The 115343-nt window shown below is 58.4% G+C and carries 100 protein-coding genes, 2 tRNA genes and 2 pseudogenes (2 of these 104 running past the window's edge); 57 read left to right on the top strand and 47 right to left on the bottom strand.

Annotated features, from left to right (window positions below):
• The 4 genes from OHL16_RS07365 to OHL16_RS20245 all read left to right on the top strand — a co-directional run.
• On the top strand, window positions 1-3278 hold the 3' portion of the coding sequence (locus tag OHL16_RS07365; protein ID WP_263366467.1) for an Ig-like domain repeat protein. The gene continues 1828 nt to the left of window position 1, outside the view; 3278 of the gene's 5106 nt are visible here — the last part of the coding sequence; the start codon falls outside the window, past its left edge; it ends in the stop codon at window positions 3276-3278.
• 524 nt (window positions 3279-3802) lie between these two features.
• Window positions 3803-4252 carry a mobile mystery protein A gene (locus tag OHL16_RS07360; protein ID WP_263366466.1) on the top strand — a complete coding sequence of 150 codons (450 nt, stop codon included), beginning with the start codon at window positions 3803-3805 and terminating at the stop codon, window positions 4250-4252.
• Entirely contained in the window at window positions 4249-4404 is a 156-nt protein-coding gene (locus OHL16_RS07355) for a hypothetical protein (protein WP_263366465.1), read from the top strand. The genes OHL16_RS07360 and OHL16_RS07355 overlap by 4 nt, the downstream gene beginning before the upstream one ends.
• Window positions 4343-4837, top strand: coding sequence for a mobile mystery protein B (locus OHL16_RS20245; protein WP_396127160.1), 495 nt, complete (start codon window positions 4343-4345; stop codon window positions 4835-4837). Before OHL16_RS07355 ends, OHL16_RS20245 begins: the two co-directional genes overlap by 62 nt.
• Window positions 4838-5482: 645 nt before the next feature.
• Here OHL16_RS20245 and OHL16_RS07350 read toward each other — a convergent pair.
• On the bottom strand, window positions 5483-6463 hold the full coding sequence (locus tag OHL16_RS07350; protein ID WP_263366464.1) for an SDR family NAD(P)-dependent oxidoreductase: 981 nt from the start codon (window positions 6461-6463) through the stop codon (window positions 5483-5485).
• A gap of 114 nt (window positions 6464-6577) precedes the next feature.
• On the opposite strand from OHL16_RS07350, the gene OHL16_RS07345 reads away from it, so the two are divergent.
• On the top strand, window positions 6578-7156 hold the full coding sequence (locus tag OHL16_RS07345) for a TetR/AcrR family transcriptional regulator (RefSeq protein WP_263366463.1): 579 nt from the start codon (window positions 6578-6580) through the stop codon (window positions 7154-7156).
• A gap of 507 nt (window positions 7157-7663) precedes the next feature.
• Here the strand turns inward: OHL16_RS07345 and OHL16_RS07340 are convergent.
• The 8 genes and pseudogenes from OHL16_RS07340 to OHL16_RS07305 form a co-directional block, all read right to left on the bottom strand.
• Complete coding sequence (locus OHL16_RS07340; RefSeq protein WP_263366462.1) at window positions 7664-8593, bottom strand: hypothetical protein; 930 nt, start codon at window positions 8591-8593, stop codon at window positions 7664-7666.
• A 411-nt stretch (window positions 8594-9004) separates the two neighbouring features.
• Window positions 9005-9739: pseudogene (locus tag OHL16_RS07335) on the bottom strand (HAD-IC family P-type ATPase); the annotation flags it as partial.
• 11 nt (window positions 9740-9750) lie between these two features.
• On the bottom strand, window positions 9751-9897 hold the full coding sequence (locus tag OHL16_RS07330) for a hypothetical protein (protein WP_263366461.1): 147 nt from the start codon (window positions 9895-9897) through the stop codon (window positions 9751-9753).
• Complete coding sequence (locus OHL16_RS07325) at window positions 9894-10379, bottom strand: HAD-IC family P-type ATPase (protein ID WP_396127183.1); 486 nt, start codon at window positions 10377-10379, stop codon at window positions 9894-9896. The genes OHL16_RS07330 and OHL16_RS07325 overlap by 4 nt, the downstream gene beginning before the upstream one ends.
• Entirely contained in the window at window positions 10370-10993 is a 624-nt protein-coding gene (locus tag OHL16_RS07320; RefSeq protein ID WP_263366460.1) for an HAD family hydrolase, read from the bottom strand. Before OHL16_RS07320 ends, OHL16_RS07325 begins: the two co-directional genes overlap by 10 nt.
• A gap of 139 nt (window positions 10994-11132) precedes the next feature.
• Window positions 11133-12176 carry an alpha/beta hydrolase gene (locus tag OHL16_RS07315; RefSeq protein ID WP_263366459.1) on the bottom strand — a complete coding sequence of 348 codons (1044 nt, stop codon included), beginning with the start codon at window positions 12174-12176 and terminating at the stop codon, window positions 11133-11135.
• A 2-nt stretch (window positions 12177-12178) separates the two neighbouring features.
• Complete coding sequence (locus OHL16_RS07310) at window positions 12179-12460, bottom strand: hypothetical protein (protein ID WP_263366458.1); 282 nt, start codon at window positions 12458-12460, stop codon at window positions 12179-12181.
• A 240-nt stretch (window positions 12461-12700) separates the two neighbouring features.
• Complete coding sequence (locus OHL16_RS07305; protein WP_263366457.1) at window positions 12701-15112, bottom strand: sigma-54 interaction domain-containing protein; 2412 nt, start codon at window positions 15110-15112, stop codon at window positions 12701-12703.
• A gap of 202 nt (window positions 15113-15314) precedes the next feature.
• On the opposite strand from OHL16_RS07305, the gene OHL16_RS07300 reads away from it, so the two are divergent.
• Window positions 15315-17195, top strand: a complete 1881-nt coding sequence (locus tag OHL16_RS07300) for a glycoside hydrolase family 3 protein (RefSeq protein ID WP_263366456.1) — start codon at window positions 15315-15317, stop codon at window positions 17193-17195.
• Between the two features lie 343 nt (window positions 17196-17538).
• Here the strand turns inward: OHL16_RS07300 and OHL16_RS20465 are convergent, their stop codons facing one another.
• The 9 genes from OHL16_RS20465 to OHL16_RS07260 all read right to left on the bottom strand — a co-directional run bounded on the left by OHL16_RS20465 (window position 17539) and on the right by OHL16_RS07260 (window position 28587).
• Complete coding sequence (locus tag OHL16_RS20465; RefSeq protein WP_449506061.1) at window positions 17539-17724, bottom strand: hypothetical protein; 186 nt, start codon at window positions 17722-17724, stop codon at window positions 17539-17541.
• Window positions 17725-17860: 136 nt separating this feature from the next.
• Window positions 17861-18109 carry a hypothetical protein gene (locus OHL16_RS07295; RefSeq protein WP_263366455.1) on the bottom strand — a complete coding sequence of 83 codons (249 nt, stop codon included), beginning with the start codon at window positions 18107-18109 and terminating at the stop codon, window positions 17861-17863.
• Between the two features lie 20 nt (window positions 18110-18129).
• Window positions 18130-19845, bottom strand: coding sequence for a sodium:solute symporter family protein (locus OHL16_RS07290; protein WP_263366454.1), 1716 nt, complete (start codon window positions 19843-19845; stop codon window positions 18130-18132).
• 222 nt (window positions 19846-20067) lie between these two features.
• Window positions 20068-21645, bottom strand: coding sequence for a ribulokinase (locus tag OHL16_RS07285; protein ID WP_263366453.1), 1578 nt, complete (start codon window positions 21643-21645; stop codon window positions 20068-20070).
• A 66-nt stretch (window positions 21646-21711) separates the two neighbouring features.
• A complete protein-coding gene (locus OHL16_RS07280; RefSeq protein WP_263366452.1) occupies window positions 21712-22047 on the bottom strand; it encodes an L-rhamnose mutarotase in 336 nt (111 codons plus the stop codon).
• Window positions 22048-22102: 55 nt separating this feature from the next.
• Window positions 22103-23050 (bottom strand): sugar phosphate isomerase/epimerase family protein, encoded by a 948-nt coding sequence (locus tag OHL16_RS07275; protein ID WP_263366451.1) that lies wholly within the window; start codon window positions 23048-23050, stop codon window positions 22103-22105.
• A gap of 34 nt (window positions 23051-23084) precedes the next feature.
• Window positions 23085-24320, bottom strand: a complete 1236-nt coding sequence (locus OHL16_RS07270; RefSeq protein ID WP_263366450.1) for a cupin domain-containing protein — start codon at window positions 24318-24320, stop codon at window positions 23085-23087.
• Window positions 24321-24827: 507 nt separating this feature from the next.
• A complete protein-coding gene (locus OHL16_RS07265) occupies window positions 24828-25838 on the bottom strand; it encodes a LacI family DNA-binding transcriptional regulator (protein WP_263366449.1) in 1011 nt (336 codons plus the stop codon).
• 448 nt (window positions 25839-26286) lie between these two features.
• Window positions 26287-28587 carry a glycoside hydrolase family 2 protein gene (locus tag OHL16_RS07260; protein WP_263366448.1) on the bottom strand — a complete coding sequence of 767 codons (2301 nt, stop codon included), beginning with the start codon at window positions 28585-28587 and terminating at the stop codon, window positions 26287-26289.
• Window positions 28588-29442: 855 nt separating this feature from the next.
• Here OHL16_RS07260 and OHL16_RS07255 point away from each other — a divergent pair.
• On the top strand, window positions 29443-31623 hold the full coding sequence (locus OHL16_RS07255; protein ID WP_263366447.1) for a hypothetical protein: 2181 nt from the start codon (window positions 29443-29445) through the stop codon (window positions 31621-31623).
• A 69-nt stretch (window positions 31624-31692) separates the two neighbouring features.
• Here OHL16_RS07255 and OHL16_RS07250 read toward each other — a convergent pair whose 3' ends face one another.
• Complete coding sequence (locus OHL16_RS07250) at window positions 31693-32925, bottom strand: MFS transporter (protein WP_263366446.1); 1233 nt, start codon at window positions 32923-32925, stop codon at window positions 31693-31695.
• Between the two features lie 216 nt (window positions 32926-33141).
• On the opposite strand from OHL16_RS07250, the gene OHL16_RS07245 reads away from it, so the two are divergent.
• The 14 genes from OHL16_RS07245 (at window position 33142) to OHL16_RS07180 (ending at window position 55776) form a co-directional block, all read left to right on the top strand.
• Window positions 33142-34296, top strand: coding sequence for a M24 family metallopeptidase (locus OHL16_RS07245; RefSeq protein ID WP_263366445.1), 1155 nt, complete (start codon window positions 33142-33144; stop codon window positions 34294-34296).
• A 67-nt stretch (window positions 34297-34363) separates the two neighbouring features.
• Window positions 34364-36469, top strand: coding sequence for a DUF5054 domain-containing protein (locus OHL16_RS07240; protein WP_263366444.1), 2106 nt, complete (start codon window positions 34364-34366; stop codon window positions 36467-36469).
• A gap of 50 nt (window positions 36470-36519) precedes the next feature.
• Window positions 36520-38751, top strand: coding sequence for a DUF6259 domain-containing protein (locus OHL16_RS07235; RefSeq protein ID WP_263366443.1), 2232 nt, complete (start codon window positions 36520-36522; stop codon window positions 38749-38751).
• Between the two features lie 327 nt (window positions 38752-39078).
• Entirely contained in the window at window positions 39079-41901 is a 2823-nt protein-coding gene (locus OHL16_RS07230) for a hypothetical protein (RefSeq protein ID WP_263366442.1), read from the top strand.
• A gap of 433 nt (window positions 41902-42334) precedes the next feature.
• A complete protein-coding gene (locus OHL16_RS07225) occupies window positions 42335-46003 on the top strand; it encodes a TonB-dependent receptor (RefSeq protein ID WP_263366441.1) in 3669 nt (1222 codons plus the stop codon).
• 342 nt (window positions 46004-46345) lie between these two features.
• Window positions 46346-47536: a diphosphate--fructose-6-phosphate 1-phosphotransferase gene (locus OHL16_RS07220; protein WP_263366440.1), complete on the top strand. Its 1191-nt coding sequence runs from the start codon at window positions 46346-46348 to the stop codon at window positions 47534-47536.
• A gap of 21 nt (window positions 47537-47557) precedes the next feature.
• The gene (locus tag OHL16_RS07215) at window positions 47558-48928 is read left to right on the top strand and encodes a hypothetical protein (RefSeq protein WP_263366439.1); all 1371 of its coding nucleotides are present in this window, start codon (window positions 47558-47560) and stop codon (window positions 48926-48928) included.
• Between the two features lie 100 nt (window positions 48929-49028).
• Window positions 49029-49682, top strand: coding sequence for a GntR family transcriptional regulator (locus tag OHL16_RS07210; RefSeq protein ID WP_263366438.1), 654 nt, complete (start codon window positions 49029-49031; stop codon window positions 49680-49682).
• 18 nt (window positions 49683-49700) lie between these two features.
• Window positions 49701-51152 carry an NAD-dependent succinate-semialdehyde dehydrogenase gene (locus tag OHL16_RS07205; protein WP_317891046.1) on the top strand — a complete coding sequence of 484 codons (1452 nt, stop codon included), beginning with the start codon at window positions 49701-49703 and terminating at the stop codon, window positions 51150-51152.
• Complete coding sequence (locus OHL16_RS07200; protein WP_263366437.1) at window positions 51130-51468, top strand: UxaA family hydrolase; 339 nt, start codon at window positions 51130-51132, stop codon at window positions 51466-51468. Before OHL16_RS07205 ends, OHL16_RS07200 begins: the two co-directional genes overlap by 23 nt.
• A gap of 2 nt (window positions 51469-51470) precedes the next feature.
• Window positions 51471-52634 carry a UxaA family hydrolase gene (locus OHL16_RS07195; protein ID WP_263366436.1) on the top strand — a complete coding sequence of 388 codons (1164 nt, stop codon included), beginning with the start codon at window positions 51471-51473 and terminating at the stop codon, window positions 52632-52634.
• Window positions 52635-52680: 46 nt separating this feature from the next.
• Window positions 52681-53745: an Ldh family oxidoreductase gene (locus tag OHL16_RS07190; RefSeq protein WP_263366435.1), complete on the top strand. Its 1065-nt coding sequence runs from the start codon at window positions 52681-52683 to the stop codon at window positions 53743-53745.
• Window positions 53746-53749: 4 nt separating this feature from the next.
• Window positions 53750-54748, top strand: a complete 999-nt coding sequence (locus OHL16_RS07185) for a hydroxyacid dehydrogenase (protein ID WP_263366434.1) — start codon at window positions 53750-53752, stop codon at window positions 54746-54748.
• 44 nt (window positions 54749-54792) lie between these two features.
• Window positions 54793-55776, top strand: a complete 984-nt coding sequence (locus tag OHL16_RS07180) for a tagatose 1,6-diphosphate aldolase (RefSeq protein ID WP_263366433.1) — start codon at window positions 54793-54795, stop codon at window positions 55774-55776.
• 233 nt (window positions 55777-56009) lie between these two features.
• Here OHL16_RS07180 and OHL16_RS07175 read toward each other — a convergent pair.
• Window positions 56010-56084, bottom strand: a tRNA-Phe gene (locus OHL16_RS07175).
• Between the two features lie 205 nt (window positions 56085-56289).
• Between OHL16_RS07175 and OHL16_RS07170 the strand changes: the two genes are divergently transcribed.
• From OHL16_RS07170 to glgP, 6 genes are all read left to right on the top strand, one after another.
• The gene (locus OHL16_RS07170; RefSeq protein ID WP_263366432.1) at window positions 56290-57924 is read left to right on the top strand and encodes an adenosine deaminase family protein; all 1635 of its coding nucleotides are present in this window, start codon (window positions 56290-56292) and stop codon (window positions 57922-57924) included.
• 49 nt (window positions 57925-57973) lie between these two features.
• Window positions 57974-58873 (top strand): DUF1684 domain-containing protein, encoded by a 900-nt coding sequence (locus OHL16_RS07165; RefSeq protein ID WP_263366431.1) that lies wholly within the window; start codon window positions 57974-57976, stop codon window positions 58871-58873.
• Window positions 58874-59286: 413 nt separating this feature from the next.
• Window positions 59287-59592: a hypothetical protein gene (locus OHL16_RS07160; RefSeq protein ID WP_263366430.1), complete on the top strand. Its 306-nt coding sequence runs from the start codon at window positions 59287-59289 to the stop codon at window positions 59590-59592.
• A gap of 232 nt (window positions 59593-59824) precedes the next feature.
• On the top strand, window positions 59825-60124 hold the full coding sequence (locus tag OHL16_RS07155) for a hypothetical protein (RefSeq protein WP_263366429.1): 300 nt from the start codon (window positions 59825-59827) through the stop codon (window positions 60122-60124).
• 6 nt (window positions 60125-60130) lie between these two features.
• Window positions 60131-61510 carry a pyridoxal phosphate-dependent decarboxylase family protein gene (locus OHL16_RS07150; RefSeq protein ID WP_263366428.1) on the top strand — a complete coding sequence of 460 codons (1380 nt, stop codon included), beginning with the start codon at window positions 60131-60133 and terminating at the stop codon, window positions 61508-61510.
• Window positions 61511-61765: 255 nt separating this feature from the next.
• A complete protein-coding gene (glgP, locus tag OHL16_RS07145) occupies window positions 61766-63559 on the top strand; it encodes an alpha-glucan family phosphorylase (protein WP_263366427.1) in 1794 nt (597 codons plus the stop codon).
• On the opposite strand, the gene OHL16_RS07140 is transcribed toward glgP, so the two are convergent.
• Window positions 63556-64989, bottom strand: a complete 1434-nt coding sequence (locus tag OHL16_RS07140) for an APC family permease (RefSeq protein WP_263366426.1) — start codon at window positions 64987-64989, stop codon at window positions 63556-63558. The genes glgP and OHL16_RS07140 overlap by 4 nt on opposite strands.
• Before the next feature lie 231 nt (window positions 64990-65220).
• Between OHL16_RS07140 and OHL16_RS07135 the strand changes: the two genes are divergently transcribed.
• Window positions 65221-68058 (top strand): PIG-L family deacetylase, encoded by a 2838-nt coding sequence (locus OHL16_RS07135; protein WP_263366425.1) that lies wholly within the window; start codon window positions 65221-65223, stop codon window positions 68056-68058.
• A gap of 156 nt (window positions 68059-68214) precedes the next feature.
• Window positions 68215-69336 carry an SIS domain-containing protein gene (locus OHL16_RS07130; protein ID WP_263366424.1) on the top strand — a complete coding sequence of 374 codons (1122 nt, stop codon included), beginning with the start codon at window positions 68215-68217 and terminating at the stop codon, window positions 69334-69336.
• Between the two features lie 23 nt (window positions 69337-69359).
• On the opposite strand, the gene OHL16_RS07125 is transcribed toward OHL16_RS07130, so the two are convergent.
• From OHL16_RS07125 to OHL16_RS07095, 7 genes are all read right to left on the bottom strand, one after another.
• On the bottom strand, window positions 69360-69899 hold the full coding sequence (locus OHL16_RS07125) for a DinB family protein (protein ID WP_263366423.1): 540 nt from the start codon (window positions 69897-69899) through the stop codon (window positions 69360-69362).
• A gap of 52 nt (window positions 69900-69951) precedes the next feature.
• Window positions 69952-70689 (bottom strand): MIP/aquaporin family protein, encoded by a 738-nt coding sequence (locus OHL16_RS07120; protein ID WP_263366422.1) that lies wholly within the window; start codon window positions 70687-70689, stop codon window positions 69952-69954.
• Between the two features lie 6 nt (window positions 70690-70695).
• Entirely contained in the window at window positions 70696-72276 is a 1581-nt protein-coding gene (locus tag OHL16_RS07115) for a glycerol-3-phosphate dehydrogenase/oxidase (RefSeq protein WP_263366421.1), read from the bottom strand.
• The gene (gene glpK / locus OHL16_RS07110) at window positions 72273-73781 is read right to left on the bottom strand and encodes a glycerol kinase GlpK (RefSeq protein ID WP_263366420.1); all 1509 of its coding nucleotides are present in this window, start codon (window positions 73779-73781) and stop codon (window positions 72273-72275) included. Before glpK ends, OHL16_RS07115 begins: the two co-directional genes overlap by 4 nt.
• 106 nt (window positions 73782-73887) lie before the next feature.
• Window positions 73888-75735 carry a M2 family metallopeptidase gene (locus OHL16_RS07105; protein WP_263366419.1) on the bottom strand — a complete coding sequence of 616 codons (1848 nt, stop codon included), beginning with the start codon at window positions 75733-75735 and terminating at the stop codon, window positions 73888-73890.
• Window positions 75736-75917: 182 nt separating this feature from the next.
• Window positions 75918-76229, bottom strand: coding sequence for a DUF167 domain-containing protein (locus OHL16_RS07100; RefSeq protein ID WP_263366418.1), 312 nt, complete (start codon window positions 76227-76229; stop codon window positions 75918-75920).
• Window positions 76226-76924, bottom strand: coding sequence for a YggS family pyridoxal phosphate-dependent enzyme (locus OHL16_RS07095; RefSeq protein WP_263366417.1), 699 nt, complete (start codon window positions 76922-76924; stop codon window positions 76226-76228). Before OHL16_RS07095 ends, OHL16_RS07100 begins: the two co-directional genes overlap by 4 nt.
• Window positions 76925-76984: 60 nt before the next feature.
• Here OHL16_RS07095 and OHL16_RS07090 point away from each other — a divergent pair, with 60 nt between their 5' ends.
• Window positions 76985-77314, top strand: a complete 330-nt coding sequence (locus OHL16_RS07090) for a DMT family protein (protein WP_263366416.1) — start codon at window positions 76985-76987, stop codon at window positions 77312-77314.
• Window positions 77315-77375: 61 nt separating this feature from the next.
• Here OHL16_RS07090 and OHL16_RS07085 read toward each other — a convergent pair whose 3' ends face one another.
• Together OHL16_RS07085 and trxB are read right to left on the bottom strand one after the other, a co-directional pair.
• Window positions 77376-77927, bottom strand: coding sequence for a GNAT family N-acetyltransferase (locus tag OHL16_RS07085; RefSeq protein ID WP_263366415.1), 552 nt, complete (start codon window positions 77925-77927; stop codon window positions 77376-77378).
• Window positions 77928-77929: 2 nt separating this feature from the next.
• Window positions 77930-78883, bottom strand: a complete 954-nt coding sequence (trxB, locus tag OHL16_RS07080) for a thioredoxin-disulfide reductase (protein ID WP_263366414.1) — start codon at window positions 78881-78883, stop codon at window positions 77930-77932.
• A gap of 670 nt (window positions 78884-79553) precedes the next feature.
• Here trxB and OHL16_RS07075 point away from each other — a divergent pair.
• Window positions 79554-79754, top strand: coding sequence for an allantoinase (locus tag OHL16_RS07075; protein ID WP_263366413.1), 201 nt, complete (start codon window positions 79554-79556; stop codon window positions 79752-79754).
• Between the two features lie 5 nt (window positions 79755-79759).
• Here OHL16_RS07075 and OHL16_RS07070 read toward each other — a convergent pair whose 3' ends face one another.
• On the bottom strand, window positions 79760-80533 hold the full coding sequence (locus OHL16_RS07070; RefSeq protein ID WP_263366412.1) for a tetratricopeptide repeat protein: 774 nt from the start codon (window positions 80531-80533) through the stop codon (window positions 79760-79762).
• A gap of 369 nt (window positions 80534-80902) precedes the next feature.
• Between OHL16_RS07070 and OHL16_RS07065 the strand changes: the two genes are divergently transcribed.
• A complete protein-coding gene (locus OHL16_RS07065) occupies window positions 80903-82285 on the top strand; it encodes an NAD(P)/FAD-dependent oxidoreductase (protein WP_263366411.1) in 1383 nt (460 codons plus the stop codon).
• A gap of 64 nt (window positions 82286-82349) precedes the next feature.
• Here the strand turns inward: OHL16_RS07065 and OHL16_RS07060 are convergent, their stop codons facing one another.
• Both OHL16_RS07060 and OHL16_RS07055 read right to left on the bottom strand, forming a co-directional pair.
• The gene (locus tag OHL16_RS07060; protein WP_263366410.1) at window positions 82350-83222 is read right to left on the bottom strand and encodes an aldo/keto reductase; all 873 of its coding nucleotides are present in this window, start codon (window positions 83220-83222) and stop codon (window positions 82350-82352) included.
• A gap of 3 nt (window positions 83223-83225) precedes the next feature.
• The gene (locus tag OHL16_RS07055; RefSeq protein WP_263366409.1) at window positions 83226-84143 is read right to left on the bottom strand and encodes an MBL fold metallo-hydrolase; all 918 of its coding nucleotides are present in this window, start codon (window positions 84141-84143) and stop codon (window positions 83226-83228) included.
• Window positions 84144-84394: 251 nt separating this feature from the next.
• Here OHL16_RS07055 and OHL16_RS07050 point away from each other — a divergent pair, with 251 nt between their 5' ends.
• On the top strand, window positions 84395-85915 hold the full coding sequence (locus tag OHL16_RS07050) for a sodium:solute symporter family protein (RefSeq protein ID WP_263366408.1): 1521 nt from the start codon (window positions 84395-84397) through the stop codon (window positions 85913-85915).
• Window positions 85916-85930: 15 nt separating this feature from the next.
• Here OHL16_RS07050 and OHL16_RS20240 read toward each other — a convergent pair.
• Window positions 85931-86116 (bottom strand): annotated as a pseudogene (locus tag OHL16_RS20240) (DinB family protein); the annotation flags it as partial.
• Between the two features lie 164 nt (window positions 86117-86280).
• On the opposite strand from OHL16_RS20240, the gene OHL16_RS07045 reads away from it, so the two are divergent.
• Both OHL16_RS07045 and OHL16_RS07040 read left to right on the top strand, forming a co-directional pair.
• Complete coding sequence (locus tag OHL16_RS07045) at window positions 86281-87564, top strand: GGDEF domain-containing protein (protein WP_263366407.1); 1284 nt, start codon at window positions 86281-86283, stop codon at window positions 87562-87564.
• A 270-nt stretch (window positions 87565-87834) separates the two neighbouring features.
• A complete protein-coding gene (locus tag OHL16_RS07040; protein ID WP_263366406.1) occupies window positions 87835-88212 on the top strand; it encodes a hypothetical protein in 378 nt (125 codons plus the stop codon).
• A 40-nt stretch (window positions 88213-88252) separates the two neighbouring features.
• Here OHL16_RS07040 and OHL16_RS07035 read toward each other — a convergent pair whose 3' ends face one another.
• The 4 genes from OHL16_RS07035 to OHL16_RS07020 form a co-directional block, all read right to left on the bottom strand.
• Window positions 88253-89200, bottom strand: coding sequence for a 2-hydroxyacid dehydrogenase (locus OHL16_RS07035; protein WP_263366405.1), 948 nt, complete (start codon window positions 89198-89200; stop codon window positions 88253-88255).
• A 114-nt stretch (window positions 89201-89314) separates the two neighbouring features.
• On the bottom strand, window positions 89315-89572 hold the full coding sequence (locus OHL16_RS07030; protein ID WP_263366404.1) for a hypothetical protein: 258 nt from the start codon (window positions 89570-89572) through the stop codon (window positions 89315-89317).
• Between the two features lie 60 nt (window positions 89573-89632).
• Window positions 89633-90037: a hypothetical protein gene (locus tag OHL16_RS07025; RefSeq protein WP_263366403.1), complete on the bottom strand. Its 405-nt coding sequence runs from the start codon at window positions 90035-90037 to the stop codon at window positions 89633-89635.
• Between the two features lie 37 nt (window positions 90038-90074).
• Complete coding sequence (locus OHL16_RS07020) at window positions 90075-90599, bottom strand: DUF2306 domain-containing protein (protein ID WP_263366402.1); 525 nt, start codon at window positions 90597-90599, stop codon at window positions 90075-90077.
• A 254-nt stretch (window positions 90600-90853) separates the two neighbouring features.
• On the opposite strand from OHL16_RS07020, the gene OHL16_RS07015 reads away from it, so the two are divergent.
• Complete coding sequence (locus tag OHL16_RS07015) at window positions 90854-91486, top strand: TetR/AcrR family transcriptional regulator (RefSeq protein ID WP_263366401.1); 633 nt, start codon at window positions 90854-90856, stop codon at window positions 91484-91486.
• A gap of 15 nt (window positions 91487-91501) precedes the next feature.
• Here the strand turns inward: OHL16_RS07015 and OHL16_RS07010 are convergent.
• A tRNA-Ala gene (locus OHL16_RS07010) sits at window positions 91502-91577 on the bottom strand.
• A gap of 203 nt (window positions 91578-91780) precedes the next feature.
• On the opposite strand from OHL16_RS07010, the gene OHL16_RS07005 reads away from it, so the two are divergent.
• The 10 genes from OHL16_RS07005 to OHL16_RS06960 all read left to right on the top strand — a co-directional run bounded on the left by OHL16_RS07005 (window position 91781) and on the right by OHL16_RS06960 (window position 102621).
• Complete coding sequence (locus OHL16_RS07005; protein WP_263366400.1) at window positions 91781-92464, top strand: sigma-70 family RNA polymerase sigma factor; 684 nt, start codon at window positions 91781-91783, stop codon at window positions 92462-92464.
• Window positions 92461-93144 (top strand): anti-sigma factor family protein, encoded by a 684-nt coding sequence (locus OHL16_RS07000; protein ID WP_263366399.1) that lies wholly within the window; start codon window positions 92461-92463, stop codon window positions 93142-93144. Before OHL16_RS07005 ends, OHL16_RS07000 begins: the two co-directional genes overlap by 4 nt.
• A gap of 62 nt (window positions 93145-93206) precedes the next feature.
• Entirely contained in the window at window positions 93207-95042 is a 1836-nt protein-coding gene (locus OHL16_RS06995) for a hypothetical protein (protein WP_263366398.1), read from the top strand.
• Window positions 95043-95097: 55 nt separating this feature from the next.
• Window positions 95098-95919, top strand: a complete 822-nt coding sequence (rnc, locus tag OHL16_RS06990; protein WP_263366397.1) for a ribonuclease III — start codon at window positions 95098-95100, stop codon at window positions 95917-95919.
• Window positions 95916-96737, top strand: a complete 822-nt coding sequence (gene lepB, locus OHL16_RS06985) for a signal peptidase I (RefSeq protein ID WP_263366396.1) — start codon at window positions 95916-95918, stop codon at window positions 96735-96737. The genes rnc and lepB (OHL16_RS06985) overlap by 4 nt, the downstream gene beginning before the upstream one ends.
• Window positions 96738-96819: 82 nt before the next feature.
• Complete coding sequence (gene lepB / locus OHL16_RS06980) at window positions 96820-97608, top strand: signal peptidase I (RefSeq protein ID WP_263367423.1); 789 nt, start codon at window positions 96820-96822, stop codon at window positions 97606-97608.
• Between the two features lie 48 nt (window positions 97609-97656).
• A complete protein-coding gene (locus OHL16_RS06975; protein WP_263366395.1) occupies window positions 97657-99357 on the top strand; it encodes an AsmA family protein in 1701 nt (566 codons plus the stop codon).
• Between the two features lie 408 nt (window positions 99358-99765).
• Complete coding sequence (locus OHL16_RS06970) at window positions 99766-100371, top strand: hypothetical protein (protein ID WP_263366394.1); 606 nt, start codon at window positions 99766-99768, stop codon at window positions 100369-100371.
• A 180-nt stretch (window positions 100372-100551) separates the two neighbouring features.
• Complete coding sequence (locus OHL16_RS06965; RefSeq protein WP_263366393.1) at window positions 100552-101040, top strand: hypothetical protein; 489 nt, start codon at window positions 100552-100554, stop codon at window positions 101038-101040.
• Window positions 101041-101343: 303 nt separating this feature from the next.
• Window positions 101344-102621, top strand: a complete 1278-nt coding sequence (locus OHL16_RS06960) for a GAF domain-containing SpoIIE family protein phosphatase (RefSeq protein WP_263366392.1) — start codon at window positions 101344-101346, stop codon at window positions 102619-102621.
• 134 nt (window positions 102622-102755) lie between these two features.
• On the opposite strand, the gene OHL16_RS06955 is transcribed toward OHL16_RS06960, so the two are convergent.
• Both OHL16_RS06955 and rlmB read right to left on the bottom strand, forming a co-directional pair.
• The gene (locus tag OHL16_RS06955; RefSeq protein ID WP_263366391.1) at window positions 102756-104741 is read right to left on the bottom strand and encodes a M1 family aminopeptidase; all 1986 of its coding nucleotides are present in this window, start codon (window positions 104739-104741) and stop codon (window positions 102756-102758) included.
• A gap of 5 nt (window positions 104742-104746) precedes the next feature.
• Window positions 104747-105568 carry a 23S rRNA (guanosine(2251)-2'-O)-methyltransferase RlmB gene (gene rlmB / locus OHL16_RS06950; RefSeq protein WP_263366390.1) on the bottom strand — a complete coding sequence of 274 codons (822 nt, stop codon included), beginning with the start codon at window positions 105566-105568 and terminating at the stop codon, window positions 104747-104749.
• Between the two features lie 234 nt (window positions 105569-105802).
• Between rlmB and OHL16_RS06945 the strand changes: the two genes are divergently transcribed.
• From OHL16_RS06945 to OHL16_RS06930, 4 genes are all read left to right on the top strand, one after another.
• Window positions 105803-106441, top strand: coding sequence for an RNA polymerase sigma factor (locus OHL16_RS06945; protein ID WP_263366389.1), 639 nt, complete (start codon window positions 105803-105805; stop codon window positions 106439-106441).
• A complete protein-coding gene (locus tag OHL16_RS06940) occupies window positions 106438-106848 on the top strand; it encodes a hypothetical protein (protein ID WP_263366388.1) in 411 nt (136 codons plus the stop codon). Before OHL16_RS06945 ends, OHL16_RS06940 begins: the two co-directional genes overlap by 4 nt.
• Entirely contained in the window at window positions 106845-107402 is a 558-nt protein-coding gene (locus tag OHL16_RS06935; RefSeq protein ID WP_317891045.1) for a zinc ribbon domain-containing protein, read from the top strand. The genes OHL16_RS06940 and OHL16_RS06935 overlap by 4 nt, the downstream gene beginning before the upstream one ends.
• A gap of 83 nt (window positions 107403-107485) precedes the next feature.
• Entirely contained in the window at window positions 107486-108307 is an 822-nt protein-coding gene (locus OHL16_RS06930) for a LytR/AlgR family response regulator transcription factor (RefSeq protein WP_263366387.1), read from the top strand.
• 54 nt (window positions 108308-108361) lie between these two features.
• Here the strand turns inward: OHL16_RS06930 and OHL16_RS06925 are convergent, their stop codons facing one another.
• Both OHL16_RS06925 and OHL16_RS06920 read right to left on the bottom strand, forming a co-directional pair.
• The gene (locus OHL16_RS06925) at window positions 108362-109021 is read right to left on the bottom strand and encodes a BON domain-containing protein (RefSeq protein ID WP_263366386.1); all 660 of its coding nucleotides are present in this window, start codon (window positions 109019-109021) and stop codon (window positions 108362-108364) included.
• Between the two features lie 100 nt (window positions 109022-109121).
• Window positions 109122-109763 carry an O-methyltransferase gene (locus OHL16_RS06920; protein ID WP_263366385.1) on the bottom strand — a complete coding sequence of 214 codons (642 nt, stop codon included), beginning with the start codon at window positions 109761-109763 and terminating at the stop codon, window positions 109122-109124.
• A 79-nt stretch (window positions 109764-109842) separates the two neighbouring features.
• Here OHL16_RS06920 and OHL16_RS06915 point away from each other — a divergent pair, with 79 nt between their 5' ends.
• The gene (locus OHL16_RS06915) at window positions 109843-110133 is read left to right on the top strand and encodes a hypothetical protein (RefSeq protein ID WP_263366384.1); all 291 of its coding nucleotides are present in this window, start codon (window positions 109843-109845) and stop codon (window positions 110131-110133) included.
• Between the two features lie 119 nt (window positions 110134-110252).
• Entirely contained in the window at window positions 110253-110537 is a 285-nt protein-coding gene (locus tag OHL16_RS06910) for a DUF2934 domain-containing protein (protein WP_263366383.1), read from the top strand.
• Window positions 110538-110855: 318 nt separating this feature from the next.
• Here the strand turns inward: OHL16_RS06910 and OHL16_RS06905 are convergent, their stop codons facing one another.
• Window positions 110856-111353 carry a hypothetical protein gene (locus tag OHL16_RS06905; protein WP_263366382.1) on the bottom strand — a complete coding sequence of 166 codons (498 nt, stop codon included), beginning with the start codon at window positions 111351-111353 and terminating at the stop codon, window positions 110856-110858.
• Between OHL16_RS06905 and OHL16_RS06900 the strand changes: the two genes are divergently transcribed.
• The gene (locus OHL16_RS06900) at window positions 111343-111792 is read left to right on the top strand and encodes a hypothetical protein (protein ID WP_263366381.1); all 450 of its coding nucleotides are present in this window, start codon (window positions 111343-111345) and stop codon (window positions 111790-111792) included. The genes OHL16_RS06905 and OHL16_RS06900 overlap by 11 nt on opposite strands.
• 40 nt (window positions 111793-111832) lie before the next feature.
• Here OHL16_RS06900 and OHL16_RS06895 read toward each other — a convergent pair whose 3' ends face one another.
• Entirely contained in the window at window positions 111833-112555 is a 723-nt protein-coding gene (locus tag OHL16_RS06895; protein ID WP_263366380.1) for an FkbM family methyltransferase, read from the bottom strand.
• A 284-nt stretch (window positions 112556-112839) separates the two neighbouring features.
• Between OHL16_RS06895 and OHL16_RS06890 the strand changes: the two genes are divergently transcribed.
• Both OHL16_RS06890 and OHL16_RS06885 read left to right on the top strand, forming a co-directional pair.
• On the top strand, window positions 112840-113145 hold the full coding sequence (locus OHL16_RS06890; RefSeq protein ID WP_263366379.1) for a DUF3303 family protein: 306 nt from the start codon (window positions 112840-112842) through the stop codon (window positions 113143-113145).
• A 102-nt stretch (window positions 113146-113247) separates the two neighbouring features.
• Window positions 113248-113418 (top strand): hypothetical protein, encoded by a 171-nt coding sequence (locus OHL16_RS06885; RefSeq protein ID WP_263366378.1) that lies wholly within the window; start codon window positions 113248-113250, stop codon window positions 113416-113418.
• Between the two features lie 32 nt (window positions 113419-113450).
• Here the strand turns inward: OHL16_RS06885 and OHL16_RS06880 are convergent, their stop codons facing one another.
• Entirely contained in the window at window positions 113451-113606 is a 156-nt protein-coding gene (locus tag OHL16_RS06880; protein WP_263366377.1) for a hypothetical protein, read from the bottom strand.
• Window positions 113607-114110: 504 nt separating this feature from the next.
• Here OHL16_RS06880 and OHL16_RS06875 point away from each other — a divergent pair.
• Both OHL16_RS06875 and OHL16_RS06870 read left to right on the top strand, forming a co-directional pair.
• Entirely contained in the window at window positions 114111-114470 is a 360-nt protein-coding gene (locus OHL16_RS06875) for a hypothetical protein (RefSeq protein WP_263366376.1), read from the top strand.
• Window positions 114471-114618: 148 nt separating this feature from the next.
• The gene (locus OHL16_RS06870) at window positions 114619-115119 is read left to right on the top strand and encodes a hypothetical protein (RefSeq protein WP_263366375.1); all 501 of its coding nucleotides are present in this window, start codon (window positions 114619-114621) and stop codon (window positions 115117-115119) included.
• A 110-nt stretch (window positions 115120-115229) separates the two neighbouring features.
• Here the strand turns inward: OHL16_RS06870 and OHL16_RS06865 are convergent, their stop codons facing one another.
• A protein-coding gene (locus OHL16_RS06865; protein WP_263366374.1) for a YkgB family protein crosses the window boundary here: on the bottom strand, window positions 115230-115343 show its 3' end. The gene runs 462 nt beyond the window's last position; 114 of the gene's 576 nt are visible here — the last part of the coding sequence; the start codon falls outside the window, past its right edge — the gene reads right to left on this strand; it ends in the stop codon at window positions 115230-115232.

The raw sequence follows: 115343 nt of genomic DNA, 5'->3' as shown, positions 1-115343 counted from the left end.
TGGACGGCAGCGGCAACGTCTTCGTGGCGGATACTGGCAACAACTTGGTGAAGGAGATCGTGGCGGTCAACGGCCAGGTCTCATCCAGCTCCACGGTGAACACGATCGCCAGCGGCTTTAATGGTCCCTATGGCGTGGCGGTGGACGGCAGCGGCAACGTCTTCGTAGCGGATACTTTCGGCAATGCGGTGAAGGAGATCGTGGCGGTCAACGGCCAGGTCTCATCCAGCTCCACGGTGATCACGCTCGGCAGTGGCGACGCCAGGGATGTGGCGGTGGACGGCAGCGGCAACGTCTTCGTAGCGTATAGTAGCGGTGTAGTGAAGGAGATCGACAACAGCGATCCTCCGACTCTCTCCTTTGCATCGACCAACGTTGGCTCGACGAGCTCCGACAGTCCACAGTCTGTCACAGTCGCCAACATCGGCAACGCGACACTCAACTTCCCGGTTCCCACGGCAGCCGGCGGTTACAACCCGAGCGTCTCGTCCAGCTTCAACTACGGCAACTTCTCCACATGCACGCAGACGTCCTCGCAAAGCGGAACGGCGTTCACGCTCGCCCCAGGCGCGACCTGCACTGTGGCGATTAACTTCATTCCGGCAACGGCAGGCAGCATCTCGGGCAGTGTTGTGCTGACTGACGATGCGCTGAACGCTGTAGCCCCGAATTACACCACGCAAACCATTGCGCTGAGCGGCGTCGGAGTTCTAGCCCTGAACCATTTTGCTCTCACGGTGCCTTCCACGACGACGGCGGGCCAGAACTTCCAGGCCACGGTGACGGCCTACTCGGATTCCGGCACAACCGTGATGACGAGCTATACAGGACCAGTCACTCAGACCTCGTCGGATACGAATGCGGTCTTCTCCTCAGTGAGCTGGAACAACGGGGTCGGGACGTTCACGGTGACCCTGAAGACGGCAGGCGCGCAAACGATCACAGTGCAGGCTCTCGGCACCAGCAGCGTCAGCCAGACAAGCAACAGCATTACGGTTGGCGCGGATATTGCCTCCAGCATCACGGTTGTATCGGGCAGCAATCAGACCGCTGCCATTGGCACAGCCTTCGCGACTCCGCTGAAGGTGGAGGTGCTTGATCAGTATTCGAATCCAATCGGCGGAGCAGTAGTGACGTTTGCTGCGCCGGCCTCCGGTGCCAGCGCCAGCCTTTCCACAGCGACCTGCACCACGTCAACCACGGCGCCGATCGGCCTTTGCTCGGTGTTGGCAACCGCCAACGGAACGGCGAACTCAACGGCCTATACCGTCAGCGCTTCGACTAGCGGTGTGAGCAGTGCAGCGCAGTTCCTGCTGACGAATGATCAGGCGGCAACCACAGTAACAGTTACGCCGAGCAGGACGTCGCTTGTTTACGGACAACCTGTGACTATCAATGCGGCGGTCTCGCCGACTTCCGCAGGAGGATCGTCACCGAGCGGAGCCCTGGCCTTCTATGACGGCCCGACCACCCTTCTTGGCAACCAGACGATCGCTAGCGCCTCTGCTGCCGTCGTCGTGCCGGCGCCTTCGGTAGGCTCGCACTTCTACTATGCGCAGTATGCGGGCGACAGCAACTTTTCGAACAGCGCAAGGACAGCGGCAGTCTCGGCTGTTTCAGTGAGCAAAGCGGCGTCAACGCTGACCGGTCCCGCAACGCAGCCCGTTTCAGTGGCGAGCGGGCAGACGGGTTCGATCGCGATCACCGTGACCGGGCAGTTCAGCGGAGCCGGGATTGCTGTTCCCAGTGGAACCATCGGCTACTTGGTGAGCGGGAATGCGTTCGCTTCGGGGACTGCGAGTATCAGCAATGGGTCGGCTTCGATTTCTGTGCCGAATACGGTTGCTCCAGGCACTTATACAGTGACGGTCGGCTACGTAGGCGATTCGAACTACAACGCAGCCAACTCGATCACGATATCGCTGCAGGTAGCTAAGATCACGCCGGTGGTGACCTTCGCGCAACCCGGGCCAATCTCGTACGGCACCGCACTCGGATCGCTGCTCAATGCCACCGCGGCAGCCGGATCGACTTCGCTGACAGCAAACGGAACGACGACCTTCACTGCAACGGTGAACGGTGGCAGCACGCAAACCGTCACCAGCACGACGATTCTTCCGCCAGGTACTTACACCCTAACCGCAACCTGGGCACCGAACAGCAGCTACAGTAACACCTATAATTCGGCTTCGCAGACTGCGACGCTCGTAGTAAATCAGGCGGCGCTGTCGATTACCGCGAAAGATGCAACGAAGGTCTACGGGACTGCCAATCCCGCATTCACGGGCTCGATCACCGGCGCGCTGAACGGGGATAGTTTCACCGAGACCTTCTCCACCACGGTGACTACAGGCAGCCCTGTGGGCGCCTACGCAATAGTTCCAAGCGCGACGGGCACGAATCTAAGCAACTACTCCGTCTCAGCCGCGAACGGAACTCTGACCGTGACACAGGCGGGCAGTGCGGTGGCGCTTGCAGGCTCCAATCCGAACGGGAACCTGAATGCCGCTCTCATCCTTACCGCGACCGTGACCAGCACGACAACCGGCAATCCAACCGGCTCCGTGCAGTTCATGGACGGATCGGCAATCCTGGGCTCGGGGACCATCAATAATGCGGGAGTAGCAACCTACACCACGAGTGCACTGACCGCCGGCTCCCATTCGATCCGAGCTGTATACAGTGGGGACGCGAATTTCACCGGCTCGAACTCCGTCGCTTACTCTGAGACTGTAACCGCGCCGGATTTCTCGCTCACGGCGAATCCCTCGACCCTCACCCTCAAGGCCGGACAGAGCGGTCTGGTAACCTTCACCTTCACTCCGGTTGGTGGCTTCACGGGCACTGTGAACTTCGCCTGCTCGGGACTTCCCGTGGATGCCTCGTGCACCTTCACTCCATCTTCTCTGACCGGGGATGGATCGAACACGGTGCAGACTTCGAAGCTGTCGATCACGACGGAGGGCTCGAACTCGGGCACGGTGTCGATGAATCGCGGCTCGGGCTCCGGCGGGGCGGCGATGGCGAGTATCTTCGCGTTGCCGGGACTGCTCTTCGGAGGACTTCTGGCCTGGCAGCGGAAGAAGCTGAGAGGTACACATCGTCTGCTCGTAGCGATGCTGGCCTTGACCATGACCCTCGCCGGTATTGTGGGTTGCGCCAGCCAGCCAACCACGCCGCAGGGTACGTCACAGGTGACCGTTACTGCCACAGCCATGAGAACTGGCGGCACTGCATCCTCGCATTCCGCCACCTTCACATTGACGGTAACGCATTAGGAGAGAATCTGACATCTGCCCAACACTAAAGCCCACCGTCTAAAGCGGTGGGCTTTATCACGTTCGTCGTCGGCATCGCACTTCTGATGGGAAGACCAGCGCTGTTCCTCGGTGCATGCCCATATTGTGCTCCTGCCCGAGAGCTTCATCGGCTCGGACACGCCTCGTAACCTGTTGATTTTAGGGTTGGATGAATTTGGTGGACCTGATCGGGATCGAACCGATGACCTCTTCCATGCCATGGAAGCGCGCTATGGGCGTTGTGTTGACGGTAAATGACTTACGAGTCGGTACAGTCGGCCAAAACGGCCCAATCGCCCCTAAATGCTACCAATTTGCTACCAAAATCCTAACCGAGCAGGGAGGGGCTGCACCGTGGGGAGCAGCCCAATTTTCTTCCTTCGTGTGTCCGTTGTCTTCTGCTTGCAGTCTCACTCCATGACAAATTATAAGTAGGCAAACATGAATGTATCGACAATGTAAAACTTGTCATTTTGACGAGTATTGCCTATATTTAACTTGTCATGCGCGGCGAATTCAGAAACCTTCGTCTAAAACAACTCGATCGTGCCTTGGAGCCTTACCGCACGGCGCGGAAGGAATCACGTCCGTCGAAGGGATGGATACGCGCTATTCGCCAAGCGCTCGGGGTCTCGTCGGGTGACCTGGCACGGAGGCTCGGGACGAGCCGCCAACTGCCGTTGCAATTAGAAAAGGGAGAGGCGGAGGACCGCATCACCTTGAAGAGCCTGCGCGCCGCAGCCAACGCGCTCGACTGCGATTTAGTCTATGCCCTCGTTCCACGGGCTGACAGTATGCAGGAACTCATCGAGAATCGCGCGCGCGTTGAGGCAAAAAATCGCGTTCTTGGAGTCGAACATTCCATGGCACTTGAGAATCAAGCGGTCGGACGAATTGACGAAGCGGTTGAAGAGGAGACACGGCGCCTCGTCAGAAAGCGCACATCCCGATGACTCTATTTACTACGGGAGACGGCAACACACCGCTGTCTCCGGACGAGCAGGCCGACCTCATCCCTGACCTCACCACAAAGGAAGAATTGAATGAGGGGAACGCCAGAACATCCTCGAAGCGGCTGCATGGGCGTTCGATCCGCGCAACTTGAATCGACAAGACCCATTCTCCGAAACCTACGTCAGAGAACTGCACCTGCGCATGTTCGACCAGACTGGAAGTGGGCAGGGGTCTACCGCACTACGGAAAAGAACATTGGCATACCTCACTACCAAATCCGCGACGCGCTGCCGGCTTTGCTGGGCGACGTGCGCTATTGGGTAGAACATCAGACCTGCGAACCAGACGAGCTTGCTGTTCGGTTTCACTATAGGCTCGTGTGGATTCACCCGTTCGCAAACGGGAACGGTCGTCATGCCCGGCTCATGGCGGATGTTGTCGTGCAGCGATTGGGTAGGCCAGCGTTTACATGGGGGAACGCAGACATCGTGAAAGCCGGTGACTTCCGGCGCAGTTACATCGACTCTCTTCGCGCTGCCGATAAGAATGATATTCAACCCCTGGTGGCCTTTGCTCGCTCATGAAATTGCCGAGGAATATCGGTTTGAATCTGGGCTCTTTTGTGCGTTCAAGACGCACGTTTACCAACTCAAATGAACCCCACATTGAATTTGCAGATACACGGCTATGTGCCGCTCGACTCATGTTTGCAAGAAAATAGTTATATTTTTTCTTGCAAATCGGGTGACTTGGAATGAGCCAAACATTTGAAGATAAAGCGCTATATCGCATTCGAGAGACAGGGGGAGGGTGGGCATTCTCACCCCGAGCCGCCACGCTTTTCCGATTATGTCTTTTAGCACAAAGGCCGGGCTATTGACCCCAGCCTCATTGGAGAAGAGCGCGATGAATTTCATCTCACGGACTATCTGGGCAGGTTTGCTTTGCATTGTGCACAACTTCTCAAATGTATCTGACGGGCAAAGACCCCACTCGCCCGAGTCTCTTTGCTTGTCATTTCCTCGCCGTTTAGTCAGATTCCGTCCCGTGATGAGGTTTCACGCAGAATCTCAAGGCACTTGTCCGTGAGACTCATGCGACCGCATGTCACAGCACTCAGCGCCAGTCGGGGTAAGCAACGAGAAACGCCCATCTGGCTGCTCACTGGTCCTTGGCCAGTCTGCGTCTGTACCGCGATATAAGCACCTCGCCTGTCCCCAGGCACCTGCTTACTGGAACGTCTCGCCGACCAGTTCTTCGCTTTTCTTCCAAAACGCAACAGCGTTTTGTGGATCGAGAGCGTAGCCTCGCACTCCTTTGTCAAGCAGGCCCAGCCTTGCATCATCTGCGACGACGTCACTCACGTGGCAGTTCTCGCAATACCGCCCTCCTACCTCTTCGGCGGGCGCAACGACAGCTGCCCATACTGAGGTGGCGGCTCCCTGGGGAACTGTTTTGAACTGGAACGGTCCTTTGCCCTCTGCTGCGGCCTGTTCATTGATCTGTTTGACCATCTGTTCCAAGTGGGCCGGCTCCATGTGACGGGCAAGCTCGGTCTGTATGCCTCCTGGGTGTACAGCCGCCGCGCGAACCCCGCGCTCTCGATGCCGCTGATCGAAAGCGACTGCGAAGAGGATGTTCGCGGTCTTCGAGCGCCCGTAAGCCACGAAGGGTTCGTACGGCGTCGTCTCAAAGTTGGGATCGTTCAGGTCCACATTGCTGAAACGGTGCCCTGAGGAAGAGAGGTTGACCAGGCGTCCGCCGTCCCTGATCAGCTTCGCGATGCGGTTCACAAAGACGAAGTGGCCCAGGTGATTGGTCCCGAATTGCGTCTCGAAACCATCCTCTGTCTTCCCGAACGGAGTCGCCATGACACCGGCATTTGCGATGATCACATCGAACAATCGGCCGCCGGCAAGCAGCTTGTCCGCAGCGGCGTGCACGCTCTTCAGGCTGGCGAGGTCGAGCTCGACCACCTCGAAACTCGCGCCGGTCTCCGCCGTGGCCTTGCTGACTTCCGATGTGGCCCTCTTCGCCTTCTCCAGATCACGTGCTGCGCCTACAACATCCGCGCCATGTGCCACCAGCGCACGGGCCGTCTCTACGCCGAGACCCGCAGATACTCCCGTCACTAGAATCCGCTTACCCTTCAGATCGACCCCTTCGAGAACATCTTCCGTCGTTGAATTTGCTCCAAATTTCGCTGCCATACTGCACACTCCGATCACAAATCTTTGACACCGGCCTCGGCCTGGAATAAAACGGAGTCAATCTCCGTTATGTATGAGATTACCGGAGAGTGCCTCCGGTTTCAGAAAAAGTCGATGAAAACGTCAGCCCCAAAGAAAACTGCCCGCAAGCCCCGAGCTGACGCGCAGCGCAACCGTGAACGGATTCTCGAAGTCTCGAAGCAGGTTTTCACGCGCCGGGGAGCAGAGGCCAGCATGGACGAGATCGCCAAGCGCTCGAAGATAGGCCCGGGGACGCTCTACCGTCACTTTCCCACGCGCGATGACCTGCTGGCTGCTGTCTATATCAGCGAAGTCGAGAAGCTGGCCGAGGCGCAGAAAAAGTTCTCCGCAGAGCTGCCTCCGGCCGAGGCGCTGCGGGCGTGGATGCTGGTCTTCATCGACTACATTGCTGCGAAAAAGATCATCGCCCCGGCGTTGAACGCAATGGCCGGCGGCCCTTCTCGGGTATTTCAGCAGACTAACCGGCTCATGGAAGAGGCTGCTAATGCGCTAGCGAGCCGCGCCGTCGCTAGCCGAGACCTTCGACCAGATGTCGATCCAATGGACATGTTACGCGCTATTTATGGGGTCTCCAGCGCGGGCAGCACAGAAGATTGGCCTGAAAAGGCGCGGCGGTTCGTGGATATCCTCATTCAGGGCTCCCGGCCTTAATGAACAGCCTCTCTGTTAGGTGGTGCCATGCCGAAGGAATCACAAGCCGAGACTCACCAAGAGGGATTTCCAACCGGACTGGCAGATCAGTGAATGCAAGCCGACTATCAGTACTAATCCTTGGCGAAACCCATAAACCGCAGAACCGAAGGCAGTTTCGCGTTAATTACGAATTGATCTCGAATCCTGTTCTTAACATCTGATAGCCGAGGGGCACTTGTCCGAAATGGCGACTATACGGCCAAATGGAAAAGTTCCGGTTTGCCGACGACCCGGAGGCGAATGACCAGACAGAGTGACCGGTCATCACATGACCATAGGTTCGCCGGGACCTTGGAGAGGTCGGCTATTCAGAACAGCAGACTTCGATTGCCTCGAGGCCAATTCGATCATTCATGGCATTATGAATCCGCTGCTTGCACCCTGGGTAACGCTCCGTTGTCTGAACTGACATATGGCCAAACAGATAAAGCGGTTGTTAGCTGATTCAACCCAGCTCATTTTGTTTCATGAGAGCCATCCGAGGTCCAAAAGGTCGGCGATAGGTTCAGTAAACGAACAGGAGCCGAAGCCGATAGCGACGTTCTCCCGCGCTTCTCTGATTTGTTCCGCGGATAGTTCCTGATCACGCCATGCAAGAGCGTGCCTGCTCCAGCGAAAGGCGGTAGGATCCTCTTCATTCAACACTGCTAAAACCTTCTCTTCTGTTGCTCCGTAATAGGCGATGATTGCCGCGACGAAGACATTGATGAAACCGTTCATCAGAGCGGATGCGCTCCCCGGTTCATACGTGAGCTGTTGAACGGAACGCAAAGGATGATGCAGTCCAGCCGTTGCCTTGAAGGGAACCTTTGCTTCGGCGCAGGCCGCGAGAAATTCCGCGACCTGCTCGACGCTGGGGATGGCATCGGCAGTAACTCCTCCGGTCCGAATCTTTGCGCGCGCGTTCCCTTCCTTCAGTGCGGGAATCATTTGCCAGCAATTCTTCAGGGGAAATTCGACGTAGAGAGTTGTCTTTGGGGGTACGGCTGAGAGCAGCTTATGCACCTCAGCCAGATTTGCAGCCTTGGACTCGAGGACGTCAACAACTGCGACCCTCTTATCGAGCCCAGATATCAGGCGAGCATCTTGCTGCGCATCGCCCGTGCTGAGTGCGCCCAGGAGCCATGGGGTCAGCTGCTCGTCGCTTCCAACCTCCATCAATGCCGCGCTGAATTCTGTCAGCCTCGCAACTGGGACCATCAAGCGTCCCAGAGCCCATGCATATTTACCAGAGCGGTAACTGGCATAGTTCCGGGTCGACGTTAGCATATCAAGGCCTGAGGGAGGAAAGAGCCCCGCGTAATCTATCAATCTGTTCAGGAATGGTTCAATTGCAGTCATTTGCTTTTTCTCTTCTTTACCTTCGTCGTCGGCATTCCGAATTGACCCTTCCATATGCGATGCCAGTCTACCTCCTGAAAGGTCGGGTCATTTGGCAACCGTCCGAAGGTTCCGCCGGTGCCCGTATTCGCGCCAAGTTCGCCCAAGTGCGACCAGCGGACTGTCGCTATCGTCGGAAGACCGATTGCTCACTGGGCCACGTGGGTCGAGCGGTTAACACTATCTGCTGTCGATGAGCTTGGATTGCGGACGCATAACCGGCTACCCGGACGAGTGCTCGCCACATTGTTCGTGAGCTCCCAACTGTACGAGATGCCGACTATACAGACAAGTGGAACTCTTGCTGGTAAATGAGTGACTTGGCGATTTGGCCATCAGAATTTTAGGCGTCTAAGGAGTTGTGCGTTGAGGGCCACAATGATGGTGGAGACACTCATGGCGATTGCGCCGACGCTCATGGGGAGATCAAAACCCCATGGAATGAGGACTCCGGCGGCGACGGGGATGGCGACCAGGTTGTAAGCGGTTGCCCAGACGAGGTTTTGCACCATCTTGCGGTAAGTGGCGCGGGAGAGTTCGATGGCACGGACGACGTCGCGCTACGGACGAGAACGATTCCGGCGGACTTGACTGCGACATCGGTGCCGTCTCCGATGGCGATGCCAACATCGGAGCCGGCGAGGGCGGGGCATCATTGACACCGTCTCCAACCATTGCCACTTTTTTGCCACCGGACTGGAAACGTGTGACGGCAGATGCCTTGTCAGCAGGCAGAACCTGCGCTTCGACATCGTCGATGCCGAGACGCTTTGCTACGGAATAGGCAACTGCGTGTGAGTCGCCGGTGATCATTGCGACCCGAATGCCGAGTTTATGGAGCGCGTTGATTGCCGCGGCGGCCTCGGGACGAATCTCGTCTTCGATGGCGAGGGCTCCGATGATGTCGTTATTCCGAAGCACGTAGAGGACGGTTCGTCCTTCGGTCGCCCAGATTCCAGCGGTCTTTTCGAGTTCAGGGGTAACGGATTTTCCGTTTTCAATCATTCGCGCCCCCCCAATGGCGATGATTTCGCCGTGGATGTTTGCGCTGGCACCGAGTCCGGGATGGGATTGGAAGTCTGTTGCGGGAGGAGATTTGATGCCGGGGCGATTGGCTCCTGCGAGGATGGCTTTGGCAATGGGATGTTCGGAGTCGGCTTCGACAGCGGCGGCTAGAGCGAGTAGCTCGTCTTCGCTCGTCGCAGGGAGGCGGTTTGGATTCCGGAGAGAATGGGCATGCCGCGAGTGAGCGTTCCTGTTTTGTCGAAGATAACGATATCGAGATTGCGGGCTCGCTCAAGTGCGAGGCGGTTTTTCACGAGCAGGCCATTTTTGCGCCGAGAGCAGTAGAGATTGCGATGACAAGTGGAATCGCAAGGCCAAGGGCGTGAGGGCATGCGATGACGAGAACTGTGACTGTGCGCGTGAGCGCGTGTTCTTTGTCTCCGGCGAACCACCAGTAAGTTAGTGTCAGAATTCCGGAGGCGAGTTCGACATAAAAGAGAAGCGCGGCGGCGCGGTCTGCCATGGCTTGAGCACGCGATCCGGACGCCTGAGCGGCGGCGACGAGGCGCATGATGCCTGAGAGTGCGGTCTGATCTCCGATAGCCTTGACCTGCACACGCAAGCTTCCGCCAGCGGCGACTGTGCCTGCGACAACGCTGTCCCCAGTTGTCTTTGTAATTGCGCGCGATTCGCCGGTGATCATAGATTCGTCGATATCGGCTGAGCCTTCGGTCACGGTTCCATCGGCTGGGACGCGAGCTCTAGGGCGAACGAGAACGATGTCGCCTACGTGCAGATCGGCGAGAGGACTTTCTCGATACCGGATGGAGTCACGCGCTCTGCGGTGTCGGGGAGCAGCGCGGCGAGCGCGTTGAGAGCGCCCTCAGCCTGGGTGATTGCCTTCATCTCGAGCCAGTGGCCGAGAATCATGATCGCGATGAGGGTTGCGAGCTCCCACCAGACATCGACGTTGAGAAGTCCAAAGGTAGCGGCGAGGGAGGCGATGAATGCCACGAGAATGGCGAGGCTGATGAGGGCCATCATGCCGGGGCTGCGATCGGAGAGTTCGCGCCATGCGCCGCGGGGAAAGGCGCTTCCGCCGTAGAAAAAGATGATTGTGCCCAGAGCGAGGATGAACTGTGAACCGGGGAACTGAGGGGCGTGATAGCCGAGCCAGTGCTGGACCTCGCTTGACGAAAAGACGACAGGCAGAGTGAGGGCAAGGCTCAACCAAAATTTGTTGCGGAACATTGCTACGGAGTGGTCAGCGTGCTGATCATGATGCGCGTGTTGATCATGACCGGCGTGCATGGTAGTGCCTATCGCCTGGGTGGAGAGTTGCTGATGCATCTCGTGCCCGGCAGCGCGGTTCCCATGATGCGAGTGGTCATGTTCTTGAGTCGATTCCATAGCGGCTCCATGAACGACTGCATTACCAAAGGATTGCTCTTCAATGCTGTTTTATACAGTAGACATTAGAGACCTCCCTTGTGTTCGATTTGGCAGGATGGGTGGCAACATCGAGTCCTGCTGCCACCCAGGGCACCGTTTACTGCTTCAATGCGACACGAATTGCGTCGCCAGCCTGTTTAATAGCCGCTTGAACTCCAGACACCTCATGAATGGCATTGAGAAGCACGAAGTCGTGGATCATCCCGTTGTAACGAGTCGCGGTGACAGCAACGCCAGCTTCTTTGAGTTTGTGTGCGTAAGCCTCGCCTTCGTCGCGAAGAGGATCATTTTCGGCGGTAATGACGATAGCGGGAGGCAGTCCCTCGAGTTCCTCCTTACTCGCGCGAAGCGGCGATACATAAGGACTATTGCGCGTTTTCTCATCAGGCGCATAGAGGTCCCAGCCATACTTCATAAACGCGCGTGCCAGAAACCGTCCCGTCCCGAATTCACGATAGGACTCGGTATCCACACTCGCATCCGTAGCCGGGATGAACAGCACCTGTAAGGCGATTTTGGGACCCTTCTTGTCCTTCGCCATGAGAGCCAGTGCCGCGCTCATGTTACCGCCGACCGAGTTTCCCGCAATCGCGATCCGGGTTCCGTCTGCACCAAACTCGTGCGCGTGGGCAGCAACCCATTTCAGTGCAGCGTAGCTTTCATCCATCTGTGTTGGATATTTCGCTTCTGGAAGCTGTGTGTATTCGACGAAGACGCCGATCTGGCCGGAACCAACCACCAGGTCACGCAGCAGACGCTGATGGTTCTGGAAGTTGCCGACAATCCAAACACCACCATGGATAAACAACAGCACTCCTGGTTTGCCGGCCACATGCTGCGGCGTCATGATGTAGAGCTTTACAGTGCGTCCGTCTTGCGTGATCGTTTTTTCGACTGTGGTAACTCCTGACATATCTACTGGCGTCTGGTTCTGAAGAGCAGTGAGGATTTCCTGTGGCTTCGGTTGTGGCAATTCCCAAAACGGACTGCTGTCCTTGTTGAGCTCCGCGAGAAAAGACCGAATTTGCGGGTCGATCCGAGGATCAGTTGCCGCATCCGGTATCTGTGCCTGTGCCGCTAACGTTTGAGTCATGATGATTCCCCCTAAGAGTGATACTGCGAATTTTGTGAAACGTGTCATTGCTAAGTCCTTTCTGAATTGCGTTCGTTTGCTCGCTCCTGAAACATCCATTCCCGAATGTAGGGTGCGCAGTTGACGACCTTGATGTTCTGAGCCTCACAGGTATTGAGGAACCAGACTGCATGGATATCTACGAGTCCCAACTCGTCCAGATCCAAAATCACCTGTTGATCAGCACGTTCGATCTCAATACCCAAAGAGGCGAGCTGCGCACATCGAAGTTCGCCGCTTAGCCGAATTCGGGCTCCGTGCTTCTCAGAAAACCGTTCGATCTTCAGCGTCATATCGGAATTCCGAAGCCGCCGGCGTAAGAAGCAAGGAGAATGCCATTTGAAGTGATTGATAGAAGCTGACTTAATCGACCCGACAACCCTGAAATTTCAGGGTTCCCCGCCCCCGCAGGGAATAAACGCATCCCGCAGCGGGAGCGCGTATGAAGAAGATGGGCTTACAAGCTTGTGAAATTTGGAGAGGATTTGAAGACAGAGGAAGACACGACCGTAAAGGGTTGCCGCTTTGGAGAGTCAGCTTCTCTGCGACTTGAACCGGTATTTGTCGATTCCCAAACGAGTGATCTTTGAGTCGAGCGACCGTGCCGGAATGCCTAACTTCGCTGCTGCTCCATCTGGCCCATAAACCCGGCCGCGGCTCTCTGAGAGCGCAGCTTCAATCATCTCCTTCTCCTGGTTCAGCAGAACGCCATTGAGAGCCACTTTCGCAGGAGGGATATGCGAACGTTGTTGCTTGAGCCAGGTCTCGTTCACTCTAAGGCAGTCTGAGTCATTTAGGATGACCGCCCGCTCAATGACGTTCTGGAGTTCGCGCACATTGCCTGGCCAATCGTAAGACTGGAGAAGTTGTAGGGATCTCTTATCAATCGCGTTGAACCTCTTTCCAGCCTTGCTTCCAAATCGAGCGATGAAGTATTCGACAAGCAATAGTATGTCAGCAGCGCGCTCCCGCAGTGAAGGTATCTGAATTGGCACGACGTTAAGTCTGTAGAGGAGATCCTGGCGAAATTTCCCTTCCGACACTAGGATTTCCAAATCCCGATGAGTCGCGGCCACCACTCTTACATCAATGGCAATTGGTCTGTCGCTTCCAACGCGCTCAATCTCACGTTGCTGCAGAACTCGCAGTAGCGCGATCTGTATCTCCTGCGGCACATCTCCTATTTCATCCAGGAAGATTGTCCCGCCGCTGGCCGCTTCAAATCGCCCGAGGCGTCGTTGCGTAGCGCCGGTGAAAGCGCCCTTTTCGTGGCCGAAGAGTTCCGAGGCCATTAATGATGGTGGGATTGCGGCGCAATTCACGGCGATGAACGCCCGTGACGCCCGGTTCGATCGCTTGTGGATCGCCCGCGCGACTAGCTCCTTGCCCGTACCTGTCTCGCCAAGAATAAGGACTGTAGTGTCCGATGGCGCTACCTTGCTGATCTCAGACAGCACTCCACGCAGTGGCACCGAGGAGCCGACAATGTCCTCGTACATCGAGTCGCGTTCAATTTGTTCGCGCAGGATCAGGTTTTCATTGCGCATTCTCTCTTCAGCTCGGATGCGATCATCGATGTCAGTTCCCGTCGCATACCACCGGACAACCCGGCCTTGTTCGTCCATCAAGGGATTGTATTGCGCGAAAATCCATCGATATTGGCCATCCTTGCCTCGAATTCTATGTTCCAATGAGAACGGTTTGCTGCCGAGCAAGCCTTTTCGTCGCCTCTCTCGCAAGTGCTCTACTTCGTCCGGATGAAATCCTCGCTTGACCATATCGGGCTCTCGAGCCTGCTCACTTGAAAAGCCCGTGTAGTCCAGAACGGCCTTATTCGCCCATAGAACGGAACCGTCCGTTTTCAAAACACTGATCATCGCGGGTATCAGCTCGACAATTTTGCGAATGGCCAAGGACTGCTCTGCCTGCACTCGCATAAATGTTGCAGCAAGCAGCTTACAAACCGAATCCAGGAACTCCCGATAGGCAGCATCTAGTTCTTTGCGGGGGCTGATTCCCGCAATAAGTAAAGCAGTTGGCACATTCTGGCCGACCAGAGTAATCGGTAGCACCAGAGCGCTTTGCGGAGAGTCATCCCAACAGCCCCCCGGGAGAGGCCCTAATTTCTGCTCAAGTTTGTCCATTTGTTGGACCGAGTTTGTTTGGAATGCTCGAGCGATTGGCCAGGACCCGGATGCGTCCTCTGCCAACTCGACTTCCGACGGGCTCGTTATTTGGCCGGGTTCCAGACCGATATTCGCAACTAGCCGGGCGCGCTTGAGATCTTCATCCGGAACATAAAACAACGCGAAAGGCCAGTCGTAACGGTTGTCACGAATCACCTCGGCGGCGATCTTACACGCCTCGTCGATCTCTTTAGCTTCCATCGAGCGCGCCGCAAGATCTCGAAGATTCCGGAGACGTCGTTCGCCAATCACGCGGTCGGTTGTATCGTGAACGAAAGTGAAGCAGCCGCCAGTCTCTCCAGAATCAAGTACGATCGGGTTGAAAGATAGCGTGTAATATCTCTCTTCGAGAAAGCCGGCACGGTTGAAAGTGTGGAGCAGATCCTCTGCCAGCGCGGACTTGCCCTCAGTGAACACGCCTTCCAACATTACTTCGACCGCAGGATGCGGTTGCGGCCACGATTCGGATAACCACGTACCTGGGGCCGCAGGGTGCTTCTCACCCAAAAAGGGAATAAAGGCATCGTTGTACAGAATTACAGGATCCGGCCACCCCCAATGAAGGATGACTGGAAACTGCGACTTAACGCAGAGACCTGCGGAAAGCCTCAATGGCATCGGCCAGTCGGACATCCTTCCAAGCTTTGTGGCGGCCCAATCGTAAAGGCGAATTCGCTCACCCATTTCGCCGCCGCCATTGAGGAAATCCGTAGCTGGCGCTTGTCGAACCTTTCCGAAGCCGTCCTGCACCGGAGCCATGCGCCAAGATTATAGCCCGTCACACAGTTCAGCAACCGAGGCGGCGTCTCTTGGCAGTTAGTGTCCGACGCTTTCCGAAAATCCCGGAAAAGTCGCCGCGCGGCAGCATTCTCCCGATGCAAGATGTTTCGTTGTCGAAGCCGAGTCTCCCTTACCGATTTCGGTTTGGCCGAGGGTGCCGCGCTCAGCTAGAGTCAGTCTCATGTTCTCTATTAAATGTGGTACGACAGCATTCGCGTTGTTCCTCGTGGGCATCTCGTCTGCAATAGCTCAATCAGGAAAGACACACTCCTCACAGTCACAGCCCATCGGCGCTACGACTCATGCTCAGGAGCGCTGGGCCGATCGAACGCTCAAGCACCTGACGCTCGAAGAGAAGATTGGTCAGATGATCGAGGTGCGCGGCATCATGGGCTATTACAACAGCCAGGATCCCGCCTTCCAGCAACTCATCAGCGACATCCGCAAGTATCACCTCGGGGCCGTACATCTCTCGGTCAACACCGACGGTCCTTTGCTTCTCCGCACAGAACCCTACGAAGCGGCGATGACAACCAACCTGCTTCAGCAGGAGTCGCATTCGAAGGTTCCTCTCATCTTCTCGGTTGACTTTGAGCGCGGCCCGTCCATGCGGCTCACCTCCTTCGAAGCCTTCCCTCAACCGATGGCCTTTGGCGCCACGCACAACCCCGCCTATGTCGAGCAGTACGCGAAGATCGTCGCGGAGGAGTCTCGGGCCCTCGGTATCGACTGGAACTTCTATCCCATCGCGGACGTGCAGATTAACCCTGAGAACCCGATCATCAACACGCGCTCCTTCGGCGAGGATCCTCAAGAGGTCTCCTCCATGGTGACGGCCTACATCCGCGGCTCGCACGAAGGGGGCATGCTCACCGCGCTCAAACACTTCCCCGGCCATGGCGACACGGACACCGACTCACACCTCAATCTAGCCCGTGTGAACGCTCCCCTCGAGCGCCTCAATACGGTAGAGCTTCCGCCCTTCAAAGCCGGCATCCAGGCCGGCTCAGACTCCGTAATGATTGCGCACGTTGCATTCCCCGCGCTTGAGCCTGACCCCACGAAGATCGCTACCACCTCGCGGCAAGTTGTCAGCGGCCTGCTGCGCGAGCAGCTCGGATTCAAAGGCGTCATCGTCTCCGATGCAATGGAGATGAAGGGTCTTACCAAGCTTTATCCTGAGGGCGGCGGCAATGCTGCAGGTCGCGCCGCAGTCGATACTGTGAAGGCAGGGCAGGACCTGCTCGAGCTACCCTCCGATCTGGATGGAACCTTCAACGGCCTGCTGCAGGCAGTAAAGTCCGGAGAGATTTTGCGCGCACAGATCGATGCCAGCGTGCGCCGCCTTCTGCTGGTGAAGGCCAGAGCAGGCCTCGACGCTCGGGGCCAACACCTCGTAGACCTGAACAAGGTTCAGTACAGTGTGGGCAAGCCATCCAGTTACGCGCTGGCCCAGGAGGTCGCCGATCACGCGGTGACGCTAGTCCGCGACGACAATCACATGCTTCCTTTGCACCGCGGTGAACCTAAGCCTATCCTGGTCGTGATCTTTGTGAGCGATGCGCACGGTGATGATGGCCGCGTGCTCGAGCGTGAGATTCGCTCGCGAATCCAGGGAGCGACGGTCATCTATGTCGATCGCCGCTCGGCTGCGGTTGAAGCTGAGGGAATAGCGGCGCTGGCGTCGAGGGCACAGCATGTCATCGCTGCAGTCTACAGCGTGTCGCAGCCCGGCCCGGCAGAAGTTGCCGCCACCAGCGCGAGCGGCCTCGCGGCGCAGGGCTCCGCCGGGATTCTCAAAAATATTCTGGATACCGCCGGAGACAAAACGGTTGTGCTCGCGCTCGGCAGTCCTTACTCCATCCTCAACTTTCCATCCATCCGCAGCTATCTCTGCACCTACAGCTGGGTACCCACTTCCGAGAGGTCCGCGGCCAAGGCTCTCTTCGGCGAGATTCCAATTCAGGGAAAGCTGCCAGTGACCTTGCCGGGCATTGCGAATCGAGGCGACGGAATCGAGAAGGAAGCTGGCACATCCGCAAACGCGATGATCAACCAGTGATCCCTTAGGTCGAGGCAAAGCTCGGCCTGGATCAACCGGCGTGCGCTGGACGCCGATCAGTTTCGATTAGCCGGTCGTTCGAATAAGTACCGGGCAGCCGACTTGTGTTTACAAATTGGATGAAGTACCTTGGCCTGGAAGCAACAGTTAAGGCGAATTCCGGTTTGCTGGTAATCGGCTCGGGAGGTACACGCACTTCACACCCCAAACCCCAAACAGCACTCCTCTACAGCTCGCTCCAGGAAAACGGCCTTTTCCGTCGAATATGAATCTTCACCCTCTCTGTGATCGCTGTGGTCTTGATGACAGAGAGATTCAAAGGCGCTGTAACCGGGGTTGTAGTTCAGCCCACGGAGTATTGGGGAATAGGTTCCGGGTGCAGGATGAGAATTGGTCCACCAACTGAGAAACCGTAGTGCTGATTTCTCGACGCGGGCTTGGTGATTGAAAAGGCGTTCTGTCGCTCAAAGAATTCGTTGTGGTTGAAGTAATATGCTGTGCCGTGAAGCTGATTGGTGCCGGACTTGATGATGAGGTTTGCGGTGGCGCCAGGATTGCGCCCTAGCGCGGTCTCGCCTGTGGTGACGAACGAGAAGTTCTCGATGGCGTCGATGGGAAAGATGACGCCAGCGCGCAGCTAAGTTAGCACCGAAAGGTGAAGGCCCTTACATCTTCCGTGCGCGACGCCTAAATCTGATCGTGTAAAAGCTGCCAAGGGCAGAGAGCACAACGCCACCCCAAACACCAGCATGATACGCCGCCATGACAACAGGGATTGGATGTGAATACTCTCGCAGACTGACAAATAAGATGATCACGCCATAAACCAGCAAAAGCACGCCAATGAAAAACCAAACCGGCAGCATCTCATGATGCCGGTGACGCACGGGAATGTCTCTTACCTCATCCTTCATACTTATGCTCCATTTTCAAATCACCAGAAGATATATTGGATTACGAAGAACATGACCGCAACGCCGCAACCCCAGAAGATGGGGCGCTTGAAAAGTGGCATGTCGCGGTCGCTAGGCATTGCGGTATATCCGTAGACCAAGTTCTTCAGCTCCGCAGCTGTTTTCGGAGCCGTGAGAAGACTTACGACAACAGTTACAAACACACAAATGAGCCAGGACCACAGGGCACGATATAGGTTCTCGGCCATTGGTTTTGCATCGGGAGAGAGGGCAATATAACGCAGAAGATCAGGATGAAGCACGACTGCTGTATACATTCCCACGGAAGCGAGCGTGCCCGCAAGCAATCCCCAGAAGCCTCCCTTCGCTGTAGCGCGCTTCCATAGCATGCCAATGATCACGGTTCCGAAGAGCGGGGCAATGAAGAAACTCACAAGAGCCTGCATGTAGTCCATGATGCTCTTGAAATGAGTTACCAAGTAGGCTGTGCCGATACTCGCGATCACGCCAAGAATGGTGCACCAGCGGCCGATCAGAAGGTAGTGCTTCTCCGAGGCTCGCTTGTTGATGTAGGGGCGGTAGATGTCATATGTCCACACGGTGGCAAATGCGCTTACGTTACCAGCCATGCCTGACATGAAGCCGGCAATCAGGGCCGTCACACCGAGCCCTAGTAGCCCAGGTCCGCAGTAGCGGGCCAGCATCAACGGCAGCACTTCGTTATAGCTGTGCAGACCATGGGTTACCGCGCTTTCCGGCACAAGTTTGAAGGGAAGCATGCCAAGTGCGAGGAGGCCCGGAAGAATCACGATCAGCGGCACAATCATCTTGAAGTAAGAGGCGATGATTGGTGCAAGCTTCGCCGAACGTAGATCCTTCGCTGCCATTGCACGCTGTACCACCAGGAAGTCTGTCGTCCAGTAACCGAAGGCGATGACTCCGCCGAGACCGAAGACGATTCCACTCCAATGGACACCCATCGGGTTGCCTGAGAATGTGCTCATAGGGGCCCAGAGATGGACGTAATCTCCCTGCACTCGTTCATGAATCCTGGCGATCAGGCCGCTCCATCCACCGGCCTCGATCAAGCCAACGATAGGAATGACAAGTGCACCAAGCCAGATGAGGAAGAACTGCAGTACCTCATTAAAGATGGCGGAGTATAGCCCGCCGAGCGTTACATACACGGCGACGGTTAGAGAGGAGACCCAGATGCTGAAATGAATATTCCAGCCCAGTACGACCTTCATCACCAGAGCCATCGCGTACATGTTGATACCAGACATGAGAACCGTCATCAACGCGAAAGAGATTCCGCTGAGCGCACGTGTGCCCTCACCGTAGCGCAGTTGCAGATAACCGGGCACGGAATGGGTCTTTGAGATGTAGTAGAAGGGCATCATCACGAGTCCAAGGAAGACCATGGACGGGAACGCGGCGATCCAGTAGAAATGGGCCGCCAGAATGCCGTACTGATATGTGGCTGCCGCCCAGCCCATCAATTCGAGCGCCCCCAGATTGGCCGAAAGGAAGCTGAGACCGGCCACCCACGCTGTCATATCTCGGCCGGCCATAAAGAAGTCGTCGGAGGTGTTGGAGAATTGCTTCAGATAGATGCCGATACCGAGCACCATGAGAAAGTAGATGACAATGATGAGAAGATCCGGCGGAGTGAGTGAAATCAATTGCTCACTTCCGGGGAGCCATAGGGCTTGCGCGGAGTAAGTGAGACTCATGAAACGGAAACCTTCTTTCTATTTCCTCTTGCAAATGTTGGAGGTCGAGGAGTTCGGATTCCAATTGAGAAACCGGTATCCTACCCTAAGTGCAAGGTGGTCGCGTATGACATTATCGGTGTGAGGTCACCTTTGTCAATGAGAGATTTTAGGCCGCCGCTCCATTTTTCTGCGGGTCGTAAAGCGATTCGTTTTTAGGGACCGGTATCTAAAAGGATGGCTTTAGCGGGATTGTGCTTCTGCGATAGCCTGCAGTTCTGACAGAATGTCTCCCAGAGATGCCGGCTCTGCTTGCCTTGTACCGAGCGCAAAATAAGCTTTGCGGTATAGAGAATAAAGACGATTGTAGACGGATGCGGCACTGATGTCGGGAGTAAATGTGCGGTAGCTGAGACACATCGCATCCTGCGCTTCCTCTATAGAGGCAAATGCTCCCGCCGCCATGAGGGCCATAATTCCAGATCCGAGGCTTGTTGGGATTCCGTTTGGAACAAGTACTGGTCTATTGAGCACATTCGCGTAGATCTGGTTGAGCACTTCATTGCGTTGGGGAATACCCCCGGCATTGATGACGCGCTCTATCGGAACACCGTGCTCGGCCATGCGCTCCAAGATGATGCGAGTGTGCATTGCTGTCCCTTCAATGGCTGCGTACAGTTCGTCCTGTGTGGTGTGCAGAAGATTCCAACCAAAGGTGACTCCACCCAAGTGCGGGTTCACCAACACGGTGCGATCACCGTTGTCCCAACTCATGCGCAACAGCCCGGTTTGGCCTGCTCGATATCCTTCGAGACCCTCTACCAGTTCAGAAAGCTTCTTGCAGGCGCGCTTCGCAATTGCTTCGAAGATGTCACCGGTCGCTGAGAGTCCAGCTTCGACGGCTGAGTACGCCGGATGCACACTGCCAGGCACAACACCGCAAACACCGGGGATAAGAGCTGTCTTTTGTTGGATGGCGACGATACAGGTCGATGTGCCGATGACGTTTACCACGTCGCCTTCGCGGCAGCCAGCGCCCAAGGCGTCCCAGTGTGCATCGAACGCACCTATCGGGATTGGAATGCCAGACCGGAGACCTAGCTTCGCCGCCCACTCCGGTGAGAGATGGCCGGCTAGCCTGTCGGAAGTCAGACACTCACTGCCGAGTTTGTCACGTATCCCATCGAAGAGCGGATCGAGCTTAGAGAGAAAGCTCTGGGGCGGCAGGCCACCCCACTTGCTACTCCAGAGCCACTTGTGGCCCATTGCACACACACTTCGCTTGATTGCGCGAGGGTCGCGAATGCCGCATAGTGTTGCGGCAACCATGTCGCAATGTTCCAATGCAGTGGCGAAACGGGCTCTTTTCTCCGGATTGTTCCGAAACCAATGCAAGAGCTTGGCAAATCCCCATTCATGCGAATACGTTCCTCCGCACCATGCAATCGCTTCGAGATTTTCCGAGTGCGCGAGGGCAGTAATCTCGTGTGCTTCCTGCTTGGCGCGATGGTCGCACCAAAGGTAGTAATCATCGAGCGGTTGCAGATTTTTATCGACGCAGATGACGCTCGAACCCGTTGTATCAATGGCGAGCGCCTGTACTGAAGCGCCATCGATAACTGCTTCCCCAATTGCTTTGCGCATCGCCGCGACCAGCGCGTTCATGTGGTCGGCATGCGATTGAGTAGCATAGTTCGGATCTTCGCGCTTGCGGTGCAAGGGATATTCCGCCGAAGCCGTACTGAGCTTTCCGCGGATACTGTCGAGGAGAGTGACACGCACACTTAATGTTCCGTAGTCTACTCCAGCTACAATCGCCATCCGACCTCTCCGTGAACGCCGATGTCCTCTGCTTCCGGCATGCTGATAATGCATCCAATCTTTGAGTTACACTTCGAAAATTTTCTCCATCAAGATCCATTTTTCGCCGGGCTTGGCTTGGGAAAGGGGCTGCTGATACTTCCACATCAGCTCTTCCCATGCCTGCATTTTGGCGTTTACGCGATCGATAGCTGCTTTCTCTTCAAGAGAGAAGTTGTCAGTTGTGCGCAGGACCATGACGAGGCGTGTGCCGAGGAGAAATATTTCTTCGCTCAGAATGCCCTGCCCTTTGATGTTGTCGACGACCTCTGGCCAGATGACGGCTGGCTGGTGGTACCAGATGTACTCGGCGATGAGCGCAGGGTCGTCTTTCAGATCCAAGGCAAGGCAGTAAGTCTTCATCTACGGAACACTCCAGACAATCTTGATAACCACGAAGGCCTTGCAAAAAAATGAGTTATTCGGACAGGACGAGCTCTTCACAGTCGCGGAAGTAGCGAATGCTGTTGAATACTAATGCATCGAGCTCTGCCTGGTCAGGGCGTCCATGCATTGCCGGATAGGGATCGCCACCAGGTCCAAGCGGTTCGAAGGTCACGTAGCGGCCCGGCTGGTTGTGGCCAATGACATAGAGGGTACGAATAATAGTGGCAACATCGAGCGAACCCTCTCCCAACGCGGAGCGGTTGCTGTCTGCAAAGTGCAAGTTCAGTAGCATATCCCCCGCAGCCAGCAGTGCTTCGCCGATGTGGCTCTCTTCCGATTGCATATGGTAAACGTCGCCATTGATGTGGGCCACGCCTGGGCTATTCACTTCGCAGATATAGTCTTTCGCATCCTGAATGGTATGGACGAAGCTAACTTCGGCGGCCCGAATGGGTTCGATTGCAGCTTTTACGCCGAACTGCGTAAACCACGGGGCGCATAATTGTAGTGTCTCAACTGACCGGTCCTGTTCCACGTCATCGTATGGCTTCGGACGCCCTACTGCGCCCGGGACCACGAGCAAGTAGGATCCACCGACAGCCTGCGTGAAAGGTAGTTCGCGGCGCAGGTAATCTACTGCCGCCTGCCGAGATACCGCTCGGTTGCTTGAGAGATCATTGTCAGAGAAGAACATGCCACAGACTCCTGAGACCTTGAGTCCATGGTCGCCGAGAATCTCGAGTGTCTCATCGACCTTGTAGCCTAAATCGGGACCGTAGTGGTTACCATGGAGCTCGATGAACGACATCCCCGCCTTCTCGAGGCGTTTGGCTGAGTCGGCAAGACTTTCGCGTCCGAATCCCCAGTTGCTCCAGGAAAGATTTAGCCTCGTCTTGAAACGCTCCGGTGAGCTTTTCTTCAGAGCCAGAAACTTTTCGCGGATTGCTTCGTTCTTCGCTTCAAAATGCTGCTGCCGCATGCTGTCTCCCTACAATGGTTCTGTGAGTGGATCGCTACCTCGCGTGGTCGCCGACGTCCGGCATGTTTGTGTGGACATCAGGTCCGAAGTAGCGGAGCGTCACGAGAGGTTCGGTCTTGGAGTGGTTTTCAATGACAATGTCGTCGGCAGCGGCTTCCGCTGTAATGAAGATTTCATCCTGCGTCATCTGTCCAAACCGGATCAGGGTCGGACATTCAATCTCTACTTTGCCTATCTTTCCGTGACCCTGCGTCACGATCAATCCAGATGCCGCGTTGTCGCGCAGCGTGCATTGAGCACCGGGCCCTACGGTTAGCTCTTTTGCGCTGAATTTCTGCTCACCGTCGATTCTGCCGTAGACAACCCAGCGGTCTGTATAGCCATGGCCCTCACCCCCGGCAGCGATCATCGGCTCAATGTAGTGCTTGCTCTTGAAATTCGTGTCGGTATTTCGATCCCAATCTACGAGGTCTACGATAAAGTCAAGATCGTTGTGCTTTTCAATAGGCACGTCCTGCGTTAAGAGATCACGCTTGGTCTGACGGCCTTCGACCATAGATTGGAACATCGACAGTACATCGCTGCCCCACTGTGGCTCATAGGTCAGCAGGGAACCTGGCGCATGCAGAATTCGCGTGGGAACCAGCCAGCCTGTTCCTGGCTGCAGGCGATATGCCTTCGCATAGTTCAAGATATTGTTGTCACCTTCGTTCCAGCGCTCCAGACATGCGCGGATATCTGCCCTTGTGGTCCCGGGCTCAAGGCCAAAATAGGTATGTGGAAAGTTCCCGAACGTCGGGTTCAACTGCGGAGGAAAATAGTAGCCCTCGGGTTTGCCTTCTCTTCCCACCAACTTGGCCTGCGCGTCGCTTTGGTGAAGATGGTGCTGGATCGGCCCCATATTGTCGAAGAATTTGCTGTAGATCGGCCACCGCTGATACTTGTCCCACAATTGTCGGCCAATCATGCGAGGGCCTTCCGCCTCGATTGCTTCCTTGAGGAGAAATCTTTGGCTGCCCGAGACCACAAAGCTTAGGCCTTCGTCAGGAGCGCGGTTTTCATTCATCGCCATCGTCGTGGATGCGATCCAGCGCTCATCGACACCACCCCGGTGTGCACCATACGCATAGAGATCGCGTGTGTCCAGCTTCAACCGGCGGCCAGGCATCATGTATGCACGTGGAACCCATGTCGGCGCAAGCCGCAAGATTCCTTCGCATTCTTCCAGTGCCTGACAGATCTTGTGATTGACGGACGTTGTAACTCTCATCGTTTGATCTCCATTCAGCAGACCGTATCGACTTGACTCAATCGTGCGATTGCCCATTCGAGAGAGCGGTCTCTTATCGATTGCATCAACCTACACGTTGCCATCCAGCATGTCAACTAGCAGTCCACCCCTTGTTCGACAGAAGAATGGCGATCGAAAGATCCAAGCATAGTTGCATACCTAAGAAGAATAGTTGGAGATAGACTGAGGCTAAGGCTCACCAATTGGCATCATAAGAAGATCGGGCGTGCGCGACGAGTGTCGAAGGCAGGATCCGCAGGTCGATTGTCCTATAATCGAGAGATCGGTCTCCAATTCGCGACATTTGGCACTGTTAATTCAACGGTTACTCAAATCGCGGTGATTGTGGCCGTGGTCCCGTAGGAGCGCTGGGCGGTTCCGGATGAGGACCTGTGGTTGTAACGGTCGAGAGGGGCTGCACTGATTTTGGAGACACACGACCCATGCCTCGACATACGAGTCGGAAGCTCCTGGCCGGAAAATGAGCTAGGTACGGGGCGCGCCGGTCGATTCCCGAAGAACAAACTGTGTCACGTACTTGTACTCGCCCTTGCCTTCGGTTCCCTCAATATCGTCCATGAGAGCGCGGAAAGCGAGTATCGCCAGCTCCTTAGGAGAGAATCGGATCGTGCTCAGAGGCGGCTGCATGTAATTGCAGATCGGAAGATCGTCAAAACCGATGACAGAAATATCTTTGCCCGCGTGAAGCTTTCGTAGGCTCATCGCACGCAGTGCTCCCATTGCTGCCATGTCATTAGAACAAAGCACGGCGGTCGGGGGGCGCGGGAGACTTAATAGTCGAGACATCCCCTGGAATCCACCTTCAAGGGTATGATCGCATTCGACGATGAGACCCTTATCGATCGCAATTCCGATGGCTTTGAATGCCTTGCGCAGAGCGTCATAACGCATCCGCATGCTGCTCAAACTCAACTGACCACTTAGGTAGCCGATTCTCTTGTGTCCGAAGTCGGCAAGATGCTTGACGGCTTCGCGCATGCCAGCCAAATAGTTGATCTGGATGTTCCTGACACCCTCGATCACTCGATCGGCCCCGACAAAAACGATCGGCAAGTCAGCGCGATCTTCGCCATCGATGAGCGATTGCTCCATCCCAAAAGTAAGAACGGCGATTCCTTCTACCTGGCGTTCTTTCATCCGGTTTGCGCAGACGGCTACATGACTTGGGTCGGTTTCAGTGTCTGCAAAGCTGATGAGAACCTCAAAGCCGTGCTCCACGGCCGCACGTTCAAAATAAAGGATGATTTCAGAGAAAAAGGGATTACCACCGGTCAATTCCGACACGATCAGGCCAACGGTATGACTGCGTCCTCGCGCCAGTGCCTGCGCCTGATAGTTGGGACGATAGCCAACCTCATCGATAACAGCTAGCACGCGACGCGCAAGCTTGGGATCAACAGTGCTGACCTTGTTGATGACTCGCGAAACGGTGGAATGTGAAACCGATGCCTTCCGTGCAATCTCTCTGATGTTCACTCTTTATCCTAACGTTTGCGCCCTGCGGCAAAAAGCCTTCCAACTGAGGGCCGATCTTGTTCTTGCATGTCTTTGCGCATCTTGTCAGTCTGATGAGACGTCTCAGCCGTCAGAGAATGGTCTCTGAAAATTCTAGAGCTATTTGGCGGTGTTTCGCAATCATTTCCTTTTTGCCGTAGGAATCACCGGGAGATCGGTTTCTAAAAAAAAGAAAAAGCCAGCAAGAAAGCGGGAGGGAACTCGCAAAACACGTTTGTACGATCGGCCGAGAAGTTTAGAATGGTATTCGAATCGAAGGCTACGCAGCCCCCAATATCGAAGCCTTTCGAGGTGCAGCGAGATTTCTCTTGCGGCCCAGAAGCCAATGTTCCGTGCGCCGAGGTTTGGACACGCGCTCGAGTCAACACCGGCCGTTCTCCATAAACTTAAGGACGACCGGTGTTCAACTCTATACTCGCCGTGCTCCGGTGTCTGGATGCACGGCGATCACGATCGATTTGCTTCCCAGAGCGCAGTGTCTGGCCTGCAGAGTAAGTTTTCCAGAGGTATTAGGAAGACCTCTCAACCAGATTGCGCCTACACCTCCGCTTTCGGTGAGGAAAAAGGGATTGTCTCCGACCAATAGGCCGGGGCCGGTGAGCGTGAAGTTTACATCTCCGCCGGCGAAGAGCCTTGGAGCACCAAATTTGTCGGCGACGCGAAAGACGACGCGAGTCGCATCGAGTCCGTCGCCTACGATGGCCTCATCATCGACCGTGACGAAGAATTGATCCTGTTTGAGATCAGAAGAGAACGAGGCAAAGGTCACTTTGCGGCTGGCGACATAGCCGTCGATTCGAAGCTCGGGGTGATTTGCTCCGTCGAGATCGAGATCGGCGAAGAACGGAGAGTGTTTGAGATTGGGATAGTTCTTGCGGTCAGGCTCTATCGTGGAATGCAGCTTGCCATCGACGTAGAGTTTCAACTGATCACAATTGGAAAAGATTGCGGCGCCCTTTCCTGGGCCTCGCGGAGTTGAAGGCCCGAAGTTCCAATAGAAATTCGGAAGGATGACGGGCTTAATATCTGGGCTGACCTGAGACTGATAGAAGGCTGCGCCGAGTTTCGGAACTCGGAAGACGTCGGCTACGCCGGGATTCTTCACGCCTTTGTGTGAGTTCTGCGGGCTGCCGTATTCGAATGCGCACCACGCGATCACGCCGCAGAGGCGCGGATAGGCGAGGGCTTTGTCGTGTGCCTGCGCGTGGTAGAGGGCCTGGTTGTATTGCGTCGCGATGTCGCCCGCGCGGCGATACACGTTGTTAAACCCGGTCGCGGTGTAGGTGCGCTGGCCGACGGTTTCGGCGAGCATGTAGGGGATGCCGGGTAGCGGAGGATAGATCTGCACGGTGCCGTCGGGCGACTGATGATAGTCGTCCATGGCGAAGACATCTTCGTGCCAATCCTCTTGCCACTTGTCGAAGCCTGTCATGGAGCCGGAGCAAGGGCGAGAGTCATCGAGCGACTTTGCAAGCGCGGTGGTGCGCTTGTAGAGAGGCTGCTCATTGCGTGACTCATTGACGCGAACTCCCCAGATGACAATGGAGGCGTGGTTGCGATCACGGACGATCATGTCTCCGACGTTCTGCACGACCAGGTCCTGAAACGCTGCGTCGCCGATGTATTGCCAGCCGGGTGTTTCTTCCCACACCATCAGGCCAAGTTCGTCGCATGCTTCCAGGAAGGATTCTGATTGCGGATAGTGAGAGCAGCGAACGATGTTGCAGTGGAATTCGTTACGAATTATCTCCGCATCGCGCCGCATGACGCGCGGCGGCATGGCGTAGCCGACGTAGGGGTAGAGTTCGTGGCGGTTGAGTCCGAAGAGGTGCAGGCGGCGGCCGTTGAGAAAGAAGCCGTCAACCGTGAATTTAGCCTCGCGGAAACCGATGCGTGTGCGGTAGTCGTGAACCGGACGACCGGCGGCAGTTAGAGTAACAACGAGATCGTAGAGCTTTGGCGAGTCGACGTCCCACAGTTTGATGTTGCTCAAGCCACCGAGTGTGATCTTTTCGTCGAACTTGCCGGAATTTGAAGCGGACAATTCCTTGCGTGTGCTGGAGACTACGTGAGTGCCGTCGAGCAGGTTCACTTCGAGCTGCAATTTTTCCTCGGGCGATGTCGCGGCGTCGAGAGAGCAGGCGATCTCGACGCGGCGCCTGGGCTCGAGTACATCCATGGGTTTGGCGAAGACGTCGCTGATGAATACGTCCGGGACTGCAAATAGCATCGCCCCGCGAATCATGCCACCGGGCAGGTAGTAATCGACGGCGCGCGGGCCGCGCGGCGATCCTGCCGGAGGCACGTTCTCAAAACGTGCGTCAACTCTTACGTCGAGGACGTTGTCGCCTTTCTTGAGCGCCTGGGTGATCTCGTAAGTAACTGGCAGGTAGCCGCCCTGGTGGGCGGGTAGGCTTACGCCGTTGATGGACACCTCGGCGGCCGTCATGATCGCGTCGAACTTGAGGAAGACCCGACGACCTGGAAGTTCCTGAGGTAGGGAGATGTAGCGGCGATACAGCCACACATCCTCCCAGGAGTCCGGGTTCCAGCTTTCCCATGAGAGCCTGGCGACGCAGTGGGGGAGAGTGACTTTGGCGAATTGACTCTCTTCGAGTTGGGAGCTTACTTTGCCTCCAAAGAGCCAATCCTGGTCGAGGGAAAACTTCATTTCAGGAGAGGCCGACTGCGATACCTTGGCGGCATTCATGCGGGAGAGGCCCCATAGGGGCCTAGTTGCGAGAACAAGGCTGGTATTGACGCAAGAGCGGACGAATCCGCGGCGAGTCAATTCGCACGGCTTATTTTGATCAGATTTCATGATGTCGCTTGTGTCCCTTCTCTCCGTGGTGCCGTCGCTTTTGATGGATGACTGCGACCTCTGGTCAAACCCGCTTTGACACGGGCCATGATACTCCAAAATAGATGGCAATCGATTGGTTTTGTTTTTTAAGCAGGATTTGGAAATAATGTTCTTCGCGATTCCGCTAGGCCCGCATCAGATGTGACTGTTCGATATGACCGCGACGAACGACGGTTCGCAGGACGAGGAGCCGATAACCCGCTAAAACATACATGAAAATCCGAGCAAGACCCTCAACTGAAAGGTTGCGCGGTGGCTATTGACACAGATCTAATAGAAGCTAATCGATTATTATCGATTGACAATCGTGCGCGTCGAAACTTAAGATTTGCGCCGAAACCAAAGAGAGCCCCAAATGCTGCGCTTCACAGGCTCCTATTATCGGAGGCATTTGCTTTGAAGATCTGTGGGACACGGAGCTACGCCGTATTTTCGAAAAGGATGGCAAACTCGCAGTGATTCGACTCCCTGGCTTTTGCGTTTGTAACCAATAACAGCGATAGTGACCTTCGATCAACCGGTAAGACCATCCGCTGACCTGTGTTAGCCCAGAGAAACCCAGGAGATTTCTCGCATTTCAACGGTCAGCGATTGATAGGGCTCATGCACGCTAATCGACAATATTCTCTGAGCGCCGCGATGGGCCTTTATCTTCGCTTCAAACAAATTGTTTCAAGAAAAATAGATTGATTGGGGACAAATATGGACAGAAGAACATTCAATAAGTTGGCCGGTTTGGCTATGTTCGGGGCAGTTGCCGAAAGCACTGAAGCGCGAGCGCAATCGAACGGCTCTGCAATTGGGAGTACTGCAACAGGCGAGGAGGTCGTCCTGCAGGACAGCGAGTTGCTTGTAGCGTTCGACAAGGGATCGGGTGCGATAACGCGGCTTGAGCGAAAGTCTACCCACTGGACGATTGCTCGGCGCCCAGAGCTGGGTGTGTCATTCCGTCTGCTTGCGCCGTTACCGCATCGTCGCGCAAATTTTGTTCTCGGGCAGAACCAGCGCGCTACCAAGGTAGTGAAGGTTTCGGATACCGAGGTGGAACTTGAATGGAAGGACCCGGTCAGCGAACACGGCGGTGCCCTACCGCTGATATTCACTGCGGCGGTGACCTTGGAAAAGGGAGTTCTCACTTTTGACCCTACGTTGGTTAACCGCTCGTCTCTGACAATTGAAACCGTCGACTACCCCTACTTTGGAGATGTGAATACTCCGACGCCAGGTGAGAGCATGCAGTCGGAGCACATGTGGTACGGCAATCTGAACAGCTCTCCACTTTCCCCGGCGTTCAGAAACGACAAGGGCTACTGGGGGGTAGATTTCCCGACAATGACCATTGAGTCGAAACAGAGTCTCTTCTGCTTGATTCAGGCTGCGAAGCAAGGCCTTTATGTGGAGATGCACGACCCGACGCAGCGTTATCTGCTGGAGTTCACCTTTGAGCAGCGCCCCGGTTTCCTCGAATCGCCCGATTCGTTGGTGCCGCAGCAGCAAGAGATTTCAGGCAGGCCGGTCAATCTTGAATTCCGTACCTGCCACTTCGTCTTCGTGCAACCTCAATCTACGAAGAAACTCGTGCCTGTGGTTCTGCGCGCCTACGATGGCGATTGGCATGCAGGGCTCGACCTATACAAGAATTGGCGGTCAACCTGGTTCCAGCAGCCTCATATTGCCGGGTGGGTAAAGGACGTGCACTCGTGGCTGCAGTTGCAGATCGATGGAGCGGAGCAGGACTACAGGATTCCATATCGCGATCTTCCGAAATATATCGACGAGTGTGCCGCGAACGGCGTAACAGCCATTCAACTGGTCGGATGGGCTCGTGGCGGGCAAGATAGCTGTGATCCATCTCTCGATACCGATCCCGGATTGGGGACACGGAACGAGTTGCATGATGCGATCCTGCATGCCCGTGCCAAAGGCGTAAAGATGATTCTGTTTGGTAAGCCAATCTGGGCCGACTTGACGACCGAGCAATATAAGACTGACCTGTACAAGTACGAAGCGACGGACCCATACGGCATTCGCTATGAAACCAACGGCTACAGCTATACAACGCCGACGCAGTTAGCACAGATCAACAATCGACGTCGCGCGATCATGGATGTTCAATGTCCGGCCTATCGCGACGTTGCCACGAAAGAATTTCAGAAGATTCTCGACCTCGGCGCTGCGGGGTGGCTGTTCGATGAGGTGTGCCATCACGGCCCGGTAGAGTTCTCGTTCAGCCCAAACCATGGATACGCGCCTCCGGGCTACATCTATGGAGGGGATATGCCGATGGCCAGGCAGTTTCACGCTGCGTCTGACAAGATTGATCCCGATTTCATCCACGCTGGAGAGGGCCCGCAGGACTGGCTGCTGCAGTATTATCCAGTCTCCTACTTCCGCATTAATAACGGATCTCGCGCAGTCTGCCGCTACGTCGATTCTCAGGCTCCGCTTTTAGTAGCAGTCACCGGGTTCGACGATCGCGAGATGCTCAACCTGCTCCTAGCGTATCGCTACATTATTAGTTACGAACCTCTCAACTTCAAAGGTCATCTAACGGCCTTTCCTCTGACTCTATCCTACGGGCAGAAAATCGATGCGTTACGCACGCGGTACAAGGCATGGCTCTGGGATGCTGAGTTCCGCGATACGCTTGGTGCCAATGTCTCCGCCGACGGTCAGCACCGCCACACCGTTTTCGTTACCAGTGCCGGCAAGCGTGCGGTTGTCGTGATCAACCACGAACGCAGCAAAACGCTTTCTGCGGAAGTGCAGCTTCCCAATCCGGGCAAACTGGTGTTTGCTACACCGGAGCAGCCGGACTCCATGCCACTCGCGGGTAATCTAACGATCCCTCCGCGCTCAGTAGCGGTGGTCATGGAGCTATAACATGAGAATCTGAGAATCGAGTGCAATTACTACCTCCGCTACGCAGCCGGGGAGTAATTGGCACCGTATTCACTTAGGATACTTCATACATTCGGGCGTCTGGTGAGGCGCGTTGAAACGATCTCGCTGTGCCAGGAGGAACAACGAGATTGTTCCCATGAGAGGCATGGCTGCGGCAAGTATAAAGACTGGAGTATACGAACTCCGGTCTACGAGCACCCCTGTCAACAAAGGGAAGAGGAGCCCGCTTAGGCTGCCAGCAACTCCGCTCAAACCAGTCGCGCGCCCTACGGCGTTCTCGGGAAAGAGGTCTGTAATTGCGCCGTACATGTTCGCCGAGAGGAAGTTATGCCCGAAGATCGCGATGCTGATAATCAGAAGTGAGATAGGCATGCTAGGGCAGAAGGGAACAAGGAAGCTCGCAAAGCAAAACATACTGCTGCCAAGCATCGTGCTGCGGCGAACGTTGTAGGTGCTAGTCCCTCGCTTGTGCAACCAACCTGCGGCCATTCCGCCCGCGACTCCACCAGCGCCACCGAGAAAAAATGGAATCCATGACAACCCGCCGACTCGGATGAGCGAGAGGTGCCTGACGCTATACAGATAGCTGGGGAGCCAGTACCAATAGAACTGGATGACCGGGCCGACAAAAAAACGGCAGAGCATGACAGCCCAGGTAGATGACTGAGAGAAGAGAGAAGCAAGAGGTACTGTTTGCATAGCGTCTTGCGCGGTTACTTCCGAAGGCCCGCGATACGTGAGCCACCAAAGGAACGCCCAGACGACACCGAGAAGAGCAGGTGCAAGGAATGCGGCACGAAACCCATAGCGTTGCGCCAGGTAGACGATGAAGGGAGGTGCAACTACTGCGCCGATCACACTCCCGCTGTTGAAGATACCCAGAGCCAGGGTTCGTTCGCCCTTGGGGAAGATTCGGGACACTGTTTTCGTGCCACCAGAGTAGTTCCCGCACTCGCCAGTTCCCATCCAGAAGCGCATGATGCCGAGTTGCAGCCCGGATCGCATGAAGGCTTGTGAGCCCGTGGCGGTTGACCACCAGAGAACCGCCGCGATCAATCCTAGCTGGCAACCCCATCGATCCATGACCCAACCCATAGGCAGTTCGCCGGTCAGCATGCCGAACTGAAAGGCAGCAACGACTCTGCCGTAGGCTGCATTGGAGAGATGAAAGATCGGTTTGATCAACGGAGCTAGGACCGAGACGGTCTGTCGATCGATGAAGTTAATGGCAGTGATCGCGCAGAGGAGAGCGAGAATCCACCATCTCCGGCGAGATAGCATGGGGTGCGTCGACGCAAGGGATATCTCCCCCGTTGCGTCATCCTTCGACACTCCCTCTTCGCGTTCGGTTGTTGCCGCAGTACTTCTTATGATGAGCAGAAGCCACTCCACATCAGGGCTAGGGATGGTGCAGGCTTAACTAAGGAGGGACTATAGTGCGGCACTGATTCAATTGTCAATCGATTGTCATCGATGGCATCGTATAGAATCTCCCAAATGAAGAACAAGTCACCGAGCTTTCTTGAAAACGAGAAAGAGTTGTTTCCGGTAAGAGAGCGGGCGACGGAGCGGGCTCAGAAGCACCAGCGCATCCAGGAGTTTCTCGAGGTTCACTTGCTGGACGGATTAATCGTGTCGCGTCACGAAAACATTGCCTGGGCTACGGCCGGCGTGGTTGAGATACGCGTTGCAGTGACTCGTGAGACAGGGCCTGGAAGCCTGCTCTTTACGCGCAACGGCGATACCTACTATCTGACCTCAAACAACGAAGCACCGAGACTTGCCAAGGAAGAGTTTGCAGATCTCGGGTACCAGGCGCTGATCGAGCCATGGTATGCAAGCAATCCAACAGAGTCTGCTCGAAGGATCGTTAGCGAGGGGAGGCTTGGTGGAGATGATGCCTCCCTTGGACTGCCTGTCGTCTCCATGAAGGGGCTGCGTTCCTTGCTGACTGAGGGGGAAATCGCGCGTTACCGCTGGCTGGGCGAAAACGTAGCAGACGCTGTAACGAATTCTCTTTTTCTCCTCCATCCCGGAATGAGCGAAGCCACGATGCAGGCATTAGTGGCGCAGCAGCTATTGGCGAAGCGCATTCTGCCGTCTGTTCTTCTTATAGCCGTTGACGCACGGATTCGTAACTACCGGCACGCTGTAGCGCGAGACGGCGTACTTGATCGATTCGGTATGTTGAATATTTGCGCCCGGCGTTGGGGCTTGGTCGCTTCTATCACTCGCTATGTTCACTTTGGCGCTATGCCCGCAGAACTGGAGGAGAAGTTTGAGGCAGCTGAGGCGGTGAACGCCGCTCTGATGGATGCGACGCGGGAAGGCGCAACTGCCGGGGAACTGTTCGAAGTGGCCCGCGAACGCTACACGGCGCAAGGCTACTCCGGCGAAGAGCAGATGCACCATCAGGGAGGAGCAATCGGCTATTGGGAGCGCGAGTGGATTGCACGGCCAGGAGGTACAGAACACGTCCTGAACCCACAGCTGATGGCATGGAACCCCAACCTGCAAGGCGCAAAGGTCGAAGACACCGTCGTGTTCCGCGATGGGGAGTTAGAAGTGCTTACCAGCACACCACGTCTCCCTGTGGTCGAAACACGTTGCAATGGAAATGTATATCGTTCTGCGGGCGTACTGCTTGCCTGATGAAACACCACTTGTCAGGGGTTAGAGTTGAACGCAGTTGGAATGCACGGATTTAATGAGCTCTGAGATGGAAAACTGCATGAAACGTCGCGAATTCTTGAAGTCTGTTGCTGCCCTTGGAGGCATCCTTACGTACGACCCGTACGAAGCCCTTTCCCTGCAAACTGCTCCGACAGCACCGGTGCCTGACTTGGCGATCAAGCGAGTCCTGGTGATGTTCAAGTGTCACTTTGATGCGGGGTTCGTCAACACCCAGGCAGCAGTGGTCAATCGCTACTTCACCGAGTTCTTCCCGCGGGCGATCCAGTTGGCAGATGAGATGCGCAATACCGGCAAGCATCCTTACGTTTGGACCACCGGATCATGGTTGCTCTATGAGTACCTTGAGCAGGCTGCGCCGAGAGACCGGGAACGGATGGAGCAGGCCATCTCCAAGGGTGACATCGCGTGGCACGCTTTGCCTTTCAGCTGGCAGACGGAGTTGATGGACCGTTCCATGATCTCAGGCGCCACAGCATTGTCAGGAGCACTCGATCGTCGGTTTGGGCGTACGACTACCGGAGCCAAAATGACGGACGTCCCGGGCCACACCCGCGGCCTGATTAGCCCCCTCGTCGACTCGGGAGTGAAGTTCATCGACATTGGCGTAAACGGAGCGAGCATGCCCGCTGAAGTGCCTCCGGTATTCCGCTGGAAAGAAGTAGGCGGTAAGGAACTAGTGGTCATGTATCACCACGGATACGGAAGCGTCGCAACTGTGCCGAACTCTGACTTGGCTATCGCAATCGTCGTCCGAGGGGACAACAGCGGGCCGCACAAACCGGAAGAGATCGAGAAGATCTATTCCGACTTCGGAGCGCAGTTTCCAAACGCTCGTGTCACTGCCACAAATCTTACGGAGATTGCGAACGCTGTCGAACCGTTCCGTGCCAACTTGCCTGTGGTAACGCAGGAAATCGGTGATACGTGGATCTATGGGATTTCGAGCGATCCACTGAAAATAGCGAGATATCGCGAAATCGCCAGGCTACGCCAGGCGTGGATCGCCGACGGGAAGTTTCGAATTGGGGACACCACGGATGTGGGACTCTTGCGGCGCTTGCTTCTGGTGCCGGAACACACTTGGGGCACCGACACAAAGACGTGGCTTGACTTCGACAACTATGAGCCAGCGGATTTGGCCAGGATGCTTCATACGAAGAACTATGAAGTTGTTAAGCACAGTTGGGAGGAGAAGCGCCAGAACCTCTTCGATGGAATTAGTGCGCTCCCTGAAACACTGCAAACCCAGGCGCGAACCGCGCTTCGCAATCTCGACGCGAAGAAGCCGCAACTGTCGCGGTCGTCAAAAGAATGGGTCGGGAAAGAACTCGAGACAGAGCATTTCGTGCTTCGCCTCGACGCGCAGACGGGTGCGATCTGTCGACTTCGTAACCAGGCCACGGGCAGGGAATGGGCCACAGAGGATTATCCCCTCGCACTCTTCTCGTATCAAACGCTTTCGCAGCAAGACTACGCGCGCTTTATGTCGAACTACATTATTAGCGCTGTCGATTGGGCGAAGAAAGACTTTGGAAAGCCAAACATCGAACGATTTGGTGCGGAAAGCCGCAACCGGATGCCTTCGCTGATTGAGGCCAGATGCAAAGAAGATGCAGAAGGCCACCGCTTGGTAGCACGTCTCGAAGTCCGGGATTCGAAAGCGCTGGAATCAGGGAAGGCTGCGTTTCCGCAGCAAATGTATCTCGAGCTGATCCTGCCGCGGCGCGAGCCGGTTATTCGCTTGAACTTTTCCTGGTTTCAAAAGCCAGCGACCCGTCTTCCCGAGGCACTCTGGCTTACTTTCAATCCTGTTACTTCAGGAGCGGAGAGCTGGATGATGGACAAGTCAGGCGAGGAGATCTCTCCGTTTGAAGTGGTGCCGTCCGGAGGCCGGCATCTGCATGCCGTCGACACCGGCCTCCGTTACAAGGATGGGAACGAAGTACTGGCGATTGAAACGCTGGACGCACCATTGTTTGCGTTCGGCGAAAAATCACCTTTGAACTTCTCCAAATCACAACCCGATCTTTCCAAAGGCGTTCATTGCAACCTCTTCAACAATGCTTGGGGGACGAACTACCTCATGTGGTATGGGGAGGACATGCGTTTCCGATTTACCCTCAAGTGTTGAATGTTTACTGCAATCGAAATGATCATCAAGAATCCGAAAGAAGATGAGCCTTGGAGGGGAAGATCGAACATGAACCGGTGGGTGAACGCTCAATGAACAGAAGAACCTTTAACAAGCTTGCTGGCCTATCTGCTCTGAGTGTAATGGCAGGTGGCGCAGTTCTGGATGCTGAACAAAGCACTGCATTGGGCGAGGTGGTGTTAGAGGATGAAACGCTTCTTGCTGCCTTTGATGTCAGAACAGGCGCGCTAACCCGATTGCACCGGAAGTCGCCCTTTTGGGCGATCCAAAGGCGTGCTGAACTTGGTGTTTCCTTTCGCCTTCATGCTCCGCTTCCTACCCGCCGCGACAATTTCGTGCTCGGACAGAAACAACGCGCCTCCAAAGTAGAAAGGCTTTCGGATCGTCAGGTACGCCTGCAATGGAAGGACTTGATAAGCGAACATGGTGGTGTTCTGCCTATCACCTTCATTGCCATGGTAACGCTGCAGAATGGTGCCCTGACCTTCGACGGCACACTCGTCAACGATTCTGATCTACATGTAGAAACGATTGACTATCCCTATCTTGGCGACCTCGATCCTCCTGCGCGAGATGCGCGAATGGAGGCCAAGATCATGCGGTATGACAATCTCGAATCCGCAGAAGTGTATCCGCATTTTGCCAATGAGAAGGGTTATTGGGGTGTTGATTTCCCGACGAAGACCTTCGACTCCTGCCACAGCCTCTTCTGTCTCATTCAATCCGGGCATGAGGGTCTGTATGTGGAAATGCAAGACTCCAGTTCCCGGTATCTCTTGCAGTACACGTTCGAGCAGCACCCAGGCGTAATCAATAATCTAGCTCCGTTTTCGAGCGTAGCTGCCCATTCGGTCGATGTGCAGAGGGTTCCATCCGGAGATCAAATCTCCGGTCTCCCGGTACACCTGGACTTTCGCACGTCTCATTTCATCTTCGCGCGGCCTCATTCAACCGTGAATCTCGTCCCCGTGGTTTTACGTTGCTACCGTGGAGACTGGCATGCCGGGATTGATCTCTACAAGCAATGGCGGAACACGTGGTACAAGCCGCCGCAGATTCCCGCCTGGGCCTTGGAGGTACATTCGTGGCAGCAGTTGCAGATCAATTCGTCGGAAGAGGAATTTCGCATTCCGTACACAGATCTTGTGAAGTACGGCGACGAGTGCGTCAAGAATGGAGTAAAAGCGATTCAGCTGGTTGGCTGGAACCTTGGCGGCCAGGACCGGGGCAATCCTTCGCAAGATACCGATCCAGGCTTGGGTACGTGGCAGGAGTTGTACGATGCGATCGCTCAGATTCAGGCAAAGGGTGTGAAGGTCATTCTCTTCGGCAAGTTTCCGTGGGCCGATATGACCACCGAGTGGTACAAAAAGGAACTATATCGGTATGCGAGCACTGATCCTTACGGTCTCCAATATGTGTACCCCGGCGACAGTTATCACACGCCAACGCAATTGGAGGGGATCAACAATCGGCCGTTTGCGGTGATGGACTTCTGTTCTCCTGCTTATCGCGATATCGCCACGAAGGAATTCCAGAAGCTCCTGCGCTTGAATGCTGCCGGCTGGCTTTTTGACGAAGTGTGCTATCACGGCCAGGTGAAATATTCGTTTAGTGACGAGCACGGATACACCCCACCAGGTTATCTCTACTCCGGCGACATTCCCCTTGCCAGGCAGCTGCGCGTTAGCGCGAACGAGATCAATTCCGATTTTCTCTTCGCAGGGGAAGGGCCGCAGGACTGGCTGACCCAGTATTATCCGGTGTCGTACTTTCGGGGAAGCGAGACGCCAATCGAACGATATATTGCACCACATGCTCCAATCATGGCCGCAGTCAATGGCTTTGATGATCGCGAGCAGCTCAATGAGATCTTGCTGTTTCGATACATCATCAGTTATGAGCCTTTCAACTTCAAAGGTCACCTGAGCGATTTTCCATTGACGCTGGCATATGGTCAGAAGATCGATGCCCTGCGATGCAAATATAAAGCGTGGTTATGGGATGCTGAATTCCGCGACACTTTGGGAGCCAACGTCGTCTCTGACGGCGCCCACCGCTATTCCGTCTTCGTGACGGAGTCTGGCAAGCGTGCGGTTGTCGTCATTAATCAGGAGTTCGATAAGATGAATACTGCCAGTGTGGAGTTGCCGAACCCGGGCACGCTGGTCATTGCCACTCCGGAGGAGCCGGATGCCAAACCGACGTCGGGAACTGTCACGATTCCAGCCCGTTCTGCCGCTGTCGTGATGGAGCTGTGAGAAACGCGCTAAAGCGCAAAATGACTGAGAAAACATCCGTCCTGTGGAAACTAGGTCTCAAGAGTCCTGTTGTTTGAGGGCGTCAAGTCTGGCGCGATGAATTGCAGCGAGACCGATCTCTCACTCCAAAACAGAATAGGGTTCTAGACGGATGGCGCTAGTCTCTAACAACGCGATTGGAGTGAGAAATAAAAGGGCATAATATGGTTTCCCATCTCTAAGTTAAGATGTGAGACCGGTATCTTGACAAAGAATCGCTCGCAACCTTATAGTGGCTTCCCGTCGCACCCATTGCAAAACAATCTTGGTCATGGGAGGGGCAACTCCATGTATAAAAGACAGTTGGGAAGCAAGAGAGTAACGCCTAACGTTTCTGCTGTGCATACGGTGGCCCGGGTCGTTCGAACGCGGGCCTTGGTTGGATGGGCCGTGATCTGCTTCCTGTCCGGCGCAGGATCCGCTCAGACCAACATTAGCCAAACGGTAAACGCGACATATAACAACATCACTACTGGCTACGTCATCCCGAACGATTTCATCGGAATGAGCTTTGAGACCCAAAGCATGGGCTCAGGGCAATTTGGAGTATCCGGATACTTTTTTTCTTCTGCCAACACACAACTGATCAATCTTTTTCAGCAAATGAGCATCAGGAACTTGCGTATCGGCGGGGGTACAGTCAACCTCTACCAGCCCACCGACCAAGACATCGACAGTCTGTTTGGTTTCGCGCCAGTTGCAGGTGTGAAGGTGATGTACTCGGTGCCTATCGATAACAGCCCGGGAGTGCTGGGGACGAATAACGAATCCTACGATGCTCAGATGGTGGGTTATATCTGGGGAACTGCGGCCTATTCACCGTGGGTCCATTCCTTCGCCTTGGGCAACGAAGAAGACGCAAACGCAACTCTTTCGAATTATGTCAACACTTACTGGGAGCCTTTTCAAGGCTACATTGCGAACCACGGCGGTTCGGGTGCATCCTTCTCCGGGCCCGACTCGGGTTCTTATAACGGAGTGAGGTCTTACAACGGAACGTTATGCGGAGGCTCACCAGGAAGGGTATTTTGGGCCTATGGATTTGCCTACTGTGCTAAGAATTCGCCGTGGACATTTTTTAGTAACACGTCCCAGCATTTCTATGCCGGAGGAGGAGCTTGCAATAGCAGTACGACTTGCAATACTGCCAACCAGGCCACAACGGATATGCTGTCCTCTGCATGGGTAACGGGCACGACAAACACGGGAACTGAACCCTGCGGTAGCGGATCCTGCACTTACTATCCCTACGGATACCTTTACAACAATATGCTGTCTCCCATCGTGACGAACACGAGCGTTCCATATCGCTTAACAGAACTGAATGAATTCGTCACCGGAACACAAGGTGCGAGCAATGCGTTCACCGGAGCATTGTGGGCTTTGGATGCTATGCATTGGTTTGCTGAGAATAATGCTGCCGGAACGAACTTCCATAACAATCCTTGGATTCCTTCCGATACGATCATTCCCGGGGACCTTACGCAATATGGGGGAGCCGGGTGGCAAAATCAGAACTTTGCATGCACAGGCGGAGTTTGCAATAACTTCACGATTGTTCCGAAAGGCTATGGAATTAAAGCCTTCGATTTGGGAGGCCACGGCTACACAGTAGGCGTGACCGCACTCGAAACAAACATGCCCGACAGCGGAAGCTTGGATACATACGCAGTTGGATCTGGGCAGGACCTCTATGTCACGTTAATCAACAAAACCAATGCAACCAATAGCGGCGACACGGCGAATGTGACAATCAATATTGGGACGAGCGATGCGCCATTTGTCGCAGCCAGCGTCTCTTCGATCGCGCTCTGGAACGGGGACTCAAGTGCTCCGTCCGATCCAACTCAGTTAACGGCATCACTTGGCAACGGCTCCATCGTTAATTCAGGCACTCAGTGGGCCGGATATTGGACGGCGCAGTCCGCCATGACCTCAGGCAGTGAGGTAATTTCTGTGCCGCCGGCTCAAGCGGTGATTGTTCACTTCCATGCTCCAAGCAATTATGTTGGCCCCGTCCAGATCAACCAGAACGGTGCTCTGGAGATGTTTACTACCGACAGTAGCGGCAATGTTTATCACCAATGGCAGAAGGCCGCTGACCTGAATACAGAACCGAACAGTGCGGTGACGAATTGGAGCAGCGTAACCGAGTATCTTTCCGGGGCACAGAAAACTGCATCTCCCACCGGCGACATTGCAGTGGCGAAAAATCTGGACAATACACTTCAGGTCTTCATCCCGACCAGCACAGATGTCTTTTACAGCCGGCAGCAGACACCAGGGGGTGCTTGGAGTAGCTCATGGACTGACATGGGTAGTCCGACTGGTCTCAGTCATTTGAAAGCAGGACGGAACGCAGATGGGAGTCTGACGGTCTTCGGATTGGATTCTAGCGGCAATCTGTACTACAACACCGAAAACGCACCGGGGGTGGCTTGGTCTGGCTGGACCAAACTCAATGGCCAAACCATTGGGAACGGTTACGTTGTTGGTGAGAACCTCAATGGGCGGCTGGAAGTGTTCGGCGTGAGCGGCGGAAATGTCTACCATATTTGGCAGACTCTGAGTAACGGTTGGTCCAGTTGGGGAGAAATCGCTGCGAATTCCGGCCAGACACTCAATGGATGGCTGCAACTTGCCAGGAATGTGGCGGGAGATCTCTACCTGTTTGCGTTGGACTCCAACGGCAATGTGTGGAGTAACTGGCAATCGAGCCCCAGTGGAGGATGGCAAACCAGTTGGACCGAGCTGCCGATTCCATCCTCGGCTATCAAGCCTGGCTTTGTTGCTGGCCAAAACGCAAACGGACGATTCGAACTGTTTGGAGTAGGAAGCGACGCCAACGTCTATCACATGTGGATCACCAGCAGTGGTACTTGGAACAGCAATTGGGTCACCATCACTGGCAATGTTCCTGCCGGGGGATTCGATCCACACCTGATGGTGGGAAATACCAATGATGGCCGGCTGCAAGTCTTCGCAATCGGGAAGAACAGCCCAAGCGATATCTATACGAACTGGCAAGCATCGATTAGTGGTAGTTGGACGAATTGGGCCGACTTCGGAAGCGCCACCAGCGGACTGACCTTCTTTACTGGTCAGCCATAAGCACCCATGACGACGAACTGTCAGATCCGAGGCTGGCCGGTATCAACTTTTGCGAAATGACACCGCTTACGCCAGAATTGCCAAGGAAAGCCGACGGCTCGTCCCGGCAGCAGGATAGCTTCTTGACCGCAAAAAAGTCGGACGGATTGAGTCGGAGTTTTATGAATGACCGGTCTCTCGCGTCAACATCCCTAGCCTTAAAAAATCGAGGTTTCGAGATCACTTTTCGTGCTATCTCGCGAGAAAAAATCTCCCTATAACAAGAGCTTGTATGTGAATTGAGTCGCCTCCAAGGCGCTCCATTTTCGCGGGCAATTAGATTTCAGAGACCGTTCTCTTGACAATCCGATATCGCATGCATATAGTTTCCGCCGAGCAGCGCCCCAGGAAAGAAGCAACCGTAAATCCATAGCTCGCTTTGGAGGCAGCACACATGCATCAAACGAAAGTAGTCGTCGACACATCGTTTCAACCGGGATCCCCGTTCAAGAAAAGCAAATATTTCATGCTGTTTTTGATGTGTGTGATCTTCTTCGGCTTTTCACTGCAACTGGCCGCGCAAATTGACAGGGGCGGTGTGGCAGGTACTGTAAGAGACCCGTCCGGCGCTGTAGTAGCAGGGGCACAACTCACGCTGACAAATGAGGCGACAGGCATATCGGAGAAGGCGAGAGCCTCTTCTTCGGGAACCTACGTTTTCGAAGCAGTCCTGCCCGGTACCTATACATTGCGCGTTGAAGCGCGCGGATTCGGGACATATATCGCAAATGGCTTGCAAGTGCATATCCAAAGCGTCATCACGGCTGATGTCCAACTCACGCTAGGGAGTGTAAGTCAGCAGGTGACGGTCACTTCGGCGGCACCACTGCTGCAGGCGCAGGATGCGTCTCTCGGTCAGACCGTTTCTTCCGCAGCTGTCAATGATTTGCCGCTCAATGGGCGCAACTGGCTTTCGTTGACGATGCTCGCGGCTGGTACTTATGTGAATCCGGGATCATCGCCCAATAACGTAACCTCTGTGTTGGCGAATGGTGCGGAGAATGGCCAGGTAGACTTCAGGTTGAACGGAATCAATGACAATGGCGAAGTGTTTGGAGGTACCACCGTTGCACCGGTTCCAGATGCAATCGTGGAATTCAAGTTGCAGGACGGCAACAACAGCGCAGAATTCGGCCATTCTGCGGGCGCGGTAGTGAATGCCGCGGTCAAGTCCGGTACAAACTCACTGCGGGGCGACGTCTGGGAGTACTTCAGGAACGAGGCGCTCAACGCCAACGATTACTTCTCCAACTTGCATCATCTGAGGCGTCAGGAATATCGCCAGAATCAGTTTGGCGGAACACTCGGCGGCCCCGTCTACATTCCGCATCTCTATAACGGGAAAAACAAGACATTCTTTTTCTTTGACTACCAGCGCACGCCGTTTGTGCAGTCGACCAGCTTTACGGACAGTGTTCCGACCGCTTCGATGAGGAGCAGCAACTTCACAAATCTGCAGGATTTGATCAACGCGAATAGTGGAACGGGGACCGACGGGTTGGGACGCAAATTCCCCCATGGAACAGTCCTTGATCCCGCGACAACGCGAGCTATCGCATCGGGCAAGATTGATCCGGTGACGGGTCTAGTCAATACCACGACCGGCACAGTGTATGTCCGTGATCCGTTCTACACCGGAAGCTTGGTAGGAACCACCAACTTCGTTGGCGCTACATCGCAGCTCAACATCATTCCTACTTCCCGAATCGATCCCAACGTGGTCAAGTTGCTTCAGTTGCTTCCGGCTCCAACTTCGAATGGCATTACGAATAACTATTTCGTCGCTCCTTTGCAGCACTCAATCACCAATCAGTACGATATACGAATCGATCACACCTTCAGCGCGAGAGACTCGGTCTTTGGGGTCTTTAGCCGAAGCACGCAAAATGTTACGTCGGCCCAGCCGTTTGCTGGTGCTGCGGGCGGAGCGCTGCAGATCGCATTTGCGACGACTCAGCCCGTATATGTACTCGCCTTGAGCTACACACATGCATTTTCCCCCACCTTTATCAACGAAGCGCGCTTTGGAATTGATCACAACTACAACACGCGGATCCTGCCCACTGCTGACGCGATGGGCTTACCTGAGCAGTATGGCATCCAGGGAATACCGCAGATTCCCAACAACGGTGGACTGCCTACCTTCAATGTAGGTGGATTCAGTGCATTTGGAGGCCGCCGGTTCAGTCCGACAATTCAAACAACTGGTGCGTATGAGTACTCCGATAATGTGACCAAGATCCACGGAAACCATGAGCTAAAGGTTGGGTTTCAGCTTGAGCGCATCATCGGACACATCGTCCAGCCAGCGTACAGCCGAGGGAACTTTACCTTCAGCGGGCAGTACACAGACATTCCGAATCTAACCACAGGGCTGACTGGCATCGCGGATATGGAACTCATCCCAACCGTTTCCACGGTGAGCGGGCTGCCAGGGATTACGGCATACGACAATCTGGGAGGTCTCAGCAGCTACAACGGTTCGAATTACGCAGGCACAAATTATTCCTCGTACTATACTGGCATCTTTGCGCAGGATTCGTGGAAGGCCACCCCTACTCTGACACTGAATCTAGGCCTCCGCTGGGACTACTTCTCTCCCTTCAACGAGTCCAACGGACGACAAGCCAACTTCATCATGGACGGCGGCAACGGGTCCACGGGCACTTACTATATTGCTAAGGACGGATGCAATGTACCGCGCTCTGCAGGGTTCAACTCATTGCTAGCGAGTTACAACATTCAGATCAAGTGCCTCTCTGGGGACACGGTGTACAACGCGCAGACGACCAATTTTGCTCCGCGCCTTGGAATCGCATATCGACTGTTCCCCAACCTTGCCGTACGTGCGGGATACGGTATCGCGTATGGTGCGTTTGACTCGGTCGGATACGGCGGAACTCTGGGGACGAACTACCCGTTCCAGTACACACTCAACTCGCCTAACACGACGTCGCTTGTCCCGGTCACGCTTTCCAACAATCAGACTGCTACCATTGAAAATACATTTGGCACGATCAATCTGCAGGATTCAACTTTGATCAATGGCAAAAACCTGAGCCTCAGCGGCAAGCAGTATAACTACCAAACCCCCTACATCCAGAGTCTCAACCTGAATGTTCAGTACCAGTTCACCAAGCATGATTCGATTCAGGCTGGATATGTAGGGTCACTGGGCAGACACCTTGATACGATCGGCCAGCATAACGCTCCTTCGCAAATCTTGCCGACCAGCGTAAACCAGACGAACTATAGACCGCTCCCGACCCTTGCTGGCGGTTCACAGTATTTTGCTACAAATGCCAAAAGCAGCTATCAGTCGTTACAGACTGTGTATACACACCAGTTCGACGATGGGCTCGGTGTGCTGGCGAACTACACGTATGGCAAGTGTATGTCCAATGACGCTGGTAAAGGACCGCTGTCAGGCGGATTCAGGGCCCAATGGCTGACCGGTTTCGGAATCAAGCCTGATTATTCTCTCTGCCCCTCTGATGCAACCCATGCTTTCCACTTGTCTGGACAATACGCATTGCCGATCGGGAAGGGGAGCAAGTTCCTGAGCAATGCGAACAACGTGGCGAATGCGTTTGTCAGCGGTTGGCATCTCAACTTTATCTACATCTATCAAAGCGGCCAGCCATTCAATGTCGGCTGCCCACTCGCGACCAGCTCGGATTTTGGCTGCAATGCAAATTTGGTACCTGGTCAGAATCCCTACGCCGGACCGCACAACCGTACTCAATGGCTGAACCCAAGCGCATTTACTCAGCCACCTGCTGCAACTGCGATCGGTCAGACGGATTATTCAGTTCTCGGCGGAAAACCACAACAGGTACGTGGACCAACTCTCAGCAATGTGGACGCATCTTTCTTCAAACAATTCAAGGTGTCGGATCAAACAATCGTAGAATTCCGCGCCGAAGCCTTCAATCTGTTCAACCGGGCGCAATTTGGGCAACCTGGTCAATTAAACTTCACGAACCTCACGGCGTTTAGCTCAATCACCTCACTTCGTAGCAATCCAAGACTGGGGCAATTGGCATTGAAGCTCTACTTCTGAAGGTCTAAGCTTTCTGTAAAGAGACCCTGGGAAGTCAAACAACTCCCCAGGGTTGACTCGTCCTCTCCAGGTGCGACAGCGGAAGTTGTGTCTCATTGTTTGCGTCACATGCGCGCCTCACTCCCATAATTCCATTGACAATCAATTGCAATCGATTACAATCTAACCAATAAGCATTCGTGCGAGAGAATAAAGTTAGACGCAAAGCAGGACTTCCGGTGAACGATGCAGCGAAACTGCTTAGCGAGTCGGTCATTTCTGTAATTCGGTGGCCTACATACGTGAATTCATGGATGGAAATCAGATCCTCAACGCCACGCGGGCAAAAGGGAAGTGCACGAGATGACGGTCGGTAACTTGTTGGTCGTTCAAGGAGGTGGGCCAACTGCCGTATTGAATGCGAGCCTCTCTTCCATCATCTCGGAAGCGTCGCAGTTGAAGGCGTTCGGGCGCATCTCTGGAGCGCAGTCCGGCCTTCTCGGCCTGGTTAATGGGGATTACGTTGATCTAGGCGGGCTCTCATCGCGAGACCTCGGCCTCCTGCGCAATACCAGCGGAGCCGCGCTCCGCACATCTCGTTACAAACCGTGCGACGAAGATTTTGAGAAGATGCTCGGCCATCTCAGGGCATCTTCCGTGCACAGCATCCTGTTCGTGGGAGGCAACGGGACGATGCGTGGTGCGGAGGCGGTTGGCGCCTTCTGTCGCAACGCAGGCTATGAGCTCCAGATCATTGGTGTGCCGAAGACGATAGATAATGACATCGCGAGAACGGACCGTAGTCCGGGCTTCGGTAGTGCCGCACGTTATATAGCGCAGTCCACGCGCGATCTTGGTCTGGATATACGTTCGCTCCCCCAACCTGTCTCCATCCTCGAAACGATGGGCCGGAGCGTCGGCTGGCTTGCCGGTGCCTCGGTTGTTGGTAAGAGATGCGAGGGCGACGCCCCGCACCTCGTGTACTTGCCTGAGCGTCCCTTTGCAGCAGACATGTTTCTAAGCGATCTGGAAAGGCTTCTAACCAGGCAAGACTGGGCTGTCGTCGTGGTTGCCGAAGGACTCCGTGATACGGAGAGAAATCTTGTCTATCAGACGACCAATCCATCCCAGTTCGACGCGCTGAAGCGTCCACTTACTGGCGGGGTTGGAGAATTTCTCGCCAAAATGGTTTCCGACCGTCTACACATCCGTTGCCGCAGCGAAAAACCCGGACTCCTCGGGAGAGCATCCGTGTCTCATGTCTCCGAGCAGGACCTCGCTGACGCAGAACTGGTAGGACGAGCAGGCGTTCATGCCCTCACACTCGGTAATTCTGACAAGATGGTCGCGCTGCTCCCACTCTCTGGTTTTGAGGCGAACAAATACGATCTCGTCGATCTCAGTGACATCGCGGGAGAAGAGCGCACCATCCCTGAAGATCTACTCTCTGATGGCCCGCTCTCGGTAAATCAAGACTTCATCAGCTACGTATCTGCTCTGGCCGGCGATCTGCCAGAGTATTTTGATCACTCGTCGTTACAGCGCAATTCATAGTAATCATCAATGGAGTTCCGGATGCAAAGCGATTCAAAGAAGAGGATTGGGGTACTGGTGTTCAGCCGAAAGCGGCCGGGCTTCGATCAGGACTGGAGCAAGATCGTCCGGACCTGTTCCCTTGGAGTGCTCGACCACCTCGACATGGGCCCGGTCGGCGCTGACGCGCTTGTCTTCGACGATCCAACCATCCGAGCCGCATTAGCCTCCATTCAGCAAGCTAAGTGCGACGCCCTGATCATCATTCAGCCTTCGATCGCAGACGGCCAGTTCGCATTTTCGATCATGCAGCAGTGGTCTGGGCCCATTGTCCTCTGGGCAACTCCTGAGAGGCCTGGAGATGGTAATGTAAGTTCCTGCTCTTTGGTCGGAGCGCATCTTTTTGCGTCGATTCTTCGGCAAGCAGGCCATCCTTTTGAGCTCGTCTATGGCGATGGCGAAGACGTCAAGATACAGGCTGATCTGGCGCGCGCGATCTCGCTTGCAACGACAGTCTCTCGCTTGCAGCGCGCCAAGGTCGGTGTCATCGGCAACCACGCACCTGGATTTGTCGACCTTGCGGCCGATCCCTTCCTGTCGCGCAAAGGGATCGGCATTCAGCAGTTGTCCCTTAGCCTTGCACAATATATAGACCGCGTGAACGCCGTTTCGAAGGAGCGAGTGCAGCAAGATGTGAAAAGGGTTCGCGAACTGGGCCTTCAAGCATCACCCGGCTCCGACTTTCCCGTCTCTGAGGAGACTCTCGAGATTAGTTCTCGCTACTACCTTTCTCTCGGTGACATCATGAGCGAAGCCAAACTAGACGCTCTGAGCTTGCAATGCTGGCCGGAATTGCCCATTGTCTTTGGTCATTGGCCCTATCTGGCTGTATCCCGTTTGACAGCTGAGGGCACCTCGGTCTCGATCGAGGGAGACGTCGATGGTGCCATTCAAAGCTTGATGAGCCGCTACCTCGGAATAGGCCCCGGATTCCTGACGGATTGGCTTGAACACGATCGCTCCAGCATCTTCTTCTGGCATCCGGGCATGGCGCCTCTTGATCTCTGCCATGACATCGGGAGCGAAGAAGGCCCCACTCTTGGGCCACACTTCAACGGGGCCAGACCATTTGTGGTAGACGGTCCTCTTCGATCGGGTCAGCCAGTTACCGTAGCGCGGCTATGGCGATGTGACGGTACATACCATCTGACGGCCTTCGAGGGAGTTGCCGTCCAGCCCAAACGAAAAGTTACTGGCAACAGCATCCTGGTGGAAGTGGATGGCAAGGATGTACCAGCGCGCTTCGATGACCTGATTCATGCCGGAATGCCCCATCACGTCTCTCTCTATCCGGGTAGATCAGGGGAGACATTTCGTAGACTTGCACGACTTTTAGGTTTGAATTGGCACTAATAAACTCGAACACAAAACGAGCAAAAGTTCGCTTCAAATCGTAATAGTTTACAATCAATTGCCAAAGAGATTTCGCTCCAGTCGAGTTTAGGAGGACAAGATGAAGGCAAAGGTCGCTCGGCATCACGTGCGAGATGAGATTCAGCGCCGGATCCTATCCGGGGAGTCCAAAGCAGGTGAACGCCTGAGCCAGCAGAGTTTGGCTCGAGAGCTCGGTGTCGCTCAAGGGACAGTGCGAGAGTCCCTTCTCGAACTTCATTGGCTCGGTTTGGTCGAATCAGTCGACCACTTGGGGGTGTTTGTCGATAAGCTCGACGCCTCCCGAATCTGCGAGGCATATCAGATCCGTGAAGTTCTTGAAGGTCAGGCCGCAAGGTTGGCCTGCGGCAATGCTGGACGAGCCGATATCGCGACGCTTCGTGAGATGACGGAAACCATCTTTCGTCTGGCACAAGAAAACAAGAATACGGAGACCGCATCGCTCGACCGGGCTTTTCATATGAAGATCATTGAACTCTCGCGCAACAGCATTTTGCTGCGTCTGTCCGAGACCTATCGCGTTCTCGGCATGATGGTGCGTGCCTTTCGCGAACCGAAAGTGATCTATGAGGAGCACCTCCGAATCGTCGAAGCGATCGAGCACAATTTCGCAGATGAGGCCGAGCGGCAGGCCAGACAGCACGTGGTCGGTGCCCGGCTCATGATCGAACAGCAGGCGAGAGAAGGCAAGTTCGTATTCAGTTGGGCTGGCTAACCGTAAGGAAGACGCGTGATGATTGAACTTCAAACCGACACAATGGTGTCTCGGAAGGTTTTTCTCGGCGGTTCCTGGGTTGCGACCGAGGAGGCAATCGATGTGTTTGATCCGGCAAACGGTCAGGCCTTCGCGAGGGTACACACAATCGGCCGGGGGCATGTTCACGGCGCACTAAAGACCGCTGCCGCAGTTCTTCCGGTATGGCGCGGTCTCACTGCGAAAGAGCGTGGAGCTCTGTTAAATCGAGTTGCAGACGAACTCAACCGCAGGAAGAACGAAATTGCGCGCATCATCACGCAGGAGAATGGCAAGCCCCTTGCGCAAAGCGAGGGCGAAGTTGCCATGGCGGAAGACCATCTGCGTTGGTTTGCTGAAGAAGGCCGCCGTGTCTACGGCCGCATGATCCCTCCCCAGGCCAAAGGCAAGCGTCATCTCGTCGTGAAGACGCCCATCGGCGTTGTTGGTGCGATCGCTCCATGGAATTTTCCGCTTGTCTTATCCGTGCGCAAGGTGGCACCGGCGCTTGCCGCAGGTTGCCCGGTCATCCTTAAACCGGCATCGCAAACTCCGCTTTCAGCCATCGCACTTGCTGAATGCATGGAATCGGCCGGCATGCCCTCCGGCGTCTTTCAGTTGGCAATCGGAAACGCCGCGATGATCGCCGAAGAATTCCTCACAAACGATACCTGCCGCAAAATCAGCTTCACGGGATCAACACGTACCGGACAGGAACTCATCCGCGGCGCCGCGAAATCCATTAAGCCACTCTGCCTTGAGTTGGGCGGACATGCGCCCTTGCTCGTCTTTGATGATTGCGACTTGGATCGCGCCGTTCAAGAGGCGATCATTGCCAAGTTCCGCAATACTGGCCAATCGTGCATTGCGGCCAACCGCATCTACGTACAAAAGACCATCTACAACGATTTTGTCCAGAGATTTGTTGCAGCGGCGAAGGCTCTCAAAGTAGGCCCTGGCCTTGAGCCAGGAATGGATGTCGGGCCGATGATCAGCCAGCATGCGCTCGATGGTGCCCTCGCGCAGCTTCGTGACGCGGAGATGCATGGAGGTAGGGTGCTCGTAGGAGGCAAGCGACTCGCAGGGCACTCGGGATACTTCCTCGAGCCCACGGTCATCGAAGGCGTTGGAGATGAGGCGCTCTGCATGAATGAGGAGACCTTCGCGCCAATCGCACCGATCACCAGCTTCGAAACCGAGGAGGAAGCAGTACGACGCGCAAACGCAACTCCTTACGGTTTGAGTGCCTACGCGATGACCCGCGACATAGGCCGGATCTTCCGCTTGGCTGAATCAATCGAGGCAGGCACGCTCGGCATAAACGATGGAGCTCCATCAACGAGCCAAAGCCCCTTTGGTGGAGTGAAGCAAAGCGGTTGGGGCCGTGAACTGGGAATCGAAGGTCTCGAAGCTTTTCTGGAGACAAAACATGTCTCCATCGGCGGTATTTAGTTCGTGCGATACGAAAGAAGAGAGGACAGCAGGCATGATTCATTTCCTTGTGCACAACGCGGTCGATAACGTCGGCGTCGCAGTCGTGGACATTCCCCTCGGTACAGATTGCGAGGGTCGCATTCTTGCCGACAACAAACCTTTGAGCGCTCAGGCAGTGGAGATGATTCCGCTCGGTCACAAGATTGCCCTGAAGGATTTCACAGTCGGTGATTCGGTAACAAAGTATGGCAGTGAAATTGGAAGGATTGTTCAACCGGTAAAGGCTGGCCATCACGTTCACACGCACAACCTCAAGACGAAAAGGTGGGCATAAATATGGCTAAACGCAGAATTCTAGGATACCGGCGAGAGAACGGAAGCGTGGGAGTTCGTAACCACGTAATCATCCTTCCCGTGGACGACATTTCAAACGCAGCATGCCAGGCTGTCGCCAACAATATCCCCGGAACGCTCGCATTGCCTCACGCTTATGGGCGCCTCCAATTTGGCGAGGATCTCGAGCTGTTCTTCCGCACGATGATCGGCACAGGCAGCAATCCGAACGTGGCGGCTGTTGTCGTGATCGGCATTGAGGCTGGATGGACCCAGCGCATCGTCAACGGAATCGCCGAAACCGGCAAGCCGGTCACGGGCTTTTCAATCGAAGGGAAGGGCGACATCGCCACCATCGCAGCCGCTTCCTATCAGGCAAAGGAATACCTCCAATGGGCTTCGGAGCTTCAGCGAGAGGAGAGTGATCTCAGCGAGTTGTACATCAGCGTAAAGTGCGGCGAGTCGGACACGACCACAGGGCTCTCCAGTTGCCCGACCGTCGGTAACGTCATCGATAAGCATTGCGCTGATGGTGGAACCGCTTCGTTCGGCGAAACCAGCGAACTCACAGGCGCGGAGCATATTGTCGCTGCAAAGGCCGCCAACGATGAGGTCCGCAAGGAGTTCTTCGAAGCCTTCAATGACTACACCAAGCTTGTCTTCGATCAGAAAACGAACGACCTCTCGGAGTCTCAGCCAACCAAGGGCAACATCGCTGGCGGGCTTACCACGATCGAAGAGAAGGCTCTAGGCAATGTAGAGAAGCTCGGCAAGCGGACGAAATTTGTTGGCTGTCTCAAGCCGGCGCAGGCACCATCCCAATCCGGCTTTTGGTTTATGGATACATCGAGCGCCGCAGCCGAGGCAGTCACGCTCTGGGCAGCCTCCGGTGCAGTGGTCCACCTGTTCCCAACAGGGCAGGGCAACGTCATTGGAAATCCAATTGAGCCTGTGATCAAGCTCTCAGGAAATCCCAAGACAGTCGCGACGATGAAAGAGCACATCGACCTCGACGTTTCAGCGGTTCTTCAAGGCGAGATGACCATCGATGAAGCTGGCGATGCCCTTTTGGACATGATCGTTCGCACCGCAAATGGTCGCCTCACTGCCGCGGAAGCGCTTGGGCACCGTGAGTTCGTTATGACCAAGCTCTACAGGAGCGCCTAATGTCGCCGGAACTGCAACCGCAACATTGTTTCTTTGATATCTCACGATGAGATTTTCGCCAGAACAAATTCAAACTCTGGTAACTGAACTATCGACACGCGTCGGTGTCCCCGATGCCGACGCGGCGATCTTTTCGGAAGCACTTATTGATGCGGACCTTCATGGCGTTGGAACACACGGCACCTCTCGTCTGAACATCTATCTCCAGCGAATCCGTGCAGGCCTGATTGATCCGAAGGCCTCACTTATTACGGAGCGCAAATTTGGAAGTATTCTGTCGCTCGATGCCAGCAATGGCTTGGGACAGGTCCAGGCAGTCAAGGCACTAGAGCTGCTCGTCCCCGTCGCAAAACAGAAGGGAGTCGCTGCTGCGACAATCCGTAACTCCCAGCACTTCGGGGCTCTCTCTTATTACTGCAATCTTGCAGCGCAGCAGAGTCTGGTACTTCTCGCAATGACCAACTGCGAACGTGCCATGTCACCTGAAGGTGGCTACGAACCGTTCTTTGGCACAAACCCGATCGCTGTTTCCTTCCCAACAGGGAAGGGGTTCAACATCAAAATCGACCTGGCCACTTCTATCGTCGCTCGAGGCAACATCATCGCTGCGCAGAAGCAGGGGAATCCGATTCCTCTTGGCTGGGCACTCGATCCCAATGGAGAAGCTACCACCGATCCGAATCAAGCTCTCTTGGGAACCGTCCTCGCGATGGCGGGACATAAAGGATATGCCCTTGCTTTAATGGTGGAGTTGTTCGGCGGAGTTCTTTCGGGATCTTCCATCGGGCCCGATGTCGGCTCCATGTATAAGGACCTCGATCGCAAACAGGATGTAGGCCACTTCTTCTGCCTGTTCAATATCGAGGCCTTTATGGACATGGCTGAATTTATTCAGCGCATCGACCAGACGATCGACCGCATAAAAGCCAGCAAAAGACGTCCCGGTGTCGAAGAGATCCTCGTCCCGGGCGAACGCTCGTCACGCACAGCGCAACTCAACAGATCGCTCGGCATCGCTATATCAGGCCCGACGCTTATTGAACTACGGCATTGGTGCAATGAACTGGATGTTCCATTCCTATGTAGCGAGGTAGCTAAGTGCAATGCGTGACATCTTGATCACCGAAGACATCCGCGGCACCGCGGTAGATGCGCTCAGTCAAAAGTTCGATGTTGTTCGTCTACCTAATCTTTGGAAAGATTCCAAGGAACTCGCTCGTCAGATTAATGACTTTCGAGGGCTGATCGTGCGTAACCAGACGACTGTAGATTCTGTGCTGCTGGATGCTGCTCAAAATCTGATCGTCGTGGGTCGCGCAGGTGTGGGCTTGGACAACGTAGACGTCGAGCACGCAACCCGCCGCGGAGTCCTGGTTACATCAACGCCCGATCAGAACGCAATCAGCGTCGCCGAACTCGCGATCTGTCTTATGGTCTCTCTTGCCCGCAAGGTCCCGGACGCAAATCAAGACACACGCGCAGGAAATTGGAATCGTCAGAAGTTCCTCGGTACAGAGCTTTATGGCAAGACGCTGGGTATCATTGGCGCAGGAAAGATCGGTTATCTCACGGCACAACGTGCGCGAGCCCTCGGAATGAAGATCGTGGCTTACGATCCGTTTATCAGTCGCGACAACGTTTTGCTGGGCGAGTTGCAAGCCGACCTCGTGAGTTTGGACGAGTTGCTGTCACTCGCAGATGTGGTGTCCTGTCATCTACCAGCTACGAAGGAAACCGTAGGCTTGCTAGATCTCAGCCGCTTCCGCAAGATGAAGCCAACGTCCTTCCTGGTGAATACCTCGCGAGGAGAAATCGTACGGGAGGAAGATCTGCTCCATGCGCTGAAGTCAAGTGTGATCGCGGGAGCTGCTCTGGATGTCCGAGCCTCGGAGCCACCTATTGCGGGGCCTCTGGAAGGGCTCCCCAACCTGATTCTGACTCCCCACATCGCGGCTCTCACGCGCGAAGCACAAGACCGCGTGACCCGCGCAGTCTGCGACGATGTGGCCAGAGTGCTTGAAGGCAGAGCTGTCCAAAACGCCGTCAACAAACCGCTAAACTCTGCTGTGCCTGCCCCGCGCGAAAGTGATAGTCCGCCGACAGTGCTTGCCTAAATCTACTGCTAACAGTCAAGAACGAAGGAGTGCAATCAGTTCAAATGGCCAATCACCTCACACCAGGCAAACTGGCGGGCCTCAGGTCGATATCGAACGAACGTGGTGTCGTCGCGGCACTTGCGCTGGACCAAAGAGGCATCCTCCGAAAGGCAATAGCTCGAGAGATGCAAGTCGACGATGTTCCCGCCGCGACGGTAGAGGAATTTAAGAGGGCAGTGACCGGAGCATTGACGCAATATGCCTCCGCTATCCTGCTCGATCCCGAGTACGGTCTCCCTGCAGCAAAGGGACGCAACGGAGCAGGACTGCTGCTGGCGTACGAAAGATCGAGCTACGATGCTGCTCCCCCACGATTGCCTTTCCTGTATGATGTCTGGTCTGTGCGTCGAATGAAGAAAGCGGGTGCCGACTGCATTAAGGTGCTCCTCCACTACACGCCCTTCGAGGATTCGGCCATCAACGACCTGAAGCAAGCGTGGGTTGAGCGTATTGGAGACGAATGCTTGGCCAATGACATTCCTTTTGTCTTGGAACTCCTAGGCTACGAAATGGGCGGCAATGAAAAGAGCAAGGACTATGCAAAGGCCAGGCCGGCAATAGTCGCACGCTCCATTGAAGAGTTCAGCAAAAACCAGTACGCCGTCGATCTCCTGAAGATCGAGGTTCCTGTACAGATGTCGTTCGTTGCAGGCACTCGTTATTTTTGCGGTGACCATGTCTACACACGTTCCGACGCGCAGCAGCATTTTCTCGCGACTGCCTCAGCGACAGATAAGCCGTTCGTGTACCTCTCTGCGGGTGTAACCAACGACCAATTCATCGAAACCCTGGAATTTGCAGCCGAGAGCGGAAGCAGGTTCAATGGCGTACTTTGCGGCCGTGCTATTTGGCAGGATGGAATCGGCGTCTTTGCGCGTCATGGCGCAAAGGGCCTTAACGATTGGCTTAGCACAACGGGGAAGGAAAATATCATGCGGGTCAATTCTGCACTAAGTGCAGCTCAGCCATGCCAACCACTCGGGTGAAATAAGGGGGCCTGGTCTTCCGGGGAAGTGATTGAATGCATTCCGGAAACGGGCCTCAGAACAGGCTTCGAAAGGTGATGGGGAATGCTTCCACCTGGAGAGTGATGAGTTCCCCGGCTAGGGAACATGGCATGCGCTTCCGGAGGGCCTCGGGAGACCGCGTCAGCTTTCCGCTGGCGAGACGAATCTCTTGCACTTCCTGAAAAGTGGCTCGTAAGTTATTGATTTGGAAGTGGTGGCCAGAGACGGGATCGAACCGCCGACGCCGGCCTTTTCAGGGCCGCGCTCTACCACTGAGCTATCTGGCCTTGGCTATCGTGCAAACGCCTCAAGCGGGGATCGCCAAGAACACCCGGGGCTTACGTCTGTCGCATCAGCCTTTTCAGGGGGAGCATGCTACCGGCGGGAACCAGCAACTCAAACGCATCCCAAGTATAGCAACCCTTGGCCCTTCTCTCCAACTCTCAGCCTGTCTCGCGCTATCCTTCTGTTACCACAACGATAAGGACCCCGATGCTCCGAACTCTGTTGGCTCTCTCGGCCGTGCTCTTCTTCGGCCCCACTGGCTTTGCGCAGCCTGTCCCCAAAGTCGCCACGCCACACGTCTCCACTGCAACTCCGGGAGAGCAGCGCGCCATTCGCGCCTTCAACGCGGCCCGTCAGAACCCGCTCGCGCTCAATGCTTTTCTGGTCAACATGCCCAAGGGCGCCGACCTCCACATGCATCTTGCCGGAGCCATCTATGCCGAGACCTTTATTAAGGATGCGGCCGCCGACATTCTCTGCTTCAATCCGAACACCCGCAGCCTCTTCAAGCCCGCAGCCACAACGCGCAGCCTTCCACCCCAGCCCGTCTGCGGCGAGGGCAACCAGCGCGCCATGGACGCCTTCAAGGAACAGACACTCTACGACGCCATGGTCGACTCCTTCTCCATGCGCAGCTTCGTCCCCAGCGCTGGAGTCAGCGGACACGATCAGTTCTTCGTCACCTTCGGCCGCTTCGGGGCCGTTGGCAAGTCACACACAGGGGAGTGGCTCGACGAAGTAGCCACCCGCGCCGCGGCCCAGAACGAGCAGTACCTCGAGATCATGGAGACGCCCGTCTTCTCCGACGTCGCTCATCTCGCCGAAACCATCGCCTGGCCCGGAGACCCCCGAGATACTGCCTCAGGAACCGCTCGTGAGGACTTCAGCAAACTTCGCGACGCACTGCTCGCCGGTGGTCTTCGCAACGAAGTAGCTACCGACCGCAAGGAACTGGAGGACGAACTCGCCTCGCGCGATCAGATCGAGCACTGCACCCAGTCCAACGCTGCTCCCGCCTGCTCTGTCACCATCCACTTCCTCTATCAGGTCCTCCGCGCCCGCTCACCCGAGCAGGTCTTCGCCCAGACACTGCTTGGCTTCGAGATCGCCGAGGCCGAGGCCGAGGCCGGCCATCCGCACGTCGTCGGCATCAACTTCGTTCAGCCCGAAGACGCCTACATGGCCATGTCCGAGTACCACCGCCAGATGCGCATGCTCGACTACCTGCACAGCGTCTACCCGAAGGTGCACATCTCGCTCCATGCCGGCGAACTCGCTCCCGGAATGGTGCCGCCCGACGGCCTGCGCTTCCACATCCGCGAGGCCATAGAGATCGGCCACGCAGAGCGCATCGGCCACGGCGTCGATGTGATGTACGAGACCAATCCTCATGCTCTGCTCAAAGAGATGGCCTCGCGCCACATTATGACCGAGATCAACCTCACCTCCAACGACGTCATCCTCGGCGTCACGAAGGAGTGGCATCCGCTGCCTTCCTATCGAGAGGCCGGTGTGCCCGTCGCTCTCTCTACCGATGACGAAGGTGTCTCACGTATTGACCTCACGCACGAGTACACCCGCGCCGCACTGGACTTCAACCTCGGCTACCTCGACCTCAAGAAGATGGCGCGCACCTCGCTCGAGCACAGCTTCCTGCCCGGCCCCAGCCTGTGGGCGCAGCCCGATGAGTTCAACCGCGTCAACGCTGCCTGCTCCGCACAGCCCCTTGGCGCCGATAACCCCTCAGCGCGCTGTCGCGACTTCCTCAAATCCAGTGAGAAGGCCGCCGAGCAGTGGCAGCTCGAACACCGCTACCAGCTCTTCGAGTCCGGTCTCCAGTAACGCGCCCTGGAACCCCCCATCAATAGATCAAACTGTGAGACCAGCCGCCATGAAAAGACTCCTCCTGCTCCTCACCATCGTTCCTGTTCTCTCCGCCCAGACCGCAGCCGCTCCGGACTATCTTCAGCAGATAACCCAGTTCCGCACACAGCGCGCAAAGAATCTCTCCGCGCCCGAGGGCTGGTTCTCGCTCGTCGCGCTGCAGTGGCTCAAGCCCGGCGACACCTCCGTCGGCTCCGCTCCCGGCAACACGCTCCACCTCGACCACGCCCCAGCGCACTTGGCCACATTCCACCTTACAGGCAACACCGTCACCCTCGCTCCGCCCCCAGGAAGCTTCCCCGCCAGCACCACCCTCGACGGCAAACCCGCCGCCGCTGCCACGCTCTCCTACGACGACGACCACCCCTCGCAACTCCGCGACGGCGGCCTTCTCGTCATCGTCATCAAGCGCGGTGACCGCCTCTACCTCCGCGTCAAAGACGCACAAGCCCCCACACGCACTGCCTTCCACGGCCTCAACTGGTACGCTCCAGACCAGCGCTTCGTCCTCACCGCAAAGTGGACACCCTCCAACCCACCCCATTCCCTCACTGTCCCCAACGTCCTCGGGCAGATCGACCACGAGGCCTCGCCCGGCGTCGCCGAGTTCACGCTCAACGGCCAGACCCTCCGCCTCGAGCCCGTCATCGAAGACCCCGCCGACAAACGGCTCTTCTTCATCTTCCGCGATACCACCAGCCGGACCACGACCTACGGAGCAGGCCGCTTTCTCTACACGCAATACCCGAGCAACGGCCTCGACAAGCCCGGCACCGTCGTCCTCGACTTCAATCGCACCCAGAACCCCCCCTGTGCGTACACCGCCTACGCCACCTGCCCGCTGCCGCCCCAGCAGAATCGCCTCGACATCGCCATGCCGGCAGGAGAAAAACGCTATCACGAATGACTCGGACGCGCTCCTTGCGTATCCCAGGATCGAAGGTGGGATGCTGAATGGACCGAATCTTTTTGTGGTCAACGTTCTGGAATGGCCAGAATTCAAACGTGATAGCTGGCAGCGCAGATCATTGGATCTGGTTCCGTTGCCAACGATAGGAGATGCCGTCTATATTTCACTCCGCCATCAGTAGTCACGAAACGGTTCGATGGCAACGGCCCTCCCTTCGAAGCACGTGAACCGTTTCATAACCTGTTCATCCCGGCTTCGGTCTGCCATGGGCGTAAGCAACCAGGATGTCGTGGCTCGGATGAAGAACGCCCCCTGGTTCATCGAGGTCGGTTCGAAGGACTTGAAATCTTGGCACAACGTTCGAGTCCGCTCGAGAATCGTCAGATGGGCCAGGAAATAGGAGTATTGTTATGAATCTGACCCCACAACAACGTGATCAAATCGCTGCTGAAGTGAAGAGATTCGCAGCGGATCTGCATCTCAGCCCCGATCAGAAAGAAAAACTGCAAAATTGCTTTCAGGATGCTCGAGGCAAGCTGGGTGATTACATGAACGACCATCCGAATGTCACGAAGGCAGATATCGCCAAAGAACTCTCATCCCATCGTGAACAGATTCGCCAGCGTGTGGTGAATTTCCTGAATGCAGAGCAACTTAAGAACTGGGACGCTGAGATTGCCAAGGCCAAGGATTTCCTCGGCCAGCACATGGCATAACTGAACTTCTCTAACCGCTCGGTGGCGACGGACAACCTTGATCGCCACCGAGCTCTCAACTCTCGGACCGACGCTTCAGGAGACCGATGTTAGAGCCTCAGTCCAGTCGCTTGCTTCCAACCCAAAAGGCCTGAACGTCTCCATCGTCGCGAGGGAAAACGCTGTCACGACTGGCTGTGCTGCATGTAGCATCCTGTTAAGCAGGCGACGCTTTACCGGCTCTCAAACATCGATGAAAAAAATCCTCTTTACCATCTTGCAGTTCCTTCTCTTCCTCATCGTCTTCGCTGTCGGCAGCTTCCTGCGTCCCTTCCATCTGCGATGGGGTGTCACCGTCACCTCTGGCAACGCCACGCGTTTCTTCGTTCCTGACGGCCTTCTGCTCACCCTCGGCGTCTTCCTGGTGATCGTCGTTCTGCAAGCCCTTCGCAAGCGCCTCTGCAACACAACTTGGACGGTCATCGCCTTCCTCGCCGCCGTCGCTGCCGGTTACGCCCTTAGGCTCGGCTTCATTACCCGCGATATCTTTTAGTAAGCCATGCCGAAAGACTACGCGCCGCCTTCTAACTTCTTCTCCCTCCTGAACGTCGCGCAACAACGCCTCGACGAAGGCTTCGCCGACCTGCCTCGAGTCCCCGCACCTACGCTCGATCAGCAGGCCGCCGCCATCCTCAACGAAGCCGCCACGCGCCTGCAAGACAACTACCCCTACGGCCACCCGCTCTACGCGGGCCAGATGCTCAAGCCGCCTCATCCCATAGCCCGCGCAGCCTATGCGCTGGCGATGTCGATCAACCCCAACAACCACGCGCTCGACGGCGGCCGCGCCAGCTCCGCGATGGAAGTTGAAGCTGTCGCTGCACTTGCGAAGATGTTCGGCTGGGGCGATAACAATGGGGGGCATCTCGGCCATCTCACGAGCGGAGGCACCTTCGCCAACCTCGAAGCGCTCTGGGTTGCGGGCCAGCTCACCCCCGGCAAGACCATCGCCGCCTCCGACCAGGCCCACTACACCCACAGCCGCATCTCCAGCGTCCTCGGCCTGCCATTCACCAGCATCGCGTCCGACGCGACCGGCCGCATGGACCTGGCCGCGCTCGAGCAGGCCCTTGCTTCAGGCGACATCGGCACCGTCGTCGTCACGCTCGGCACAACCGCCATCGGAGCCGTCGATCCGCTCGACCGCATCCTCGCGCTTCGCCAGCGCTACAGCTTCCGCATCCACGTCGACGCGGCCTACGGTGGATACTTCACCCTCGCCTCCAACCTCCCGCCAGACGCCCGGGCTGCTTACGACGCCATCGCGCATGTCGACTCCATCGTCATCGACCCTCACAAGCACGGTCTACAGCCCTACGGCTGCGGAGCCATCCTCTTCCGCGACCCCTCCGTGGGTCGCTTCTACAAACACGACTCTCCCTACACCTACTTCTCGTCGAAAGAGCTCCATCTCGGCGAGATCTCGCTCGAGTGCTCGCGCGCCGGAGCCTCCGCCGTCGCCCTGTGGGCCACGCAACGCCTGCTCCCCTACACGCCAGGAGGCGAGTTCGCGCGAGGGCTGGAAGCTGGCCGAAACGCAGCCCTCGAACTAAGCCTCCGGCTCGTAGCCGACGAGCGCTTCGTCACTCCCATCGCCGCACCCCAGCTCGACATCCTCTTCTGGGCTGTGCGCGCCGAGACTCCGGAGCACTCCTCGACGCTCGCGCAGTACATCTTCGACGAGGCCGCCCGCCTGGACCTTCATCTCGCCCTCGCCAATCTCCCCACGCGCCTCTTTCCCCAGGAGGCATGGCCCTTAGCGAAGCCCGGCTACGTCACGTGCCTGCGCTCCGTCCTCATGAAGCCCGAGCACCTCGACTGGGTCGACCCGATCTGGCAGCGCCTCGACCTGGCCGCGACTAGCGTCTTACGTCGCTGAAAAACCGACCCGAATTACTTATCTCCTGCCTCTCCAACACTCTCCCACAGAAGCACTAGTCAATACCCCTAACGAACCACCGCAGATGCCCCATTTCTGGGGCGTCTCTGAGCAACCACTTTGGTAAACTCACGCAAACGGGCCCCAAAACTCCGGTTGCACCGGAGATGATGCTGAAAGCCGGTGCAACCGCACAGCACGCCCGGGAGGCCAGTACCTTCCCCCGGGGGGTCGGCCAAAAAGGAACACCACTGCATGAGTCCCTCCACCGCTCCCTCCTCTGACACGATCAATATCTGTAGCCGTACGATTGCCTACTTTTCCATGGAGATCGCTCTCTCCCCGACGTTGCCCACCTATTCCGGCGGCCTCGGCATGCTCGCAGGGGACACTCTGCGCTCGGCAGCCGATACCGGCGCGCCCATGGTGGCCGTCTCCCTCGCACACCGCCGCGGCTACTTCCGCCAGATTCTCTCTGATCTCGGCCAGCAGACCGAAGCCGATGTCCCTTGGTCGCCCGAGTCCACCCTCCCCAGCGCCAATCAGATCATCGCCCTCACCCTGCAGGGCCGCCAGCTCCTCGTCCGCGCCTGGCGCTTCGACGTCAAAGGCGTCACCGGCCACGTGATCCCCGTCTACCTTCTCGACACCGACGTCGAAGGCAACGACCCTTGGGACCGCAAGCTCACCGACCACCTCTACGGCGGCGACTCCTACTACCGCCTCTGCCAGGAGGCCGTCCTCGGCCTCGGCGGCATCGCGCTCCTCCATGCCCTCGGCTGCAAGCCCGAGGTCTACCACATGAACGAGGGCCACGCCGCGCTGCTTTCCATCGCGCTCCTCGAAGAGCACCTCGCCGGCGAGCCCCTGGCTCAGGCCACCGACAGCGATCGAGACGCCGTCCGCAAGCAGTGCGTCTTCACGACCCACACCCCCGTCCCCGCCGGTCACGATCAGTTCGGCATCGACCAGATGTACCAGGTCCTCGGCCAGGACCGCGCCGCCGCCATTGAGGCCGCCGGCTGCCTCCACAACGGCCTCTTGAACATGACCTACCTCGCCCTGCACTTCTCCCGCTACGTCAACGGCGTGGCCATGCAGCACGGCAAGGTCTCCCAGCAGATGTTCCCCGAATACAAGGTGCACTCCATCACCAACGGCGTGCACGCCGCCACTTGGCTCTCCGCGCCCTTCCAGGAGCTCTTTGACGACGAGATTCCCGAGTGGCGCACCGACAATAATTACTTCCGTTCCGTGTACGGCATCGATCCCGCGCGCATCGCTGCCTGCCACATGAAGAACAAGCACCGCCTCTTCGCCACCCTGGCCAAGCGCACAGGACACTACTTCAACCCCGGCGTTCTCACCCTCGGATTCGCCCGCCGCGTCGCCACCTACAAGCGCGCGAGCCTTCTGCTCAACGATCCATCCCGTCTCGTCGCTCTCGCCGAAAAGATCGGTGGGCTGCAGATCCTCTTCGCCGGCAAGGCCCACCCCGCCGACAACGCCGGCAAGAGCCTCATCCGCGAGGTCTACTCTGCCGCGATCAAGCTCAACTCCTTGTCGCTCAAGATCTACTACATCGAAAACTACGACTGGGAGCTCGGCGCGCTGCTCACTCAGGGCGTGGACGTCTGGGTCAACACGCCCCGCCGCCCCTACGAGGCCTCCGGAACCTCAGGCATGAAGGCCGCCGTCAACGGCGTGCCCTCGCTCTCGATCCTCGATGGCTGGTGGATCGAAGGCTGCGCCGAGAACACCACCGGCTGGGCCATCGAAGACGGCGAGAACGAGGAAGCCGAGGCCGACAGTCTCTATGACAAGCTCGAGCAGCGCGTCGCTCCGCTCTTCTCGAATCCGCAGGCTTGGGCAAAGCTGCAGCAGCACTGCATCGGAATCAATGGGGCCTTCTTCAACACGCATCGCATGCTGCGCCAGTACTACAGCGACGCCTACTTCCCGCAGCCCGTCGTTCCATCAGCCGAGCCGCAGGCGCAACCGCTGGCCGCGACAGTTGAGGCGACGACGGCTGTCCGCTCCCTCGCCTAATCGCTTGCGCGGTCCGGCGTTCGCCATCGCCGGACCGCAAAGATCGCAGCTCCCGCCAGCAGGATCACTCCGGCCGTGCGCATCTCGCGCAGAAAGTTTGGCCGCGAGACCAGGATGAAGAGAAAGCCGCTCAAGGCCAGCACCGCAGGCAAAGGATAGAGCGGCATTCTGAATCCACCCGCGCGTCGCTGCCGCCTGTGCTTCGGCAGCATCACCGCCACTCCCTGCAGCAGAAACTGAAACAGGATGCGGATGACCACCAGTGTCGTGATCACCTCCTGCAGACGGAAGATGCAGCACAGCAGCGTCATCGCGCCCAGCGTCATCAGCGAGTGCTGCGGAATCCGGTGCTTTGGATGCACCGCGCCAAACCACGCCGGAAAGTTACCGTCGCGCGCCGCCGCAAAGGGAATCCTCGAGTAGCCGAGCAGCAGCGCAAACACCGAGCACAGCGCCGCCAGCGAGATCAGCACCACCATCACCCCTGCCGCCCCATGCCCGTATAGCCGCTCCATGAAGACGGCCATCGTAAAGATCTGCGCATGGCTTCCCGTCTCCTGCACCATCTCGCGCCAGGGCAGCACGCCCAGCACGCTCACATTCATCAGCAGATACAGCGTCCCCACAATCGCAATCGATCCCAGCACAGCGCGCGGAATCGTCCTCTGCGGATCGCGAACCTCCGAGCCCAGAAAGCACACGTTGTAGTAGCCCCAGTAGTCATACGCCGAGATCAGCAGCCCCGCGCCAAGCCCCGTAAAGAAAGCGCGATTCAGGTGAAACGCGCCGGCAGGGAAGTCGAACGCCAGCCGAGGATGAAAGTGCGTGAAGCCCGCGAAAATAATCAACAGCAGCGTAAGGATGACGACGACGCCAAGCCAGCGAACAATCCTGTCGATCTCCACGATGCTGCGATACAGCACCACCAGCGCGATCGCGCACGCCGCCATCGCAATCATCGTCTGCCCGCTCAGCACAATCGGCACGCCCAGCAGGGAAGTAGAGGCGAAGGCGCGACTGGCACCCGGAGCGAAGAACGAAACATACTGCGAGAACCCGATGCATCCCGAAGCAATCGAGAGCGGCGCGCTAAAAAGCACCTGCCACGCATACAGAAACGAGAAAGCACGCCCCGCCCCGCGCTCGCCATAAAGGTGCCTCAGGTACGCGTACGATCCTCCCGCCTCCGGATACGCCGTCCCCAGCTCGCTCCAGATCAACCCGTCGCACAGCGAGAGCAGCGCGCCCAGCGCCCAGCCCAGAATCGCCTGCGGTCCGCCCATCGCCGCCACGAGCAGCGAGAGCGTCACAAACGGCCCTACTCCCACCATGTCGATGACGTTCAGCCCCAGCGCCGACGCTGTCGAAAGCCCGCGCTCCAACTCCGCCGGCTTAGTCTTCTTCGTCAAGGGAAGGCGGCTAACGTCCATCGGCCCGCCGCAACAGCGCAACCGCGCCGCTCCATGCAACGCCCGCTCTCAACTCGCGTTCGACAAGATCGGTCATCGCCCTCTGCATCATACCGTCCCTTCCGCCCACGCACCGACCGGCTTGCGCCCTGCATCCAATGGAGGCTGAGTAAAATAGATTCATACCGTCGTTTGAGAGATTCACTTCACTTGCCGCCAGGCGGCCCGGCAAGCTCAGGAGTTTTGTTTCGAATGAGACCTGACCTCTTCCGTGGACACGCTGCCATCGGCCTGACGCTCCTCTCCCTCGTCTTCGACGGCCCCAGCCTCGCGGCCCAACAGCCGGGGACACCGGCTTATCAGTCGGCCTTCGCGCGTCCGCTTCCCATTGACAGCGGCTCGACAGCTCTCGCGCAGTCTCTCCAGAAACTCCACACTCGTGCCTCACTCGCCATGGTCACCGCGCACCCCGACGACGAAGACGGCGGCATGCTCACCTACGAGTCACGCGGACAGGGCGTCGACACCTCGCTCCTCACACTCAACCGCGGCGAGGGCGGCCAGAACGTCATGACCTCCGACTACTGGGACGAGCTCGGAACTCTCCGCACCCAGGAGCACCTCGCCGCCGGCAACTACTACGGCATCCACCAGTACTACTCCCGCGTCGCCGACTTCGGCTTCTCCAAGACCATCGACGAAGCCCTCAGGACCTGGGGCGAGCAGCGCGTCCTCTACGACGCCGTCCGCTTCATCCGCCTCACGCGTCCGCTCGTCGTCACCTCCGTCTTCGTCGGCAACGTCTCCGACGGCCACGGTCACCATCAGGTCGCCGGCTACACCGCGCAGCAGGTCTACAAGCTCGCGGGCGACCCCACCGTCTTTCCCGACCAGATCAAGGCAGGCCTCCTTCCCTGGTCACCGCTCAAGGTCTACTGCCGCCTCCCCTTCGCCCGGGTCACCGACAAGGGCATCTACGACTACGCAACCGGCCACTACGCTCCCGTTCGCTTCCGCAACTACGTCAATAACACATGGATCGAGGGCCTTCCCTCCGCTACGGTCGAGGTTCCCAGCGGAACCTACAACCCACTCCTGGGCGCCAGCTACATGCAGATCGCGCGCGAGGGGCTCAACGAGCAGAAGACGCAGAATGGCGGTATCGCCATTCCGCTCCCTCGCGCCACCTCCAGCCCCTACCACCTCTACGCCTCACGCGTCGCCGCAGCGGAGCATGAGTCCTCCTTCTTCGACGGCATCGACATCTCACTCGCCGGCATCGCCTCCTATGCTCCCGTCACCGAACAGGGGCCGTGGCGCGAAAAGCTGAACGCCCTCAACGCGACCGTCGAGTCCGCCATTAGGAACTTCGACGCGGCGAATCCCTCCACCATCGCGCCCACTCTGGCCAGTGGTCTCGCCCAGACGAACACTCTCCTCGACGACGTCGCCAAAAGCGGTCTTCCCGCCGAGGCCCGCTACAACATGGCGCACGAGCTCACAGTCAAGCAGCGCCAGTTCAACCTCGCGCTCCAGCAGTCGCTCGGCCTTGCGCTGCTCGCTAACACCAGTGAAGACTCCAGCCCGACACGTCCCGGCCCCTTCGGCGACATGTCCCTGCAGCAGGTAACCTCGCAGACCGTTGTTCCCGGCCAGTCCATCGGCGTTGCCGTGCACATCGCCAATCAGGGCAGCGAACCCGTCTCGCTCTCGAGTGTTGAGGTCCTCTCGCAGGCCGGCCCCGGCTTCACGATCACCCCCAATGCCTCCATCACCGGCGAGCTCGCTGCCGGAGCCTCACGCGACCAATCCTTCGGCGTCACCGTGCCCCCGCACCCCGAGCTCACCAAGCCCTACTTCAGCCGTCCCAGCCTCGCGCAGACCTGGTACGACATCGACGATCCGCGCTACCTCGGCCTTCCCACGCGCCCCTATCCGCTGCTCGCCCAGGCCACCGTCACCTATCACGGCGTCAGCATCCAACTCGCCGGAGTCGTACAGACCGTCAATCGCGTCAACGGAATCGGCCCTGTGCTTCAGCCACTGCTCATCGCGCCTGCCATCTCACTCCTCGTCACGCCGCGAGCTGGCATCGTCCCGATCGACGACGGAGCCTTCGACCTCAGCGTCAAGCTGCACAGCAGCGTCAAAGATCCGGCCAAAGGCACCGTCCACCTCGATCTCCCCGCCGGCTGGACCTCCACGCCCGCCTCGGCCGACTTCTCCACCCAGCGCGAGGGCGAGGACCAGAACCTCTCCTTCCGCGTCCAGCCCAGCTCCGTCCAGCCGAAGCTCTACACCATCACCGCCGTCGCCGACTACAACGGCGAAAAGTACACCGAAGGCTTCGAGACCGTCGGCTACCCCGGAGTGCGCCCTTACCCGTACTATCGCCCCGCGACCTATAGAACGACAGGCGTTGATGTGAAGATCGCTCCTGGCCTCAAGGTCGGCTACGTCATGGGGACCGGCGACGACGTAGGTTCCTCGCTCGAAGGCCTCGGAGTCCACCCCACATACTTGGCCGCGCAGGATATCGCCGCCGCCAATCTCTCGCAGTACGACGTCATCATCCTTGGCATCCGCACCTACGCCACGCGTCCCGAGCTCAAGACCTTCAACACCTGCATCCTCGACTACGTCAAAAACGGTGGCACCGTCATCGTCCAGTACCAGACCCCCGAGTACGACCACAACTTCGGCCCCTACCCGCTCACCCTCTCCGGCGACCCCGAGAAAGTCATCGAAGAGGACAGCAAGGTCCAGATCCTCGCTCCCAACGACCCCGTCCTCAACTGGCCCAACAAGATCACTACCGCCGACTTCGACAACTGGGTCGAAGAGCGCGGCCACGGCTTCATCCGCCAATGGGACTCGCACTACGTCGCTCCCACCGAGATGCACGACGCCGGTCAGGACCCGCAGAAAGGCGGCCTCCTCTACGCGCACTACGGCAAGGGATACTACGTCTACATGGCCTACGCCTTCTTCCGCCAGATGCCCGAAGGAGTCCCCGGCTCCTACCGCATCATGGCCAACCTCATCAGCATGAGCAGGAATCACGCGCTCGCCACAGCAACCGGCAATTGAAGCTCTCGCTTTTGTGTTGCTTTTTGGCCGTGCCGTAAGCTGTACATCTGGAGAGCGGCTCAGCCGCTGAGGTACGCTTTTTCAGACATGCCGTATGGCGGGAAACCAAAATTCGCGCCATCTCCAGCTAAGCTGGTATAGAGGTATAGACAGGTTATGACGACCCGCAACTTCCAGCACGCCATGCTCCGCGAAATCTTCGAGCAGCCCCACGCCATCTCCCAGACCCTCGCCGCGTACATCGACGGCTCGAGTCTCCGCGAGGAGGCCTTTCTCGCCGCCCAGCAGGCGCTCGTAGGCCGCGAAAGCCTTCTCATCTCCGCCTCCGGATCCAGCCGCCACGCCGGTCTCTTCGCCGAGATCCTCTTTGAAGACCTTGCCGGCATCGCCGTCGACGTCGAATACGCCAGCGAGTACATCTACCGCTCCACCCAGACCCTCAAGAACCCCTGTTTTCTCGTCATCTCGCAGTCCGGCGAGACCGCCGACACCTCCGAAGCTCTCCGCGAGGCCACCGCGCGCGGTTCCTCCACCATCGCCATCACCAACAAGCCCGAGTCCACCATGGCCAGGCTGGCCGGATGCTCGCTGCCCACCCTGGCCGGCATCGAGCGCGCCATCCCGGCCACCAAGAGCTTCACCAGCCAGCTTGCCGTCCTCTCTCTGCTCGCGCTCTACGCCGCTCGCGTCCGCGGCCGCATGACCCGCGCCGTCGTCGAATCGCTCCTCCACAAGCTCCACGCCGTGCCCGGAGCCATGGAAGCCGCCCTCCCCCAGTGGGAATCTCAGGTCGCCACACTCGCGCGCTCCCTTCAGGCCGCCGAGTCCTTCATCTTCCTCGGCCGCGGCATCCACTATCCCATCGCCCGCGAAGGCGCCCTCAAGCTCAAGGAGTCGGCTTACATTCAGGCCGAGGGCTACCCCTCTGGCGAGCTCAAGCACGGCCCCAACGCGCTGGTAAATCCCCGCACCGCCCTCATTGTCCTCGCCACGCGCGATCCCCACGCTCCCGACTCCGTCCTCCGCTACGAGAAGACGGTCAACCTCCTGCGTGATCTGCAGAAGCAGAAGCCCGAGATCATCTCCATCGTCACCGAGGGCGACAAGCAGGTCACCGAGCTCAGCTCCCACACCATCACGGTTCCGCACGCTCCCGAGTATCTCGCGCCACTCTACGAGGTCGTGCCTCTGCAGCTCCTCGCCTACTTCATGGCCACCGAGCGCCACATCGACGTAGACAACCCCCGCAACCTCGTAAAAGCCGTAGTCCAGGAGTAACTGAGCGAACAGCGAGGGACTACCTACGCCTCGATACGAGCGGCGTCGATCTTTCCGAGCAACCACTGCAGTCCGGCAAGATGCTGTTGATCGTGACTGCACAGATAATTCGCTAAGCTGCGAACCGTGAGCGGGCCATAGCCTTCAAATACCGCAGTCCGACCACATTGCTCAGGCGTCAGGTTTGAGAGCAGGCGCAAAGTCTCGGCACGACCGCCGCGAATGGCGGCGAAGACCTCCGAAGCGTTCGCCTCCGCGTAACGCCGCTCCTTCGACAGCACATAACCGTCCAGACTTTCAAGAGTCGGAGTATCCTCTCGAAGCGTGCGTTTGAAGCGCACGTGATAGCCGTCAAGTTCAATGTCCCGGACGTGGCAGATCTGCTCGATGGCGGTAAACGTCTCGCTGGGGATACCGTCCCAGGACGGTGGAGTCCAATTCCTGTACTCAACCGGGATCGCTTCATAAAAATGCTCGAGTTGTTGAGGGAAGGCAGCGAGGGAGCTAAAGGTCGACTGATTAATCACATCATATGGAGTCCCACGGCCATCAGGAGGTTGCACAATTTTTAGTCGTCCTCATTGCGATGGGTGACTGAGCAACAACGCCGCCAGCTCAGATCATGCTTAGCCCGCGAATCACCGCCACCGCCAGCGCCGCTCCCGCCACTGGTCCCAGCACCGGAACCCACGCATAGCCCCAACCCGAGCTACCTTTGCCTGCAATCGGGAGCACCGAGTGGGCAATCCGCGGTCCCAGATCGCGCGCAGGATTAATCGCATACCCCGTCGTTCCGCCAAGCGACAGCCCGATCCCCCACACCAGCGACCCCACCAGCACCGGCCCCAGCCCCGGAGCCACACCTGCCGGAGCAATACGCTTCGAGAACAGCGCCGTCGCCACCAGCACCAGCACAAACGTCCCCAGCACCTCGCTAACGAAGTTCCAGACCGGCGAATTTACCGCCGGAGACGTAGCAAAGCACGCAAACTTCGCGCCCTTGTCCTCCGTCATTTCCCAGTGCGGCTTGTAGTGCAGCCACACCACCGCTGCTCCGCACAGCGCGCCCAGAATCTGCGCCGGGATGTAGGTGAACAGCCGCATCGCATTGCCCGTCATCATCACCGAAGCCACCGTGAACGCCGGGTTCAGATGCCCGTCTTTATCCCCCAGCGCCGCGCTCACCGCCACGCCCGCAAACACCGCGACGGCCCATCCTGCCGTGATCGAGATCCAGCCCGCGTTCTGCGCCTTCGATCGGTTCAGCAGCGCGCCTGCGACGACGCCGTTGCCCAGCACAATCAGCACAAACGTCCCAACGAACTCACCGACCACAGCAGACAAATTGACCATAGACTTTCACTCGTCCTTGTAGAGATACCCTTGCGCGACCGCGTTGAACGCCTCAAGATCGCGGGCCTTCCACGCCTCATCGCGTCCCAGCTCTATCGCCAGTACATCTGCCACTGCAGGCGCAGCCTCAATCGCGGCCTGGGCATCCAGAAACAGCGCCCGTGTCCGCCGCGCCAGAACATCTTCGACGGTGCGCGCCATCTCCTGCCGCGCTGCCCAGACCACCTCGCGCATCCGGTAGGGAAGCCGCGGATGCAGCAGCGCATCGAGCGAAGGATCGTCCTGCGACAGTTTCTGGATCTTCGGCAGATCGCTGCCATACACGAGTTCATGCTCGGCAACGCCGGCAGTCTGATCCGACCAGCCATGCAGCTTCAGCTCCAGCGTCCGCGAAGCCAGCTTCGGCAGTCCCGCAACCTCGGCTGCGCGATTAATTGCGTCCTCGCCCATGCGCCGGTATGTCGTCCACTTGCCGCCCGTAATCGTTACGAGCCCTGTCTTCGACACCAGCACCGTATGGTCGCGCGACAGCTTCGAAGTCGCGCCTCCGCTCTGCTTCACCAGCGGCCGCAGCCCCGACCACACGCTCAGAATCTCGTCGCTCGCCGGCCGCCGCCCGAAGTACTGGGCAATATGCTCGAGCAGGAATCTCCGCTCCGAAGCCATCGCAAGCGGCTCCGCTGAAGCATGATCGACGGCCTCATCCGTCGTCCCCACCACCGTCGCGCCGTGCCACGGAATCGCGAACAACACGCGGCCGTCCGTGGTCCTCGGAATCATCATCGCCTTGCCGCCCGGAAGCCATGACTGCGGCAGAACGAAGTGCGAGCCCTGGCTCACCGAAAGCAGCTCGCCCTGCCCCCAAACCGGCGTCGCCGCGTCCATCGCCAGAACTTCCTCGGTGAAGACGCCCGTCGCATTCACCACCGCCTTCGCCGCAATCTCAAACCGCACATCGCTCTCGCAGTCACGAGCCTTCACGCCTGCGATCTTCCCGCCGTGCTCGAGCAAGCCAGTCGCCTCGACGTAGTTGATCGCCGTCCCGCCCAGTTCCTCAAACGTCCGCAACAGCGAGATCGCATACCGCGCATCATCGAACTGCCCGTCGTGATACAGAACGCCGCCCTTCAGCCCTTCGCCCGCAACTCCCGGCAGCATCTCCAGCGTCTGCTCACGCGACAGCAGCCGCGAGGCCCCAAACGACAGCTTGCCTGAGAGCAGCTCATACACCTTCAATCCAAACCCGTAGTAGGGAAGCCCGAAGTACCCGAACACCGGAACCACAAACGAGAGGTCATGCACCAGATGCGGCGCATTCCGCAGCATGTGCCCGCGCTCCCTCAGCGCATCGAGCACCAGCGTCACGTTCATCTGCTCCAGGTACCGCACGCCTCCGTGCACCAGCTTCGTGCTGCGGCTCGAGGTCCCCTTGGCCAAGTCAGCGCGCTCGATCAGCACCGTGCGAAACCCGCGCGCGGCGGCCTCCACCGCAGCTCCCAACCCTGTCGCGCCGCCTCCGATGATCACAACATCCCACGGCCCAGCCTGCTCGCCCAGCCTCCGCAGCATCTTCTCGCGTTGCGTCACTCCTGCGTCTCCCCCTCGCGAGCCCAGCCTTCCGCGCGTCCCAGCGCCCGCTTCCACCGCTCACGCACGGTGGCCTGCGTTGCGGCCTTCATCTCCGGCTTGAACACGCGATCCACCTGCCACTGCCGCGAGATCGTCTCCTTGTCCGGCCAGTAGCCCACCGCCAGCCCCGCCAGATACGCGGCTCCCAGCACCGTCGACTCCGCATTCTTCGGCCGCACCACCTCAATGCCCAGCATGTCCGATTGGATCTGCATCATCAGATTATTCCCCGCCGCTCCGCCATCGACGCGCAACTGCGCCAGCGGAACGCCCGAGTCGGCCTGCATCGCCTCCAGCACGTCCGTCGCCTGCAGCGCGATTCCCTCCAGCGCCGCGCGAGCGATATGGCAGCGCGAAGTTCCTCGCGTCATTCCCACCAGCGCAGCGCGCGCGTACGGGTCCCAGTGCGGAGCGCCCAGCCCCGCAAACGCCGGAACCAGAACCACGCCATTCGAGTCCGGAACCGAGGCCGCCAGCTGCTCAATCTCCGCCGACGTGCGAATCATCTGCAACTCATCCCGCAGCCACTGCACCACGGCTCCCGCCATCAGCATGCTGCCTTCGAGCGCATACTCCACCGTTCCGCCGATCTTCCACGCAACGGTCGTCAGCAGCTTGTTCTTCGAGACCATCGGCTTCGTGCCCGTGTTCAACAGCATGAAGGCCCCCGTGCCGTACGTGCACTTCGCCATCCCCGCCGAGGTGCACATCTGCCCAAACAGCGCCGCCTGCTGATCGCCCGCGATCCCCGCAATCGGAACTCCCGCAATCAATCCCGTCGTCGTCCCGCACTCTCCGCTCGAAGCCACCACCTCCGGCAGCATCGACCGCGGAACATCCATCAGCCGGAGCAGCTCCTCGTCCCACTCCATCGTGTGGATGTTGAAGAGCATCGTCCGCGAAGCATTCGTCACATCGGTCACATGCCGCGCACCGTGCGTCAGCTTCCAGATCACCCAGCTATCGATCGTTCCGAAGGCCAGCTTTCCCGCCTCGGCCTTCGCCCGCGCGCCTTCGACGTTCTTCAGTATCCAGTTCACCTTGCTGCCGGAAAAATACGCATCCGGAATCAGCCCCGTCTTCGCCTGAATCGTCGCCCCATCGCCGCCGTTCCGCAGCGCATCGCAGAACTCCGCCGTCCGCCGGTCCTGCCACACAATCGCGTTGTAGACCGGCTCTCCCGTCTCGCGGTCCCACACCACCGTCGTCTCGCGCTGGTTCGTAATCCCAATCGCAGCGATGTCTTTCTCCGTCAGGTCAGCCTGCGCCAGCGCAGCAGTCGCCACGCCACTCTGCGAAGACCATATCTCCGTCGGCGAGTGCTCCACCCAACCCGGCTTCGGGAAGATCTGCTTGAACGGATGCTGCGCAACCGAGACCGCAGCACCCGTCTCATCCACCACCATCGCCCGCGAACTCGTCGTCCCCTGATCCAGCGCCAAGATAAATCGCTTTTCTGCCAAAAGGTCTCCCATCTCGTGCTTTAGCGTCGACTGTTCCCTCAGCTAGCAAGCACGAGCCACTTTATAAGATCATTGAGATCTTTGCATCAGAAGAGAGCCCACCAGGCTACTTCGCCTCCCACCCCACCTTCACTCCATTCGCCGCATTCTGCTGCTTCAGCCACTGATACAGCGGAGCGAAGTACTCCAGCATCGGCCCGGCATCCAGATGATCCTCTCCCGTCATCGCCTTCAGGGTCTCCTGCCACGGCTTCGACTGTCCAGCCTCCAGCATCGCATTCAGCTTCGCGCCCGCCTCCTTGCTGCCATAGAAGCTGCAGCGGTTCAGCGGTCCCTTGTATCCCGACGCATCGCACATCGCCTTGTAGAACTGAAACTGATACACCCGCGCCAGAAAATACCGCGCATACGGAACATTCCCCGGGATGTGATACTTCGCGCCCGGGTCAAAGTCGGCCTCCGTCCGCGCCACCGGAGGAGCCACTCCCTGATACTTCTCCCTCAGCTCCCACCACGCCTTGTTGTAGTCCTCTGGCTTCGTCTGCCCACTGAACACCTGCCACCGCCACTTATCAATCAGCAATCCAAATGGCAGAAACGCAATCTTGTCCAGCGCCGTCCGCAACTGCAGCGGAATATCCGCCTCCGCAGGTGGTATCTCGTCGATCAGCTTCAACTGCTTCAGATAGTCCGGAGTAATCGACAGCGCGATCGCATCGCCAATCGCCTCGTGGAACCCATCGTTCGCTCCATCGCGAAACAGGAACGGCCGATTCCGGTAAGCCCTCTGATAGAAGTTGTGCCCCTCCTCATGGTGCACCGTCGTGAAGTTGTCCGCATCCACCTTGATGCACATCTTCACCCGCAGGTCCTGGTCGTTGTCCACGTCCCACGCACTCGCATGGCAAACCACATCGCGGTCGCGCGGCTTGATGAACTGCGACCGCTCCCAGAATGTCGCAGGCAGCGGTTCAAAGCCCAGCGAGGTAAAGAAGCCCTCGCCATACTTCGCCATCTTCTTCGCCGCATCAAGCTCCGACACAGGCCCGATCTGCTGCTTCAGCGCACCCTCGAGGTCATACATCTTGTAGCCCGTCGCGGGCGGCGCAACGAGGTCGTAGATGTTCCCCCACTCCTGCGCCCACATATTTCCCAGCAGGTGCGCCGGAATCATTCCATCCGGCCGCTCCGCCGCCGCGCCATACTTCTTGATCAGCGCAAACCGCACATACGCATGCAGCTCCTTGTACAGGGGCTCCAGCTGCGTCCACGTCCGCTCCATCTCTGCGGAGAACTCCGCCGGAGTCATGTCATACCGTGACCGCCAGAGGTCCCCCGTGTCCTTATAACCGAACTCCCGCGCCCCCTCATTCGAAAGCTCCACCAGCCGCGAATACTTCGCGCGCATCGGTGGTGAGATCGTATGCCATCCCCGCCACAGGTCCTCGAGTTCCTTCGGATCGCGCGACTTCGCCATCAGCACATCCAGCTCTTCGATCCCCAGGCACTTCTCCCCTTCTGCCGAACCTGCCCCCGCCGCCCCCTGACGGCAATACTTCCCCTTGCCATACATCCCATCCAGCGCTGACGAAACCTGCGTCAGCTCAGCCACCAGCTTCGGGTCCGTCGGGTTGGCGTTCAGCTTCAGCAGCTTGAACTTCCGCGCCAGATCAGGCGGCAGCGTCAACCCATCAAATCTCCGCGCGCCGATCACGAGTTCGTTCGTCTTGTTCAGAAGGCGCTCACTCGCCTTGGCCGAAATCGCCTCCGTGTCGTCCGTAATGTAAGTCTCCTGCACCCACGAAGCCCGGCTGGCCTCGTTCGCGAGGTTGAGCAACTCCGTCTCAGCCTTGTCCATAAACGCCTGTGCATCGGCGGCGGTAGGCTTGGCTGTCTGGGCAAAGGTCAGTGCAGGAAGAAGGGCAAAGGCGAGAGCAAATCGGTAAATTCGCATTGCGGGAAGTGTACCGAATCCTCCCCTCCCAGTCGTTATCTCCGTCACAAATCATTCAGAAGATGCATGGTCACACTAATTTCCACCCGTGGCCCCACTCGCCACACTCTCAGGCTTTGTGATGATTTTTACCGGTCTAAGAAATTGGCGGAAGCCGCCACCGCCGGATCGACTGAGCGGATTTAGCAATCCACCTCAGGTAGGAGCGCCGCCCGAACCTCCGCCGCGCTCTTGCCCGTAATCCTCAGCACCTTGCTCCTGCTCGCCGCTCCCGCCACCAGCGAAACCCGCGCCCGCGGCGATCCCAGCTTCTCCGCGACAAACGCAATCAGCGCATCATTCGCCCGCCCATCCACCGGGGGCGCATTGAGCGCAATCTTCACCGCCCCGCCGTGCAAACCCATCACTCCATCTCTACGAGCCCCAGGATGCACCCGCACGCTCACCGTGCACCCATCCGCAACGTCCCTCACGAACTCGCCCGCATCACTCATACGGCAGCCGGATACACCCTCTTCCCAAAGATCGCCGTTCCCACCCGCACACAAGTGCTGCCCTCTTCAATCCCCACCGCAAAATCATTCGACATCCCCATCGAAAGCTGCACCACCTTAGGATGCACCTTCGCCGCCTCATCCCGCAGCCGTCGCAGCTCCCTGAAGTAAGGCCGCGCCGTCTCCGCGTCCTCCGACCACGGAGGCACCGTCATCAACCCCACAACCTCCACCGCCTCGAAATCCCGCATCGCATCCAGCAGCCCCATCAACTCACTCGGAGCAACCCCATGCTTCGACTCCTCATGGCTCAGCTTCACCTCAATCAGCACCGGAAGCCGCTTGCCCAGAGCCTTCGCCGCCGTCTCCAGCCGCTGCGCGATCTTCAGCGCATCCACCGCATCGATCGCATCAAACAGCTCCGCCGCCTTGTTCGTCTTGTTCGACTGCAGCGGCCCGATCAGATGAAAGGCCGCCCCCGGGAGCCCCGCCAGCCGCCCCGACTTCTGCTCATACTCCTGCACGCGATTCTCGCCGAACAGTCTCTGCCCGGCCGCATACGCCTCCAGAATCGCCTCCACCGGATGCACCTTACTCACTGCCATCAACGCGACCTCACGTTCATCGCGTCCTGCTCGCCGGCACGCTGCGGCTATCTCGTCTCTCAAGCGTGCAATGTTCTCCGCAATCGTCATCTAACATGAATCTTACTTGCATCCAACAATGACGAACGAACATCGGAGACGCCTCGCTGCATGCGGACCATCCTTCTGCTCACCGCCTCAAACATCTTCATGACCTTCGCCTGGTACGGTCATCTCAAATATCGCGAGGTCTCCCTCTGGAAGGTCATCCTCGTCAGCTGGTCCATCGCGTTCTTCGAGTACTGCCTCCAGGTCCCCGCCAACCGCATCGGCGCCCGCACCTTCGCTCCCGACCAGCTCAAGGTCATCCAGGAGGTCATCACGCTTTCGGTCTTCGGAGTCTTCTCCGTCTTCTACTTCGGCGACCATCTCCGCTGGAACCACGCCGTAGCCTTCTGCTGCCTCGTCGCCGGAGCCTTCTTCATGTTCCACAAGTTCTAGTGCGATTCTCACTCTTTTGGTTGTCATTCCGCAGCGCAGCGGAGGAATCTGCTTTGCTTTATCATGCGTGACGTCGCCGCTCACGCCACATCGCCGCATCCATCTCCCAAAGCTCAGTCGGCAACCGCCCACTCACATAATCGTCCTCAGTCTCTTGAACACACCGCATCCCCTCGCGCGCCGAGATCGCCCGCGAAGCCGCATTCGCCACTGCCTTCTTCGTCCGAAGCACCGGCTGCCGCAGATCCTCGAACCAGAATCGCGTAACCTCGGCCACTGCCTCAGTCATCAGTCCCTGCCCGCGCCACTCCGGAGCAATCCAGAATCCGCGATTGATCTCGCGATTCAAATGCAGCGAGATTGCGCCGATGATTCTCTCCGGCTCGTCCTTCAGCCGAATCGTCCAGTGCCACTCCTCACCACGTTCCACCGCCGGCAACGCAAGCTCACCGTAGTACGCGAAGACTCCACCTTCAGGAAATGGCCACGGCACACGGACATTGAGATACTTCACGACCTCCCAGTGCGCAAACAGTGGCTGCACCTGATCTGCATCCGACAGCCGCAGCGGCCGAAGCACGAGACGGGCGGTCTCAAGCTCCGGCGTCGCCATCGTTACCGCCCATGCCCTTCCAGATACTTCTCCACCTCAAGCGCGGCCATGCACCCCGAACCCGCAGCCGTAATCGCCTGCCGGTATCTCCGGTCCTGAATGTCCCCACACGCAAACACGCCGGGGATGATCTGCCCGTTCAGCGTCGTAAGGACGCTGTTCTTGGTCAGAATGTAGCCGTCATCATCGAGGTCGAGCAGTCCAGTGAAGGCCTTCGCGTTCGGCTCGTGGCCGATGCCGAGGAACATGGCAGAGACAGGCAGTACGGACACATCTCCCGTCACCTTGTTCTTCAGCCGCAGGCCCTTCACGTCCTTCTCTTCCACTCCCAGCACCTCTTCCACCACCGTGCTGGTCATGAACTGGATCTGCGGATGCGCCATCGCGCGATCGAGCATGATCTTCGACGCGCGGAACTTCTCACTGCGGTTGATCAGCGTCACCTTCGTCGCAAACCGAGTCAGGAACAGCGCCTCTTCCATCGCGCTGTCGCCGCCGCCGATGACGGCGATCTCCTTGCCCGAAAAAAAGAACCCATCGCAAGTAGCGCACGAACTCACGCCATGTCCGATCAGAGCCTGCTCGCTCGGCAGGTTCAGCCACCGCGCACTCGCGCCCGAGGCGATGATCAGCGTCCGCGTATGAATCGTCTCCTTGCCGATGTTCAACTCATACGGATGCTTTGACAGGTCGATGGAGTTCAGGTGAGCCATCTTCAACTCGGCGCCAAACCGCACCGCCTGCTTCTTCATGTTCTCAATCAGCTCCGGTCCCTGAACTCCCTCCGGGAAGCCGGGAAAGTTCTCCACCATGGTCGTAATGGAGAGCTGCCCGCCCGGCTCATGGCCCTCCAGCACCAGCGGCTTCAGGTTCGCCCGGGCGGTGTAGATGGCGGCAGTCAGTCCGGCGCAGCCGGAACCAAGGATTACAGTATCGCGAGTCGTGTTTTCACTCATAGGAAGTCTCCTAAGTGTAAATGCCCCAGCGCACAAAACGATTCAGACGAGCCCCCCGCCCACAAGATTCGATACTCCAAGTCTGGATTTTGAGACTCTTCGTTTTTGCAGGACACATAGACTGTTACCCTCCCCTTCCGAAGCAGGGGGGCCAGGTCTCGATTCTGAGACCTGGATTTTGCAAGGACACTTGGGTGCCCCATCCATCGCAGCCTCATCGCGATGGGTGGGGCACGATTTCCACTAGCCAACTTCCCCAACTAGCCAAAGACATGTCATTTCGACCGGAGCAGTGCAGCTTCATCGCACTGCGGAGCGAAGAAACCCGCTTCTCTACCAAAGCCTTCCACCAGCTCTACGACTTCCACAGAAAATCCTGTCAAGCCCCCAAACTACTTAACCCAATCAAAACAAGCCACTTCCGCGTGGCAGAGTAGTTTCCACCAATCCACTAAAATAGAACCAGACAGAAAAGAAGAAGCCCCGGCCAACAACCGGGGCTTCTTCTTTCAACCCCATAACTCATTTCTTTTGAATATTTTGACCCATAAACCCTTTAGATGGAATATCTTGCGCGACAAGTCCAAAGCTAAATCCAATACAATGAATATTTTACGCAATATCGGGGGGGTACTTCAAGGCCGAACGAAGCGGTCTTTACAATCGAACCATGGCAAATCTAACGCTGGTTTATGGAATGAGGCTGCTTCCTGCCGACGAGGTAGCAGAAGTAAGTGACGCGGCGATCGCGCTCAAAAACGGCAATCAGGCCCACGTCACCATGCACATCCTCGAGGGCAGCCGCGAGCAGATCGAAGCGCAGCTCCGCATGAGCCTCGACGCCTTCTTCGACTTCTATCCGGAGATCTAGAGCGGCTAGGTAGACGGCAGCGAGGAAGCTTTTGGCGGCTTCGTCATAGCGAGCCGCCTGAGCATAGCACTTGCGCTACGGAACCACGGCCGCTCCCGGCGGCGAAGGTAGCCGGGCATCGTCGGCTTCTTATCGAGCACTTTCTGCGCCCATTCGCGGGCTTCAGCGTTGCGACCCTCGGACGCCAGCAGGTCTGCGAAGTTCAGGTAGGTCTCCGACGACGTCGATGTCATCGTCACCTGCCGGAAGAGCGCCTCGGCTTTTTCTTTTTGTCCGGTCTGCGCGTAGGCGTGGGCGAGCAATCCGGCCGCGCGATGAAAATCGTAGTCAGGATCGTTGCCGGTCACTCTCTCCAGGTCAGGCAACGCCGCCGCGGCATCGCCTAACCGGAGAGCGCAAACGCCGCGCCTGTAGAAGGGATCGGGAGTATTGGCGCGAGCGGCAATGGCTTTGTCGAACGCGGCTCGCGCCAACTGGAACTTGCCGTCGTCCATGTAAAGATCGCCAAGTTCTTCGTAATTGCCCGACGATGGATTGTCACGAACCGCGACTTCCAACTCGCCAATGCGCTTCCGGCGTGAAAACCCTTTGAAGGACTGTCCCACGAGTCCAATATCGGGAAGAGCCTCGGCGACAAGATATATCGTGGCGCCGATGGGACCCAGAAACAGGATGATGTAGATCCAATACGTGTCCGGCCGCCGCCGGATGAAGTGGACGATCGCCAATCCCTGGAGCAGCAAGCCCCACGGGTAGAAGAAGTGGCTCAGGAATCCCATCGGTATTAGTCCTGGCGTCAGTTATACGTCTGTAAGTAACCGAAAAGTAGCATATCTGCGGAAGATAGAGAAGTGAATCAAGGCGATCTGCAGCGCTGAGTGTCCGGCATCGCACAGCCGACCAGCTGTCGTAGAATAGGGCATCTGCTTCGAGTGGCTTCTGCCGAAAAAACAGGAGTAACGGAGTGCAAGATGACCTCAACCAAAATTGATCCCGCTTGCAGCCTCTAACTCGGCTGAGATCACCAATATCGCTGCCACTACGGGGATCCAGGCGTTCGTCTCGCTTACGCTGCAAAAGCAGCCGTGATGAGACCGTTATGGCTGCCTCAAGCATCCAAAAGAAGTGCAGGCGAGGGAGCAACCACGATGGGAGTTGCAGCGGTGACAGGCGTCAACGCGCGCAAGCGTGTCCTAATCCTCGGCGGCGGGTTTGCTGGGCTCTTCGCGGCGGAAGAGGCCGCCAGACTTCCCGTCGACATCACACTCATCGATCGCAAGAACCATCACACCTTCCAGCCGCTGCTCTACCAGGTCGCGCTCGCCGTGCTCTCACCGGCAGAGATTGCGCAGCCGATCCGCTCCGTCCTCCACGATCACCCGAACATCGAGGTACTGATGGACGAGGCGGTAGGGTTCGACCTTGCGCAGCGGCGAGTCGAACTCAAGACCGGCACGCGGTTGGACTACGACTATCTCATTGTCGCCACCGGCGCTACACACTCCTACTTCGGCCGCGACGAGTGGGCGAAGCTCGCCCCCGGCCTCAAGTCCATCGAAGACGCAATCGAGATCCGTCGCCGCGTGCTGCTCGCCTTCGAGCTTGCCGAGCGCCAGATGCAGGAGAGCGGCACGCACCCTCCTCTGAACTTCATCGTCGTCGGCGGCGGGCCTACCGGAGTCGAACTCGCCGGAGCGATCATGGACATCGCCAAGCTTTATATGACGAAGGACTTTCGCCACATCGATCCTTCGACCGCGAAGGTGGAGATTCTCGAAGGCTCGCCCTACCTTCTTGGGGCCTATCCACCCGACCTGCAGAAGAAGGCCGTCGAGCAGCTCAACGCACTGGGTGTCGAGGTTCGTACCGGAGCACAAGTCACGGATGTCCAGCCCGGTTACGTCATGGTCGGCAACGAGCGCATCGATGCGGCGGTCACGCTGTGGGCGGCGGGGGTGGAAGCCTCACCGCTCGGAAAGCTGCTCGGCGTCCCTACGGATAGGCGCGGCTGCGTCATCGTCGATCAGTTCCTCAACCCTCCCGGCCACCCAGAGATCTTCATCTGCGGCGACCTGGCCCACGTCGAGGAGAACGGCAAGCAGGTTCCCGGGGTCGCCCAACCCGCGATGCAGATGGGAACCTATGCGGCCAAACGCATCGGCCGTCTCGTCACGCGCGATGCGAGAGGTGACAGCGTCGGCCTCAATCAGCCCTTCCATTACTTCGACAAGGGTGATATGGCCACCATCGGGCGCAAGGCCGCGGTCGCCAGGATCAAGTGGCCCTTCCATGCTGACTGGAGCGGGTTCCCGGCGTGGATCACCTGGCTGTTCGTCCACGTCTTCTTCCTAATCGGCTTCCGCAACCGTCTCACGGTCTTTAGCCAATGGGCGTGGACCTACCTTACCTTGAGCGACGGAGCGCGCCTCATTACCGGCTCGCAGGAGCTTCCGGGATGGGAGGAGAAGCCTGGTTCGGACCAGGGTTCCTCGGCGCAGAAGCCAGCGGATATCGCTGTTCCCAAGGCATAAAAGAAAAGCGCGCCGAACCCGGTTACGGGAGCGCGCGTTTTTCTGTTCCCTCGCGGGTTTAGCCTTACTTCGCGGAGTCCTCGATCTCCTTCCACTCGGCGGTGCTCAGCTTCACCCCAGCAGCGGCGATGTTCTCTTCCAGATGCTTTACGGAGGATGTTCCGGGAATCGGCAGCATCACAGGCGACCGGTGCAGCAGCCACGCCAGCGAGAGCTGCGAGACCGTCGCGCCGTGCCGCTTCGCCGCGGAATCCAGCTTGCCGCCGGCCTTTGCCAGCTTGCCTGCCGCAACCGGGAACCATGGGATGAATGCGATCTTGTGCTTCGCGCAGTACTCGACGACGTCCTCATGCTGCCTGTCGCCGAGGTTGTAGAGGTTCTGCACGCTCACGACATCGACGATCTTCCGGGCCTGGTCGATCTCGTGCGGCTTCACCTCGCTCAGCCCAACGTGCCGTATCTTGCCCTCCTCCTGGAGCTTTTTGATAATGCCCAGTGACTCCTCGACGGGAACCTTTGGGTCGATGCGATGGAGTTGCCACAGGTCGATCCGCTCCAGCTTCAACCGGCGCAGGCTCATCTCGACTTGCTGCTGCAGATACTCCGGCCTGCCCACCGGAAGCCACTTGTTTGGCCCCTGTCGCGTCAGCCCGCCCTTGGTCGCGATGACGACGCCCTTCGCGTACGGAGCCAGCGCCTCGCCAATCAGCCGCTCGCTCACATCGGGACCGTAGGAGTCTGCCGTGTCGATGAAGTTCACGCCCAGCTCAACTGCGCGCCGCAGGACCTTCTTCGCGGTTTCGGGGTCTTTGGGCTCGCCCCAGATTCCATCGCCGGTGATCCGCATCGCACCGTAGCCCAGACGGTTGACGGTCAGATCGCTGCCAATCACAAATGTTCCGCTTGCCTTCGCATTTACAGCCGCAGTGGTTGTCATGCCTCATGAGATGCCGGTCTCGGGAGAAAGGCGCAGCGTCTCGCCCTCTTCGAGAACTTTTACCCGGTTACCGACATTCAGCCGCGCCGCCTCGGCCGTCAGCCGCTGTACAGGCTCGTCCATCGGTTCGCGGCCAAGGCGGAAGGTTCCAAAGTGCATCGGAACCATCCACTGTGCGCCAACTTCGACAAAAGCCCGCACAGCCTCTTCAGGACTTGTGTGGACTGCACGGTAACTATCCGGAAAGTATGCCCCGATGGGCAGCAACGCGACCTGCGGACGCAGCCTTTGGCCGATCTCGGTGAAGCCGTCAAAGTATGCTGTATCGCCGGAGTGATACACGGAGTGTCCAGCGGCTTCAACGACATAGCCACCGTAGCCGCGGTGCGTGTCGCTGAAGAGGCGCGCGCCCCAATGCCGGCAGGGAGTCATCGTCACCGCGAGTCCCTTCACTTCGGTCTGCTGCCACCACTCCATCTCGCGCACTCTGGCGAAGCCCAGTCCCGCGACGAGGTCTTCCACACCTCTGGGCACGACGATCTCAGGCGCATGGCCTCGCAGCCGCCGCGTCACCCGCACCACCTTGCGCAGCGAGGCGAAGTCCAGGTGATCCATGTGTGCGTGCGTCACGAGGACGACATCGATCGCGGGCATCTGCTCGGCAATCACGCCCGGCCTGCGCTGCCGGCGCAGCAGAATCAATCGCTTCGAGAGGACGGGATCGACGAGCAGGTTTCTGCCGTCCAACTGCAGCAGAAACGACGAGTGCCCGATGAACGTTACGCCGAGCTCATCGGCGTTGACCCGTCGGGGAGGCCGGGAGACGCCGGTAATCGGATTCTCGTGGCTCTCGCGCACCAGTCGCCAGAGCTGTCCCATCTTTGTCACAACGAACGGTCTGCGTCGCAATACCTTAGCCATCAGGGCACCAGTCTCATAGATGCTTCCGGCCAGCTTGTAGTTTCGCGCCTCAGCAGGAGCTACGGCAAGTCTGAACGAGATAGTTGAAAGGAGCTTTGCGGCGGCTCAGGAAAGAGTATCGACCCTGATTCGGGCAGGTGCATCACAAACAACGCCCGCCTGATCTCCTGTCGCCATTGCTCCTCGAACCTCTCGATCACTGAGGAACAAGGTACAGGCAGTGCTTCGCAAGCTACAATCCTTTAGATTCCATGAACCTCTACGCAGCCGTCATCGCCGTCATCGTTCTCACTCTGCTCAGCGTCTCGCTTGCCCGCCTCGGCAAGGTCAAGACCAAGGCCGACTATCTGGTCGCCGGGCGCACACTTCCCGCCTTCGTGCTCATCTTCACGCTGCTCTCAAGCTGGATCGGCTCCGGCTCTCTGCTCGGCGGCGCGGAGAACGCCTACAAGCACGGCTTCGTGGCGTTGTGGCAGGCGGGCGGAGGCTGGGCCGGGCTGCTGCTCATCTACTTCATCGCGCCGCGGGCCCGCAAGTTCGCGCAGTTCACCATCCCCGACCTACTCGAAGCGCGTTATAACCAGACCGCGCGCGTGCTCGGCGTGATTGCGATTCTGCTCACCTACACGGCGATCACGAGCTATCAGTTCATCGGCGGCGGCGACATCCTTCACCTCATCTTTCCCGAAGTTATCTCGCCCCTCCTTGGGCGCTACATCCTCGCGGCCTTCGTGATCGTCTTCACCGCCATCGCCGGTATGTCATCTGTGGCCTACATGGACCTGTTCATCGGGTTGCTCGCAACCACCACCATGTGCCTTGCGCTGCCGATCCTCGTTCACCACGCCGGAGGCTGGTCCGCCGTTCACGCCGCGCTGCCTGCCACACACTTTCAGCTTCTTGGCGATCTCTCCTTCATCAAGTGCCTCGAACTCTTCCTGCCTACCTGCCTTCTGCTGCTCGGCAACCAGTCCATGTACCAGAAGTTCTTCTCGGCCAAGTCCGAGAAGGACGCCAGACGCGCAGTCGTCGGCTGGATCTTCGGCACCGTCATCCTCGAGACTGTGATCGTCGCCATCGCGGTCACTGGTTCCACGCTCTTTCCCAACGGCGAGGTCAGCAAAGCTCCGCGCGAGATCCTCGCCTACTGCGGTCTGCACGGCTTTGAGCCTGCCGCGACGACCATCGTCCTGGGAGCCAATGGCCAGGTTGCCAGCGTTACCCCAGCCGCCGCGGTCTCCACTACCTCCGTCTATCTTCTTCGTCTCCTCGGCGCGCTTCTCATGGGAGCGATCTTCGCCAAGATCATCTCCACCGCAAACAACTACCTCTTCTCTCCTGCGACCAATCTCGTCAACGATATTTACGTCCGCTATGTGTCGCCTGAGGCTTCGAACAAAAAGATTCTCATCGTCAGCCGGTTGACGGTGGTTCTCCTCGGCATCTGGGCGCTCTTTCAGTCGCTGGGGACCGAGTCTGTACTCAAGAAGGCGCTCTACGCCTACACGATCTACGCCGCCGCGCTCACTCCGGTCATCCTTGCTGCGTTCTTCTGGCGGCGAGCTACTGCGGCCGCCGCTGTCGCGAGCGTCGCCGTTGGCACTGCCGTCACGGTTGCATGGGACACCGTCGCGCCGCACCTTCCGCCGTCCATCGGCCAGCGCGACGCGATCTTTCCTGCGCTGATCGCATCGCTGCTGTGTCTCTTCCTCGTCAGTCTCTTCACCACGCCGCCCTCGCCCCGGCAGCTTGAGCCATTCGGGGAAGCCTAGCGCAGAGTGCCGTTTTCAGATTCTGTAGGAAGGCGGCTTGATGCCCTTGTCCCGTAGGTAGATCTCCGCCTGGCCACGGTGGTGCGCCACGTGAATGTACATGGCCAACAAGACCTCTCGGCCGGACAATTTCCCGTCAGGAGAGTTATGCGTTGCGCGTATCTGCTCCTCCGTTGTATGACGCAGCAATGGTGTGATGCGCTTGTCGAGGTCTTCCGCCCGCGGTTACCCTCTAGTACCTTACTTCTGAATCATTTGCAGCCAATTCACGTTCCCGCGTGATAATTAACACTCCAAATACATTTAGACCGGAACCTGATCATCGTCTCGACGAATCCAGTTCAATCGGCCTCCCGGGAGCGTGGATGAACGTCAATCTGCTGCCCGATCTGGCCGCCCTGGCCGCGCTTCTTGCGGTCCTGCACTTTCTGCGCCGTCGCCACCCGCAGGAGCGCGTCGGTCTGTGGATCATCGGCCTGCTCTTCATCTTTCTCGAAGCCATCGCTCACACCCTCTATGCGGATCGTGGACCGAGGCACATGCCCTCGCATATCGTCGCGCTGGATTCCTACCTCGCCGCAGGCATCATCTTTCTCTGGGCAGCGGCCAGGCCCCTCTATTCTCGGCGTTCGACGCTGATCTATCTGCTCGCGAACACACCCCCTCTGGCGCTTCTCCTCACGATCTATGGGCTCGATCTGCGAACACAGCCGGTCTACCGCATCGTCATCATCTGCGGCCAGCTTGTTGGCGTGCTCTCCCCGTTCCTGATCGCGCGCACCGTCAGGCTCCGGGCTGCCTGGTGGCTCATCGTCACGCAGCTTCTGATCTGGACCCCGTTATGGTTTTCGGTCGCCTCGCGCAACTATCGCGAAACGGCCTACTTTCCACTCTTCGTCGTCTATCTCGCGACCGGTGTGGTCTTTCAGCTCAGCCTGCCGCGAAGAAGCCTCGGCAAGATCTGCATCGTTGCCGGCTTCACCCTCTGGGCGCTCGTCTTCCTCTTCCACTCCTGGGTCGCCGCCCGTCCTCAGTACACCGATTTCGCCGCCCAGATCTGGAACATGCAGAAGTTTCTCGTCACCATCGGAATGCTTCTCGTGCTGCTCGAGCTTCAGGTCTCCAGCAACGAGTGGTACGCCTTCCACGACCAGCTCACCGGCCTTCCCAACCGACGCCTGTTTGAAGACCGCCTCGCTCAATCTCTCGACGACTCAGCACGAAGCGGAACCCGCACCGCGCTCATCATGCTCGACCTGAACGGCTTCAAACAGATCAACGACTCGCTCGGCCACGACGTTGGCGACCGTCTGTTGCAGCAGGTCGCTCACAGCCTGCGCCACGCCATCCGCGAGCCCGACACGCTCGCCCGTCTCGGTGGCGACGAGTTCATCATCGTCGCCGGCAACCTCCCTGCCGCTGTCCCCGCCGAGCAGATCGTCGAGGCCAGCGCACGCCGCATCGAAGGTGCCCTTCGCAGGTCCTTCTACGCTGCCGGATACGAACTCGCTGTGAGCGGCAGCGTCGGCGTCGCCATCTACCCGGACGACACCACCGACGAGGTCCTGCTCCGCCGCCTCGCCGACCAGCGGATGTACTCCCAGAAGCGCCAGGTTCCGCTCCAGTTCGAGCCTGAGCTTCAGCTCTGACCCGGCAAGGGGACCGATCCCCTTTTATACCCGTCTCCCTCGTATCGGAGCGGCACCGCTGCCACCACGGTGGGCCGCGATGCAAAGATTCTGGCCAAGGGACGGTAGCTGTGGCAGACTTCCAGGGCTATATCCGGGGAGCAGCTTCAGGTATTCTCAAAGTCACCGACAACAAACGGATTCGTCGAACGAAATCTCGTTTTTTAAACTCACCTTTTTGCGTCTGCTGCATCCTACCCCAGTACGCAAATCTCACAGGAGATCATCCTCATGACGACCGAGACCCTGACCCTGAACCCCACTGCTTCCTTTGCCGTGCTGCTCTCCTCTGCTGCTCACCCCATCTTCGCCGACGGTGCTGTGCGGCTTGAGCTCTCGCCCAAAAAGCCCTCCTACGGTTACGACGACGAAGAAGAGGATGACGGCTACGATGACGAGGAGGACGTTGACGTCGACGATGACGACGAAGAGGATGACGAGGATGAGGACGACGACGAGTACTCCTACGACGACGAAGACGAGGACTTCGACGACGACGACGAAGACGAGGATGACGAAGAGGAAGATGATGACGACGACGAAGATGAGGACGACGACATCGGCTACTACACCCGTCCTCTAGCGCGCGCTTCCGTCATCCACGCCTGAAATCCCCTGCCTGCGCCCCGTGAGTGGCCGGGGCGCAGGCTCAGTAGCCAGCGTCGTTCACTACATTCTGCAGCGGTTCCCCGGCGATAAATCGCCCTACCTGCGCCGCCGCGAACCGGTATCCCCGACGAATAAACTCGGGTGTTGATCCTCCGACGTGCGGCGTAATGAAACAGTTCGGCGCAGACCACAAGGGATGCCCCGGCGGCAACGGCTCCGGATCGGTCACGTCCATGGCCGCGCGGATGCGATGCCCATAAAGCGCCTCCACCAGCGCGTCCGTCTGGACCACAGGCCCGCGTGCCGCATTCACCAGCAGTGCGCGGTGCTTCATGCGTGCGATCTGGCTGGCTCCAATCATCCCGCGCGTCTCCGCCGTCAGCGGAACGATCGTCACCACGATATCGGCCTCGCCCAGCAGGCCATCCAGCTCTGCAATCGCATGCACCTCAGGCGAGTTCCTCGCGCCGCGCGCCACCCTCACGATCCTCACGCCGAACGGAGCCAGCCGTGCCTCGATGGCCGCGCCGATCGATCCATACCCGACAATCAGCACGGTCTTGTCGGCAAGGTCTTCGCCCAACACCCGGTACTGCCCCATCTGCGCCCCGCTCTCGCTCAGGAAGTCATCACGGACCGCGGCCTGGCCCGCCCATTCGTGCTTCATCTGGGTATCACGGAAGTGCGGAAACCTCTTGAGCGAGGACAGGATGGCCGCCACCACCCACTCCGAGGTCGAAATGTCATGGATTCCGCGCCCGTTGCACAGCACTACGTTCTTCGGAAGCCAGGGCAGGATCCAGTCCACACCGGCCATCAGAGACTGCACGACCTTTACTCCGCGCAGCCGGGCAAAGGTCTGTTTGGCACTCCTGTGGGCAAAGGTCAGAATCCAGAAATCAACGTCGATCACCTTGTCGCCGTGCCGCGGAATCCTTACGAGCTCTATTCCCCTGGGAAAGTCCTTTGTAAGTTCTTCTGCCAACATCTCATCAACGCCTACTCGCACCATGTCTTCGAGTTTGCATGATGGACAGAGTCTCCGGCGGTCCTGTTTTTCCACAATGCACTAACGAGGCCGTGATCGCACTCGAATCGCGCCTCACGCAGAGGCCGGTTGAGCGGATGAGAGAGCAATACGCAGCGGAGTTGTCTTGGGCAGCGAGAAGCCGACGGCGATAATCCAGATAAAGCCAGGGAAGCGCGTCAATGGGATGAGGAAGAGGGCTGAGGGGACAACGAGGTGCAGCCAGCTCAACTCGCCAGCGACCGCAAGTACGAGGCCGAGAACGACAATCCATCGCGGCAAGAGCCTCTGAATGGCAGATGGAATGGTGATCCCTGCGATGAGCAGGCCCATCGGGATCGAGAAGCCAGGGCCTCCGAAAGCGTACGCGAGGTAGTAGAGCGCAATAAGTACCTAGGAACTCTGAAGTACGGCAGGATGGATCATCGTCCAGCCAATCAAGCTTGCGGCGACACCGTCGAATACCGTGAGAAGGCCACCAAATAGCGCAATCCAAGAACCGGCCGATTGCACGCCAAGAAAGCGCAGGCGACTGACCGCAACGACCGTAAACAGGCCGAGGCAGATTGTCGCTCCAAACTGTAGGAACATGCAGGCCAGAACGTGGCCCGGACGAGCCTGAAAGTATGTGATGATCACCGACTGAGGCTCCCACGGGCCGGGCCAATAAGGCTTACCCGCGAAAGCGGTGACCGGATAGAGCCCGGCGTTGAAGAGGAGAGTGTAGAGAATGGCCAGCAACCAAAGTGGAGGACCAAGATGGCGCTGCGGTTTGGGCGTGTCGGGTTGTGAGTTCATAGATTCGCTCCGTTACGGCTCGGTGGGCCGACAGACGTCAGCTCTCTGGGATCAGGAGGTTGCGTTCAGCTTGCGATTGAGGTTTCGTGGAGCGTAGCCAGAGTTCAACAGCCACTGTATTGAGAGAGAAGCCTATCCAGAAGGCCACGCCGAAGAACTGGCTCGGAACCAGATGGGTAAGGCGGCTGGTTGCGAAGAAGGCTCCCATCACCGGGCGCGTGGTCGCGATGCCCAGCAGGATTCCAACCGATCGAGTAAGCCAGCGCCTCTCAAGGACGATCTCGTTGGCGCGACCGCACCAAAATGCTCGCACGAGCGAGAAGAGAAAAAGACTATTGAAGAGGAGCACCGCCGAGCGCTCCGTCCAGCCGCCGATAGAGTAGGTACTCATCGCGTAGGCAGTGAGCCCCACGATGATCCCAAGGGGGTAGATCAGGTGCCGGGGCCAGGCCGCTCCGGCGAAACGTCGCAGGAAGAGGAAGGGCGCTACCAAGACGAAGGCCATCGCCGGAAGGATGTGAGCGAGCGTGAGCGCAGCGCGAGAAGCAAATATGGCGTCCATGCCGACAAGCTCGGGTGGCCCGGAGGTTGATGGGTGTGCCAGGGCAGCAAGCCGTCGAATGACAACGGCCACAGCAATGAAGATGGAGGCCCAGAAACACAGTCGCAGCCATAGAGGTGAGGCAGAGGCGTGAGGGGTTGCCGCCGGGCTGGGGATCGAAGTCGTGGGACACCTTCAACCAAATTTCGTGCTTAGTCTAGAATTTAAATTTACATGTTGTAAAGTTAAATGTGACGAGTTAAGATCGTGCTGCCATGGAGAATGAAGCTGTTCCGTGCAAGCGGCCTTACTCGCTAGGCAAGCGGCTTGAAGGGTCTGATAACCGGAGGGCGAGGATTCTGGCAGCGGCGCGGGCACAACTAAGGTCCGGCGGCCTGCCTAATCTAAGGCTGGAGGCGTTGGCGCGGGAGAGCGAGGTTACCCGGCAAACGGTCCATAACCTCTTTAGAACCAAATCGGGAGTCGTCGAGGCTCTGTTCGACCAGATGGCCAGGAGCGGCGGTATGGAGCAGATGCGGCTGGTAATGCAACACTCCGATCCTGCGGCGATGCTTACGGGGTTTGTGAGGGTCTTTACGGGCTTCTGGCGAAAGGATCGTCTGCTGATTCGGCGAATCCACGGGATAGCTGCAGTCGATCCTGAGTTCGGAGACGCAGTCGAGGCGCGCAACCAGCGCCGAAGGATGGCGTCGCGTCGGGTTGTCGAGGTGCTTCGTGGCGGGGACTCGGATGACAAGGAGCGAAAAGCCGCGATCCTCTATGCCCTCACCTCATTCGAGTTCTTCGACGCCCTTGCAGAGGCCAGTGGAAGCGAAGAAGCGGCCGCCGCGACCGTGCTCGATATGGTCAAGGAGACAGTTGATGCCGAACGCCAGCCAGACGTCTGACTTTTGAAGGGAATTTGGTGGACCTGATCGGGATCGAACCGATGACCTCTTCCATGCCATGGAAGCGCGCTCCCAGCTGCGCCACAGGCCCACTCTTACGCGGAAGGACTCTATCTATTCTGGAGGAAGGCGCGGCATTCGTCAAACGGATGAGGAAACAAATGGCTATCTTCCGGTGTCTAAGGAATATAGAGTGAGCGAGCACTCGGCCGCCGCCGGCGTTGTTTCCCGTTCGCTCTGAGGGCTACGATTTGCAACTGGTTTGAAGACGTCGTACTTTAAAGGACACCCGAAATGCAGGCGGGCACACTCGTGGGAAATCTGGCCAGCGCGATTGGCATCAGGACCGAAGACGCAGCACTCGTTGCCGACCTTAAGGCCGGCTCCGAGGAGGCGTTCGCGATTCTGATCGCCCAATACCATCAGCCGCTGTACTCGCTGATCGCGCGCAGCCTGACCGATCCCTCCGACGCCGCTGACATTACGCAGGAAGTGTTCATCAAGGTCTTCCGCAGCATACGAAGCTTTCATGGCGAGTCGAGCCTGCGGACGTGGCTATACCGGATTGCGCTGCACGAGGCCTCAAACCAGCGGCGGTGGTGGTCGCGGCACAAAAAGCAGGAGCTGACGATTGACTCGCCATGTGTGGAAGAGGACGGCAGGAGCCTGTCGCTGAACGCGACGCTGGCCGATCAAGGCGAAAGCCCGTTCGACTATGCGGTGCACGCCGAGATGAGGGAGAGAGTGGAGGCGGCGCTGCGGCAGCTTCCAGAGGCCTTCCGGACGGTAGTGGTATTGCGCGAGATTGAAGGCTTTGCGTATGAAGAGATTGCCGAGATTCTGGATGTGAATCTCGGAACGGTGAAGTCGCGGCTGACGCGAGGGCGTTCGGCGCTGCGGGCACTGCTCGTGGATCAGGAAAGAGGCTCGACTCCCCTGATGCACGCCAATACATCCAGGGAGACGGCGACGCAATGACTTCCCCACACTGCGCGCAAATCCGAACTTCGTTTTCGTCCTACCTCGACTGCGCTGTGAGCGGCCAGGAGATGCAGAAGATTGCCCGGCATCTTGAGGAGTGCCCAGCGTGCCAGGAGGAGTTTGACGGCCTGCGGTCGATGCAGCTGACGCTGGCGTCGCTTGGTCCGGCGAAGGCGCCTGCCGATCTGGGAATGAAGCTCCGGCTGGCGATCTCGCATGAGCAGGCTGCGGCCAAGGCTCGCTGGATGGACTCGGTCAGCGTGAAGTGGGAGAACGCGATCCGCCCGTTGCTGGTGCAGGTATCGGCTGGCTTTGCGGGGTCGGTTGCGCTGGTGGGCAGCATTATGATGCTGCTGGGGATGGTGGCCGCGCCACAGACGGTGATGGCCAACGACGAGCCGCTGGGCGCGATGACCTCGCCGCATTATCTGTATTCGGCGGACACGCCCAGAGCCATCGAGGGAAACAGCGATTCGGCGATTGTCGTCGAGGCGTACGTGAACGCACAGGGCCGCGTGTACGACTACCACATCGTCTCGGGGCAGGCGAATGAGGCGGTTCGCTCCCAGGTGGCCGGCCAGCTGCTCTTGAGCGTCTTTGAGCCCGCACGGGTCTTTGGCGCTCCGGTGCGCAGCATGGTAGTGGTGACATACTCGGGAATCTCGGTTCGCGGATAGCGGGCGGGTTGCATGGTCTTCCACTGCTCCCCTAAACTCCAAGGGAGCGTCGAATCCATATCGTGTTTTCTTTCTCCAACCGAGCCTCGCGTCTCATCCCCTCGCGTCTAGTCCCACAGACCTGTACGGTCTTTCTGTCTGCCGCTCTGTTTGCGAGCGCCGGCCTGAGTTCGCTGGCGCAGTCCGGATCCCAGCCTCAGTCATCAAGCAGCAGCAGCTCTCAGCCCTCCGAGGAGACGACGGAGCGCCCGAAGATAGCTCCGCGGATTGCGCAGCCGGAGGCCGGCGGCTCGGCGGTGACGCTGGAGACCAACGAGCCGCTGTTCGATCTGGCGGTGGCGCTCAACGCCTGCGGTTACGACGCCGACCTTGAGCACTCCATTCCCGTGCGGCTCGAGATCCGCGAAGAGGTCAACACGGCGTTGACAGCTTCGGCGGACGCTCGCGACCACCGGGATGCGCTGTGCAACTACATTCGCCTGCATAATATGACCGATAGCGGGCTGAACCTGGGGCAGTACATCTCGCTGGCGCTGTACCTGAATCCGCCGCCGCAGTTGACCCCGACGGTCGAGGAGACGGAACTCCCGCCGGACTCGACGCAGGTGGTCAACATTCTTCCGCTGCTGCGAACGTTCGGCGAGGATGTCCACCTGCATGCCCTGTGGGTGGAACATCGGCCGGAGTACGAGGCCGCCGTCGGCAAGGTGCATGATTCGCTGACGAAGATGATCCTCGCCACAAACGTCTATCTGCGGCTTCCGGTCAGCAGCTATGATGGCCGCCGCTTTCTCGTGCTGATGGAGCCAATGCTGGCTCCCTCGGCGACGAACGCGCGCATCTACGGAAACGATTACATCGTGGTGGGGTCGCCGGCAGCCGTCCCGGAGGACGCAAACCCTGCGACGGCGGTGCACATGGACGACATCCGCCATACGTATCTGCACTACGAAGTCGAGCCGCTTATCTATGCGCGGGCCTCGGCGATGGACCGGCTGCTGCCGCTGCTGAAGGCAGTGCAGGATGCTCCGCTGGACTTCACCTACAAGTCGGACATCGCGGCGTTCCTGACGGAGTGCCTGATCAAGGCGGTCGAGGCGCAGACGATGGACGTCGGCATCGCCAGACCGAAGCGGCCGACTCAAGTGAAGCAGCGAGCGGACCTGGAGCGCTACGACGCCGAGATGACCGAGTACAACCGGCAGGCAGAGGCGGTGCGCAGGAAGAGCGTCGACCTGTCGAAGCGCCAGGGCTGGGTGCTGGTGGACTACTTCTACGCCAAGCTCGGCCAGATGGAGCGGGACGGCGTCAGCCTGAAGGACGACATCGGCGAGATGGTCTACGGAATGGACGTGGACCGCCAGCGACATGACGCCGAGCAGGTCGCATTTCTGCCGCAGGGGACGCACGATCTTGTGCGCCGTGGGCCGCGACAGCTCTCGGGGCTGGACCTTGCCGAGATGAAGCTGATGAAGGGTGATCTGGATGGCGCGACGTCGCTCGCAAGGACGGCGCTCAGCGATCCTGCGGCGGACCATGCCGAGGCCCACTACGTGATTGCGCGGGCAAACCTGATGCAGCGGCAGCCGGAGGAGGCGCAGGTTAACTTCGAAGCTACGCTGAAGCTGTCGAAGGACCCGCGGACACTGGCCTGGTCGCATATTTATCTTGGCCGGTTGTATGACGTTCAGTCGGAGAGGGAGAAGGCGGTCGAAGAGTACCGTGCGGCCCTGACGGTGCGTGATAGCCGTCCGGATACCAAGGCCGCCGCTGAGCAGGGGCTGAAGCAGCCGTTTGCGGCCCCGAATGTACAGCACCAGGAGCAGGATGACAATGCTCCGCTGGACCCGAGCGGGAAGGCGGAGAAGGATGCGTACCGTCCGCCTTCGCAGCACTGAGGCGATGGCAGAGCGATCAGCCGGACGGCTGGAAATTTAGAGCGCAGGGGGCCACATGACAACGCGCCGCAGAAAGTCCGAAGGATCGCAGCCGCAGAAGGCGATCGAAAGCCTCTTCGGCCACAGGTTTCAGCGGCCTGAACTGCTGACGTGGGCGCTAACCCACCGCTCGCTGGCCTATGAGACGAATGCCGAGGAGCTGCAGAATCCGGCGGCGGACAATGAGCAGCTTGAGTTTGTGGGCGATGCGGTGCTCGGGCTCGTGGTGGCGGAGTCGCTGTTCCGGAGGTTTCCGGAGTCGCGCGAGGGCGAGCTGACCCGGCTGCGGGCTTCGCTGGTGAGCCGGCGGCATCTGGGCGCGGTGGCGGCGCGGCTGGAGCTGGGAGCTTTGCTGCGGTTGGGCCGCGGGGAGGACCAGAGCGGCGGACGGCAGAAGCCTGCGCTGTTGGCCAATGCGCTGGAGGCAGTCATTGCGGCGCTGTACCTTGACGGCGGGCTCAGTGCCGCGCGAACCTTCATAGAGGAGCAGATTATCGAACCGGCGCTGCCGGAGCTGAGGCTGGCGTTACGCGCCGGTGACACGTTTAGCGGAGCGATCGGAGACCACAAGTCGGCGCTGCAGGAGCATCTGCAGTCGATTGGAGGCGGGCAACCGCAGTACGTTCTCACCGCGCAGACCGGACCCGATCACCAGAAGAAGTTTCGCGTTGAGGTTCGGGTCGCCGATGGAACCGGCGGCCTGCGGGCGTTGGCAGAGTCAGAGGGAACGACCAAGAAGCAGGCGCAGCAGGAGGCCGCGCGCGTGGCCTTCGAGCGGCTGCTGACGGAGCAACGAATGCGCAACGAGATGGCAGTTGCGGCAGAGGCGAGGAAGTGATTCCGCAGACGGCGGCACCGAGCCAGGGCGGCGAGCGGGCCGTTGGCGCCGGGCCGCGGAAGTTTGCGGCGGGGAGTCCTGCACCGGCGCGTCATGAGGCTGCGCAGCACCACCACGCCTCGCTGCTGGTGGCGGCGCAGTCGCTGATCTACTTGATCATCATCGCGATCTTCATCATTACCTTCTGCGTGCAGCCGTTCCGTATCCCCTCAGGCTCAATGGAGCCAACGCTGATGATCGGCGACTTTCTGCTGGTGAACAAGCAGGGGGGCGACGCAGGCGAGCTCGACGGACTGCTCCCCACGGCGACGGTCCGGCGCGGCGAGATCGTCGTATTCCATTACCCGGTGAACCCCGCGATTCACCTGGTGAAGCGGGTGGTGGGGCTGCCGGGCGATCATATCCGTCTGCGCGGCGGCCGGGTATTCATCAATGGGCGTGCGGTGACGGAGCCTTATGCGATGTATCGCCCGAGTGGGCCGGATAACTTCCGAGATAACTTTCCCCGGCTGCAGAATGCAGACCCGAACATCGACTCGCGGTGGTGGATCAGGATGCGGACGCTGATCGACAACGGCGAGCTGATCGTGCCGAGCGACAGCTACTTTGTGCTGGGAGACAATCGCAACGAGAGCGAGGACAGCCGGTACTGGGGCTTCGTTCCGCGGGAGGCGATTGTGGGCAGTCCGCTGGTGATCTACTTCTCGCTGCGCGCGGGAGCCGATGGCGAGGTGGCGCCATATGAGCAGCGTGCGAGCGTTCTCGACGCGCTGGCGGACTTCGCCCGGTGGGACCGCATGATGCGCGTGGTGCGGTAGCGGCCGCGGATTCCTCGCACGGCGGGCGCGATTGATACACTGAAGGTTGGAAGTTCGGGAGAAGGGAATTTTGACCAACACGATGGAATCGGCGCAGAAGGACGTAGAGACGGCAGAGACACAGCAGACGGAGACTCCGCTTGAGTCGCTGGCGTCGATCTGCAGTGTGCTGGCCATCGGCCTGTTCGTGATGACCTTCATCTTCCAGAACTTCGAGATTCCTTCGGCGTCGATGGTGAAGACGCTGCTGATCGGCGACCACGTTCTGGTGGATCGCACCTCACTGGCTCCTCCGGCCAAATGGGCGCCTTTCGTTCATTACCGCGATGTGCGGCGCGGCGACATTATCGTGTTTCTCAAGCCGGGTGAGCCGGACCTGTTTCTGGTGAAGCGGACGATCGGGCTGCCAGGCGACCATCTCCATCTGCGCAACGGCATCGTGTACCTGAACGGCGTGGCGCAGAATGAGCCGCAGGCAGGCAAGCCGGTGGCTGACGGCGACCCGCAGCATGAGTACAACCCTTACCGCGACGACTTCCCGAGCGTTCCGCCGGACACGATGTATGGGGTGACGGCGACCTGGCAGTATGAGCTTCCGAACAACATCAAGGACGGCGACCTTGTCGTCCCTCCGGGTAAGGTCTTCGCGATGGGCGACAACCGCACGGAGAGCCTCGACAGCCGTTACTGGGGCTTCGTTCCGCGCGAGAACATTGTGGGCCGGCCGATGTTTGTGTACTGGTCGTTCGAGACGCCAGCCGACCAGATCAACAAGCAGTCGATGGGCGATCGGCTCAGCTTCATGACCCACATTCTGGTCCACATCTTCGATCAGACGCGCTGGAACCGTACACTCCACATCATTCGATAACGAGGCGAAGTCCGGTCCGTGCGCTGGTGTGCGGCCGGGAGCGAGTGCATGCAGAAGATCGATCCAACCGAGGAGCTCAAGTCTGGCGAGGGCACTGGAGGGCCGCGTGCGCTCTTGCGGCATCTGCGCTGGATCGCGCTGGGCGTGCTCGCGCTTCTGCTGCTTGTGCTGCTGCCTCCTTTCATTAATGTGAACCGCTTCCAGCGGCGGATTGCGACAAGCATCAGCGGAAGCCTGGGGCGTCCCGTGCATCTGGACCGCGTCTCGCTGAGTCTGCTGCCGCTTCCGGGGTTTACGCTTGAGAACTTCGTTGTGAGCGAAGACCCGGCGTTCGGGAGCGAGCCAATCATCCGGGCCAACGAGGTGCGGGCGACGCTGCGAATCAGCTCGCTATGGCGGCGGCGCGTGGAGTTTTCGACGATCAGCTTTACCGAGCCGAGCGTGAACCTCGTCCACATGCCGGATGGCAAGTGGAACATCGAGAGCATTCTGCTGCAGGCGTCGCGGATCGCTGCGGCTCCGACGGCGCAGGAGAAGGCCGGGCCGGCTCCGCGGTTTCCATATATCGAGGCCACGGGCGCTCGGCTCAACGTGAAGGAAGGCGCAGAGAAGACGCCCTACTCGCTGACCGATGCCGAGTTCGCGTTGTGGCTGCCGAATCCTGAGCAGTGGCGGCTGCGCCTGCAGGGCAAGCCGATGCGGACCGACACGAGCGTCTCGGACACGGGCACGCTGCGGCTGGAGGCAATGCTGGGGCGCGCGCGGTCTCTGGGCGAGGTCCCGATCGAACTTACAGGCTCGTGGCGCGGCGCTCCGCTGGGCGAGGCGAGCAAGATTCTCTTTGCCAGCGACGCCGGATGGCGCGGCGACCTGGCGCTGGAGACGACCATCAAGGGCACGATGGACTCGAGTGTGGTGGTGGCTCAGCTACGGTTGAACGATGCGCGGCTCGCGGAGTTTGTTCCGGAGCAGGCGCTGGCGGTCGATCTCGAGTGCCGCGGTCAGGCGACGCAGCTCTTCCACAGCCTGACGCAGGTGCGGTGCAGCTGGCCTCCGGGAGAGGCTCAGGGCAAGGCGACGCTGGCGGTCTCGGGTTCGGTGCCGGATGTGCGGCAGTGGCGCGCGTCGACGCTTGAGGCCGGCGTCTCGGATGTTCCGGCGAGCGCGCTGGTGGCTGGATGGCACGTGGTCAGCACGCGGGTTCCGGCGGGCGTGGCGGCGAGTGGCACGCTTACGGGCAGCCTCAGCTTTGACGGGCTGAAGGATGGCCAGGCGCAGGCGGGGCGATGGGCCGGTGAGCTGGTGCTGGCCAATGCGAGCCTGAAGACCGCGACGGACGGCCCGTCGCTGGTGACCGGCGATGTCGCACTACGGTCACCGGAGCGGCCAACCATGGATCCGAGGGGCCGCCGCCGCCATGCCTCGCCTACGCCTCCGGCGAGCGAGTTTCTGCTGGAGCCAGTGAAGCTTGCGCTCGGCGGCAAGGAGCCTGCCCTGATGGACGGGCGGGTTGACGAGTCAGGGTACATGCTCCACCTGACGGGGATGGCTAGTACGGCGCGGCTACTGGCGCTGGCGAAGGCCGTTCCGCAGATTGGCGACGGTTTGCCCGAGGCGCTGCCGACGGACCGGGCCGCTGGGCCGTTCCGGGTGGATCTAACTGCGACCCGGCAGTGGGGCGAGGCGCAGGTCTGGCGTGATAATACGGCTCGTCCGGTGGCGCCTTCGCGAAAGAGGCCGCGCCGGTAAGGGGTCCCCCCCTCCCCGTGGATTTGCGTAAAATATTCATTTTATTGACTTTAGCTTCAGACTTGGAATGTAAGATATTCCATCTAAAGGGGTTATGGGCAAAATATTGAAAATACGGTTGTTAGTTGTTAGTTGTTGGTTGTTAGTTGTTCGTTGAACTCCCCTGCCGGGGTGAGGCTTTGTACTTAGTTCTATTTTAATGGATTGACAGGAACTACTCTGCCACGCGGAAGTGGCTTGTTTTGATTGGGTTAAGTGGTTTGGGGGCTTGACAGGATTTTTATGGAGGGTTCGCCGCTGTTTTGAGCTTCGAGCCATCCGGGGAATTGACAAGGGCGGTGACCTTAGTAGGCTAATCGCCAAGCGGGCAGGTTCGCTTGGACGGACATTGATGCGACAGGAGATGCGATGAGGAGAAAGATCTTTCTGGTATGTGTCCCTTTACTCGGATGCGCGGGCGCTTTTGGTCTTGAGAATGCCCCGGCAACGGTCGATTGGAAGGCGATGCTTCCCGCTGTGCGATCGTCGGTTAGACAGGCGTTTCCGAAGGAGGCTGCTCAAGCGCACTATCCGGCGTCGGTTTCTCAGACGGCCGATGTGACGGGCATGGGGCTGTCGGAGGCGTTAGTTGACCTTGGCTCCGGCGCCTATACCGACGAGTTGACGTTGTTGCGGATGGAGGGCGACAGACCTGTCGTTGCGCGCTTTCGCGGGAAGAACGACAAGGTCGGGTCGATGGTCTTCCTCAATGGGCTGTCGGAGGGCAACGGCGAGGCGGTGGAGCTTAGACCAAAGGAGCATGTGGTCTATTCAGGCCACTGGATCGTGAATGGGACGAAGGTGAAGCGATGCAGGGGCGAGGCGTATCAGTGGGACGGTGTGGCGAAGGGCTTCAGCTTCGATAGGAAGTTGAGCAAGACGCTGACGCGGGAGTTCTGCCAAAAGGTGGAGGCGGACCTGACGAAGCACTCCCCCCTTTCCCCCTCGACTTCGCCTGGTGTCCGGTCGGAATGACAACTGGGCTGTGCATCCCCACCCTTCGCGTAAGGCCGCGAAGGGTGGGACACCCTAAAGCTCATTGATTCAAGGAAAACGCAGCGGTCATTGTGAGGATTTATGCGGAGAGAGGTCGTTCTGGCTTGTGCTTCGATGATCGGATGTACGGGTGCGTTTGCTCTGGAGAGTTCGCCTACGGTGGTTGATTGGAAGGCTATGCTTCCTGAGGTCCAAGAGGCGACCCAAAAGGAGTTTCGGGACGCAGGGGAGCACTACGCCGTGTCGATTTCCCGCACCGCGGAGGTCACTGGCAGGGGAACGTTAGAGGCTCTTGTGGACCTTGGCTCAGGCGGCGCCTATACCGATGCGATGACCGTCATGCGGATGGAAGACGGTCGACCCGTTGTTGCGCTCTTTCGAGGAAAAGATGGAATGGTTTCGTCCATGGTGTTCCTGGAAGGGGCATCAGTGATGCACGGCAAGGCCGTGGAGATGGTTCGGTCGGAGCACGCGATCTTCTCGGGGCATTGGAGCAGGAATAGCGATGGAACGAAGTTCGGCAAATGTAAGGGTGAGGCGTATCGGTGGAACGCGGCGGCCAAGCGGTTCGATTTCAGTCAGGGATTGAGCAATAAGCTCACAAGAGATTTCTGCAGGAAGAAGCGAGCGGAGGTGACTACGCATTAAGGCAACAGCAGATCCCCTTCGGGGATGACAACCTAGAACAGCAACAGCAACAGCAACGGCAAATGCAACGGCAACAGCAAATGCAACAGCAACAGCAGATTCCTCCACTCCGCTTCGCTTCGGTCGGAATGACAACTAAAGGGATGGGTACCCGAGCACCCTGCGAAACTCGGGTCTCAGAGGCGAGACCTGAACATCCGGCAGTGACTAAAGTTTGCGACTCGTTGGTGGCAGCGGCGTCTAATTCGTAAGTCAGACCGGTGGAGGTGTGTGTTCCCGGTTTCCCCGGTCAAGGAGGGGTCTATGGCTACCCCCGCACTTCGCCCGATTGATACCAGTGGTGGTATTCCTTCACGGATTCACTCATCCTGCGATTATGTTCAAACCCTGATGAAGCTGCAGCGGGCTGCTGAACTCATTACGTCTACTCTGGACATGGATGCTCTGCTGGAGCGGGTCGTGAATGATATTGCTGCTTCGATCGGCTGCGTCGAAGTCTCCGTGTGGCTGCGCGATTGGGAGACCGACGAGATGGTTCTCGAAGGCGTCAGGGGTTGCACGGTCAACATGAAGGGCGCGCGGCTGAAGATCGGCCGGGAAGGGATGGTGGGGCATGTCGCGAAAACGGGAAAGATGCGTTACGCGAGGGATGTGAGACTGGACCCGTATTACGTACAGTGCGAGGAGGAGACGCGCTCCGCGGTCGACCTTCCGCTGCAGGCGCGGGGCGAGATCGTCGGTGTTCTGAGCGTCGAACATAAGGAGCTGGACGCTTTTTCCGGCGACCAGTTGCAGGTGTTGCAGGCGCTGGCAGGGCATATTGCGGTGGCGATTGAGAATGCACGCCTGTTCCAGGTTGAGCGTATGGAGCGGGAAAGGATGCAACGCGAGGCAGACGATGCGCGGGCGGTGCAGCAGTCGTTATTTCTGAAGGCGGTTCCACTGGTCTCCGGATTCGCGTTTGAGACGGCGTGGCATCCGGCTGGGACGTTGGCCGGCGATTGGTTTGATTTCATCGATCTTGGCGAGGACCGCTACGGAATTGTGCTCGCCGACGTGTCGGGCAAGGGGATGCCGGCGGCGTTGCTGATGTCGGCCACACGAGCGATTCTGCGCTCGCTGGCGAAGCTGGATTCCTCCCCCAGCCAAACGCTGGTGCGTTTGAACCAGACGCTGTCGGAGGACTTTCCGATGGGGAAATTTGTGACGATGATCTACGCGGTGCTCGATGCACGGGCGCGTGAGATTACTGTCGCCAGCGCGGGACACCTGCGGCCGTTGCTGATCAACGGCAAGTGCTCGTTTCTGGAGGTCGATTCGGGCCTGCCGCTGGGGCTGGGTGCGTCTTCGTATCCGGAGTGCAAGATAGAGATGAAGCCCGGTACCCGGTTGCTGTTCTACACGGACGGCATCACAGAGGCCATGAACAGCCGTGACGAGGAGTATGGCCCGGCGCGGCTGCGGGAGCACTTTCTTCAGCCGGATGCGTGTGTGGAAGGGCTGATTGAAGAGGTGCAGCGTTTTGGGCACGGGTCGAACCGGACGGATGATGCGACGGTAGTCCTGATTCGCAGCAGGTGAGGTTATCTTGGTTATCTTGGTTATCTTGGTTATCCTGGGGGGGAAGCTGGAGTTTCCCCCTCGGCTCCGCTCGGGGTCCGGTTGGAATGACAACGAGAAAGGCAGCTGCGACGGCAGGAAGCGAAGCTGCTCGCTTAGTTGGTTGTCTGGGTGAGGGTTAGCTTGCGGGTGTGGGTGGGGGTGGTCTGCTCGGGGATGGTGCCGTCGTTGACGATGACTTCGGCGGGGATGCCCTCGAAGAGGACGCGGGTGGAGGCGGTGGCGCGGCCTGGGAGGCGGAGGAACTCGGTCTTGGTGAGCGTGCCGGAGCGGACCGTGATGGGGACCTCGGCGGCGGCGTAGCCGTCGTTGTGAACCTCGACGGAGACGAGCCAGCTTGTCTTGCCGCCGGTGGAGAGGTCGCGCGGGGTGACGTTCAGGATGGAGAGGTCAGGAAGGCCGCGGTCGCGGTAGACCCAGTCGTCGAAGAACCAGCCGAGGTCACGCCCGGAGGCCTGTTCAAGGGTGCGCTGGAAGGCGTGGGAGTCGGCGTCCTCTTTAGGGCTACGGGCGGCGGTGTCGCGGTAGAGAGCGAGTGCATGTTTGAGTGCGGCGTCGCCGGTGAGGGAGCGGAGCATCCAGAGGACGGCGGCGGATTTGGTGCCGCAGTAGGTGGTTTCGTCGTGGGCTTCGATGAGGGACTGGCCTGTGGTGGCTGGGTCGCTGGTGCCAGTAATCTGGGGCTCGGCGAGGGCGAGGGTGTTGACCTGCTGGTGGAGTTGGGCGAGGGCGGCGTTGCGGCCCTGGTTGCGCTCGACCCAGAGGAGGGTCATGAACTGGGCGACGCCTTCGTTGAGCCAGGGGTGGGAGGAATAGAACCAGGCGTGGGTGAGGGAGTGGGCGAGGAGGGGCGCGAGCGAGGCGGCGTCGGCGGCGTGCATGGGGGCGACGAGGAGGGCGTTGTCCTCAAAGGGCTGGCCGGGGTGGTCGAGGAGGATCAGGGGTTCGAGGGGATTGGGGCCGAGCCAGTCGGAGAGCAGCGGGCGGACGAGCTGCAAGCCAGCGTTGTAGCTGGGAAGGACGTTGGGCTGCTGGGTGATGGCCGAGAGGAGCATGTTGTCGGTCGCGGTGGCGTCGGTGGGGACAATGAAGAGGCTGGGGATGCGGAATCCGAGGGTTCGGGGGGAGAACTCGGCTGTGGCGAGACCGGGGGTATCGGTGACGGAGGTCCCGGGGTTCTCGGGGATGGTGTGGAAGACCTCGCGGCGACCGCAGAACCATGCGGCGGCGGGGGCCTCGCCGGTGTACTCGACGGTGAGGCGGAGGCTGATGGTGGCGGGGGACTGGCGGAGTTTGGCCTGGCCGAGTGCCTGGAAGAGTTTGGCGCCGTCGCCGAGGAGGATGGAGGGCGAGGCGGTGGGGTACCAGAGGACGTTCCCGAAGCCGCGTAGGGCGGTGAGCGAGGGGGTGATGGCGTCCCAGTCGGCGGCGGCAGCCTTGTCGAGCGGGGCTCCGATGCGCTCGAGGCGCTCGGCGGAGAAGGGGATCTCGCCGGAGTAGATGGCGGTGAGGTCGAGGGTGGTTCCGGGGGCGAGGGGCTGGGGAAGCGTGATGACGGCTTCAGTGGCCTGACCGGTGTGGTCGGCGTCGGTGTCGAGGGGATGCTCGGCGAAGGTGAGGGGCTGGGTGCTGCCCGCGGTACGGAGGGTGACGCTCTCCCAGTGGAGGGTTGAGGAGAGCTGCAGGGCGAGGCGAGGGAGCGGAGAGGGGCCGGTGTTTTTGACCGTGAACTGGGCGTGCGCGGCCAGGTGTGACGTCGCCGGGGAGATGTGGAGGGCGAGGTCGTAGGCGGTGAAGGTGAGGGAGGCGCGCTCGGCGTCGGTGGGGGTGACCAGCTCCTTTTCGGGAGCCGGCTGTTGGGCCGGAGGCTGGGGTGTCTGCTCCTGGTTGATGTTGCGGTTGAAGAGGACGGTTCCGGGAGGTGGAGCGGGGCCGGGCTCTAGGGTGTCGGAAGGTTCCTTCTGTTGCGTCGGCTGTTGGGGGGGCTGCGGGGCGGGTTGTTTCTGCGCAGGTGCGAGCGAGGTTTGAGCCAGGAGGACGGCCAGGAGGATGGAGAGGCAGCGTGATGCGGAGGACAACATGGACTTCAGGACCCCAGACCTTTGCGTTCTTTGGTGCGCTTTGAGGCTTGCGCGGTCTTTTGTTGGACGGATGGGACGCGGCGTTGGCGCAGGGCCTCGTACATGACGACGGCTCCGGCGACGGAGACGTTGAGCGAGGAGACCTGGCCGGCCATGGGGATGCGGAGGAGGTGGTCGCAGGTCTTTTTGACTAAGTCGTGGAGACCCGCGCCTTCGCGTCCGAGGACGAGGACCGTGTCGGAGGAGAAGTCGTAGTCGGTGTAGTCGGGGGTTCCGCGCTCGTCGAGTCCGACGACCCAGACGTGGGCCTTCTTCATCTGCTCGAGGGCACGGACGAGGTTGGTGACGCGGGCGATGCGGACGTGCTCGGAGGCGCCGGCGGAGGTTTTGGCGACGGTGGCGGTGATGGGAGCGCTGCGGCGCTCGGGGATGAGGACGCCGTCGACGCCGGTACCGTCGGCGGTGCGGAGAAGCGCGCCGAGGTTGTGGGGGTCTTCGAGGCCGTCGAGGGCGAGGAAGAAGCGGGGGTGGCCGGGCTGCGTTGCCGGCCGAGCGAGGAGGTCTTCGACGGTGAGGAACTGGCGCTCGCGGACGAAGGCGAGGATGCCCTGGTGGGCGTCGGTTTTGGCGAGCCGGGTGAGCTGGTCGCGGGGCTCGAGGGAGATGCGGATTTTGGCTGCGCGGGCGAGGGCGATGACGGCTTCGAGGCGGGCGTCAGAGTTGCCGCGGGCGCCGCTGCGTTCGCGTGCTACAGAGATGTGGTCCAGCTGACGGGCGCCGGAGCGGATGGCCTCCTCAACGGGATGGAGGCCGTAGAGAACTTCCATTCCTTCAGTTTACGGGAAGATTTGAGATGGTACGGGAAAACAGCAGATTCCTCCACTTCGCTGCGCTCCGGTCGGAATGACAACGAAGTGGGTGCAATGGCTTCTGGAAGAAGCGGGTGGAAGGGCTTTAGAATGGAGGGTACAGGGTCCTACCTGAGCGATAAGTCGGGAGAATTGGTGGGTTCTCGCGATCAGGACCGAGACTTTTTAGGCGAGAAAGGCGTCTCTACCCTCATGAACCGCGGATCTGCCACGATCGCTGTCAAGCACGCCGCCGCTCTGACGCTGAGCGAGAATATGGTGATCGCTCGCGGGTTGAAGCTGCAGGACCCGGAGCTTCTGGACCATCTGATTGAGCAGTACCAGCACAGGCTACTGCGGTTTCTCCTGTTTCTGACGGGCAAGCGCGAGGTGGCAGAAGACCTGTTCCAGGAGACCTGGATGCGGGTGCTGCTGCGCGGGGCACAGTACAACGGCAAAGCACGGTTCGATACTTGGCTTTTTACGATTGCGCGGAACCTGGTGATCGATCTCTCACGCAAGCGGACGATGGTCAGCCTGGATGCGATGAACGACTCGATCGAGGATGATCGTCCGTTCGAGGTGGCGATGGAGGGGCCATCGCCGCTGGAGCAGCTTCAGGCGCGGGAGGACTCGGCCGAGGTGAGCGAGGTCCTGCTGAAGCTGGATGGGCCTTCGCGCGAGGTTTTGGTTTTGCGGTTTTATGAAGAGATGTCGCTGGAGGAGATTTCAGGGGTGACCCGGGCTCCGCTGTCGACGGTGAAGTCGAGGCTTTATCGCGGGCTGGCCGCGCTGAAGCCTGAGGTGGAGAAGCTGCGGTTGACTCGGGGAACCTCGGAGGCGGCGGTATGAACGATGCCATCGAGAAGATCCTGCGCGAGCGGGAGGCGGATGCACGAGCCGTTCTGCCGGGTTCGCTGGACTCCTTTCCCAGATTGAATGTGGCGGCGCGGGCGTCACTGGTGAACCGGACGCATCGGGTAGTGCGTGCGCGTGCGCAGGCGCTGGCGGCGCAGCGCAGCCGGGCGCGGAGCCTGTGGATTCCGCTGGCTGTCTGCTCGGGACTGTTGGTGATCATTTGTACGGCAGTTTGGAGTCTGCTGGACCAGTATGAGTTGGCGCCGAATGGCGTGCCGGATGCGAGCGAACAGTTTCTGGTGTTGCTGCTGTGGTTCCTGCCTGTGTCGGTGGCGCTGATGACGATGGTATGGTTTCGTCGTATCCGCACGAAGCGCTCCGGTAGGGAGTTCACGCGATGACGATGCCGACGATGCCGTGGAAGCGCGATGTGAGCCGATCGGAGGAGGCGCTGGCTGGTAATGAAGACCAGCTCAGCCTGATCCCCGCGTGGTCGGTGATTCTGGCGGTGTTAGTTTTTGCGGCGGTCCAGTACCTGTTTCATGTGGTGTTGCCACACCATAAGCATGAGATGCTGCCGATGCGGCTGTTGATGGGCTACTCGTGGGGGACGGCGCTGGCCAGCTACGTTCTGCTGGTGGGCTATGTGAGCCGCGATGTGAAGCGCCGCAAGATGCCTGCAGGGTTGTGGATGCTGATCGTTCTGCTGCTGCCGGGCGGGATCGGCGCGGTGGTGTACTTCATGCTGCGGCAGCCGATTCTGATGCCGTGTCCGCACTGCCGGACGGAAATTACGTCGAGCTACCACTTCTGCCCGCAGTGCCAGTTTCAACTGGCTCCGGTGTGCGGGCGGTGCTTTCGCGGCGTGCAGATCACGGATGTGTACTGCGTGCAGTGCGGGCACGACCTGGCTGAGGACCATGCTCCGGCGAGGCTGCGGGCGTATAGTGACTAGTGACAGGTTGTTAGTTGTCAGTTGCTTGCTAACGCTTTTGCTGATTACTGACAACCTGTAATCTGCAACCTGCAACTTCTCTGATGTCCTTGACTGCCCTCATCATCGACGACGAACCGCTTGCCCGACAGGAGCTGCAGTATCTCTTGGAACACGGCGGCGGGGTCGAGGTCCTCGCCCAGGGGACCAACGGGATCGAAGCGGTGGAGCTGATCCGGACTCACAAGCCTGATGTGGTTTTTCTCGACGTGCAGATGCCGGGGCTGGATGGCTTTGCGGTCCTGAAAAAGCTGCTGGACCGCAAGGTGCAGCTGCCCCAGGTGGTCTTTGCGACGGCTTACAACCAGTATGCGGTGAAGGCGTTCGAGGTGAACGCGGTCGATTATCTGTTGAAACCGTTTGATCGCAAGCGGGTGATGCAGACGATCGAGAAGGCAGAGAGAAGGCTGGCGGCGCTCGCTGCGACGGAGTCGGCCGGGATGAACCCGGAGACGGGAGCGAAGCTGGATGCGCTGCTGAAGCTGGTGGAGGAGCAGGCTCAAGCTCCGAAGTTCCAGATGGGCAGACCAACGGGCAAGGTGGTGGTGCGGGCGCAGAGCCGGCTGCTGCTGGTGGCGCAGAAGGAGATCTGCTTCGCTTCGATTGAGGAAGGGACGATTACTGTGGTGACGCCGACAGTGGAGGGCCACTCGAACTGCCGGACGCTTGAGGAGCTGCAGGAGCAGCTCTCGCCAGAGGATTTCTGGAGGGTGCACCGATCGTACCTGGTGAACATTCAGCACATCCGCGAGGTGGTGCCGTGGTTCAAGTCGAGCTATCAGCTCAGGATGGATGACCCGAAGAAGACGGAGATTCCGGTGAGCCGGGCACAGACGAAGCGGCTGCGGGAGCTGTTCAATCTGTAGACCTTGATGTGAAGTTCGAGCGGCACACTCTCGGGTGCCGGTCGATTGTCATGGCTACTTGGGGGTCTTTGGAACGGCGCCGGGGAACTCGAGATCGTTGTTGACGCTGAAGACGCCAGACGTTCCGTTGGCCTGGATGTACGCGATGTCGGCGTCAGTCTGGTTGTTGACGACACCAGCGAGGATAACGTTGCCGTTCTTCACGATGATGTGAATGGCGTGGAAGCCGATGGGTGGAGAGTTGGTGATGCCTCCAGCCCTAGCGGCTATGTTGGGGCCGGGACCGATGGCGCGTCCGATGGAACCCTGGTTGGCGTTGTATTTGCGCAGAACAGGCTGGGTGTAGATGCGGTTATAGACGGCAGCGCGGATGCGGTCGTCGTTGGGTGAGTTGGGAAGTACCTCGATATTGTTTTCGACGCTCTCGACGCCGGAGATGCCCTTGACGGCCCTTTCAGCGTCGCTCTTGAGGGTGGGGCGGGAGGCGTAACCGCGGAGGACGACGGCTTTGCCGTGGATTCCAAAGGCGAGCCAATCGAAGACGCTAAAGTTGGTAAGGCCCAACAGACGCTTACGGACTTCCTTGGCGATGCGGAGGGTGTCCTCCTGCGAGTAGGTGGGGCGGGGCTGGGTCTCCTGGGCCAGGACCGGGAGGGTTGCGAGGCTGAGGGCCACGAGGGTGGTGGCACCACGAGCGGCAGTGAAACGTGGCATGATTTCCCCCGAAAAGTGCTGAAAACCAAACGGATCAGGATGTTTTGATGAGTCCGTCCGTTAGCGGGTTTTCGGAGCTAAGCATTTTTTTACATAGAGATCAGGCTCGGCCTTCGCGGCGCTGGGCGAGGACAAGTCCGCGGGGGGTGGGCAGGAAGATGGCGGAGACGAGTCCCTCGGCTTCGAGACGGAAGGCGGCGTCGCGGACGGTCTTGAGGTGTGAGCTGGCGTCGTGCATCAGAATGAGGCCGGTTGGGCGGATCTGCGGGAGAAAGCGCTTGACCTCGGCTTCGCGGATGGGCATGTCGGAGTCGGAGAAAAAGATGTCGATGGTGCCTTCGATGTGCATCTCGAGAGAGGACTCGTTGCGGAGCTCGATCCACTCAGACAGGCCCGAAGCCGCGATCTTTTCTTTTGCCTTGGCGAAGACGACGGGGTCGAACTCGCAGGAGATGATCTTGCCGAAGCCGTTGGCCTTGAGGCCTTCGGCGATCCAGAGGGTGGAGACTCCGAGGAATGAGCCGGTTTCGACGACGAGCGCGGGCTTGAGGGTGGTGATGAGGGTGCGGAGGAACTCGAGGACTTCGGCCTCGGCGGTCATGGAATCGTACATGTGCCAGCGCTCGGGTTGAGGGCACTCGGGGGTTGGGCGGTGGTACTCGGGCAGGAGGGCCCCGGCGGCGCGCTCGGCCTGGAGCATGACTTTGTGCTCCTGCTTGATCTTCTTGCGGAACAGACCCATTTGTTGAGTTTACAAGCTGGCCGGGAAGATTCTTACGCGCGCGGCGGGTTTGCATGTACGGTGGTGGCAGGAGGCGAGCTTGGGAAGGATTGTCGGACGGGCAATGGTGTGGGTTCTGGCGGGAATGGCCGGAATCTATGCGCTCGACTGGGCGGTCTGGCAGGTGCGGGTGCTGGCTGGAGGCGGGACCAGGGTGATGACGGTTGGCCGCTTTGTGGTTGCTCCGCTGAAGGGCGGCAAGGAGGAATACTACCCAGACGGGAAGGTGGAGGTGCAGTGCAGCGTTTCTTTGCTTCCGGAGGGGTTTCCGCAGGCGGGGAGCTCGCCTTGCTGGTGGGTGGTGAGGCATCCGGTGGTGTTTGAGCGGTAGGGTATCGCCTCGGCTGCATTAACCAAATAGTTACGGTTCGGGGTTCGGATTCGGCTCGCGGTCTTTTATCCTAAGGACAGCCCCGAACGGAGGCGAAAACCCGAGCGAGGAGATGTGAGATGAGTGCAGAGAAGACGGAGAAAAAGCCGAGGAAAGCTCCGGTGAAGAAGACGGCGGTGGCGCAGGCGGCAGGTGAGACGAAGGCCAAGGCGGCTCCGAAGGCGAAGACGGTAAAGATTGCAGAAGTTGAAGTTACAGCGGTTTCGACGAAGGTTACGCCGTGGCCGAGCCATGAACAGATCGCGATGCTTGCGCACAGGTACTACATGGAGCGCGGGTGGCAGGACGGGTTCCACCTGCAGGATTGGCTGCGGGCGGAACAGGACCTGCTGGCGGCTTCGTAGAGTTTTCAGCGAGTTATTTTAGGGAAGGCCCCTCCGACTGGAGGGGCTTTCGTATTTGGTGCTATTGCCGGTCGGTGCAATCACCCCAAGGTGGTACTTCTGTTAACCGCTCGATGACTCATAGTGATGTATGTCTTTTGTTCGCAACGGAGGCATACCTATGTTTTGGAGGTATCGAGCTCTTTGTGCCGCATTCTTCGGCTCGCTCGTACTGTGTGCAACCCCAGCCTTGGCAATTGTAGACACGGCCAACGCTACCATCACCTGTAACGCCTACAACCTCTCCGTAAGCGCCTCACAGCTGATTCCGGGAACTAGCTATACGATCGATTTCGAAATAGACAGCTCACCATACGCGAGCGGCTTTCCGATCATTGGTTCAATTCCCTTCACCGCGACTTCCACCACATTCAATAGCACCGTAACGGGCTCCTTTCCGGCGCTAAGCGGCAATTTCAGCTTCTCCGGCACTGCAGGATCGGCCGGGTACAAGGGTTCGACCGATACAATCAGCATCAACGTCTCACCGATAAATCTGACTTGCGGAGTTCCGCCCCCGCCATCCTGCTCAGCGCAATCGACCATCACATCGAATTTCAACGGAACTCCAATCGCCTCGGGTAACTGGGTCTGGTTTAACGCCAACTTCACCGCGAAGGGTATTCCCAAGACCGGCGCAACCATCAGCTTCACCAACTCAACAATCTCAGTCACAGGAGACGGAACGCCATTCAATAGTTCGGCGCCCAACGCGCAGATCACTTTCTCTCCCTCTGCTACCTGTAGTTCCAGCACGTTCAATGCGATGACCAACACATGGGTGACCACCGTTCCGGTCACGGGAGACGACGAGATATTCCTCTCCGGCCTCGCGGTCCCCGTACCGTCCTACGGTTTGCCCGAAGGAGCCAACGTAGAGTGGGCCGGCACCTTTAGCACCAACGGAGTCTCCGGAATATCCATCCAGTGGAAATGGGGTGCCGCCGTCTACACAAGCTTTACCTCCGACTACAACGCCCTCGCCGTTAAGGCGGGACACCAAACCGCCTGCGGACAAAGCAACGGCGACCATGCAGGGACACCGGAAGGCGTCAACAATAACAATCAACCGTGGAAGCAGTTTGTTCTTGGCGGCGCAAGGGGCGGCGGCGGTTCAAACTGGACCGGATCGTGGAGCAGCACGCAGAGTGTTTCTCCTTCGGGTACCTTCGGTTGCTCCAAGACAAAGCTAATACCAGTGAAGTGGAAGTTCTAAAGGAAAGGCCCCTCCGGTTGGAGGGGCTTCCCTTTGGGTGTCAGGCGGAGCCTTGAGAGGGGTTGTTCTCGCGGGGGAAGAAGAAGTAGTTGGGTGTCTTGTCGGTGGGGATGGCAGGGCGGAACGAGCCCTTGTCGTAGACGAAGGCGTCATAGCCGAGCGAGGCGAAGAGCTCGAAGGTTCGGGGTCCGGAGACCTCGACGATCCAGCGCGGACGAGCGCGGGCTATGATCTGGAGCGCGCCGTTGATGCAGGCGACTTCGTGCCCCTCTACATCGCACTTGATGAGGTTGGGGGAGAGGTCGGGAAAGAGGGTGTCGAGTCGGGTGACTTTGACGGGAATGTCGCCGGTCTGAGAGAGGGTGGCCTCGTAGATGTTGGCACCGCCAGTGGAGTACTGCGGAATGCTCATGGTAGCGCGGTCCTGGTCGTGATCGGAAGCAGCCAAGTTGTAACAGCTGACGTTTGTCAGGCCGAGAGAGCGAACGTTGTTGGTGAGGTAGGAAAAGGTCTCGGGGATGGGTTCAAGGGAGAAGACTCGGCCGGAGGCGCCGACGAACTCCGAGCAGAAGCGGGTGTAGACCCCGATGTTGGCGCCGATGTCGATGACGATGTCGCCGGGCCGCAACAGGGCTTTGCAGCCGAGGAGATCGGGTTCGGCGTTGAGGTCGTAATGCTTCAACTGGTTCTGGTAGTGGCGGGCACGTACTGGCTGCAGGACAGGATTAGGAATGTACTTCAATGCAATTTGCTTAAGTGACATGCAATGCTCCGTCAAGTAAAGGGGCGTTTGTGCAGCGGCGAATCGAAGACCCGACTTCCTGATGCAAGTAGTATATCGAGCTGGATTGTAAGCTCCCGAAGCAGTCGCCAGGACAGCCACTCATGCGATGAGAGCGGAAGAATGGGGGCACCCGATGTGGTGGGTTCGGGGTGTGTGGCCACCCGGCGGTAAATTCCCTTGACTCGTTCCCTCCTGCGGGCGTAGCTTGGCGTTCTTCCTCACAGGGCCCATCAGATATCCGCCATCGGCGACAGGAGTGTTCGATGCGCATGATTATGTATGTTTCGTTTCCAGTCGAGACCTTCAATGCAGCGGTCAGAGACGGCTCCGCCGGAGCCAAGATGAAGCGAATTCTTGATCAGTTGAAGCCTGAGGCCGCGTACTTCACGGACCGCCACGGCCAACGGAGCGGTGTTCTGATAGTGGACCTGGCGGACCCGTCGAAGATTCCGGCGCTCGCCGAGCCGTTCTTTCTTTTGTTCAACGCGGCGGTTGAGCTGCATCCCGTGATGAGACCGGAGGACCTTGCGGCTGCCGGTCTGGAAGGACTGGGCAAGGCGTGGGCATGAATCCGGAATCATCAAAAGGAGGGGCAATAAAAGGAGGTACCAATGGCTCTCAGTTTTGCGACAGATATCCGCCCTCTTTTCCGGGATGAGGACATTGATTGTATGAAGGGCATAGGAATTGATCTTGATGATCCCGCGTGGATGTGTGTCCCCGCCAATGCGCAGAGTGTCTACGGTGCGGTTGCGAACGGCTCGATGCCTCCTGATGAGCCTTGGCCGGAGGAGCGGGTTTCGCTTTTCAAGAAGTGGATGGACGCGGGGTGTCCTGAGTAGACGGTCTATTCGTTGGCGATCATTTCGCGGAGTTAGGCGATGAGCTTCTTGAGGTGCTCGATCATCTGGGGCCAGGAGCCTGCGCCGGTGTGGTCGGGGTAGGGAACTCCGGCGGCGTGCTCGCGCTCGGCTTCGGCGAGGATCTGGAGGGCGCGGTCGAGGCGCTGCTGGAGGGTTGGACCGGACATGGTGGGATTTTAGCTCGTTCGGGTTCGCGCTTTTGCGCGAATGCCCCAATCATGCCGCGATGAGACTGCGTCATGAATGGGGCACTCGATGTATGGGTTGATTGGATGTGTGAGGCACCTGTCCCACCCCTCCTGTGTACGGGGGTGTATGATTCTGCATCCGACCTGTGGCTTCTTTCCCCGGGTCCCTTTCAAGCGACTGAGCCGGATCGTACAAGTGGGGTACGAGGGCTGAACTCAGGCCACACACTTCTGTTTGCATCGAGCGATTCCATGAAGAGCTTTCGTTTGCTCGCGTGGCTCACTCCAATCGAAACGACGACCAGAGAGACAGAGGAGGTCTTTCAGAAGAGGAGAAGGGCGATGAGAAATTTAAAGTTGGTTTACGGATTGGTTCCGGTATTGGTGTTCGCACTAGCGGTCACGCTTTTCCCAAAGTCGAACCTGCATGCTCAAGCGGACGATTCAGAATCGCAGGGGGGCCGGCTTGAGGGAACGTGGCGCTTGCAGATCACGGTACGGGATTGTCAGACGGGCGCGGTGCAGAGGACCTTCCCAGCTCTGTTTACCTTCGCCAAAGGGGGTACTCTCATCGAAGTGAGCGCAGGCCAGTTCCCCGCGCTGACCACTTCCGGCCAGGGTGTCTGGCGGCACACGGGTGGTCAGGATTACAGCGCGGTGTTTGAAACCTTCGTCTTCAGCCCCGCTGGAGTGTGGATACAGAGGCATAGATTCACGCGAGCCATTGAACTGGACAGCAACGCGAACGAGTTCACCGATACCATTAAGCTTGAGATATTCGACACGAGCGGGAACCTGGTTGTGATGGGCTGTGGCACAAGTGTCGCGCGGCGCTTCGAATGAGGCCTTGAGTGCTGGTACAAGGGCCGAACTTAGACAAAGCAATCCTTTGCGTGGAGCGATTCCATGAAGAGCTTTCGTTTGCTCGCGTGGCATCACTCCGCCCGAAAACGTTCACTAGAAATCTGAGAGTTATTGCAGGAGAAAGCGAATGAGAAACTCAAAGTCGGTTTACGGAGTGGTTCTGACGTGGGTGTTCGTGGTCGCAGTGCTTTTTCTAACGTCGAAGCTGGGAGCTCAAATGGGCAATTCAGAGTCTCAGGGTAAAGAATGCTCGAGGGCCACCCTGCAGGGCAGCTTCGGATTCACCAGCATAGGGACTCTTCTCCCATCCTTTGCGCCGCCTCCTTTTGCCGGCTCTATCGCTGAGGTAGGCAGGCAGACCTTTGATGGGAGAGGCAATATTGAAGCGACCGCGACCGCAAGCGCGAATGGCAATATCCAAAAGCTGACCCTTAAGGGCACGTATACGGTGAATCCGGATTGTACAGGCACCATGGCACTCGACGTATCTCCACTGGGTGGGACGGTACACCTGGACTTTGTGATCGACCTCGACGGGAATGAGCTTCGAGCCATCGTCACAGACTCAGGGGTGGTTGAGAGCCGTGTTTATAAGAAGCAGTTCCGAGGAGATCGCTTGGAACATTAGAGGATCTGACCGATGTGGCTAAGCTCAGGGTTTCTTCTCGCGGTAACGTCAAACGTCCTCTGACCCCACCCATGCGCGATGAAACCGTGCATGAATGGGGCACCCAGCTATTAGCATTTGTTTTCGGAAAGGATCGCCTTCTTGCCGAAATAGCTGATCAGATAAAAGGACACTCCGAGGGATATAACGTCCTTGAAAAGGAACAGGCCCAAGAAACTCATGTA

The sequence above is a fragment of the Edaphobacter bradus genome, from assembly GCF_025685645.1.
In the GTDB taxonomy this organism is placed as follows: domain Bacteria; phylum Acidobacteriota; class Terriglobia; order Terriglobales; family Acidobacteriaceae; genus Edaphobacter; species Edaphobacter bradus.
The sequence above is the reverse complement of the archived record's forward strand: the minus strand, read 5'-3'. Positions and strand labels throughout refer to the sequence as shown.

Excerpts from the sequence above, each read along its gene's own strand:
- OHL16_RS07290 (WP_263366454.1), bottom strand. The coding sequence starts at position 19,845 with ATGAGTCTCACTTACTCCGCGCAAGCCCTATGGCTCCCCGGAAGTGAG.
- OHL16_RS07190 (WP_263366435.1), top strand. The coding sequence starts at position 52,681 with ATGAGATTTTCGCCAGAACAAATTCAAACTCTGGTAACTGAACTATCG.
- OHL16_RS07285 (WP_263366453.1), bottom strand. The coding sequence starts at position 21,645 with ATGGCGATTGTAGCTGGAGTAGACTACGGAACATTAAGTGTGCGTGTC.
- OHL16_RS07135 (WP_263366425.1), top strand. The coding sequence starts at position 65,221 with ATGAGACCTGACCTCTTCCGTGGACACGCTGCCATCGGCCTGACGCTC.
- OHL16_RS07020 (WP_263366402.1), bottom strand. The coding sequence starts at position 90,599 with ATGGACGCCATATTTGCTTCTCGCGCTGCGCTCACGCTCGCTCACATC.
- OHL16_RS06880 (WP_263366377.1), bottom strand. The coding sequence starts at position 113,606 with ATGTCCGGTCCAACCCTCCAGCAGCGCCTCGACCGCGCCCTCCAGATC.
- OHL16_RS07100 (WP_263366418.1), bottom strand. The coding sequence starts at position 76,229 with ATGAGTGATGCGGGCGAGTTCGTGAGGGACGTTGCGGATGGGTGCACG.
- OHL16_RS06900 (WP_263366381.1), top strand. The coding sequence starts at position 111,343 with ATGACCAACACATGGGTGACCACCGTTCCGGTCACGGGAGACGACGAG.
- OHL16_RS07210 (WP_263366438.1), top strand. The coding sequence starts at position 49,029 with ATGAAGGCAAAGGTCGCTCGGCATCACGTGCGAGATGAGATTCAGCGC.
- OHL16_RS07160 (WP_263366430.1), top strand. The coding sequence starts at position 59,287 with ATGAATCTGACCCCACAACAACGTGATCAAATCGCTGCTGAAGTGAAG.
- OHL16_RS07320 (WP_263366460.1), bottom strand. The coding sequence starts at position 10,993 with ATGGAATCGACTCAAGAACATGACCACTCGCATCATGGGAACCGCGCT.
- OHL16_RS07000 (WP_263366399.1), top strand. The coding sequence starts at position 92,461 with ATGACTTCCCCACACTGCGCGCAAATCCGAACTTCGTTTTCGTCCTAC.
- OHL16_RS07255 (WP_263366447.1), top strand. The coding sequence starts at position 29,443 with ATGGACAGAAGAACATTCAATAAGTTGGCCGGTTTGGCTATGTTCGGG.
- OHL16_RS07295 (WP_263366455.1), bottom strand. The coding sequence starts at position 18,109 with ATGAAGGATGAGGTAAGAGACATTCCCGTGCGTCACCGGCATCATGAG.
- OHL16_RS06920 (WP_263366385.1), bottom strand. The coding sequence starts at position 109,763 with ATGGGTCTGTTCCGCAAGAAGATCAAGCAGGAGCACAAAGTCATGCTC.
- OHL16_RS07140 (WP_263366426.1), bottom strand. The coding sequence starts at position 64,989 with ATGGACGTTAGCCGCCTTCCCTTGACGAAGAAGACTAAGCCGGCGGAG.
- OHL16_RS07225 (WP_263366441.1), top strand. The coding sequence starts at position 42,335 with ATGCATCAAACGAAAGTAGTCGTCGACACATCGTTTCAACCGGGATCC.
- OHL16_RS07275 (WP_263366451.1), bottom strand. The coding sequence starts at position 23,050 with ATGCGGCAGCAGCATTTTGAAGCGAAGAACGAAGCAATCCGCGAAAAG.
- OHL16_RS07360 (WP_263366466.1), top strand. The coding sequence starts at position 3,803 with ATGCGCGGCGAATTCAGAAACCTTCGTCTAAAACAACTCGATCGTGCC.
- OHL16_RS07340 (WP_263366462.1), bottom strand. The coding sequence starts at position 8,593 with ATGGAAGGGTCAATTCGGAATGCCGACGACGAAGGTAAAGAAGAGAAA.
- OHL16_RS07270 (WP_263366450.1), bottom strand. The coding sequence starts at position 24,320 with ATGAGAGTTACAACGTCCGTCAATCACAAGATCTGTCAGGCACTGGAA.
- OHL16_RS07170 (WP_263366432.1), top strand. The coding sequence starts at position 56,290 with ATGCTCCGAACTCTGTTGGCTCTCTCGGCCGTGCTCTTCTTCGGCCCC.
- OHL16_RS07180 (WP_263366433.1), top strand. The coding sequence starts at position 54,793 with ATGGCCAATCACCTCACACCAGGCAAACTGGCGGGCCTCAGGTCGATA.
- OHL16_RS07200 (WP_263366437.1), top strand. The coding sequence starts at position 51,130 with ATGTCTCCATCGGCGGTATTTAGTTCGTGCGATACGAAAGAAGAGAGG.
- OHL16_RS20245 (WP_396127160.1), top strand. The coding sequence starts at position 4,343 with ATGAGGGGAACGCCAGAACATCCTCGAAGCGGCTGCATGGGCGTTCGA.
- OHL16_RS07095 (WP_263366417.1), bottom strand. The coding sequence starts at position 76,924 with ATGACGATTGCGGAGAACATTGCACGCTTGAGAGACGAGATAGCCGCA.
- OHL16_RS07245 (WP_263366445.1), top strand. The coding sequence starts at position 33,142 with ATGAAGAACAAGTCACCGAGCTTTCTTGAAAACGAGAAAGAGTTGTTT.
- OHL16_RS06940 (WP_263366388.1), top strand. The coding sequence starts at position 106,438 with ATGAACGATGCCATCGAGAAGATCCTGCGCGAGCGGGAGGCGGATGCA.
- lepB (WP_263367423.1), top strand. The coding sequence starts at position 96,820 with ATGGAATCGGCGCAGAAGGACGTAGAGACGGCAGAGACACAGCAGACG.
- OHL16_RS07075 (WP_263366413.1), top strand. The coding sequence starts at position 79,554 with ATGGCAAATCTAACGCTGGTTTATGGAATGAGGCTGCTTCCTGCCGAC.
- OHL16_RS07345 (WP_263366463.1), top strand. The coding sequence starts at position 6,578 with ATGAAAACGTCAGCCCCAAAGAAAACTGCCCGCAAGCCCCGAGCTGAC.
- OHL16_RS07090 (WP_263366416.1), top strand. The coding sequence starts at position 76,985 with ATGCGGACCATCCTTCTGCTCACCGCCTCAAACATCTTCATGACCTTC.
- OHL16_RS07220 (WP_263366440.1), top strand. The coding sequence starts at position 46,346 with ATGACGGTCGGTAACTTGTTGGTCGTTCAAGGAGGTGGGCCAACTGCC.
- OHL16_RS07165 (WP_263366431.1), top strand. The coding sequence starts at position 57,974 with ATGAAAAGACTCCTCCTGCTCCTCACCATCGTTCCTGTTCTCTCCGCC.
- rnc (WP_263366397.1), top strand. The coding sequence starts at position 95,098 with ATGACAACGCGCCGCAGAAAGTCCGAAGGATCGCAGCCGCAGAAGGCG.
- OHL16_RS07105 (WP_263366419.1), bottom strand. The coding sequence starts at position 75,735 with ATGCGAATTTACCGATTTGCTCTCGCCTTTGCCCTTCTTCCTGCACTG.
- OHL16_RS07250 (WP_263366446.1), bottom strand. The coding sequence starts at position 32,925 with ATGCTATCTCGCCGGAGATGGTGGATTCTCGCTCTCCTCTGCGCGATC.
- OHL16_RS06960 (WP_263366392.1), top strand. The coding sequence starts at position 101,344 with ATGGCTACCCCCGCACTTCGCCCGATTGATACCAGTGGTGGTATTCCT.
- OHL16_RS07040 (WP_263366406.1), top strand. The coding sequence starts at position 87,835 with ATGACGACCGAGACCCTGACCCTGAACCCCACTGCTTCCTTTGCCGTG.
- OHL16_RS07155 (WP_263366429.1), top strand. The coding sequence starts at position 59,825 with ATGAAAAAAATCCTCTTTACCATCTTGCAGTTCCTTCTCTTCCTCATC.
- OHL16_RS07230 (WP_263366442.1), top strand. The coding sequence starts at position 39,079 with ATGTATAAAAGACAGTTGGGAAGCAAGAGAGTAACGCCTAACGTTTCT.
- OHL16_RS06890 (WP_263366379.1), top strand. The coding sequence starts at position 112,840 with ATGCGCATGATTATGTATGTTTCGTTTCCAGTCGAGACCTTCAATGCA.
- OHL16_RS07035 (WP_263366405.1), bottom strand. The coding sequence starts at position 89,200 with ATGTTGGCAGAAGAACTTACAAAGGACTTTCCCAGGGGAATAGAGCTC.
- OHL16_RS07060 (WP_263366410.1), bottom strand. The coding sequence starts at position 83,222 with ATGACAACCACTGCGGCTGTAAATGCGAAGGCAAGCGGAACATTTGTG.
- OHL16_RS07045 (WP_263366407.1), top strand. The coding sequence starts at position 86,281 with ATGAACGTCAATCTGCTGCCCGATCTGGCCGCCCTGGCCGCGCTTCTT.
- OHL16_RS07195 (WP_263366436.1), top strand. The coding sequence starts at position 51,471 with ATGGCTAAACGCAGAATTCTAGGATACCGGCGAGAGAACGGAAGCGTG.
- OHL16_RS07280 (WP_263366452.1), bottom strand. The coding sequence starts at position 22,047 with ATGAAGACTTACTGCCTTGCCTTGGATCTGAAAGACGACCCTGCGCTC.
- OHL16_RS07065 (WP_263366411.1), top strand. The coding sequence starts at position 80,903 with ATGGGAGTTGCAGCGGTGACAGGCGTCAACGCGCGCAAGCGTGTCCTA.
- OHL16_RS06935 (WP_317891045.1), top strand. The coding sequence starts at position 106,845 with ATGACGATGCCGACGATGCCGTGGAAGCGCGATGTGAGCCGATCGGAG.
- OHL16_RS07055 (WP_263366409.1), bottom strand. The coding sequence starts at position 84,143 with ATGGCTAAGGTATTGCGACGCAGACCGTTCGTTGTGACAAAGATGGGA.
- OHL16_RS07205 (WP_317891046.1), top strand. The coding sequence starts at position 49,701 with ATGATTGAACTTCAAACCGACACAATGGTGTCTCGGAAGGTTTTTCTC.
- OHL16_RS07070 (WP_263366412.1), bottom strand. The coding sequence starts at position 80,533 with ATGGGATTCCTGAGCCACTTCTTCTACCCGTGGGGCTTGCTGCTCCAG.
- OHL16_RS06970 (WP_263366394.1), top strand. The coding sequence starts at position 99,766 with ATGAGGAGAAAGATCTTTCTGGTATGTGTCCCTTTACTCGGATGCGCG.
- OHL16_RS07315 (WP_263366459.1), bottom strand. The coding sequence starts at position 12,176 with ATGACACGTTTCACAAAATTCGCAGTATCACTCTTAGGGGGAATCATC.
- OHL16_RS07350 (WP_263366464.1), bottom strand. The coding sequence starts at position 6,463 with ATGGCAGCGAAATTTGGAGCAAATTCAACGACGGAAGATGTTCTCGAA.
- OHL16_RS07355 (WP_263366465.1), top strand. The coding sequence starts at position 4,249 with ATGACTCTATTTACTACGGGAGACGGCAACACACCGCTGTCTCCGGAC.
- OHL16_RS07310 (WP_263366458.1), bottom strand. The coding sequence starts at position 12,460 with ATGACGCTGAAGATCGAACGGTTTTCTGAGAAGCACGGAGCCCGAATT.
- rlmB (WP_263366390.1), bottom strand. The coding sequence starts at position 105,568 with ATGGAAGTTCTCTACGGCCTCCATCCCGTTGAGGAGGCCATCCGCTCC.
- OHL16_RS07085 (WP_263366415.1), bottom strand. The coding sequence starts at position 77,927 with ATGGCGACGCCGGAGCTTGAGACCGCCCGTCTCGTGCTTCGGCCGCTG.
- OHL16_RS07130 (WP_263366424.1), top strand. The coding sequence starts at position 68,215 with ATGACGACCCGCAACTTCCAGCACGCCATGCTCCGCGAAATCTTCGAG.
- OHL16_RS07300 (WP_263366456.1), top strand. The coding sequence starts at position 15,315 with ATGTTCTCTATTAAATGTGGTACGACAGCATTCGCGTTGTTCCTCGTG.
- OHL16_RS07030 (WP_263366404.1), bottom strand. The coding sequence starts at position 89,572 with ATGGGCCTGCTCATCGCAGGGATCACCATTCCATCTGCCATTCAGAGG.
- OHL16_RS07005 (WP_263366400.1), top strand. The coding sequence starts at position 91,781 with ATGCAGGCGGGCACACTCGTGGGAAATCTGGCCAGCGCGATTGGCATC.
- glgP (WP_263366427.1), top strand. The coding sequence starts at position 61,766 with ATGAGTCCCTCCACCGCTCCCTCCTCTGACACGATCAATATCTGTAGC.
- OHL16_RS06895 (WP_263366380.1), bottom strand. The coding sequence starts at position 112,555 with ATGTCACTTAAGCAAATTGCATTGAAGTACATTCCTAATCCTGTCCTG.
- OHL16_RS07015 (WP_263366401.1), top strand. The coding sequence starts at position 90,854 with ATGGAGAATGAAGCTGTTCCGTGCAAGCGGCCTTACTCGCTAGGCAAG.
- OHL16_RS06945 (WP_263366389.1), top strand. The coding sequence starts at position 105,803 with ATGAACCGCGGATCTGCCACGATCGCTGTCAAGCACGCCGCCGCTCTG.
- OHL16_RS06910 (WP_263366383.1), top strand. The coding sequence starts at position 110,253 with ATGAGTGCAGAGAAGACGGAGAAAAAGCCGAGGAAAGCTCCGGTGAAG.
- OHL16_RS06885 (WP_263366378.1), top strand. The coding sequence starts at position 113,248 with ATGAAGGGCATAGGAATTGATCTTGATGATCCCGCGTGGATGTGTGTC.
- OHL16_RS07240 (WP_263366444.1), top strand. The coding sequence starts at position 34,364 with ATGGAAAACTGCATGAAACGTCGCGAATTCTTGAAGTCTGTTGCTGCC.
- OHL16_RS06930 (WP_263366387.1), top strand. The coding sequence starts at position 107,486 with ATGTCCTTGACTGCCCTCATCATCGACGACGAACCGCTTGCCCGACAG.
- OHL16_RS07025 (WP_263366403.1), bottom strand. The coding sequence starts at position 90,037 with ATGAACTCACAACCCGACACGCCCAAACCGCAGCGCCATCTTGGTCCT.
- trxB (WP_263366414.1), bottom strand. The coding sequence starts at position 78,883 with ATGAGTGAAAACACGACTCGCGATACTGTAATCCTTGGTTCCGGCTGC.
- OHL16_RS06870 (WP_263366375.1), top strand. The coding sequence starts at position 114,619 with ATGAGAAACTCAAAGTCGGTTTACGGAGTGGTTCTGACGTGGGTGTTC.
- OHL16_RS07215 (WP_263366439.1), top strand. The coding sequence starts at position 47,558 with ATGCAAAGCGATTCAAAGAAGAGGATTGGGGTACTGGTGTTCAGCCGA.
- OHL16_RS07050 (WP_263366408.1), top strand. The coding sequence starts at position 84,395 with ATGAACCTCTACGCAGCCGTCATCGCCGTCATCGTTCTCACTCTGCTC.
- OHL16_RS07150 (WP_263366428.1), top strand. The coding sequence starts at position 60,131 with ATGCCGAAAGACTACGCGCCGCCTTCTAACTTCTTCTCCCTCCTGAAC.
- OHL16_RS06925 (WP_263366386.1), bottom strand. The coding sequence starts at position 109,021 with ATGCCACGTTTCACTGCCGCTCGTGGTGCCACCACCCTCGTGGCCCTC.
- OHL16_RS07305 (WP_263366457.1), bottom strand. The coding sequence starts at position 15,112 with ATGGCTCCGGTGCAGGACGGCTTCGGAAAGGTTCGACAAGCGCCAGCT.
- OHL16_RS06955 (WP_263366391.1), bottom strand. The coding sequence starts at position 104,741 with ATGTTGTCCTCCGCATCACGCTGCCTCTCCATCCTCCTGGCCGTCCTC.
- OHL16_RS07120 (WP_263366422.1), bottom strand. The coding sequence starts at position 70,689 with ATGGTCAATTTGTCTGCTGTGGTCGGTGAGTTCGTTGGGACGTTTGTG.
- OHL16_RS06975 (WP_263366395.1), top strand. The coding sequence starts at position 97,657 with ATGCAGAAGATCGATCCAACCGAGGAGCTCAAGTCTGGCGAGGGCACT.
- OHL16_RS07260 (WP_263366448.1), bottom strand. The coding sequence starts at position 28,587 with ATGAATGCCGCCAAGGTATCGCAGTCGGCCTCTCCTGAAATGAAGTTT.